Here is a 115,343-nt window from a genome sequence, read left to right on the forward strand (position 1 = left end):
CACGTGTGTCGCCCCGGATGTAAGGGCCGTGCTGATTTGACGTCATCCCCGCCTTCCTCGCAGCTTACGCTGGCAGTCCCACCAGAGTCCTCAGCTTTACCTGTTAGTAACTAGTGGCAAGGGTTGCGCTCGTTATGGCACTTAAGCCGACACCTCACGGCACGAGCTGACGACAACCATGCAGCACCTCGCAAACGGCTATTGCTAGAAAAGGTGTTTCCACCTCGGTCCGAATGCGTTCAAACCCGGGTAAGGTTCCTCGCGTATCATCGAATTAAACCACATGTTCCTCCGCTTGTGCGGGCCCCCGTCAATTCCTTTGAGTTTCACCGTTGCCGGCGTACTCCCCAGGTGGATCACTTAACGCTTTCGCTGTGCCGCTTACAGTGTATCGCAAACAGCTAGTGATCATCGTTTACTGCGTGGACTACCAGGGTATCTAATCCTGTTTGATCCCCACGCTTTCGTGCATCAGCGTCAGTAATGGCTTGGCAGGCTGCCTTCGCAATCGGGGTTCTGCGTGATATCTATGCATTTCACCGCTACACCACGCATTCCGCCTGCCTCAAACATACTCAAGCCCCCCAGTTTCAACGGCAATTCTATGGTTGAGCCACAGACTTTCACCGCTGACTTAAAAGGCCGCCTACGCACCCTTTAAACCCAATAAATCCGGATAACGCTCGGATCCTCCGTATTACCGCGGCTGCTGGCACGGAGTTAGCCGATCCTTATTCATAAGGTACATACAAAATGGGACACGTCCCGCACTTTATTCCCTTATAAAAGAGGTTTACGATCCATAGAACCTTCATCCCTCACGCGACTTGGCTGGTTCAGGCTTACGCCCATTGACCAATATTCCTCACTGCTGCCTCCCGTAGGAGTTTGGTCCGTGTCTCAGTACCAATGTGGGGGACCTTCCTCTCAGAACCCCTATCCATCGTCGGTTTGGTGGGCCGTTACCCCGCCAACTGCCTAATGGAACGCATGCCTATCTATCAGCGATGAATCTTTAGCAAATATCCCCATGCGGGGCCCCTGCTTCATGCGGTATTAGTCCGACTTTCGCCGGGTTATCCCCCTCTGATAGGCAAGTTGCATACGCGTTACTCACCCGTGCGCCGGTCGCCGGCGGGTATCGCTACCCCCGCTGCCCCTCGACTTGCATGTGTTAAGCCTGTCGCTAGCGTTCATCCTGAGCCAGGATCAAACTCTTCGTTGTTTAAATTGTTTCTTAATATCCTCGCTCCGGAATCCGTTTATCGTAGTCCAAAGTCATACTTCTATTGACGGTATTAATCCGGAGAATCTCTTCTCCAATACTTGTACTACTTGTTGAATTATGTAAATCTCTCAAAGAACTCTTGTCGCTATCGTTTCTCGATTGCGGCTGCAAAGGTAAGGACTTTTTTTTAATCTCCAAATTTTTCGGTGAAAAATTCTCGATTTATTTTCTCTCGTCGATCTCCGGGCGGTTGGAAATTATCGCTTGGCCCAGCCAACCTCATCCCCTACCCAAGGATACCTCCACGTTTCCATCATTTCTGAAGCGCCGTTCTCTCTCGAAAGCGGGTGCAAAAGTAATGCTATAAAACATACGATCCAAATTTATCGGGCATTATTTTTTAGGCTTTTTTTCAAGGCTTAACAAGTTATATAATGTACGTACGATAAAACACAATATATAGTATCCTTTTTTCCAAAATCCACTCATACCCCCTCCTCTTTAAATAAAATCTGTTTTCTGTTCACCCCATGTTTTTTTAATGAAAGATGTATGAATCCCTTCGTACGATAAAGGATCGCCTGATCAAAATTCAGGCGGCTTGCCACCAAGTCCTCCAATAGTCGGTTGCGGTCCACCGTGTAAATGTCTACCGCCTCCCCCTTCATATGTTGCGAGCTAGGGGCACCTCCCACCAATCGGTTTAACTCTTCGCTTCGATAGCCACTCATGATATACATAGGCTGTCGATGATATATACGCAAAGGTTCCAACAACCGCACCATTAGATTCCGTATCGCCGGTATTACCTCCGAAGGCAACGCATTATTAAGTCCAAGTTCCACCGCCATCGCACTATAAACAAACTCGTCCATACGAAAATGCTCTGTCAATCTCTTCTCATCCTTTTCCATCTTAACTCAAATTTTCAATCCTTAATTTTCAATTTATAAGAGTAGTCCACCCCAAACAGCGCGCCGGCAAACGTGCAGATCTCCCCAAATGCGACCAGTACGCTGTTATCTATCTCACCGGAAGGAGCCACCCAAAAACCACAGAACACTAAGGTAAGGCCGGCCACGCAAAGTAGCACGGCCATTACCAGTTGCACGTTAAATCTCACTCGGGCTATCACTATCAGAGCCACCAGCCTCCGCAGTGGTACCATCTTGGGAGATCCGTGAGTACTCCAGTGTCTTCTTCGTATCCTTCAACTCACCTCCCGGAGTGAAAATGATACGCGGCGGGCGCAGCATACTCGAATTGAAATCCTTTTTATCTGTTACACCATCACTGCTCACCGAGATCCGAAAACTCCCGAAATCGCCGAGCCTTACGATACGCCCCTCCTGAAGCTCCATATCCAACACGAAATTAAGGTTATCCAATACCGCCTTCACATCTGCCGACGACACCGTACTACGTGCCGAGATCAACTTACATAGCGTTTTCATACTAGAGGTACCATTCGTTTTCGACACCGCATAAAACTTTTTCTCTGAATCCTTCTCGCCCGGCTTCGACGGACGCAACACCAACTTAAAACCTTGTGCCATATCTTTTAATTTTTATGGTTATATACCCCTTATGGAGCACGACACAAAGGTAAGATGGCCCAGAAGAGACGAACGTTCGTAGTTTTATCCATCAAACAAGTAATATTCAACTAATTAAAAATAAAAAAAACCAAAAATACCTCTTTTCAAAGACAATAAAAACCTGCTATTCTTAACTAACATTCAAATCCATATCTCTTTTAAAACTCATCCGTCACCTCCCTCTTTCCAGCGAGCACCAAGACTGCTTCCGCAGAATGCCCCGCCTCTCGCAAATGAGAAGCCAAGCCACGCACCGAGCCCGGATAATCAAACCCCATCAACAGGCAAGAGGCTATTTCCAAGGAGGAAGGGGGAGTCTCACGATCCGTAAACTCCACAAGCTTCACTAGCTCCAACAAGAGTTCCGGACGAAATGGGGAATACAACAAATCACCACGCACCGTATACTTACGTATATAACACCGTTCGCACTCCCGGTCATGCTCCATATACTTCCGGATAAATTTACGGTACGCCCCGGGCATCTTCCTATAATAATCCCCATATCCCAAACTACACACATCCATTTTCCAAGACTCCCGCTCATCCGGCCCCAACGTTACCAAGAACGCGTCAAAATTCTTCACCGTGGGCTTATGCCCCAATCTCTCTCTCAAACGCTCATAGATCTTTTTCATCATGCGAACGCAGGGGGAATGTTTATCCCTGCGCCGCATATGGCCGGACACCGTACTTACATACGGATTTTCAAATACATATATAAAAACAGAACCGGCCTTCTAAATCCCTTTACGGGAAAAGAAGACCGGTACAAAACCTTGACCTTATATCGATTCTACAAAATCTCTATCATCCTATCTTTTCATCACAAAACCCACATGGTTCTTTCTCTTTTCTTGCAAATGCCTCTGGGGAGGCTCTTCTTTTTTGACGCTATATTTAAATCAACATTAATAGCATAGGCCCTCACGGATAAATCCATAATTTACTTTTTATTTCGCTCTATTCATCCAACACCTCATATTTAGAATGCTGGCTCTTGAACTCAGGAACGATCTCCTTCATCCGCTTCACGATCTGCATATCCCCCTCCACGGCACAAGCATGTACCAAGGCATCAATCCGCAAATTGGCGTCAGCATAGTCATACGCACGGACTTGGGCGATCTTGATCTTCGGATGAAAAGTAGGCTTGGAGGTTTCCTCCTCATTGAGTACCTCCTCATACAACTTCTCCCCGTCTCGCAATCCCGTGAACCGGATCTCGATTCCCTTCACCCCGCTCAGACGGATCATACGCTCAGCCAGATCCACGATCCGTACAGGTTTACCCATATCGAACACGAAGATCTCACCCCCATTACCCATCGTACCGGCCTCTAGGACCAGCTTACAAGCCTCCGGTATCAACATGAAGAAACGAATGATATCCTTGTGCGTCACCGTAACAGGACCGCCCCGCTTGATCTGCTCCTTGAATAACGGGATCACGGAGCCGTTCGATCCCAGCACATTGCCGAAACGAGTCGTCACAAATTGCGTGCGACCGCTCACCTTCCCATCCTTGATAGCCTGATCCAAACTCTGCACGTAGATCTCGCAAATACGTTTCGAGCAGCCCATCACGTTCGTGGGATTCACCGCCTTGTCAGTCGATACCATAACGAACTTCCTCGTGCCGTATTTCACCGCCAAGTCTGCGATCACCCGGGTACCGTCCACGTTGTTGCGGACACTCTCCTCCGGATTATCCTCCATCATAGGTACATGCTTGTAAGCCGCGGCATGAAACACATAATCCGGACGATGCTCCTCGAACAACTCCTCCATGCGTTCACGCACACAAATATCGCTCACAACCGTATAGGATTCTATATTCGACCACTGACGAGCCATCATCAAGCGGACATCGTGCAAGGGAGTCTCCGCCTGATCTATCAGGACCATACGTTCCGGGGCGAACTGGGCCACCTGCCGCACGATCTCGCTACCGATACTCCCGGCGGCTCCTGTTATCAGAATCCGCTTACCGGTAAGCTGCTCCCTCACCGCCTCCAAGTCTATCTCGATCTTATCACGGGGCAGTAAATCCTCTATATTCACCTCCCTCAACTGGGTATGGTTCAAGTCGCTCCTCCCGTCCCACTCTTGGGCGGCAGGAGTCATATAGATCTTTATATTCGCCTTGATCAGCCTGTCCACCATCTCCTGATTATTCCGGATCGCCTCAACCTTTAAGGGAGATACCAACAAAACATCGGCTTGCAGCCTTCTCATCACACCAATCAAATCCTCGTTATTCGGATAAACCTTGACTCCCATTAAATACCGATTCCCTATCTCTGTCAGATCCGAGATAAACCCTGCCAGTACAAACCGGGCCGGATCTTGATTCTGGATACTTTTCGCCAAACTGACCCCACCTTGCTTCACGCCATAGATAAAGGCTCGTTCCGCCTTAGCCACACGAAAAGTACTTACATAAAAATATTTCACGAACACACGCATCATCCACATCAAGCTCATAGCCAACAACGCGGAGAGGATCAGATCCCGTTTACGGATATACACCAAATAAGGAGAAAAGTCCGTCAACACCTGAAACACGACTACGCAAATCAAGCCAAACAAGACGGCGAATCCCACCTTTTGCAAGTCCACGAAAGAGGAATAACGTATAATCCCCGAATAGGTATGGAACAGGCGAAAGCCTACCAGATAAGGAATCAGGCATACCAACAGCGTGACCAATAGATGTCCTAAGATATCCAAGGTCGACAACACACCATTATTCAAGGTATACACCAATAAGCCGGAAAATAAGATCAAGCAGCAATCCAGCAAGATAATACCCCAATAGGGTAAGGATTTCTTGGAAAAGTACCAGGTAGATAGTCGAGAAAAAAGACTCATAATAATCTCAATATATTTTTCTTTAAACAATTAACGATATAGGCCATATCCTTAGCACATAAGGATCAGGGGGGTATCACTCATGTAAGCAAGTAAAATCCACATAAAAACCATAACTTAATTCTCTTTTATAATCGAAGCTAAATATTCTTCATGCAAACAATAGTATTTTTTCATAAATACCACATACAACAACGCCACCACCACTACTACCGCCAACAAATACAACCAATGTGCCGTTACGGTATCAGGTATCACATAGATAAATGCCAAAGAAACCGCCAACTGTAAACACATATATACCAACGACACTTTAACGTGACCAATCTTAAGCTCATTCGCCATCAACTGATAAGTGTGTTTACGATGCGCTTGACCTAGATTCTCATGCAGTAGAATGCGATGTATTATCGTCAAACAACCATCCACACCATAAACCAATAAAAAGACCAAGTAAGTCACGTCCGTTGTCTTAATAATCAGACTGCCTATCATAAACAGCAAAATATAGGCTATACTTATAGAACCTACATCTCCGGCGAAGCACTTTGCCTTTCCCTTGGGACGAAAGTTAAAAAGACAAAACACCAAAACACTAAGTGCCGAAACGTAGATCAAAGACGGATCAACAAAACCGGACTTCTCGTTTACCAGCATCAATGGAAGCAATACTGATAGAGAATAACCAGCCGTAATGCCATTTATACCATCCATGAAATTAATGACATTCGAAGCTCCCACACAAACGATAAGCGCCAACAACAACACCCTCCACATATTCAGGCGCAATATATCCAATTGATAAAACATCATCACCATGGCAATGAATTGGGCCACCAAACGCACAGAATCAGGCAAGCTACGTACATCATCTATAAAACTTACGCCCCCAATTAAGGTAACGGCCATAAGAAACCACGGCGCAGAAAATCCAAAAAAGAAAGCCCATGTCCATAAACCCAGTAAAAAGATAACGCCACCACCTCTCAAGACAATAGAGGCATGAGAACTGCGCTCGTTGGGTTTATCAATGATATTAAACTTATCCGCTATATGGAAATAAAAAAGCTCCGCAAAAAATAGCAAAGCGAAAATCAGCACATAAAGTAAGCCGTTCATATCTTATCACTTCTTAAAGCTAAGAATAGTACAAGCCAATCCCTCTTTTGCGGATACCGGCATCTTTTGTAACCCCAAAGCCTTTTTTATTTTAGCATTACTTACCACATAATTCTCTGTCAGCTTCTGCATACGAAACGGATTGAGTGGAAGATGTAGCCATCCACCCATCTCTGCCATCACGTTCATTACCCCTTTAGGGATATACAAAATTCTCGTCTTCTTACCCAACGCCTCACAAATCACCTCGATTAATTCATTAGTAGACAACGGATCGTCATCAGCCATATGATAGATGCCGCTCTCTACCTTTTGAGTCAAGAAACCTTCTATCACTGTACAGAGGTTCTGTACGCTAGTGAATGAACGACGATTCTCAAATGCCCCAAGCGGCCAAGGAATCCCTTTACTCACTACATTATATAACAGATTCAAATTCCCCTTATTTCCCGGGCCATGAATCATACAAGGACGCATGATATATACCTGTTTGCCGGGATAGATAGAACTATCTCCAAACGCATGATACAAATTGCCTAACGCTTCAGGCGCAAACCTCTCGATGATATAGTTCTCAGCCTTGATTTTACTTTCACCGTACGGTCCTATGGGAACAGGTACACATTCTTCGGTTAGTATATCTCCTTGTACAGAATCAGCCGCACTTTTTACCGTAGAAAAAAAGATAAATTTCTTGATAGAAGGCCGAGCCAAAAACCAATCAAAAATTCGTTGGGTCAATCCCGTATTAATCTTAAAATAAGTATCTGCGGCATTCCTATTTTTAGTATCATGCGCTTTCCCCGCCAAATGGATCACCGCGTCAAATTCCGGCATCTCCTTATCTAAGTCATCCCAAGAAAAAGTCTTTATCACACCGTCCTTTTCCGGGGTAACAATATCCAAACCATAGAGGCCATGACGCTCCTTCAAGGCAACAACCAGATTGGAACCCACAAAACCGTGGATCCCTGTTATTAATATATTCATCGTGAATTTATTTACGGCATGTCATTTCAAGTCTTCCAACTTGACCAACGGAGTCTTATCCCATTCTATGATAGAGTCAGCCTGTTTTACACTCATAAAGTCATAATGGCTCAACAAGCGTTGGAATTTACCAAAAGCACCCTTAATACCCACATAACTTTTAAATCGTCTCATAACAGGCAAGGATCGGATAATCGGTTGCCCCGTGTCAAAATCACGAGGATGGAAATAAGTCATCATATAGGTACAATCCTTAGCCCAATAATCAATCAGCCAATAAGGAAATAAACGGAAAAATCCTCCTCCCGAGAAAACGATATATTTTCCACATATTGCTTGTATATTAATAGGGAACTCCTTGATAAACCCACCGAAACCCAAGTCTATCCGTTTCGGAACACCCATTCCATAACTAGGCATTCCACCATAATCATGGGGGGCAGGGAACATAGAACAATCATACTCGAACCCCAACTCTCCCAAACAACGAAGTGCCCACGTATTATTTTTAGTAATCGAGAACCCCGGAGCACGAAAGGCGTTCACTTCTTCCCCTATTAGATCTTCTATCAACGATTTAGCCATAGCAGTATCCCTTTTGAAGTCTTTTTCATTGAAGCGAAAAGATAACTCATGCTGATACGAATGACAACCAATATGATGCCCTTGCTTTTGGATAGAACGAATCACACCAGGATGCCTTTCGGCTATCCAACCTAAACAGAAAAACGTCCCTTTCAAGTTTCGTTTATCCAACTCCTCCAAAATGCGATCCACCCCTTGATATATGCGAACCTCGTGTCTATCCCAGTCAAAATCCTCTGATATAAAATCACAATTATACCAGTCTTCGATGTCGAAAGTCAAGATATTCATCCTTTATCAAACTAAATCATAACTTGACAAATTCACGTCCCAATTCTTTATATCATATAGAGTATCATCAAAATATGATTTGTCAATCAAATTACAAGTAAAATGAAAATGTTTAGGTTCAAATCTATGAGGTATCTTAATCAATGAAACCGGAACAAAATCTAAATCCCCCACATACATGATCAAATCAATATCCTTTGATCGCTCTTGGTATATGGATCGTACCGCAAACTCAAAATTTGAGCGGTTCATAGGATATACATCTAAAAGAAAAGCGGTCTTAACTGGATTAAAATTTTGATGGCGATCTTTATGATCCTCTATTCGATAAACATACTTACAGCCTTTTATATCCCGTATTTCATATTGCCCCTTATTCCATCTATAACGGACTTTATCGAAAGACTCACGATCCTTCTCAAAAACAAAGGAACGAATCTTTTTCCCTTTGGATAAATGGGACATCTTGATCAAAGACCAAGAAAAAAGTCTAAAGAAAGGATCAAGCCATCTCATCCTCGGAATGATCGGACCAATCTTGATCGGAAGGATATAAGTGGTCAAACGGCCTATATCCTTTACCTTAAACCCTTTTATCATCACCGGATAAGACTCGTCATTCGGGAAACCAAACAACAATTTGCACCCTATGCCTCGGAGACAAGGCCAACAAGCCCTTTCCGTCTCATAAAAAGTAAAGAAATCCCGGTATTCCTTCTTTACCATTGAATCAAAACCTAGAGCCGCAATGAATTTCTCAACCTTCTTCTTATAATAAAAAGGCATATATACATAATAAGCGACTAAGAGGCCCTTGTCATACATCAAACTATGTACGGAATATCCCAATGGAGCATTAAAACACTCCTCACGAACCGTAAGGATATCTCTTTGCAAGCCAAATACCTCGAAAAAGAGTGTATTTATGGACTCTATCTCCGCATCGGATAACTCTCCGGTTTTTTTCACGACCGAATCCATATCACAGTTTTTGCGTTAATACCCTTTCTATATCCTCGAAACACTTCATCCCGGAGATCTCCTCCGGATCGAACTCGACACCAAACTCGGATTCCAACTCCACGATCAAATTCAAATGGCGCAAGGAATCCCATTTATCACAGTTCTGTTGGGATAACGCTTTTGTCGCACTCTCCAATCCTAGCACGTTCTTTAATACGAACAATATCTTTTCTTCCATACTATCAATATGTTATTTTATAATAGGATGGGATTTTTATCTCCGCACCCATGTTCAAATGGTAGAACTTGCTTCCGTCCTTATCCTGGCTATCCAAGACAAAATCGGTTCGCTCATAGAAGCCTGAAACTTGCATATTCTTAGCTGTCGGAATATAAGACGCTTTTACGAGCTTAACACTTCTATTCCTCAGTATATTAAGAATACCGGACAAGAAAGCCTCCTCTATCCCTTTCCCCAGAATCCGGCAACTGAGCAAGAAACTATCGATCTCATACCCCCCATCGATAGGTCTCAACAATACCGCTCCGGTTATCCCATTATCCCCGAAACGATCCTTGACGGAAAGGCAATAGATCAACCAGCCCTCCGAGGAAAATCCCATGAGATCCGACTCCGAGCACCTTCGGGTCGTCAGGTTGAACTGGTTCGTCTTCTGAGTCATCTGGGCAATACGGGAAACATTGAATGAGTTCATCGGTTCGATTCTCATCTCGATCTCCAGACTCTGTAGATACTGATCGAAATCCACAAATTTCTTTCGCTCCTGTGTACGACTCGCATTCGCCTTGTACTGCTCGGTCTTCCGCCGATCCTCCTCCGTCACCGAATAGACACGGAAATAACGATCCGACAAGGAGATCAAGAAATCGGGTAGCATATAGGACTGTTTTGGGAACTCGGGAACCTCCACCATCGGAAGCATTTGGCGGACCAACTCACGCTCCGTCGGGTTATCATCCACGAAGACGAGACTGTCCAGACCTATGTTCAGCTCCTCCGAAAGCTCCCTTATGTTATCCGCCTTGTTCCGCCAATTAATACGCCAAGCCGAGAAATGTTCCTTCCGTAACAACACGAAAGGATTCTTCTCCCACAAATCCAACACGTCCCGCTCGTTGTTCTTGCTACAGATCGTCAGTATGACACCTCTCTTGGCCAGTTCCAACAAGCCTTCCTGAAAATACAGGAACGCCTTGCCCGGATAATCACCTCCTATCTTTATTCCATCTATACCGTCCTCCCCGAGGACTCCCCCCCAAAGCGTATTGTCCAGATCCAATACCAGACACTTCTTCCGGCAGAGGCTTATCTCCCTCAAACGATCCTCAAACCAGCAAGAAAAGTCGGAAGCCAGCTTAGGGTTAATGCCCATTTGGGAAATAAAATAGAAACGCCAGTCAAATAATTGACTGGAAGAATAACGGCGAGTGAAATCCGGCAGATCCACATACCGGACATTACTCCTCTCCGAGGCGAGCGAGCGTAGATACTTGTTATAGGTCTCTATGCTCTCCTGTACCTCCCATTCTGAACCGGCCCATTGAAACGGACAAAGATCAACCAAGGAGAAGACCAGCACGCTCTTATGTGCCGGTATCTTTTCTATTACCCACCTCAACTTATCGATATAGGACAACACCTCCTCCGCCACACGGCACCTATCAAACCCGAAAGGGACCTGGTAGAACCAGATATAGCGATCCGCTCCCTCTTCCAGCGAGGAGATATCCCCATAGCCGGAGTAACGAGCATCCAGATTCCCGAACAAAGGCTCAAGCGTGTTGTTCCGAAATATATAATATCTCATCTTAATATTCTATCAGCTTTGAGATTCTTAGATTTTCCAAGGAAAGATAAGCCGTTCCCCAGGCCAAGCCCGCCCCAAAACCGGCCATAAGCACATGCCGCCGTCTCGGGAAACTGCCGTCATACATGGTATGGACCATGTTCAAGGGAATGGAGGCGGCACTAGTATTGCCAAAATACTCCAAGCTATACGGTACCCTATCCAACGGGAACCTCAATTTCTTGGCGAAGAAATCCGTCATGAAACGGTTGGCTTGATGGAAGTGGATCATATCCATATCTTCGACCCTCATATCCAAGATTTTCAATATCTCCTTTATGCCCGAGGGAACAACCCTAAGACCAAAATTGAAGACATCCATTCCACGCATGTGCAACTGCTCACCGCCAAGGATATTCCCCACCTCATCCACTTTTCGCTCAAATCCCTCTGCGCTACTAGGATTTCGGTATCCCCCGTACGGCACGCGGAGCATATCCGAGCCCCCCCCATCAGAATGAAGCACGAAACAGGAGGGGCCATACCCCTCGCCTTTCTCTATCAACGTGGCGGTACCGGCGTCACCGAACAACGGTGTCGTCACCTTGTCATGATCCGATACGGTCTTGGACATGGTCTCTCCCACCAGCAAAAGGACACGTCCTATCCCATCCTGCGAGGCCAAGGAATAAGCGATGGATAATCCATACACATATCCGGAACAAGCCATGTTGATATCAAACGCCATCACCGTTTTCGGCAAGCCCAAACGATCCTGCAAGGAAGGCGCGGTGGACGGTTGACGGTAATCCGGAGTCTGGGAGATAAAGATCAGAGCCCCGATAGAGTCCCGATCGATGCCATGCTCCAAGAGCAACCGCTCCGCAGCTTTACAGCACAGATCGGAGGAACAAACATCCCACTCCGCTATTCTCCTCTCACGAATACCGATGGAATGGATGGTCTTATCCAAATCCTCTTGGGGGATCAGATAACCCAACTCCGAATTTCGTACAATCTTTTTGGGAACACAAGCTGAGACCGAATGAATTCCCACATCCGTATATTTCAGTATCGCCATAACCTATAAAATCGTAAAACCTCCATCGACAACAAGGCTGGCACCTATAGTAAATGTACTTGCATCTGACAATAAATAGATTATTGCCCACGCTATCTCCCGGGGATCCGCATAACGTTTCAAAGGATAAAGCTCCATATCTTTATTCAGTTGTTCTTGAGTAATATCATCATTATGTATCAAAGGAGTTTCAGTCATTCCCGGTAAGACAGCATTAACCCGAATTCCTTTAGAAGCCAACTCTATAGACATGTTTTGCATCATCGCAGAAAGAGCCCCTTTTGTTGCTGAATACATAGAGTTTCCAATATGCGCAGTAACCGGGCCATCTATCGAGGACAAAAAAACAATAGATCCCCCTTTCTGTAATAATTTTTTCTTTAATAATAATTGCGATAATACTACTGGTGCAAAAAAGTTTATGTTGAATATATTCTCCAATCGCTCTTTCTTTAAGAATTGAAATAAAACCGTATCACTGATACCAGCCGCATGTACAATGCCGTTTAAAACAGGAACTCGCTCTACCAAGAATCGTATCCCATCATCTTCTCCCAAATCAGCCGTAATCACAACGTGCCCCTCTCCTTCTAGTGAACTTAAAGTCTGTTGTAACCGAGCCTCATCACGTCCCGTAATTACAACTCTAGCTCCTAATTTCGAACATTCAATGGCCGTAGCTTTTCCTATACCAGAAGACGCTCCCGTTACCAATATTGTCTTTCCTTCTAATGAATATGGATTATAACTCATAATTATTTATATTTCGACCAAATCACTTATCACTACATTCTCATCCAACTCGAAATAACCGGTTCCCCAAGACAGACCAACCCCGAAACCACAAACTGCGATCTTACTCCTCCGTGTTCTCAACGAACAGGCTGTCACCAACGTCAAAGGTATGGAGGCACTACTCGTATTGCCAAAAAGAGGCATGGAGTAAGGCACTTTCTCCTCCGGTAATTTTAATTTCTTCCGGATCTTATTATTCATGAAATAATTAGCTTGGTGCATCACAAAATAATCCAAGGACTCTCGATCCAACGAGAAGCGCTCCATCAACAGGTTAAAACTTTGAGGAGCCTTCGTTATCCCGAACGAGAAAACGCTCATGCCATCCATCTCCGTGTTTAAACGTGTCCTTCGTAATCCTTCTGGAGTCGTATAAACATCCAATGATTGGTTATCAAAAGGATGTCTATAACCCCCATCACGGATAATGATAGCCTCATACCCACTTCCATCTGTAGAAAAATAAAAACGGACAGGCTCATATCCTACTTGATACTCTAAAGCCGTGGCGGTTCCGGCATCCCCAAACAAGGGATAGGCACTCTTATCCAATGGTGAGGATTGCAAATGACAGATCTCCCCGGAAAGAAGCAAGCCTTTCTTTATTTGTCCTGTAGACAATAGGGAAGTGATCACGCTCAAACCATAAACCCAACCAGAGCAGCCCAAGGATATATCCATGGCGTAGCAACTCTCGGGCAATCCCAAACGTTCCTGCAAAATACAGGCCGTAGCCGGTAATATATAATCCGCTGTTTGAGAGACAAACAACAAACACTCAATCTCCGATTTATCCCAACCTAGGTCTTCTATAAGACGTTCCGCAGCCGAATAGCAAAGATCAGAGGAACAAACCCCGGGATCAGCGATACGCCTCTCCCTAATGGAGGTGGAGGCGATGTATTTCTCCGCCTCACCTGCCTCAAAATAGGGATAATCCTTATTGTACTCGATATGTTTCGGAACTCCAGCTGAGATACCGGAGATCCGTACATTCTTGAATTCCAGAAAAGCCATCAGAGACGGGATTTAACGATTTCGTAAAGATCATTGACCGTTTGCGAATTACGCACATCGTCACCCTTGATCTTCACGTCATACTCCTCATCTATCATGGCGATCACGGACAAGGCCGTCAACGAGGACCACTCTTCCAACTCCTTGAACTTCGTTTCCGAAGTAAACACGCTTGCATCAGTATCATCGAACTGATCGGCGAAATTTTGAATGAACTCTTTTATTTCCATAATGAAATTACCTTTTTGATTAATAAATGAATCAATGAATCTGATAATATATTTTTCTTTAACTTCAATATAGGCCCGGACAGGAATCCATAGGTATAAATAATCGAGGCGTCAAACCATGTGAATATATACTTATCGTTTTTCCTGTTCTTCAGCTTCTTGAGCACATAGTCGCAGATAGTCCATGGATACATCTTCAGAACGACCTTCCTGTCACCTACATAAATATCATTGAAGGTAAGCTCCCTCAAGACCCGCAGCTCCGCCATCGACGGGCGGGAAGCCAAACGGAGCAAGGTGGGCACCCCTACGTCTCCGAAGAGAGAGGAGGGATCGTATCGCAATAAACCGGACTCCATTATGAGATCCAGGAAACCCTCCGTCAAACGCAAGATATATTGATTTTTCTCCTTAGAAGCGTCAGAGATGATACCGGGCGAGAATTCGGGATATATCGTCCCATCCTCCTCTCGATACCTCGACAGCGTGGTATCGTCCGAGGCCGAGAAATAATTCTCCAATACATATACCAAGGCAAACAAGTTATAGGCATACTCCGGCTCATCAAGATAATCCTCGAAATAATATCCCGCCTCATAATCCCCTATGCTCGCGATCGGATGGCGGGTCTCTTTCACCCCCAGGAAAAACGACAAGTAAGCGTTCGTGTCTTCCTCCCGACGCAATATATAGTTAAGCACACGGTTCGTATTGCCCTTCCAGCCGATATCCACGATCCCCGGCTTTTCGCTGCCCAAGAACCCCTCCTGCCGCAAATAGGATAATAGCAGGCGCCTAGCCTCCCCGGACTTCTCCAATAAAATCTTGGCTAGGGAAGAAGACCTTATCCTGTCATAAAACCGCACTCGCTTTCCCGAATCCAAAGGCTCATCCAACTCATCCGCACAAAAGGCCTGCAGCATCTCGTCCTCCTCCAAGGCCAACGAGGAAAGCAACTGCCGAGGAGTATAGCCTATCGTATCAGAAAAGACCAACTCAAGCTCATAGTCCGACAAGTCATACAAGCAAGAAACAAAAACGGCCTTTCTCGATATATAGAGATAATGAAAATTCATCCCCAAAAACAAATGGCGCAGCCTCAACGCCATCCGATACCAAACGAAGCTATCCCTAGCCAAAAAAAACAGATTGTCCACGCCTCTATCCTTGGCATCACGCAAAACCTTATACACAAACAAGAAATAAGGAACCAACAACACGTCCACGAAAAAAGCCAAACGATCCGAAGCGGGAAGGGACAATCGATAAGCCCGAGCCAATCCCGACAAATAAGAAGGCAAGAATTTCTTATAGGGAGACCACATATCATTCTGCCACAGATTCTCGAAAGAGGTATAAGGATGATAAATCCTCCTTGACCGTATAAACATAGACTTAGGTACATAATAATCGCTATATGTATTATCCCCTACATGTATCCATGAACATCTCAATATCCTCTCTTCTCTTTGAATATACCGGAATAAATTCCCAGAATGCTTTGTTAAGCCGATCTCTCCGGATACATATATACGATCCTCCTCTTCCCAGAAACCAAATCTCCGCAATTGAGATTTCAGGAAATCGGAAGGCAAATACATATCCGATATGAACAATATCCGCTTACCCTTTTTCCGATAGTTCCGAATCAGATCCAAAGCTTGCCGCACTGGAGATAAATTCTCACGCTCCACCTCCAGTTCCAACCGCTTAAGAGCTGGTTTCGACAAATTCGGGAAAGATTCCAAGCTAAGATTACGGTATATATCATCCAAGGAGACATCCTCCTTGCCGGAATTTCTCCGCGCAGTTTTCTCTGCGTTTAAACGGGAATTAATCAAATCTTTCAGATAAGATCTATCAACCTTCCCCAACGCACGATCAGCCCATATACAAAAGATATTATCCGAAGATCCACATTTCCGGACGAGGCAGGTATCAAAAATGTCAAAAGAATAAGTAAGAAGCATTAGATTCTACTTTTTAAAATTCTCATACTCTCATATTCAAATAAGATTCGATATATAAAATTAGAAATTTGCCTTACAGGAAAAAATAATAAAAAAATGATTTTACAAACATATATATTATGTATCTTATTCAACAAGATAGATCTTACAAATTGCAATCTAAAATAGAAAAATTTATTAGATCTTATCAATTCATTATCAACTATATTATCAAAACATTCACTAGAATTATATATAGCACTTAGTTTTATAAAATACAAAGCGTAATTTAATATATAGAAATCATATTTATCCGTATTGCAAAGAGTAGGAACAGATGACATCTTTTTAAAAAAACAACAATGAGAATATAAATGATCTAAACTCTTATTTATTTGTTTATGAATAGATTTTTGATTACCCCCCATTCTCCAATAATAATCAACAGGAGCATCAATAAATTTCATTTTCGATCCTTTTAAAATAGATTGAATATTATAATCCGAATCTTGAAAAGATAAGATCTCCTCATCCCAAAACAAACTCAGATTTATTATACTTTTTCTTCTATAAATATTATTCCAAACAACAAACGGAATTCTCCTCGACAGGAATAAAGACAGAGTATCTACATGCCTATCTACACCATTTATAAACGAATTCAAGTCGTATTTTCTTCTCACAAAACCGATTGCAGGAAACGTCAAAAAATCGCAGTCTTTATATAGATTCAGATAAGAAACTCTTTGCTCCAAACAAAAACTTTCAACTAAATCATCAGAATCAAAAAAAATGATAAAATCTCCTACTGAATAATCAAAGCCAATATTTCTACAAGTCTGAGCTCCCTTAGGCAATCTGTTTCTTATATATAACTTTATCCTATCATCATTTTTCTGAAATTCTTTAATTATTTCCAATGAATCATCACTAGAATGATCATCCACTAATATCAATTCCCAATTTTGATATGTTTGTGACACAATACAACATAACATATCCTTCAAATAAGGACTAGAATTATAAACTGGTACTATTATTGAAACCAAATCATTCATAAATAGGCTATCTAAATTCACCATCGACTGAAAGATAAATAGATGCTTCTTTCAAACTATAACTATTCATCAGCAACAATGGTAATGGTTTATATAAAAGTTCTTCTTGGCGACTAAACGGCATAGAAAAACGATTCACTCTCCAAGAAGCAGAAAAAGAAATAATCAATGTTGTCAAAATAATCAAAAGCATCATTTTTCTCATTCGACAATACTCATATATATGATAAAGTATATATATATTTATCAATAAAATAAGGGACCAACTATATCTTGACAAAAGAATTCTATATGGAGAGATTATAATATAAAACAAAACATTCAAAAAGATAAGTTTACTAAAACCACTATCATTAATCATTTTTCTAAAAAAGAATACTTGTACAATTAAAGGAAAACAAGACATCGCCATGATAGAAATAAATTTTTTTGCATTCCATCCATAATTAAGTCCCCATTCTCCTTGAACATAATCAGAATAATCGCCATTCCCTATTAACGATAAATATTCAAAATCTAGACTTCCACTAATTTTAAGCAATAAACATTGCAAAAACAATGATATAATCAAGAAAAACACAATTTTAACTTTCGTCAATCTGCCAACACAGAAAGAAAATAATATCAATCCAAAATAGATAAAATACATATAATGAATCAAACAAGAAACAAGAACAAGTAACAATCCTATTCTCTTTTTTAAACTATATAAACAATATACTCCAACAGATAAAATGCAAGCACCAAATCCTGTTCTAAACCCGGAACATATAATAAAATATGGAACAGAAAAGAAAATAACTAAAAAAGACAAAAAACAAATATCACTATTACAATTCATTTTTTTCAACGTCTTTTTAACTGTAACAAAAACCAGCATATATGATAAAACAACGATTATAAATCTAAATATCTCATAGCTAATACCTGTCTTAGAAAATACAAACATAAATATATCAAATAAATTCAGAAAATACAATACAATATTATCATAAATAAAAACATCACTAAAGTTTTTATCTTGAAGGAACAAATACCCCTCCATATATCTATATTGATCTTGATAGGGGAAATAATACATAGAAAACAAGCCCATCAAAACAAACAATAAATAATATGAATATTTCCTCTTATTATACACTTCAGCAATTACAAAATAAAAAGACATAAAAGGCATTAAAACAAATAACAAAATCACAACTACACACATCTGCATAGACCAATTATTAGAGTATATTTATGTATTTCTACGGTTTTCAAGCAACAGCATAAAACAATGCTACAACAACAAGATTATTCTATAAAATTATCTTTCTTATCACACATTTCAACAAACCGTATATTTAATCATATTTCATTCCACTCCATCTTTCCCACATCAAGTATCTCTCAAATCAACCTTATCTTTTCACCCCCAACAACCCTAACTGCCAGTTCCTATAAACCAACGACACAAAGCAAAACACTTCCACCCCTACAACCATCACTGTAACCGTATACATGGTTATACTTTCTGTCAGCCACAACAAGCCTATAGCCGTTAGGAAAAACAGACAATTACCAACCATCACTCTCATATACACAAACGAATAACCTAGCGGGACCAAACGATTTCCTCCAAAGAAACCATTGATAGATGTCAAGATTGCGGAGATTCCCAGCAATCGCATAATGACAGAAGCCTCTTCTATGTGTTCTCCGGCGAGAAGATACACCAACCAGTCACTACCGAAGAACATACTAATGTAGAAAAGTAAAGCGATCCCTACCGATAAGAACATCACATGATTGATAAAACGAATATTCTGTTCACGGGAGATCTTCGGGAAAACGGCTTGCGCTATCATGGAGGCTGGGAGTTTCATCAAAAGAAGCACCTTATCCGCCATATCATAAATGGAAACCTCCAACATCCCCAGAAAAGAACCGATCACCAATTTATTAACGTTCACATAAATCTGTGTGGACAGGATCGAAACAAATAAGGGCAAGCTCTCTTTATAGGTCGATCGCAATTCCCTTACCGGTATCAAAGAAAACCTTACTCTCTCTTTTCCCAACAAGATATATAAAGAGAGACAACCAGCCAGTATAGCTCCGATCCCATTTAACAAGGGAACCAGCAAATAATCCTCTTGCCGATGGACAAACAAGAATATGGCAACCACAAACAACAGGCGGGCAGACAGGTTTACGAATGTGATATATTTCATTTTCTCAATCCCTTGAAAGAACCAGATGGGCAACATAAGCTCGTTGAATGTCAACAGAAAAGAAAGAATATACACCCAATAATGATCCTCAAAGAACGGAACCATACTGATGACCGATAAATACAGGACTAGGCAAACAAGCCATAAAATGAACTTACACCAATAAATGGATGTGACGATCCGGGATAATCTTGCCCTATCCTGCTTGTAAGTCGCCACGTTCCTCGCTCCGGACATATTGAACCCGAAGTTGATCACCAGCGATACATAGTTTATTATAGATTGAGCGAATATGATCACGCCATACAATTCCAAGCCTATAACCCGAAGCAAGTAAGGATAGGTAAGCAATGGAAATAGAATAGCGAATACCTGCAGCAAACTCAGATAGGAAAAATTAGCCAGTATGGTCTTATTCCTTCCCAGCCTCTCTTGTAAAGCCATCATCTAAAGATTCAATCCCTACCGAAGATATCCCTCGTATAGACCTTTCCCAACACATCGTCCAGACAATCATCATAACGATTGGCTATGATGGCGTGGCTCATCTCCTTGAAACGGGCGAGATCATTCACCACGGCACTGCCGAAGAAAGAACTCCCGTCTTTCAATGCAGGCTCATAGACGATCACCTTGACCCCTTTCGCCTTGATACGTTTCATCACGCCTTGAATAGAGGACTGGCGAAAATTATCACTGTTCGATTTCATCGTCAAACGGTATACCCCCACGACGCATTCTCGCTCTTCGGAGCACCGGAAAATGTTCCTCTCGCTATAATCGTAGTAGCCGGCCTTGCGCAACACCTGGTCCGCAATGAAATCCTTACGGGTATGATTGCTCTCCACGATCGCGGTCATCATATTCTGGGGAACATCCTGATAATTGGCGAGCAACTGCTTGGTGTCCTTCGGCAGACAGTAGCCCCCGTAACCAAAGCTAGGGTTGTTATAATGCGTGCCAATACGAGGATCCAGCCCCACGCCCTGGATGATGGCACTCGAATCCAAACCTTTCACCTCCGCATAGGTATCCAACTCGTTAAAATAACTTACACGCAAAGCCAGATAGGTATTAGCAAACAACTTCACGGCCTCGGCCTCCTTCATTCCCATGAATAGCGCCGGAATATCCTGTTTAATGGCACCTTCTTGAAGCAGGGCGGCGAACGTGTGGGCAGCCTTCTCCAAACCCGGAATATCCGCAATCCTCTCGATCGCCTCATTCTCCGCATTGAATTGCTCATCGCTTAGCAATTTGGGATAACCAACGATTATACGGCTGGGATAAAGATTGTCATAAAGCGCCTTGCTCTCACGCAAAAACTCCGGAGAAAACAGCAGATTGAGTCGCTCAATACCCTTTTGGGCGTATCTCAGATAAAGACTCCGGCAATATCCGACCGGAATGGTCGACTTGATCACCATCACCGCCCTTGGATTAACACTCAATACCAGATCGATCACATCCTCAATATGGTGCGTATCAAAATAGTTCTTCACCGGATCATAATTGGTAGGAGCCGCAATAACGATGAAATCGGCATCACGATAAGCGGACGCTCCATCAAGCGTAGCCGTCAAGTTCAACTCCTTCTCCTTTAGGTATTTTTCGATATACTCATCCTGAATAGGAGATTGCTTCCGGTTTAGCGTCTCCACCTTCTCCGGTATAACGTCAACCGCAGTGACCGGATGATGCTGTGCCAACAGCGTAGCAATACTCAACCCGACATAACCGGTTCCAGCTACAGCAATTTTGATTTCCTCTGACATAATGATTATTGTATATAAGTAGTCACTTCAGATCCGTAACAGACCCAAAGCATTTGTTTTGACTAAAAAAATATCCTAGGTTCATCCACCATGTATCTTAGGTGCGTTGGTAAAATATCTTAGGTTAGTGGCGCAAGTCACCTAAGATTGCTCATGGGGGTCTATCGCCCCATTGCCCATCTCATCGGACGGCATTTCCTTATGAGTGCCTTTCAGATGGAAATCAAGATCACCTTACGTAAGGTCTCTTTTATCGAATTTAGCACGTCCGCTTTCATTAATTTATGACAATTATTTTTCCTCTAGAGTAAATATACGAAATTTCATGCTAATTGCCAACCATCAATCAAAATCATTATACCATAATTGAGTTTATTACTTTTCCAGCGCTTCATATTTGGAGTTCATGTCAGCTGGGGCAAGCCTTCCACCTCGCCAGCGTGCCATACATGGTAATCCGCCATGGGAAGCCCGGGGACGGTCAATAGCTTGTAATCCGTCTCGTCCCTCCTCAAGATATGTTTACGGGCGTACAAACGGAGTGAGCGATCCGTAACGGACACCATCACGATCGGGAACGGATAAGCGAACAGGCGCAGCGGCGTAGTCTCGCTATCCGGAAACACACGACGCAACTGATAGGCAGAACGCTCGAACGACACCCAGTAAGATCCCGTACAATACAGGTGTATTGAGTTCAGGTTCGCACGCTCACGATCCATGATCTCTGTCAAATGGTCACGCAACAGGTTCATCAAACGGATGCCCGAAGGAAGGGAAGACATGTCTTGAATTATGATGTATGATGTATGAATTTTGAATTATTCCTTATTCATTATGTTTCAGCCAACCGTCGTAATCACGTAGACGACGTATCAACACAGACTTACTTTTCTTGGGAGAAGGCTCGTCCAGCCACGGGTCAACCACCTCGTGCGCCATGCGCTGGTAGAGGCTGCTGTCCGTACAGCCGTACAGCGTGACCAGCAACAAGGCACGGGATTGCCCCGCTTTTATCACCGGGAGCATGCTGCGCATCGTGGCGTGCAAACGATCGAACTCATCCGACTCGCCCAAAAGCAGATAGGCTGGAAGGAGCAAAGAGTAAAGCTTGCAACGGATCACGTCGGTCTCACCACGGAGAGAGGCGTAGCCACGCAGGACCTCACGGGCCAGACGGACATCCTCATCCACTACCACGCCGGAGGCATGGTAACGGCCCAAGGCATCGTGCAAGCCCTCCGACAGACGGTCGTTGTCCAAATGGGTATACACGTGCTTGCCCCCCGTGTTCAGCTCGATCAACTCATACTCCCCCGCTCTCACCTCGAACAAGGGGACCCACAGACAGTCGAGGATACGCACCATCACGTCCTTATGCCCACCGCCCGGCTGCACCACCACCTCCGCCTCCATGTCGGTAAAAGGGCCGGAGGTGATACGCACACGGTCGCCTTTCAACAAGCGGCCGCTATCTGGCACGTACACCGGAAGCTCGTTGGAGTAAGAAGCCGCGACCCAACGCAAGGTATCCATCTCACGATCCGAGAGGTACGGGAAATAAGACCGCCCGCCGGAGGAAACCCGGGGGAGGAAATTATACAGGGGAAGCGTACGCTTCAGGCGGAAGATCTCGTCCTCCGAGGCGTGGACGAACACGTAGTTGTACAGCAGGGGCCGTTTCGTGTTGACCATCTTGCCGCCCACCTTCCTCGCCTCGACATACGAGGGGGAGAAATACTCGAACAAGGCCTCCCCACGACGCTCACGGCGGGAAAGCTCAGCGTCCAGCCCCTTCGAGGGGCTGATCCTGTCACGCCCGCCACCGGCGGTAGGGAGCGTGAGCACGTACCAGCGGACGGCCTCCTGGTCACGTCGCTTCAGAACATGCGCCATGAACCTATCCGAGCACTTGCCTGTCAATATATCCATCTCTATGATTATCTTTTCTAGTGGTTATCCCGTGGCCCGAAAACAGACCCCACGGCAATTCAGAGCCCTACCAAGAATCATTTACATCATCTTGATAAACAGCGTTTTATATTTTTAAATATGGCATTACTGAAAATTACCATCTCTCGAAATCTTAGGCTACTTGGGGAGTAGCGTAAAAGGTGCGAGAACGGTTATCACCCGGTTGTAGAGACGGGGCGTGTCCCGTCTCCCACTGTCTGATAGTAGCTTTAAGTTACCATTTGGAGGGGATGAGACGGGGCACGCCCCGTCTCTACAGGAATGTATGTTCGATTTTTAGAAGGGACGTGATGATGTAGGAAATACGAGATCATTTCGTCTCTATTGCCATGTCTATACACTAGGAATAAGAACGAAGATTTAAGGAGAATCAAGGCCGGAGCACAAACTAAAACTAATGATTGCTTGTTATTTGCTATTTTTTGCTACATTTGCACCGTGAAATGAACGCTACTCCCCAAGTAGCCTCATCCCACCTCTGGCATATAATTATATACATTCTCAAAGCAAGACTTGTTTACCACCGTCATTTTCTCCAACGAGAAACTTCTCAGATAAATCTGGGTTGTCTTGATGGATTTATGGCCTAATAACTCGCTGATCATCTCTATGGGGACATTTTGTTCCTTCAATGCCATGGCAAAAGAATGACGGATCGTGTAGGAAGTCACATCCGAGACTATTCCGGCAACCTCTTTCAACGTCTTCAAGTTCCGGTTAAACCGGGACAAGGCCGCATTGTACTCGAGATATTCCTCATGGCCGTTCTTCGTCCCACTTAAAAAGGGAAATAAATAGCCGGAGCCTCCCGCCCTCTCACCTGCCAGTTCCTTATACATAGCTTCCGCCGTATCCAAGACCTCCAACCGCATAGAGGTCCCGGTCTTCTGGCGATTGTAATCCAATATGCCGTTCTTGATATTACCTCTATTCAAATGGGCGAAATCAACGAACGACATTCCCCCATATTGAAACATCAAACAAAGGGCCAACTGTGTCTTCCTTAACTTCTCTCCTTTTACAGGGACAGTCATCAGGCGATTCAAATCACCCAGAGGCAAGGATTTCTTGCGCTGGCTTTCCACACCCGTAAAAACCCCCTTGAATAATGAAGGGATAAACGCCGCCTCGCCATTCTCCACCGCCTTGTTATAGATACAACGCAAACGGCGGATATACGTGGAGACCGTATTACGCATGCAGCCTTTCTCCAACAAATAAGCCTCGTACCGGCGAAGAGTATCCTTATTTATATATGTATATGGGATACGATCCGTCCCGCTATACCGTATAAAAGAGTTCATCGCATCCTGATAACTTTTCGCCGAGGAATACCGTCCTTCCTTTTGTAACAGACTTATATACTCTCGCATCCCTTCCACCAAATCTTTCTCATCCATATCTCTCTATTTTAAATTCCAACTGAAAACAAACACGCAAAGTTAGACATCTTGACGATTACTAACTCTCAAACAAGCATTTACAATTAAAACATCTTCATATATTTTTTTCACTGTAAAGAGTCATTTATTTCATAGTTATGACTTTTTATTTCATAGTTATGACTTTTCCAAATCATAACTATGAAATTTTCAATACAAAAAAACATATAAAAACGTGGATCTAAATCTATCGTCCGGAAATGCCACAACTACGAATTTCTCACTTCAGACAGGATAGAAATTTCAAATTAAAAGTTAAAGCACAGATTGTCGAAAAAATAAAAATCCTAAAATATGAACGTTTTCAAACTTTTTAGAGGCTCTCTATGTTTATTATGAGATAAAAATAAAAACCTATGCGATTTAAACTAATAGGCCTCATCTGTCTTATAATGCAGTGTAATTTATCTTGCACTCAACACATTATAAACAAAGAAACCGTCCAGACTTTGGATTTACACCGCTATATGGGGAAATGGTTTGAAATAGCACGCTTTGATCATCGCTTTGAGCATAATCTCGTAGGGGCTACCGTGGAATACTCATTTCTCCCGAATGGAGATATAGAAGTTGTTAACAGCGGATATTGGGGTAATTTTTCCGGTTCCTTCAAACGAGCGAAAGGTATAGCCAAAATAACAGATCCTACGTGTCCTAGTAAATTAAAAGTGTGTTTCTTTATGCGGTTCTACGCCGAGTACAACATTATGGAAATTGACGAGGATAATTACTCATACGCTCTCGTAGGCAGTAATACCTCAGACTATTTATGGCTACTTAGTCGTACGCCTACACTCCCAGAAGAGGCTATTCTCTTTTTATTGACTAAGGCCAAAGAAAGAGGATATAACACATCAATGCTCAAATGGGTCAAACAAAAACATGAAAATCAAAAATAATTTCTTCAAATTTCGCTATAAGCATTGAAAATATTCAACTTATGGCTAATTTTGTTGTTATAATATAAAAAGCGTTGTTTTATGAAAAAAATATTACAAGAGTTTAAGCAGTTCGCCATGCGAGGTAACGTAGTGGACATGGCGGTAGGTATCATTATCGGTGGTGCCTTTGGAAAGATCGTATCTTCTATCGTAGCGGATCTGATCATGCCGGCGGTAGGTTTACTTGTAGGTGGCGTCAATTTCACGGATTTAAAAATCACCTTGAAGCATGCTGTAATGGAGGGAGACAAGGTGATCTCTCCGGCGGTCTCCATTAACTACGGAAATTTCATACAAGTGACACTGGATTTCATAATCATAGCTTTCGCCGTCTTTTTACTTGTCAAAGGTGTTAATGCTTTAAGCAAGAAGAAGGAAGAGGCCCCGAAAGCTCCGGCCGCTCCCCCTGCGGATATCCAATTACTTACCGAGATTAGGGATTTACTGAAAAATAACAAATAAACACCAACCTTATTGGTTGACTTGCTGTTTCATAACTACAAAAAATAATGTTTTAACTCATAAAAAGTAGTAGTTATGAAAAATGTATTATTCGGTTTAGCCGTAGGTGTAGTTGTTGGTTACGTACTTCGCAGGATGGAAGATCAAGGACAGTTCGAATGTCTGGAGAACGAACTCCACGGTCTTACAGATAAGGCGAAGAAAAAAGTAAAGGACGTGGTAGACACGGGTAAAATCAAGTCGAATACGTCAAAGACAGAGTAGAACATATGGTTGAAAAACCTAAAAGTAATTAATCGACCTCCCTGTTATTAGGGCAAGAAAAAGAAGCTATCACAAAAAAAGTCAATGATAGCTTTTTTTTTTTCATTTTAGATGTAACGTTTTTTCAACTCCATTCGTCTTATAAGAAAAGAGTATAAATTAATTACACTTCATATGAGAACAAGAATGATGGCCTTATTTGCGTTGATCGCTTTTTGCGTGATGCCTATCGAGGCGAAGAAAGTAAAAGGGAATGGGGATATTATCACGAAAGAAATCTCCGTCAGAGACTATTCAGCGATAAAAGTCGGCTCAACCGCCATGGGATATAGCGACAGTTGGTTCAGCCTATTCAGCCGTGGGGGAAATCCGTCGTACGTTTTCGGATATACGCAAGGAGAATCAGCGTCCTTACGAATCACGATCGACGAGAACTTATATCCTTATATAAACGTTCAAGTAAAAAACGAAGAACTTTCAATCTCCACAGAGAATGGTACACAATTAAGCCCTACCCGATTTAAAATAGAGGGCACTTCCAAGAAGCTGGAAAAAATCCAGATGTCCGGTTGTATGGATTTTGTCCTGAGAAGCGCTTTATCCGGAGATGATCTGGAAATTATAGCGACAAGGGGTAGCGACGTGAAAATGGAGAAACCGGTCAACGTATCTAATTGCATAATTGAGGCGACCAGCGGTAGCGATATCATCATCAACGATCTTACTACCCGAATAATACGAGGCCGTGCCAGCGGAGGTAGCGATCTCAAGCTTACGGGAAAAGCGGAGAACGGCGAATATTCCGCCTCAGGTGGCTCGGATATCAAGGCTTATGATCTTATCTTAAACCAGTTGGAATGTTCCGCCAGTGGTGGCTCCGATATTTATACGCACGTAACCGATTATATCAAGGCTTCGGCAAGCGGAGGTAGTGATGTACATTACAAAGGTTCGGCAAGATCGGATACATCCACTTCCAGAGGAAGCGATATTATAAAAGAGGGTAATTAACACCCTCTTTTTTTACCCTCTTATACATTGAATTTTATAACAAAAGTACTTCCTTTTCCAACTGCGCTATCAACAGAAAGTGTTCCTCCATGAGCTTCCACGAAGTCTTTACTGATAGCCAACCCTAGGCCACTCCCTTGTACCTTCGTTCCCGGCACACGGAAATAGCGATCGAATATACTTTGATGATATCGGGGATCAATACCCTTACCGAAATCTTGCACATAGATCTCCACGCTATGATCTTGCTGGCGGGCACCGATTATGATACGGCCATTCTCCGGGGTATAATGAATTGCGTTCGACAATAGATTCGTCAAGACCCATGCGATTTTCTCGCTATCCACGAAAAGCTTGGAAATCTTCTCCGGGTATTCCACCTCTATATGGCAATTGAAGCGATCAGCTTGCACTTGGTTCGCCTTTATCGCATACTCGATCAATTCGATCGGTTTGGTTATTTTCGGATTCAATTGTAGCTTGCCAGCCTCCACCTGCGTCATTTTCAATAGCTCACTGGTTATTTCCAGTAATCGATTACTACTTTCCTTGATACTTTCCGCCAGTGCTTTTTGCTCGTCGTTCATGGCTCCCACACGGGCATCCTCCAACAATTTCAGGCTCATCATGATCGCCGATATCGGAGTTTTCAATTCATGGGAGATCGTCGAGATAAAAGTGGTCTTAGCGGAATCCAACTCCTTAAACTCCGTGATGTTCTTCAATAAGATCACGTCGCCCACATACACCTCCGCCTCGCCATTCTCCAACACACGGATCGGTATATATTGCACTTGAAAATAACTTTCCTTATTATCTGCGTAAATTTTAAGCGGCTCTTTTTTCTCGCTCGGCTGGATCAGTTCCCGAACTAACCTGCGAAGCAAATCGTTCCGTAAGGATAATTCCGAGGCAGACTTTCCGATCACGTTTTCCCGCTTGAGATTCAAGATCGTCAAAGCCTCGTTATTGGCGAAAAGAATCTTACGATCCCGATCCAAGCCTATGATTGGCTCCGTGATACTATTCACGATAGCCTCTATATATTTCTTTCCTTGGATAATATCCGCCAACGTACTTTTCCGGTATTCCGTAAGCCGTTCCGCCATCCGGTTAAAGGATTTCGCGACCCCCTCGAATTCATCATATTTAGCGAGATCCAAGCGTTTCTCGTAATTATGGTTAGCGATCTCCATGATACCGTCCATCAACATACGGATAGGGGTATTTATCGAACGGGGGAAACGTATTAAAAAAGCGAAAGCGACCACCATACAAGAGAGGCCAATCCCCCAAATCCAAAATAAAGCCTTTTGAGACGTAGACTCCGCCACTTGGCTTTTCCTGTAGATAGAAGCCATATTCAAACTCATGACTTGATTTAAGGCGAGACGTACACGACGGATATTCTCCTCATTACGCTCTTTCGCCAATTGCTCGTATTGAGCGACTAGATGTGAGGTGGCCACATTCTCATCGACCTCCGTGATATTCTTTTTCTGTAGCCCTAGGTTTTTCTCGAAATCTGCTTGAGCCGAAGGATCGCTATCAATTCGTTCCAGCGCATCCAGCATCCGGCGTGAATAGAGCAAAGAATTATAATTATCGGCCAATATGTTCCTTGTGTCGGCAGACATATCGGAGATGTTCTTTACCGATAGACCTCCCAGCAAAACGATCATGGCAAACAGCAGCCCGATTCCGTATCTTAGTTTTGTTTTAATCTTCAGACTCATAGGTGATGTATTTTAAGCGATTATTATTAAGTTTACGTTCAGCAAAGATAAAATATTTAGCAATGTCCGTTTCTCCTTGCATATCTTCAAAATGCTTTCGGGTATACATAAATGCAGAATATGAGATTAAAGCCCATACTCCTCAATCTTCCGATAAAGAGTAGTGAGGCCTATACCTAGAAGGCGGGAAGTTTCGGTTTTATTGCCTTTTGTGTATTTGAGCACTTTTTGGATATGCATTTTCTCTACGCCACTCAGGTCAAAACCGCTATAAGATTCCGTACTCGCCGCAGAGGAGGTTTGCATATTCAAAGGGAGGGCATCCAAGGTTAAGGTATCTCCATCGGCAATAATTAGGCTACGCTCAATTGCATTACGCAACTCACGTACGTTACCTTTCCAAGCTCGTTTTTTCAGGGCATCTATATATTCGGGCGAAATTGTTCGGATATTCTTTCCCATCTTGGAGGAAAAAGCGGAAACAAAGGCTTTTATATGGAGAGGGATATCCTCGACCCGTTCACGAAGCGCAGGAAGATGGATCTGGAAAACGGAAAGCCGATAAAATAGATCTTCCCGGAAATGTCCTAGCTCGATCTCTTTCTCTAAGTCACGATTGGTAGCGGCAATAATGCGTACATCCACTTTCGTAGGTTTCGTATCGCCGATCTTGATAAACTCCCCGGTCTCAAGGATACGGAGCAATTTCGCTTGCAAGTCGAAAGCCATTTCCCCGATCTCATCCAAGAAGATCGTACCTCCGGAAGCTTCCTCAAACAAGCCTTTTGTCTCTTTCAAAGCACCGGTAAAAGCCCCCGCTTTATGACCGAACATCTCGCTTTCCAATAAATCCCGACTAAAAGAGGAACAATTGATAGCGACAAAAGACTTCCCTTTCCGGGAACTATGTTGATGGATGGATTGAGCAAAGACCTCTTTTCCCGTACCGGTCTCACCAGTCAACAGAACCGGAACCTCCGTAGCCGAGACTTTCTGAGCCAACGCTATCGCCGCTTGGATAGCGGGTGATTTACCGACAATCGTATCAAACGAATATTGCCTCCCGACGGACGTAGCTTCCTTCTTTTGCTGTTGATAAGCGGCAGAAGCTCTCTCCATCGCTTTGGCTACCAGAGGAATGATCTTATTATTATCATCCCCTTTCGTGATATAATCGAAGGCTCCATTCTTGATTGCCTGTACGCCATCCGGAATATTACCATGCGCGGTAAGTAGGATGATCTCGGATAGAGGGCGAAGTTTCTTTAAGTCCGACACCAAATCCACACCATTACCATCCGGCAAGAACACATCGCACAATACCACCTCTGGCGAATGTTGCTCCATCTGCCTCAGCCCCGCCTTACAAGTAGCAGCCTGTAAGACCTCGTATCCCTCCAAACCGATAATGCGTGAAAGTAAACCTAAAATCTGCTTCTCGTCGTCGATAATTAAAACTTTGCCCATACACCGGAGTTATTTATTTGGGCACAAATGTACGCTTTTTACCTTTTTCCCAAAAGCATTAAAGCATACATGTTAACGCCGTCTTATTTAAAATCGTCACCTTTCTCCTTGTAATGCTGATAAATCCCTCATCCACCAATCTCCCGATTTCCTTCGATAAAGCCGGGCGGGTAACACCAAAATACTCCGCTAACTGCTCTTGGGTATGTTCTAGTTCCACGACATTCGAATCCTTTTGCTGATGTTCGAATAAGTAATAAATAAAGCGGTTCCGGATGCCACGAAACGAAAGCACCTTCAAACGAGTCATCGTACATTTATTACAGCTTGTACTGACACAAAGGAAATTATGCAGGAATAACGGCATAGAATGCATTAAGGTAAATACAGACTCCTTGGAACCCTTAAGCAATACCACATCCTCATCGACGGTAAAAGTAGCGGGGAACTGGTTTTTCTCGGAAAAGATATGAGGCGTAGCGAACGTGCGTGGAGCCTGTATCGTCTCCACGCGCACGATGTTACCCGATACGTCCAAAACATCCACGTTCAATTTTCCCTTCAATAAGACATGAAGGGCGTTACAAGTCGTTCCTTGATGAATTATGGTTTTTCCTTTTGGATGCTCCTCTACTGTATATTCAAGTTTATCCAAAAACTCTTCCCGCATCTTAAGCGTAAAATTCTTAAAAAGCGGAATTTTAAACATATCGGTTATATCCATCGTATCTTGTTTTGAAAAAAGGTTTACTCCTGCAAATATACCCTTTTCCTTGAGAACTGTTACCATTTCGTCGTGAATATAGTCGGATTAATATTTATTGATAACCAACCCCAATCTTGCCAATGAGACGGATTTCCACCCTTCACGACCTTCATGGTATTCGTTCCCAACATCGTAGAATATCCCGCCGATAATTTCACGTCTTTCATGATTACCCAATCCACTTGGAAATCCAATTCCGAACCTAAACCTTTACTCAATTTATCATTACCTTCGTATACGTCGCCCGTGATGGAGAAATAATGATAGGCTAAAGACAGGTTTACCTTGGAAGAAGGTTTATAGGCGACATTTACCTGATTATCCCATAAGCCCGGATTCAATCCGTTGACAAAAGAGGAGGCGTAGAAATAATCCATGGCACCATAAAACTTATGATGGGTTCCGTACAGAGGATCAAACGCCTTATATTTCCCGTCGGCCCCATCCGAGCCACTCAGATAATCACTACCTACACCGATCTTCCATTGCGGATCGATTTGATAAGCGGCGTTTACCGCCCATAAAAAAGCGGAAACATCCCGTCCGCTTTTCGTCTTGCCGAATTGATAATAGAACGTACCGCCTACCATCCAGTGGCTAGGCGTATAGATCAGGTTCGTTCCCAACGTTTGCAGGTATTTTGTATCCGAGTTTTGTTTCTCGGCATCACCGCCTTCCATCCCTAAGTTCATAAACAAGAAGGATGCGTTAAAACTCTTGTCGAAGAGATGCTTATACCAAAGGGTTTGCATTGTTTTATAGGGTTGCGCGCCCGGAGCGTAATACGTTCCTCCGATCGTTTTCTCATCATTCTGGTTGAACGCAAGAATTAAATGCAGTTGGTTATTCGTGTTCTCATAGCCCAGTTTCAAAGCGTCGTGATAACGACCGGCCACGTTCCAATCCAATGCACCCATGATACGCTCGTCATCGTATACCAACGACTGGCGACCTAACTTAGCGAAGAAACCCGATCCGAAATCCAGTTTCGCCCACGCCTCATTCAAGATAAAACGACCATTCTTATCGATTTGAGGATCCTGCCCCCATACGCCAACATGTTGCGCGGACAAACCGATAGACAAACGATCCCGCTCATACCCCAAAGAAAAGCGGGCACGGTTATTGATAAACCCGGTGGACTCGGCATCTTTAGGCCGGGGGAATAAGACCCCGTTCCGGTACTCGGCTCTCGGACGTATCTGCACTTTCATCGAAAACGTATTCTCTTTCGTATTTTGTGTTTCTTCCGCTTGCGCGAAAAGGGGCACAGAGAGCAAGCCCGCTACTAAAACAACTAGTTTTTTCATATACCTCTGATTTTAATTATTCCATATTATAAGTATGTACACTATATCCTCGTGCGGAGGGTAGATAATTCACGCCAATCCAACACACCTGTAGCAAAAGAAAAGAGAAAACCAAAAGCCCCAACGCCGCCGAATAACGCAAGTGATGACGAAGGCGATAATGGATATAAATCAAGTACCCCAACCAAGTGGCAGCCGCCCATGTCTCCTTCGGGTCCCAATTCCAATAATGCCCCCACGCCTCCTTGGCCCATAAAGCGCCGAACAGCATCCCAATCGTGAGGAAGGCCATACCGACATATACCAAGTTATCGCATAAACTCATCATCCCCTCGTCAATCCCCTTCTTCCTCGCACGGATCAGCAGGTAAATGGCGATAAGGGCAGCGGCGCCCAGCATGGCGTAAGAGAACATATAGACTATCACGTGCGGAGCGAACCACGGGCTTTGCAAAGCGGGCATCAAGGTCTTGTTATGTATCTCCGGCTTAAACAGATTGACACAGATAAAGACAAAGGCCAACAATGTACTAAAGGAAAGTATCCATTTATACCGCCAACGGACATAAGTGATCACGCCCGCCACCGGCAAGAAGAAAGAATACCATAAACGAGTCTCGCCCATCGTGCGCAAGGGCGGCCTCTCCAACGAGATCCACATCCCTACGATAAAAGCGGAAAATATAACCAAGCCAAACACGGTCCAAGCGACAGCCCCCTTGGAAAAAGAAGGACGATAAGCCAACCATGCCCCACCTATCCAGCAAAGTAACGCCGGAGCGGCGAAATAAATAAAGTAACTCCAATCCATACTATTCTTTTTTTACGGGAGCGGACAGGAATAATCCGATCGCCCCGGCTATCATCATTAAGATCCCTGTATAAACGATCGGCAACCATGGATCTCTTACCAACTCAAATACACTCATCCGGCTCCATTTACCTTTCGTCTCGTCGTAACTCAACTGGTAGATTTTCCATCCGGCGATAGAGAGCGGCTTATTCACCTCGATACACGCCTCCTTGGTCTGTTTATCTTTCGTATAGACCATAACGTCCGAGGCAAAGCGTCTCGGTTCCCGTTCCGGCATCACCATGCTAACCGCATCATCCAGCTGGAGCGATATATATGGGAAGATATAGCTGCCACAACTCACCCAGCCTTCCTTCTGCCGTCCGGTAAGTTCGTTACGTGCTTTTACGTATAAAGCGGTGGTCGCCCCCTCGGAGTGAAATTCCACGAAGTTTACCGTATCCTGCCCCATCACGCAAGCTGCCATCGGTAGTGAACGGGTAACCTCAACCTTCCAGCCTTGCAGGTTCCCGGCCAAGGGAGTTTCCTCTACCAATAGATTCTCGGGTTGCTTTTCGGGAAGCGCTTTTCCGGTCGTATTGTCGATCAGCATTAACTTAGGAGGATATTCATCGATCGTAAACGAACGAAGCTCGATGGCGAGCGGTAGCTCTATCATCTCATTCTTCTCGTCCGAAGCCCTCCACTCGGGATTCTCCAACGGAACCGTCATCCGTAAACGGCGTAAATCCCCGTTTCCCAAGATCGCCGCCAGCAGCGTGATAAATAAGCCGGCATGGTTCAGCATAAACGGAACATCCCGCCAGCGAAACGATACGATACGCTTCAATGTGACAAAGCCCAAGACAAACAAGAAATAGAGAAACAGCAGGACAAAAGGCCACGACATCGTAATCCGCTCGATACCCGGACCCACAAATCCCATAACCAACACAACTGACAAAAGAGCCGACAAAGAGGTAATGCTCGCCGTTAACCCGGAAAACCACTGGACAACCGTGATTTTCCGGCTAACAACAAACCCTATACATAGAACCAGCAGAAAAATCAATCCTCCGGCCACATTCACCGGATATTGGAACAACCCTGCCTGAACCGGGCCAGTGATCAGTTGCAAGCCAAATCCCGTAATCAGTAAACCGGCACAGATGGCCCAGCCTTCAGCAGATCCCCAAGGTTGTTTCCACATAATCAAATGTTCTTCGCTAAACGATTATTTTCTTGCGCCTCTTTCACCCATTGAGGAACGATCGTATTCAGGAATTTTTCCTTGGCGGTACGTTCAGCGGCCATATCCAAACCGATATATTGCTGAGCCTTTTCTTTCGTAGAGAAGTCCGGCATCGGAACATCATCCGTATAACCTAATTTCGCTAACACTTTCGCAGTAGCCAGACGAGCCTGCATCGCCTTATCCAATCCATTGCCTAATATCCTTTGAATCTCTTGCGGAGCGTGGAACGCACCACCATGAGAAGCCACGCCGAAATCCCAACGCCATTGTGCCTGACGGATCAGTTTCAATACATCTTTCATCTGATCCTCGGTAGCCCCCTTATCCCACGCGAACTTCGCCTCGATATGCGCTTCCGCCAACTCGGTCTCCAAACGGTTACGCATCTCGTTCGCCTTATTCTGACGCTCGTACACATTATTGCGTAAGGTCTCCTCGCTCTCACGGTGGCAAACCTGACACGTACGGTCGATCATAGCCAACGGGCTTTGGATATGGTGGTCACTATATTTCACGCCCCCCTCGCTCTTATACGGCATATGGCAATCGGCGCAAGATACACCCCGCTGCGCATGGATACCCATTTGGGAGATCTCATAATCCGGATGCTGTGCCTTTAAAATAGGAGCACGGCTTAGCTTATGCGTATAATCGGAGAAACCGGCCTCATCATAATAAGCCTCCATATCCTCAACCGTAGAACCTTTATCCCAAGGGAAAGTCAAGTATTTGCCATCGCCCTTGAAATAATATTCCACGTGGCATTGCGCGCAAACCAAGGAACGCATCTCTTGCTGGGTCGCTTTCGTGATGTCCTTGCCTTGACGCTGGAAAGCCTCGATCAAAGCCGGGCGACTGATATGCAGGTTCATATTCTCCGGCTCATGGCAATCGGCGCAACCGATCGGATTCACGATCTCTTTACCCAGAGAAGCCCATTTGCCCTTATAGAAATTATCCACGCCCATCGCTTGCATCATACGGGGAACATCCGGGCTTTTACAAGTCCAGCAAGTAGCCGGTTGCGGCCCCTCGTTCTCTGTCATCGGAGCGCCTACACGCAACGTGTTACGCATATCCTCGATCGCATGCATATGCCCTCTCGGGGTAGAATAATCCTTAGAGAAAGCGTAACCAGCCCAAAGGATAACCATTTCCGGACGAGCCTCCAGCACATCGACCGCCTGATTCCCGTTGTATAAACTCTTGAAACTCGTATCCGCCGTAGCCTCCCAAGTCTGGTACTCACGTGGATAATTCGATTCGAACTTATCATTGCGAGCCTCGATTCCTGTGATCTCCGTCTTCTTATTATTCATTACGCTAGTGACCTCCGCATGTCTCTCGTTCACGGAAGCTGCGATCATACCCAAAACAAAAACAACGACCATGGTTCCTCCAAACAGCAACCAACCTTGCCATGATTTTAATTTCTTTTCCATAACTATACTGATTTATTATTATTTACTTAGGATATCTTTTAACCAGTCCGGCGATACGGACTTCGGATAAGGCACCAACGCATTCGGTGTAGAAGACAGGCTGTTCATACCTCCGTGCGGCACCTCGCGATGGCAATCCCAGCAAGCTTTCCCTTCTCCCGCCATTGCCATCTCATGATCGATCCTTCCGGTATTCACGAATTCCGTATTCAACTGCGTATGGCAACGGATACAGTTATTCATGATTACCTCCGCGCTCTCGTCGATCGCCTGTATCACTTGCGGTTCCCCTCGCATCATGAATACCGAGGCGTGGCGCATTCCGTCCATACCCTTGAAGAACCACTTCTTCACGGCGTTCTCGTGCGGCACATGGCAGTCGTTGCAAGTGGCGTTACGGCTGTGCGAGCTATGATTCCATGTAGCGTAATAAGGGCCCATGATGTGGCAATTCACGCAAGTAGCCGGGTCATCGGACAAATAGGTCCACGCCCGGGAAGCATATAAGGTATAAGACCCCAGCCCGCAAAGGACACCTCCGGCTATAATAGCGGCTAGTTTCCAAGTTCTTGTCGGGAACAGCGTTTGTATTATTTCTCTTATTTTCATACCGCTGATTCTTTAATATTGGTTTATGAGACACAAATATCCTAAACTTGCGTGCGGGAAATTGTAATAAATATTACATTGCACGAAATTTTATGCGTAAAATGAAAAGATTGTTATTTATCTCGGTCTCCGCACTCCTTTTATGTTCTTCGTGCGTGAGTAAAAAGAAATACCTCCTTGCCGAGAACGGCCGGTTGGAGGCGATCGGACGTGGCGACGCCTTGAAGGAGGAATTGATTAAATGCAAGGACGATAACGACGCGCTCAACAACCGGATCGCCGCCTTGATAAGGGATACGACCACAATGGGGCGTGATATCCGTAATTACCAGACCATGTTGAATACCAATATGGGTGAGCAGGACAAACTGAATGCCTTGTTACAGCAAAAGATGAGTGAGCTGGACGAGCGTGAGCGTACCATCAACGAGCTACAGGATATGATGAACGCACAGAATGCGAAGGTACAGAATCTGTTGAGTAGCGTGAAAGACGCTTTGCTGGGTTTCAACAGCGACGAGCTGACCGTAACCGAGAAGAATGGTAAAGTATATGTAGCCATGTCGGATAAGCTTCTGTTCCAATCGGGTAGCGCAAAGGTCGATAAACGAGGCAAGGAAGCGTTGGCTAAGTTGGCCGAGGTGTTGAATAAGCAAAACGATATAGACGTTTATATAGAGGGCCATACGGACAGCAAGCCGATCAATACCGCCCAATTCAAGGATAATTGGGATCTAAGCGTGATCCGTGCGACCTCCGTAGTACGTATCCTTACCAAGGATTACGGGGTGAATCCGTTACAGATACAGCCTTGTGGTCGTGGGGAGTTTATGCCGGTCGCTGATAACGAGACCGCCGATGGACGTAGCAAGAACCGCCGTACGGAGATCATCATGGCTCCGAAGTTGGATAAGTTGATGCAGATGTTGCAGTGATAATGATATTGTCAAGCTCCAGGTATTATCTACTGCCGGAGCTTGGCTAAAAACATTCCGTTCACTCTTCTAAATGATATACAACACATCGATACCTCAATTCCGATGGTTTACAAGGAATCCATACATCCATATCCTCTCCATTCGCGGAACGAATGATATGGAGGAGAGCCGTATCATACCTATCCGTCCTTTCCCCGACAGAGACCGATCCCCCTTGAGCGCACGACCGGATATGGAACTGAACATCCGCAAGATCATATACCTCAGATCTAAGATAAGGATAAAAACCTATTATTGAACTCAATGTATCCTCCCAAACCCAAATACTATTTCCATCATCCTGATACGTATATTCCGTCCTTACCACATAGGACTTATAGGTGTAAGAACCCGTATAACCAAACTCATCCCCTACGTTATAAGGCAAACGTCCTTCACTAGTAGCCAGCTCATGCGCAAGAGTGAACCCTACAATATCCAAGGTATCACCACTTACGATCTCTATCGTCGGTTCAGAATGCAAATCATCCTTACCAAGATCTTCCACCCGTGAGCAAGCCACATTAAGGCCCATCATAAAAGCCAAACATACAACGATTAAATGTCTCATATCATTCTATATTTTTTAATTGATCAAAGTTTACACGAAGATAACGCCATCGCAACTCCTCCGGCCGTACAGGAAGCCAGCGATCGATCTTCTCTCCATCTGAGTTCTTCTCTACATATATTAAATAGGTACATGCTATCACTTGCCTCTTATCATCTCGCATATGCTGTGAACTGATAACGAAGCCTTGCGAACTAAAATCCTTCAAAAAACCCGCTTTCTCTTCCGCATACGAGTTCTGCCCTATATCATAAATACTATCCTCTAAAGAAACCACCCTTGCCTCATACGAGAAATAGAGATAAGAGGCATTCATATCAAACTCTTGCGCAACATCCCCGGGCAATGTTCCCCATTTCGCGTCATACGCCTCACAAGCCGTGAAGCCCTTCACCAATATGGAATCCATCCCTAAGTCACCCCCCAGATGAATCGTATCCGGCCTTGAGTATAAAGTCATCTGATTAGCGATTTTAACCTCATCATCCCCACAACCAGCCAGAAATAGAGCTATAAATAGCCCACACAAAAACAAACCTTTATTCATATCCACTCTCTTTTATTTTATTTAAAATGAAAACGATATAGATAAGCAGATATTGCTAGAGCGTAACATTTACCCCATGAAACCCAAGCCTTCATACACAAGCCATGCTGGTTTATTATCCGGATTCCATAAGTAAAAAACAGCATTCCAAATTTACCGCTTGCATTTGATAGCGAAATACAAGATATACAAGAAAGCGATCAACGGGACGATGAAGCCCAGCGCCATATTCTCCTCGCCGATATATCCCATCAGCATCGGACTGAAAGCGCCGCCGGCGACTCCCATCACGATATAAGAAGAGGCTTTCTTGGTATAAACGCCCATACCTTCCAGCCCCAACGCGAAAATCGTAGGGAACATGATGGACATGAAGAAAAAGGATAAATAAAGAGCGTATAGCGAAAGCGTACCTACGGAAGCCACCACCAAAGCCATACAAACGGCACTCAACAAAGAATACCAAGTCAGCAAGCGGCCCGGAGCCAACCACTTCATCGTAAAACTACCGCTCAAACGCCCGATCATAAACAAGGCCATTCCACCGAATGCCAAAATACGAGACGCTCGCAAATTACTGATACCCGGGTCCATCTCCGTCACGTAATTAATAAAGAACCCGAAGATTCCCGTCTGCGCGGCGCAATAACAGAATTGGGCGACCACGGAACGCACAAACTGCCTACGTTTCCATAGGGAGGCAGCGGGTTTCTCCTCGACAATAGCGGTCACCTCCTCCTCTTCTTCCAGCTTAATCTCCGGCAACTTCGTGAAAAAGAAAAGCAACGCTACGAACAAGACGATACCACCTACCAAGATATAAGGTTTAGTCAACGCCATCGAATCTCCCTCCGGTGCCCCGAATATCAACAAACCACCTACCAATGGCCCCAATATCCAACCTAATCCATTAAAAGACTGGGATAAGTTCAGCCGTTGGGCGGCGGAAGCGGGCGGCCCCAATATCGTAGAATAAGGATTCGCCGCCGTCTCCAAGATACAAAGCCCGCAAGCGATCACAAACAAGGCGATCAAGAAAGGTGTAGCCGAATGCAAAAAAGCCGCCGGGATAAACCCGAAAGCTCCGATAGCGAACAATAGCAAACCCATGATAATCCCTTTCCTATATCCGTAACGTTTCATGAACGCTCCCGCCGGCAACGCCATCAAGAAATAAGCGATATACGTAGAGAATTGCACCAAGCCGCTCTCTGCCTTGGTCATCGTGAAGACTCCTTGGAAATGCTTGTTCAGCACATCCAAGAGTCCGTGGGCGAATCCCCAAAGCAAGAACAAACTCGTGATCAAGACAAACGGGACCAAATAAGATTTCCCTCCCGGGGCGGCCACCAGCGACTGTTTCTTTTGTTTTTCCATCCTTCCGTCTATTTACTCGCGCCCGGCAATTTAAACATACATTCCATTAACTGCCATTTCTCCGACGAGGAGCTTCCCGGAACGGCTTTCTGATACTTCGCCACGAAGTCCTCCCATTCCGCTTGCTTATCCATCGTCGCCAAACGGGCGAACGCCGCATCCCAATCAAAATCATCGGGCGTCTCCACGATCATGAACAACCGGGTTCCCAAACGGTAAATCTCCATATTCAAGATCCCTACCGCACGGATTCCTTCCGGTATCTCCGGCCAGATATGTTCCGGCGAATGCCAATAGCAATACTCTTTTATCAACTGCTCGTCCTCTTTCAGATCCAAGGTCTGACAATATCTTTTCATAACATTGTTTTTAAAATGAAGTCACGAAGGTACAAAAGTATCCTTAATCCAAATAAACATCTTCGCCCGGATGCTTATAATAGCCGTACATCCGTTGGATCTGCTCCGGCAGCACACGCTCCAAGGACAACGGGGGCAACTCCTCCAATCGAAAGAAGCCTTTCCCCAAGATATCGAAGGTCTCGGTAAACGATCCGCCCTTCAACTCGCAAAGGATAAAAAACTTATATACATAATAAGGTATAGCGGGATGCGGATGCTTGCTCATATCCATCACGGCCAGCAAGCGGACCGGAAGCACATCCAAGCCCGTCTCCTCTTTCACCTCTTTCGCCGCTACCTCTTTCGGGGAATACCCCACATCGCTCCATCCGCCGGGCAACGACCAACATCCGTCCATTTTCTCACGGACCAGCAAAATCTCGTCTTTCTCGTTAAAGACAACCGCACGGATATCGACTTTCGGGGTTACATACTCTTGGGCCGGGCGGTAACCACTCGCCACATCATCGGGCTTCAATCCGGTAGCCAGAGCCGTTATCTCATCACTTAGGCGGCTCAACTCTTCATAACGTTCCGTATCGTACTCGCTTAATGAATAAACCAACCCCGTCTGGGACAAGGCCCGGATACGTTGGGCCAATAAAATCAATTCCTTACTTCTAGGCATAATAGCTTTACTGTTTTAGATAACATGATCCCATATGATTCATGAATAGAACGTCTAAAGATAAAAGTTATTATCCAACCCGTCATTCTATCGTGCCAAAATAACGTATATTATGCCAATATTACAGATTCCCGTTTCATTGTATCTTATTCCAGTTTCTAAAAGATATTATTCCCTGCACCCGCATCCCCCGAAACATAAGTTCCCCATGCGTGGATTAAACCTTATTCAATCTCTTTCATCCGAGTTAACACACACATTATCAGATTGGCATACCATTTGAAGTATCTATAGCGAATTCGAGATTAAAAAGGACGAGTTCAGAAATAAGAATAGTAAATAGAATGTTTAACTAATAATTGGAGGACTGTATTATGACACCGATGAGAAGAAGTCAAAATTGGTTACCGTATGTATTCAATGATTTATTTGACAACGACTGGATGATAAAAGCAAACTCTACAGCTCCAGCCATCAACGTGATAGAATCCGATAAGGATTATCGAGTTGAGGTAGCCGCTCCCGGTATGACGAAGAACGATTTCAACATCAAGATCGATGAGAACAACAACTTGGTCGTATCTATGGAGAAAAAAGAAGAAAAGAATGAGGATAAGAAAGACGGACGCTATCTGAGACGCGAATTCTCTTATAGCAAGTTCCAACAAACCATGGTTTTGCCTGACAATGTAGAGAAAGACAAGATTGAGGCGAAGGTTGAGAACGGCGTCTTGAGTATCAGCATACCGAAAAGAACTGAGGAAGAGGCTAAAATGGCCGAGAAAGTAATCGAGATCAAATAACCTCGATACACTTTCCTTCGTAAAAACTCAACAAAACCGATAATGGCTTGTTCTATTTATAAACAACATAAAATAGAATAAGCCATTATGATTTTAAGCAGAAAATTATCAGATGCTCTAAACGAGCAAATCAACATGGAGATGTGGTCATCCAACCTATATTTATCCATGTCGGTACATTTCACTCAGATAGGGCTGGATGGTTTCGCGCATTGGACGCTAAAACAATCGCAAGAGGAACTTGAACATGCCTATAAAATGATCGATTACTCAATCAAGCGTGGCGGACAAGTGACGATCGGAGTAGTTAATTCCGTTCCTACGGCATGGGGAGAGCCGTTGGAGATTTTCCAGCATATCTACGAGCATGAGGTGCATGTATCCGGATCAATCGACAAGATTGTCGATATCGCTTCCGAAGAGAAAGACAAGGCGACACAAGATTTCCTATGGGGCTTCGTCCGAGAGCAGGTAGAGGAAGAGGCTACAGCGAAAAATATTGTCGAGAAACTTAAATTATACGGAGAACATCATGCCGTATTAATGGATCATCGATTAGGAAAAAGATAAACGAATACTTGCTTGTCATACCTATAAATGGACCTAAAAAGCCATGTCGTCTTCTTGGGATGGCATGGCTTTTTTATAGAGGTCAAAGCCCTAAAGCCTGACGAATCGCCTCACTCCACAATTCGCCTAACCGGACCGCTCCTTTCTCATTCGGATGAAGATAGAACACTCCGGCGTTGCCCTTCTCCACTTGGAAATCCGTTAAATGGTTTTCCTTAAAATAATCAAATCCTTTCGTATCTCCCAGAAAGACTTGTCCGGGAAAATGAGACGCATAATAATCGACTAATCGTTGTATTTGCGGATAATAATCTTGGAGCCTTCGCAAGCCTTCTTCCAAATATTTAGCTCCATTATACGTATTCGGGCTATACCATAAAGGACGATGTACCACAATACGGCAATTCGGGTATAAAGCTAATAAGCGATTGATAATTGTCTTCATGTTCTCATAATACCGCTCGGGCGCTACCGGGCAGCCGTTCGTGCCTTCTATCGCACTATCGTTCGTCCCCAGCATAATAGAGAACACCAAATCCGCCCAAGTCTCATCCTTAAATTTATCGGCAGCACGTACGACCCACGGGAAGAGCGTATTCGTATCCGGCAAATAATCAACGGTAGTGCAGCCGCTCTGTCCTCTATTGGAATACTTGACCGAAGCCACTTCCGGGCACTTGCTTAAAAACAATGCAGCCTTTACAGGAGGCGCATCATGGACAGGCTTCGGTAACCCGGCGCCAAACGTGATACTATTCCCGATAAATACGATATTCACATAACGTTTATTGTTTGCGGCTGAAGCAGACCAACACATAACGATACTTATTAAAATACATATGACTCCCTTAATTTGTCTCATGGCTCCCATTCAATTGATTCTCCTGCGAAGGTAAGAATAATTTGATTATCTCGGGATGTTTTTCAAGCCAAGCACGGGCTGATCGCGATTCCGTACGTGTCCCGTCTTCCATATAATACATCAATTCGCTCAGTTGTTCATCGGTTAACTTAAAGTTCTTGAAAAAAGAGGCTGCATATGGATCTTTCTCAGAGAATCCTTTCGTAGCGATAGCCTCGATATGCTCCGAGTCTCCAAATTCCTCTTTCGGGTCTTCCAAGAATTTTAACGGATAACGTGAGAACATCCAATGAGGGGTCCATCCGGTAACCACGATCCATTCGTTCGCATCAATCGATTTCTTCAAGAAAGCAACCATCGTAGCCCCACTGGAAGATTTCAAATCAAAATCCAAAGAATAATCTTGAACCGCCTTATCCGCCGAGTTCATCAAACCGGCGCCGGCATCGATCCCTATAATCTCACCTTTAAATTGATCTTTATGGGCATTCAAATCCTCGATGGAACGAATGGTAACGTACTCCGGAACTACCAAGCCCAATTTCGCATGCTCATAAACCGTTCCGAGTGTCTCAAGCCGGTCCCCGTATTGTTCCATATAATCCGCATGGGTCACCGGTAACCATGCATCCATGAACACATCCGCTTTTCCCGAAGCGACAGAAGTAAAGATCGGGGCGATATCCGCATTTTTTAATGTTACCCGATATCCTTGCTCCTCTAATATCACTTTGGCTAAGTTGGTCATAGCAATGCCCTCCGCCCAATTAGCGTACGCTATCGATATTTTCTTTCGATCCTTGCTATCCACACAACTGAAAATAAATTGTAAGGTCACCAAAAGCATACAGCATCCAATAATAATCGTAAATCGTCTCATATATCTATTTCTTTCTTTTCTATGTTTCTTATTTCTTTTGTTTATTCACTTTACCTTTCGCCCAGCCCTGCGTAATACGGTCCAAGATAATAGCCAAGATAACGACCGCTATACCTCCTTCGAAACCTAAACCTATTTTCATTTGGGTAATTCCTCGCAAGACAATCTCACCCAATCCTCCTGCCGAGATCATGGCCGCTATAACTACCATAGAAAGTGAAAGCATGATCGTTTGATTCACTCCCGTCATGATCGTAGGCAAAGCCAATGGCAATTGCACCTTATAAAGCAACTGAGAGGAAGTAGCGCCAAATGAGCGGGTAGCCTCCACAATATCGGCCGGGACTTGACGGATTCCCAGATCGGTCAGCCGTACAACCGGAGGCATGGCGAAAATCACCGTTGCGAAAGCGCCGGGTACCGGTCCCAAACCAAAAAACAAAACGGCTGGTATCAAGTAGACGAAAGCCGGCATCGTTTGCATCAAATCCAAGACCGGATGGATGATCTTATCCGCCCGATCACTGCGTGCGGTCCAAATTCCTAACGGAACTCCGATCATCAAGGCGATGATGGTAGAAGACAGTACCAAGGCCAAAGTCTGCATCGTTTCCACCCAGAAACCCATTCCGTAAATTAACAATAGACCCAATGCCGTGAACACGCCGACTCCTTTTCCTGCCTTGAACCAAGCCAACAATGCCAAGCCCAAAATCATCACATAAAACGGAATCCAAGTCAGCCCATCTTGAAAAGCATCGATAAATCCTCCGACCCCATCATTTATCACATCAAAAAAACGAGCGAAATGCTCAGTCAGCCAATTAATGGCAATCTCTATATATTTTCCTATATTTATCATAATTCTATCGCATTTTGAACAATTTGATCTATTTCCTCTTTATCCTTCCCCGTCATCTCGATTATAATCGATGAAGTAGAAACCAAGCCAGCCAATTGGTTGGCCTCATTAACGACCGGTAAGGCCTGCCGGATCTCCGGTAACAAAGGAAGCATATCCTCAACCGTCGTGTTTTCCAGAACCGAAGGAACCTCTTTCATCACAATCGACGAGAGATCATGATTCCCCGCTTTCCGAAGAGCCAAGACATCTTTCAAACGAACCTCGCCCAGAAATTGCCTATTTCCATCCACAACCGGCAATACATATAAGTTTTTCTCTTTCATTTTCCTCAACACGGTCTCCGGGCCATCTTTACGGATACGAGCGACAACCGGCTGGGTTATCATTATCGATGAGGCTGTAACGATACGTCCACGATCTACATTTTCCGTAAATCTAGAGACATAATGATTGGCCGGATCTGTCAAGATCTCCTCAGGGGTACCTACTTGCACGACCTCCCCGTCTTTCATAATGGCGATACGATCCCCCAACTTAATCGCCTCGTCAAGATCATGCGTAATAAAGATGATCGTTTTTTGCATCTTCTCTTGTAGTTTCAATAGCTCATCCTGCATCTGTACACGGATCAATGGGTCTAAGGCAGAAAAAGCCTCATCCATTAAGAGCACCTCGGGATCATTCGCGATCGCACGGGCCAATCCGACACGTTGCTGCATACCTCCAGACAACTCGCTAACCTTCTGGTTCTCGTATCCTTTTAACCCTACTAGGGCTACACTTTCCACAGCTTTCTGGTCTCTTTCTTTTTTAGGAACCCCTTGTAACTCCAAGCCAAAAGCGATATTACTCAATACCGTGCGATGGGGCAGCAATCCAAAATGCTGGAAAACCATAGCCATTTCCTTACGCCGTATATCCAATAATTCTTTATCCGAGGAAGTCGTTATGTTTTTTCCGTTGATAAAGACTTCTCCCAAAGAGGGCTCGTTCAATCGGTTAATACAACGTAACAGCGTAGATTTTCCACTTCCGGAAAGTCCCATTATCACAAATAACTCCCCTTCCTCAATTTTTAGGTTCGCATTACGTACAGCTACCGTGCAACCCGTTTCTTTCAAAATGTCTTGTTTACTTTTTCCCGCTACTAGCATTCTTTTCGCACGCATTTTCTCCGGGCCGAAAAGAATAGATAAATTCTTTATTTCTATTTTCGTCATATAAAATCTTTGATTACAGGTATGATACAAAAAGATTAGGCCATAAGTCCAGAATTTCTTATGGCAAAACATAAACCAAAAGCATATATAAGTTAATGCTTATTATGGAAATTGACTACAACCTAAATCATCTCTTATATAGACAACCGAATTTCAAAGAGTATTGTTCACTAGTTTTTCCAACTATTGGGTCTTTTCATAGGTAAAGTGAAAATAAATGTAGAACCAAATCCTTCTTCGGACATCACTGAAATATTACCGCCCATTTTTAATACCAGACCTTTACAAATTGCTAATCCCAATCCGATTCCTTGCTCAAAATCGCTTAATTGCACGAACCGAGCAAAGATATTATCCAATTCATCTTTGGGAATGCCACAGCCTGTATCCGAAACATAAAACTTAATCATTTTCTCCTCAGCCTCAAGCGTATACCCAAACCAGATACTACCTTTCTTGGTATGCTTAACCGCATTCGTCAATAAATTCATGCAGATTTGCCATAATCGATTTCGATCTATATTAAATATGATATCGGGACATGCATCCAAGGTTATTTCCACCCCTTCCGGCTTACGTAATTGTATGGAGTTATATAGATCTTTCATAAAGGAAGGTAAATAAACATCCATATAAGTAAATGTCATCATATCAGACTCGATTCTGGAAATATCCAAAACATCATTGACTATACTTAAAAGTAAATCATTGTTCATCTTGATCAAGCTAATATAATTTTGACGCAATTCCAAATCCTCCTCCACTCCTAACAAATCAGAGAAACCGACAATAGCGTTCAATGGTGTACGGATCTCATGGGTCATATTCGCTAAGAAAGTCGACTTAAGCATATCCGCCTCCTCCGCTTTTTCCTTGGCTGAGATCAAGTCTTCCTCAAACTCCAATCGTTCTTGATCATCGATCATACAGCCAACAATCAAATTCGGGAAACCATTTTCATCCTTCTCATGCGTCTTACCGATCACCTCATAGATCCGATAGGTATTATCATCGTTCTTTAGACGAAAATCTATTTTATATTCATCCAATTTATTCGCACGGATCGTATTGAACAGATAGAAAAAGTCGCCAGAATCGTCCGGGTGACGAAGTTGCGGCAAAGCCTGACAGATGAACTGATTACGTTTCAATAAACTATTGGTCGTGCCATAAAACTGGAAACAACGGTTACAATGTACTTTATCGCAAGACTTAAATCGGCTGAAATTAAAAGAATAAGTCGTAATCTTGCTATTCTGCAAAGCAAGCTCCATCATCATCCGACTTTCGGACAACTTACTGCTTAACGCCTCATTCGCTTTCTCCTGCTCAACGAGCTCCGACACATTCCGTATATAAATAATCACATACCGGTCATGTACAGGTACCAACCGTAGTTTAAAATAAACGACCGGAGCGTTATGTCCCGGAATCGATAAATCTAAATTCATGATCTCCGACTTATTCAAGCAACTTTGCACGATCGTGGCCACACGACGCTTAGTCTCATCCGGATAAATGAAACCCGGAAGATCATCGATACGCCGATTGATCGACTCCGGCGTTATACAAGTCTCCACAGCATAAGCGATAATCCGCTCTACGATCAATTGCTTGTTTACCAAAAGGATCGTATCAGGAACCGCTTCCGCCATCTTTTGCGACATGTCCGTCAATTCCTTCAATTCCCGGTCATAACCGGCTGCCTCCTGCCCGACCGCCGGATTACCCGTTAATAATAAGGTATATCCAAGAATCTCTCTATTCTCTTTCATTGAGGGGATGATAGAATACGGTACAGGCAAAGAACCGGAAACCACGCTTCCCCCACGCAGATATTGTTTTTGAAGATCGGTCAACAAATCTGTACGAAAAAGATTATTTAATAAGAAGTCCGCTTCATTTGTAAAAGGAAATTTCTCGTTTAAGGACTTATTTATATCAATTAGCGCACCGTTTTTATCATACAGAGCACCTCCCATGGGATAATATGTAAAAAAATCTGTCAGCAAACGCTGTTTTACCTCGGAAACCTCCATATACTTTCTTTATTAACATCAATAAGTTACAAAGAAATAAAATCTTTGAAAATCAGAGAAATTTTAAAGCATAAACTTTAGGTCTATTTCACAAGAAAATCAGTCTCTTTACTAAAAAAGCAACAACAAACCTTCACTTACGCTTGTTACTTAACAAACAAATTAATTATAATATGAAAGCATTAATAGGTAAAAAGGCACCGGAATTCCACGCTCCGGCAGTAGTGAATGGCAATGAGATCATCGAGGATTTCTCTTTGGAACAATATGTAGGCAAGAAGTATGTAGTCATGTTTTTCTATCCGATGGACTTTACATTCGTTTGCCCGACAGAATTACATGCCTTCCAACAAAAGTTACAGGAATTCGAAAGACGTAACGTAGCGGTGGTTGGTTGCTCCGTCGATTCTCAATTTTCTCATTTCGCATGGTTAAACCAAGATAAGAATAAAGGAGGTATCCATGGGGTGACTTATCCACTCGTATCCGATTTTTCCAAAACCATCTCTGAAAACTTTGGCGTATTAGCCGCTGATTATATTACAAACGAAAGTGGAGAACTTATCTCCAGAGGAAATCCGGTCGCTTACCGGGGTCTGTTCCTGATTGACAAAGAGGGCTTGATCCGTCATTATGTAATCAACGATTTACCATTAGGCCGTAACGTAGACGAGGCTCTCCGTATGGTCGATGCCTTACAGCACTTCGAAGAATATGGCGAGGTTTGCCCGGCAAATTGGTCCAAAGGAAAAGACGCCATGAAAGCGACAAACGCAGGAGTCTCTAATTATTTAAGCCATCATTGATATATTGCAAGAAAGGGGGCTAGGCCCCCTTTCTTATACTATTGAGACAATCGTTTACACTTTCCCGAGATATGCGAGATATCTAGACGTAAGATATTAGTCCGGTAAAAAGATTTCTCAATATACTTTTCGCCGATCTCCTTAAACGCCGATGAATATTTATTCACGAGTAGCCGCAAGGCATACCGACGCTCTTCTTCCGGCAAATCCAAATGTATCTCTCCAAAAGCGATAGTGCTCTCGTAACCTGTCGTGAATTTTCCCGGAACGATTTGTGTAGCGCCAACTACCGTGAAACTCACTTTCGGGTTTTCTCGTAGACATTCCAGCTTATACCCTTCCGGAGCGCAATGGAAATAAATAGAATCCCCTTCCTTTACATAATTGATCGGGATTCCATACCCATACCCATTTATCCCCGACATGGCCAAAAAACCATATTCCGCCTCCTCCAATAAACGAATTGCCAACTCATTATCCAAAATCCGGTCTTTTCGTCTGATCTCTCTAAACATAGGTCTAATTTATTTATAAACGAGTATAATACACTAATCGTGGCAAATCTATAAAAAAATAATATACATTTGCGTCATAAAGTTGACACATGATAAATATTATAGATCTATGAGAGCAAGAATAACCTTATTATTATTATTCGCCATTCTTTTCAGTTTCACTTGTCTGGCACAAACTAATTTTGAAAAACACTTCACGAAGAAAAGTCTCCGGATTGATTTCGCATTGAGCGGGAATTGGGATTTCCAAGCCGCCGCTATACAACAACTCCGGGAAGAACCCGTCTGGGCAGGGCCGGTCAAAAACTTGACCGATCCGTTTGGTTATGGAGGGTATTATATTAATGTATATGATAAAGCCGGTAAAGAGTTGATCTACTCACGAGGATTCAATACGTTATTCGAAGAATGGAGAAGTACGGAGCAAGCGAAGACCGAGACACAATCTTGGACAAATAGCATCTCTATCCCCTATCCGAAAGCTCCTGTCATCATTGAGATTACGGCAAGAGACAAGGCCGACATGCAGTTCCATCTTTTATTGAAACAAGAGATTGATCCGGCCAGTATTTTTATTGACCGGGGAAAACTCAAGGAAAACCGGATCACAAAAATCCAATATAACGGGGATTCCTCCGGGAAAGTAGACCTCGTATTTTTGGCGGAAGGTTATACGGCGGATGAGCAAGAGAAATTCGTAGCTGATGCCAAACGTTTTACGGAGGCATTGTTTAAAACCCCGCCTTATGACACTCGCCGGGAAGATTTCAATATTTGGGCGGTAGATGCCGTTTCGGAAGAATCGGGAACAGATGTATCCGGTAAAGGTATATTCAAGAATACCGCATTGAATTCCGGTTATTATACATTCGGTGTAGATCGCTATTTAACCACCCCGGATATGAAGTCTATACGTGACGCCGTATGGAACGCTCCTTGCGACGCAATCTTCATCTTGGTAAACACGGACGCTTACGGTGGTGGCGGTATGTATAATTTTTATGCCATGGGAACCGCCGATAACCCACGTACCCCGGTCGTATTCGTTCACGAGTTCGGACATAGTTTCGCTGGTCTAGCAGATGAATATTTCAGTTCCGAGGTCGCTTATCAAGATTTTTATAATTTGAAGTACGAGCCTTGGGAACCGAACATCACGACCTTGGTTAACTTCGATGCTAAATGGAAAGATCTTCTACCGACTAATACACCGATACCTACCCCATTAGATGACGCCCATAAGGATAAGGCAGGCGTATTCGAGGGAGGCGGTTACATCGCTAAAGGCATTTATCGCCCGATGGATCACTGTATGATGCGTGATTACGCTCCATTCTGTCCAGCTTGTAGCCGGGCGATCTTAAAGATGATCGATTACTTCACGGATAAACCGATAAAACATTAACAAGGAAAGAGCGGGTACCCTAATAGCTTTGTTACATCAACTATTAAGATACCCGCCAGCACTAACCTATCAACATTTATTTCATCATCGGAATTTCTATCAAAAGAACTTTTGCGTGCTTCAAGACTTCTATCGTAATGCTATCGGTTTCCCAGAATCCGGCCCCGTCACGCTTAGACAGGATCGTATTACTTACCTCCACCTCTCCGTCGATCACGAATAAATAAACTCCATTATTTTTACTATGTAGCTTGTACTCTTTTACTTGACCGGCATCTAGGTTTCCTAAAGAGAACCAAGCGTCTTGATTGATCGACGCAGGAGCGCTACCGTCCGGAGCGATGATCAAGGACAACTTATTCTTTTCCGAAGTAACCGGACGCACGTCATAACTGGCATAATGAGGCTTGGTATTCTCCTCACGGGGAAATACCCATATTTGCAAGAACTCCAATTGTTCATTACCGCTGTCGTTGAACTCGCTATGCACGATACCGGTACCGGCGCTCATCACCTGAATATCTCCCGGCGTAATCACCTCGCTATTCTTTATGCTATCCCCATGGCGTAAATATCCCTTTAACGGGATGGAGATAACCTCCATATTCTTATGTGGATGCATATCGAATCCCTCACCCGGCGCCACGGAATCATCATTCAATACACGTAGCATCCCGAAATGAACCCTTTCCGGATTGTAATAATTAGCAAAGCTAAACGTGTGATGTGTTTTCAACCAACCGTGATTCGCATACCCTCTGGATTGAGCCTTATCAACTACAACTCTCATATTTTCCTCCTTTTTAAATCTACATTAATAACAAATCCATAACTATAAATGTTGCGGGACGCATATTTCGAACATTTCATGTAAACATGTGATTCATATATGAACAGAAATCGCTACTTTTGCACAATTAAAAAAACTCATCCTGTAAATATAAAATCTTATGGCAATCTACTTAAACGATGTATCGAGAACATTTGGTGAGTATTTACTTATTCCCGGTTTAACCACCAAAGAATGTATTCCCGCAAACGTTTCATTGAAAACGCCGCTTGTGAAATTCAAGTCTGGCGAGAAATCCGCTATTGAATTAAATATTCCTTTCGTTTCAGCGATCATGCAATCGGTTTCCGGCCCTAAACTGGCAATCGAGTTGGCTCGCAACGGAGGACTTTCCTTCATCTTCGGCTCGCAACCGATCGAGAGCCAAGCGGATATGGTTCGCAAAGTAAAGAAATTCAAGGCCGGATTTGTTATCAGCGACTCTAACCTTACGCCCGAGAATACCTTGGCCGACGTGCTTGAGCTAGTCCGCCGGACAGAACATTCTACGATTGGTGTGACAGATGATGGTACGCCTAACGGCAAATTGCTAGGTATGGTAACCAGTCGCGATTACCGTGAAGGCAAAGACCCGATCGACATGAAGGTGAAAGATTTCATGACCCCGTTCGCTAAACTAATCGTTGGCGAGCTAGGCATGACCTTGAAAGAGGCGAACCAGATTATCTGGGATCATAAGTTGAATACATTGCCAATCATCGACAAGGATCAGAAGCTTCAATACTTCGTATTCCGCAAGGACTACGATAGCCACCGTGAGAACCCGAAAGAGTTATCCGGCGGTGATAAGAAATTATTAGTAGGTGCCGGTATCAACACCCGCGACTATAAGGAACGTGTTCCGGCATTGGTAGAGGCTGGCGTTGACGTATTGTGTATCGACTCTTCCGACGGCTATTCCGAATGGCAGTACGAGACCTTGCACTGGATCAAGGATACCTACGGAGACAAGGTACTGGTTGGTGCCGGAAACGTGGTTGACCAAGATGGTTTCAACTACTTGGCTGACGCCGGAGCGGATTTCATCAAGGTAGGTATCGGTGGTGGTTCCATCTGTATCACCCGTGAGCAGAAAGGTATCGGTCGCGGACAGGCTACCGCCTTGATCGACGTAGCGAAAGCTCGTGACGAGTATTTCAAAAGACACGGCGTTTATATCCCTATCTGTAGCGATGGTGGTCTGGTACACGATTACCATATGGTATTGGCGTTGGCTATGGGTGCCGATTTCTTGATGATGGGCCGTTATTTCGCCCGCTTCGACGAGTCGCCTACGAAGAAGATGAAAATCGGAAACAACTTCGTGAAGGAGTATTGGGGTGAGGGCTCTAACCGTGCGAAGAACTGGCAGCGCTATGACATGGGTGGGAACGAATCCTTGAAATTCGAGGAAGGCGTGGACAGCTATGTACCGTATGCCGGAAAATTGAAAGATAATTTAAACGTAACATTGGGTAAGATGATCGCTACGATGTGTAGCTGTGGTTCCATCTCTATCCAAGAGTTGCAGCAGCATGCCAAGATCACGCTTGTCTCCTCTACGAGTATCGTTGAGGGTGGCGCTCACGACGTGATCCTGAAAGAGCAGAATTAATTACAATATGTATTCTAGTAGAGGCGTGGCACGCTACGTCTCTACTATTTACACATTCAAATAATTTACCATGAAAAATCTATTACTTACAGTTATCCTTTTGTGCTTTTGTTTGCCATTCGTAAAAGCCGCCGATCAAAAGATGATCTTAATCTCAACCAATGAGACGGACTTGATTTTACAAGTAGCCCCCAATGGACGGCTCTACCAAACTTATCTAGGGAATAAATTAGTAAACGAATCCGAATTTGAGAACCTCTCATGGAATATCCAAGCCGGAACGGATGGCAGCGTATCAACCCGTGGATGGGAAGTATATCCTTGCTCAGGAGCGGAAGATTATTTCGAACCAGCTTTCGCCATCCAGCATAACGACGGAAACATGACTAGCATATTCAAGTATGTTTCCAGCGAATCTAAGAAACTAGACAATAACGTTACGGAGACAATTATCTCCCTGAAAGACGATGTATACCCAGTGGAGGCTAAATTACATTATGTAACCTTCGCTAAAGAAAACGTGATCAAGGCTTGGACTGAGATTCGTCATATGGAGAAAAAACCGGTCACGATTACCCAATACGCTTCCAATATGCTTTATTTCGAGAGTCCTCGCTATGTATTGACCGAGTTTAGCGGTGACTGGGCCAAAGAAGTACAGATGAGCAGCCAAGACTTGAAATTCGGGAAAAAGATTATCGATACGAAACTAGGCTCCCGTGCCGCCATGCACGCTTACCCGTTTTTTGAGATTGGGTTAGGTGCCCCGGCCAGCGAGAATACAGGAGATGTTTTAATGGGAACGATAGGTTGGACTGGAAACTACCGCTTTACGTTCGAGGTGGACAACGCCGGTAACCTTCGTGTCATCTCCGGCATCAATCCCTATGCGTCCGCCTATGAATTGAAACCGAACGAATGGTTCGTCACCCCTGAGTTTATCTTTACGTTGAGTAACCAAGGAACCGGAAAAGCCAGTCGTGATATCCATGATTGGGCACGTAATTACCAGATCAAGGATGGTAAAGGCGATCGACTTACCCTACTGAACAACTGGGAATCGACCGGTTTCAATTTCAACGAGAAGAAATTGGAGGAACTAATGAAAGAAGCCAAGCATCTAGGTGTAGATATGTTTTTGCTGGATGATGGTTGGTTCGCTAATAAATACCCTCGTCAAAACGATAAGGCCGGATTGGGCGATTGGGAGGTTACACACGATAAGTTGCCAAACGGCATTCCTCATCTGGTGCAGGTCGCTAAAGATGCCGGCGTGAAATTCGGTATCTGGATCGAGCCGGAGATGGTAAACCCCAAGAGCGAACTTTTCGAGAAACACCCGGACTGGGCGATCCATCTACCGAATCGTGAGACCTATTACTATCGCAATCAACTTGTCTTAGACTTAAGCAACCCGAAAGTACAGGATTATGTATTCAGCGTGGTGGATAATATCATGATCGAGAATCCGGATCTGGCTTTCTTCAAATGGGATTGCAACAGCCCGATTACCAATGTCTATTCCCCCTATCTTAAAGAGAAGCAGAATCAATTGTATATCGACCATGTACGAGGTGTCTATAACGTATTCAAACGGGTAGCCGAGAAATACCCTCACCTACCGATCATGCTTTGCTCCGGTGGGGGTGCCCGCTGTGATTACGAGGCATTGAAATATTTCACGGAATTCTGGTGCAGCGACAACACCGATCCGATCGAGCGTTTGTATATCCAATGGGGATTCTCCCAGTTCTTCCCGGCAAAGGCAATGTGCGCCCACGTGACTAGCTGGAACAAGAATACCTCTATCAAGTTCCGTACCGACGTGGCCATGATGTGTAAGATGGGCTTCGATATCAGCTTGAAGGAAATGAACGATGACGAGATGAAATACTGCCAAGAAGCAGTTGCCAACTACAAACGTCTAAAGGGCACGATCCTCGACGGCGATCTGTACCGTCTAGTCTCCCCTTACGATACCAACCATTCATCCGTGATGTACGTGGATAAGGCAAAAAGCAAATCCGTCCTATTCGCTTATGATATCCACCCTCGCTTCGGAGAAAAGACTTTCCCCGTAAAGCTACAAGGATTGGACCCGAATAAGAAATATAAGGTACAAGAGATAAACCTCATGCCGGGCCAGAAATCGACCTTGGTTACCGACGGAGGTACCTTCAGCGGAGATTTCTTGATGAAAATAGGAATGAACGTGTTCTCTACGGCTCATGCCCATAGCAAGGTCATAGAGCTGACCGAGGCTCACTAACTAAATTGTCAACAGAGAATGGACATTATCCGCGAGATAACCCCACTATCGGAAAAGGACTGCTTTTACATCGTAGACCGGCGTAAGACAGAATTTACCTATCCGATCCATTGCCACTCGGAGTACGAGCTCAATTTCATTGAGCACGCTCCGGGGGTAAGGCGTGTGGTCGGTGACTCTGCGGAAGTGATCGGAGAATACGAGTTAGTATTGATAACCGGGAAAGAACTGGAGCATGTCTGGGAGCAGAACGCATGTAAATCGCCTTTGATCCATGAGATCACGATCCAGTTCTCTCCCGATCTCTTCGGGAAGAATCTATTGGAGAAAAACCAATTCAACAGTATCCGGAAAATGTTGGAGAAAGCCCAATGCGGCATCAGTTTCCCGATGTCTTCCATCCTGAAGGTTTACCATTTACTGGAAAAGCTGGTTTCCGAGGAGCAAAGCTTTTATGCGGTCATCAACTTCTTAACCATCTTATATGAGCTTTCTGTCGAGGAGAACTACAAAGTATTGGCCAGCTCCTCATTCGCTAAAATAACAGATATCCATTCCGAGAGCCGTCGTATCCAGAAAGTACAAAATTACATTAACGAACGATACCAACAGGATATCCGCCTAAACCAACTGGCGGAACTCGTAGGTATGGCCCCTTCCGCTTTCAGCCGTTTCTTCAAGTTGAGGACCGGGAAGACCCTCTCCGACTATATCACCGATATCCGTATCGGTTACGCCGCCCGCATGCTGGTGGACACGCAACGATCCATCGCGGAGATTTGTTATGACTGCGGCTTCAATAACCTCTCGAACTTCAACCGTATCTTTAAGAAAAAGAAAAACTGCTCTCCCAAAGAGTTCCGGGATAACTACAAAAAGACAAAAATCATTGTATAAGAGACCTTTTTAACAGGGATAAATACATATCCCCCCCTATTTCTATACAAAATCCCCCCTTCTCTTTTCCTTCACACATCTATCTTTGCGACCAGTCACAAAGGCTTTCATGCCTACGGCTACCCCATCGATGTGTTAAAAATACACTCCGGCAAAAAAGTATTATTCTTGGATAAAATAGTATTTGAACGCACTTGGGATCCGACGTAATTTTGCGACAGAAATTAACAATACATATTAACAACAAAAAACAATTGCCTATGAGGAAGGACCGAAAATCTAATGTTTTTAGCAGTTAACCGCTAATGACCCTATTGAGTAAATGAATTTTAGTTTAGCCTTATATGATTTAATGTAAAAAATAATGAATTCAACAATTAAGAAAACGACGCTGTTTTTAGGCGCATGTATGGCCTTCCAGCTAGGTGGCATACCACAAATGTTAGCCGCCCCTAGTACTTCGATGGAAGTCATGCAACAAACAAAAAGAATCACTGGTACCGTGAAAGACGCAACAGGAATGGAAGTCATCGGTGCCAATGTTATCGTAAAGGGAACGACAAACGGAGTGATAACCGATTTGGATGGTAAGTTCAGCTTAGAGGCCGCCCCCGGCTCTATCATAGAGATCTCCTACATCGGTTATATGACCCAAGAGATTCCCGTAACCGCCCAAACATCCGACTTACAGATCACCTTGAAAGAGGACTCACAGAGTTTGGACGAGGTAGTGGTAGTAGGTTATGGTGTACAAAAGAAAAAGTTGGTGACAGGTGCTACCCTTCAAGTAAAGGGAGAGAATATCCAAAAATTAAACACGACAAACCCGCTAGGTGCCTTGCAGAGCCAAAGCCCGGGCGTCAATATCGTAGCGAACTCCGGCCAGCCGGGTAAGAGTTTCGATATCAACATTCGTGGTGCCGGAACGAACGGCAGCACGACTCCGCTATACATTATTGATGGCGTCGAAGGCGACATCAATTCCTTAAGTCCCGCCGATATCGAGAGCTTGGACGTATTGAAAGATGCCGCTTCCGCTGCGATCTACGGTTCACGTGCGGCCAACGGTGTTGTATTGATCACGACAAAGCAGGGCAAACAGGGTAAATTACAGGTTAGTTACGACGGCTATGTAGGTTTCCAGAACGTATATAAGATGCCGGACTTGCTGAATGCAAAGGAATACATGGCAGTCATGGACCAACTGAACTTCAACACGGGTAACCAACCTTACACGTGGACGAATTACATGTCACAAGAACAGTACAACCGTTACATGAGCGGCGAGGATGAGGGTACCAACTGGCTTGACGCAATCCGCAACAAGAACGCCATCACTACCAGCCACTCCCTGAACTTGGCCGGTGGTACGGAACGCTCCAAATTCTCCACGGGTGTATCCTACACGAAACAGGAAGGTACGCTAGGCAAGCCGGTCGCTTCCGACTACCAACGTTTCACGGTTCGCATGAACTCTGAACATATTTTGTGGAAAGAGGGTGACTTGGATATCATCACATTCGGCGAGAACCTGTACTATAATCATAATGAATCTTCCGGTATCTCCGAGGGTAATCAATACGGTAACGACATCTCTTGGATGTTACGTGCCAACCCGCTGGTTCCTATCTATAACGAGAACGGGGATTACTATATGTATGACGACTTGAACAAGGCCGGTTGGTTCAACTACAACTCTTATACGAGTAACCCGATCGCCGCAATGGTCAACTCCTCCCGTGGAAACAACAAGAGCAAAAACTACGGATTAACTATGGTTGGCTACTTGAAGGTACAACCAATCAAGGGACTCGTCTATAAAGGACAGGTCAGCTACAAACAGAACTCCAGCTCTTACCGTGGCTACAGTCCGGCTTATAAACTAACCTCTACCGATCAAAAACTAACCAATGAGGTTACCCAGAACATGACGACTGGTTGGGACTGGCAGATCGAGAATACGCTTAGCTACACCTTCAACATCGAGAAACACAACTTCGATGTATTAGTCGGTCAATCCTTCAAGAAGAGCGGTTTCGGTATGGGTGAGTATCTGGAGGCAACGGCGAACGACCTTCTGTTCTCCGACTGGGACCGGGCTTATATCAGCAATAGCATGGCTTCTCAGCCTACCTCAGCCAAAGGATATCCGACAGGGGATAACGCCTTAGCGTCATTCTTCGGACGTATCAACTATAACTTCAACGAGAAATACATGGCTAGCGTGATCTTACGTACGGATGGTTCCTCGAACTTCGCCCGTGGTAAACGCTGGGGTACATTCCCTTCCGTATCGGCTGGTTGGGTCGTGAGCAATGAAGATTTCATGGAAAGCACGCACGACTGGATGGACTTCTTGAAGATCCGTGCCAGCTGGGGTCAGAACGGTAACTGTAATATCGATAACTTCCAATATTTCTCGACCGTAGCGTTCGACCACCTCGGACAATATTCCTTCGGCAACAACAAGGGTACGGCCACGCAAGGCGGTTATGCCAGCATCATGCCGAACGAGGACGTGACATGGGAGACTTCCGAGCAGCTAGACCTTGGTCTGGACGCCCGTTTCCTAAGCGGCCGATTGAGCTTGAACTTCGATTGGTACAACAAGAAAACCAAGGACCTGTTGATCGTTGCCCCGATCCTAGACTCTTACGGAACGAACGCTCCCTATATCAACGGCGGTACCGTGGAAAATAAAGGTGTCGAGATCGGCTTAGGCTGGAACGACCAGAAGGGCGACTGGACGTATGGCGTGAACCTAAACCTTGCCCATAACAAGAACGAGGTTACGCAGATCAACAACAAAGACGGTTACATCCTAGGTCCGGACAAGGTACTGGCCGAGAACACACGTCCTGTATCCCGTATGGAAGTAGGACACCCGATCGGTTATTTCTGGGCCTATAAAACGGAAGGTGTCATGCAAAACGCCGACGACGTGCAGGCTTATCTGGATAAGAACTGTAAAGGCAACGCAGCCAACTCCCTGCAAGGTAGCTCCATCCAACCGGGCGACTTGAAATTCGTAGACGTGAATGGCGACGGCGTGATCAACGAGGACGACAAGACCGAAGTCGGCAACCCGCACCCGGATATCACGATGGGTCTAAGCTTCAACGTTGGTTACAAAGGATTCGATTTAGCGGTAACCACCTATGGGGCCTTCGGACAACAAAATATGCGCTCTTATCGTAAGTTTACCGACGGCAACGTGGAGAATTACACCTCCGAGGTATTTGAGTACTGGCATGGTGAGGGAACCTCCAATCGTTATCCTCGTCTGGTTCCGGGTAACACAGGTGTCAACTTCCAACAGATATCCGATATCTTCGTGGAAGACGCCAGCTATTTCCGCATCCAGAACGTTACTTTGGGCTACGACTTCAAGAACCTATGGAAGAACTGCCCACTACCGCAATTACGTCTGTACGTAAGCGCCCAGAACCTCTTCACCTTCACGGGATACAAGGGTATGGACCCCGAAATCGGTACGAACGATAGTTACCGCGAGGACAATCCTTGGGCAAGAGGTATCGACTTAGGTTCTTATCCTTCACCCAGAACTTATATGGTAGGTGTTAACATTAAATTTTAAGAGAAAAGCAACATGAAAAAGTTAATATATGCAATATGTATGGGCGCTGCCGTAGCCTTCTCCAGTTGTGAGGACATGCTCGACACGACCAATTACACAGAGAAGACAACCGCTACATTCCCGGAGTCGTACGACGATGCCCAGCAAATGATAGCAGGCGTTTACGCCAGCATGGCATCCGTTTGCGCCAACCCCGAGAGATCGTTCCTTTATTACGCCCAACTAGCCAGCGATGACGCGCTAGGCGGGGGCGGCTCGAACGACAAGCTGATGCAGGCCATGGACCTGCTCTGCAACTATCAGTCCGACATGACCCGCCAGTTCTGGAAAGACCGTTATGCCGGCGTATTCCGTGCCAACAGCGCCATAGAGACCTTGGATAACTGTCCGGACTTTCCTTCCACGGAAGCACGTAACCAATTGATGGGCGAGGCTCTCTTCATGCGTGCCTATTTCTACTACGAGCTAGCCTCGATGTACAATCGTGTACCCCTAATCACTACATCCCAGACAAGCGACGTGCCACAGGCAAGCCCCGCCGAGATCTGGGGACAGATCTTGCTAGACCTTAAGACAGCCGCCGACATCATGCCCGCATGGCGTGGAGGTACGTCATCCCTTGAGGCAGGACACGTCGACAAGTACACCGCCGAGGCCATGTTAGGCCGTGCTTGGTTGTTCTACACCGGCATGTACGGGAATGGCGAAGATATAGCCGCCTTGACCAGCGCCACTTACAACCCGCTGACCTCCGTCACCTTGGCCGACGGCTCTACCCTTACGAAGGATCAAGTGATCTCTTATATCGATGATTGCGTGAACAATTCCGGATATTCCTTAGCATCCGACTTCCGTAGCCTTTGGGCTTACACGAACCGTTGCACGGTGAACGATTTCGAATACACCGCCGGAAAAGGATTGAAATGGGTAGAGGATGATAACGCCGTCAACCCGGAATCTATGTTCGCCATCAAGTTCAATAAGCTGGCCAGTTGGAATACTACCATCGCTTTCGCCAATGGTTACGCGCTTCATTTCGGTCTTCGCGGAGATCAAGACGTAGCAAATACCTTCCCCTTCGGACAAGGTTGGGGAGCCGGGCCTGTAGCACCGAATTTCGTGAACGATTGGGCAAGCGCAGAACCAAATGACATGCGTCGCGACGCTTCCGTATATCGTACGGACAAATTACCCGCTTATAACAAAGGCGGTTGGGCGGACTTCGTACAGGAAACGGACTACTATGCCATGAAATGGTCTCCTGTCGCATGCAAGACATCCAATGACGAGAGTGGCTACTTCAAGACCTTCGAGAACGAGATGTACGGAATCGATGGCTGGACGCAAGGCGCGAATAACCAAGCCTTGGACAACATCCACGACTTGGTATTGATCCGCTTCGCTGACGTTCTCTTGATGCAATCCGAGCTCAAGGGAGATGCCACCGGTATGAATAAGGTGCGGGAGCGTGCCGGCCTTCCGGCTATCGGCTACTCGCTCCAAGCTCTGCAAAACGAGCGCCGTTGGGAATTAGCTTTGGAGGGTACCCGTTGGAACGACATCCGCCGCTGGCACATTGCCGCCGCGGCCTTGCAGAAACAGATAGGTACGCCTATCTACATCGCAGGTAATCCTGCCACGAACAAGGCGCAAAATGGTGGTTACGCCTCCCGCTACAACACCTCCGCCGGTTTCATGAAGATACCTGAGAGCCAAATCTCACTCTCCAGTGAACTCCAGCAGAACGAAGGTTGGGGAGCGGACGCCGAGTACAATGGCTGGGCTAATTAATAACCTTTTAATTCAGAATATACAATCATGATAAAGAATATATATTATATAGCAATGGCATTGATCGCAGGAATGATGGTTTCCTGCGACCCAATCACAGAAAGTGATCCGGGCATATCCGCCAACTTAACCGAGGCGGATCTGCAAGCCCGTGTAGCGCTTACGCAAACGACGGCCGGACAAAACAAGTTCACCTTCTCCACCAATCCCACACTGACGGTACAGGTATTGGATCAAGACGGGGCCATCCTAGCCACCGGAACCGAGGGTTCCATCATTGGCACTCCTCCCCTCACGAGCTTGACCGTCCGGGCTATGAACCAAGACGGCTCCATCACCTCTTTCTCTAACGATGTGACGATCTCCGAGTATGTGGATGTGCCTTCTATTTATGAAGGATTATTCGGACCGGAGTATAATTCTGTAACTTGGGTTTGGGATACAGATGCCAGCAACGGCCTTTGGGGAAATGGTGCTTATATGGAAAGCACAGGTCCGGAATGGTGGCAAGTTCAAGCCACAGACATCGACCAACAATGTACTGAGAAAGGATATGCCAAAGATGGATTAGAAGGTTGGATGACTTTTACCTTGGCTGGCAAGAAAGTAGAAACCAGCCGCGGTCAATCCGGAACAATCGCATGGGACTTATCCGCTGTAGCCAAAGAAGGTTGGGATCAAGGTACATTAACGTTCACCGGAACCATTCCTTTATTAGGACTGGTGAAAATGGGAGACACTGATGATACCTTCGCTCCTCAATATGAATATCACATCTTGGAAGCGGATGGTGAGCATCTTAAACTAGCGGCTCCGAAACCCGGCGCAGGTGATTGGGGAGAGGCTTGGTTCTGGAATTTTAAAACAAGAAAATAAAGAAAATATATCATGAAGAAAGTATTATTCATTCTATATTGCACTATTAACAACAACTGTTATTAATATCAATGCTGACGTAAATGGTCCATCACCTTCCTATGCCGCAGAAAGAGAAGGGTATTCAAAAATGTACGTTACAGCTCAAAATCAGGACGCCCATATATCAATGGTTATTGAAGATCAAAATTTCATGGAATATACTATCACCAGTGGTTTTTATAGTGGAGGTCCATGGGTTTACTTTGTTGAACATGGAAAGTATAAAGTTGTTTCCATAGATAAGGGATATAGAGTCTCTTGTAATGGATCTACAGTTCAAGTAGGATCTGTCATAACTTTTAGCGGCGCAACTGGGCATATTGGATTTTACGTAAATAATTGATCTAAAAATGAATATCACGATACTCAATGTTCTCCGTGACATTGAGTATCTCTGATCGGATAAATGAAGAAGATGTATCTCACTAGCAATATTTTATGATGAGATTATCCCAATAATTCATTCATTCTTGTTATATAAGAGGGGCGGAGCGTTTATCGTTCCGTCTCCTCTCTTTTTATCTTACACGGTACTCGCCCTGCAAATATCCTTCCGTCAACCAAACCGCTCTCCGGCCATCTTTTTGATTTCCATAGAGCATTTACCTTGACACACCTATTTTCCAAACCTAGCGAAATAGCGAGAAAGCAGTAGCAATAAGCACCCCTTTTTGTTAAAATACAGCGTTTTCCACACACAATAGGTGCCGGAAGCCTGCGTAACTAGTCGTATTAGGCAACGCCGATACTGCCGTTGGGCATCGTAAGTAGTCAAGAATAGGGTTATGAGTAGTCGCGAATGGGCATTCTTACCCTGTTATAACCCTATTGTAGCACCGTTTTTCTTCCCTTCCTGCCCCCAAAACATGAAATACGATGAATAAATTCCGCTAGAATAAAAGGCCGTTATTCAACATTAGCCTATCAACCAATCGATTGTCGTTTTTTTCTTTCGTTTTCGAGAGCATACCTTACCTTTACCCGAAAGAATCGATTCTCCATGACTTAAATTTACAAACTGTCACTTTGCTAAAAGACGCAAGACAAGGAGATGTCAAGTATCCGTGAAAGATGATACATCTTACAACGGTAATATCATACATCCTACAACAGTAAGATCATACATCTTACGGCGATAAGATGCTACAACTGTACCTTACTGAAAATAAGTTCGTGCATTAAACTCCATAATCGGACGTTTTAAACTGAATAACGTCGCAAATATCGCAGCGTTTCTCCTGTTCTAATGTCGCATCAAGTACTTAAAATATGTATATACACGAAAGAGATAATTGGACATCATTCAGATAGGACGTTTCCGAGCTTACCGCACTCCTTGAAGAGGTGGGGCGTAAACGAGGAATGCTGTATGGCAGACTTGCCTCACACCATCCCCAACGTCTCAAACATCCCCCGGTAAACGGCGGCCTTCTCCTCCAACGGCCTCGGATAAGCTCTAGAGGATGAAGGCATACGGAACAGCCTCATCGTCCTTCCCATACAAGAAAATTCCGACGAGAAGCCCACTTTCGGCTCCTCCGTGCCGGGCAATACGGAGAGGAGGGTATCCATCGCTTTCTGCCCGGTTACCACGATCGCCACGCATTCCGGTATCTGGGACAAGACCTTTTCCGGATCGATCGGCCGTACCACCTCAAGGAACTTATCGGAGGCATTTGCTTTCAAGCGGATCACCTCCATGGCGGTATCACCGATCCCGATCCCCTTTTCCCGGCAGAAAGCCTTCGCCTTCTCCTCGCTGAACGCCTTCTTGTCTCGCAGGAACGCATCCTTGTTCCCATAGAAAATCAAGCCAAGGATGCGCCACATATCATTCTGGATATTCGGGTAATAAAAATCCATGCTCCAACGAGCTCTTGGAGGCGGAAAACTTCCCAGCATCAGCAATCTCGTATTCTCCGGGAGGAAGAAACCTAGCGGATGCAGCTCGGTGGTCATGCTTCCTTGCTCTTTTTGAGTTCCTTCTTCTGATCCTCTTTCGCCAGAAGCACGACGTTATACACGAAGTCCGTGATCCATTGCTCGGAGTAGCCTAGTTTCTCGGCATACTTACGCACGCTCCATGCGGCCTTCTGCACGCTGATATCCTTCCACTCGGACTTGGTCAAGATATCGTGAACCGTCTTCGTCGTCATATTATACAGCAACTTCTTCACCAGCATGGAGAAGCGGAACTTCCACTGCATCAGATTGCCAAGCAAGTTGAACAAGTCATTGCAGAAACCTTGGAACATGAAGAAATACGTCTTGATATCGTTCTGGTTCTTGCAGTTCTTCTTCACCGAGCTGTCGATCTCCTTGAAGAAAGCCTCGCTTAGGCCGTAATCCTCCATCAACACCTTGCGCACACGGGATTTCTCGGCGACACCCAATTTGTTATTCTGGGTCGGTATCTTCAACATGCGTTTGAACAAAGCCATATCGGCGAGCATGTTCAAGTTGGTGATACCCAAGTTCACGGCCATAACGGCTTGATAATATACACGGATTAAAGATACGAACTCCTCCACGGAACCTTTGCCGGCCTCTTCCGCCTCAGATACGTTCTTCTTGAATAGCTTAGAAATAAAATTCATCGTACGATTATTAAATAGTTTCGAGCCGCGAATATACGAAAACTTACCGCCAATACAGAATAACTATTCAATTCTCTCCACCGTAACCTCCGGAAATTGCTCCATCAATAACAACAGTGGACTTTCCTCCGTGTTTTTACGGGCTTTCAACACGATGCTGACGACGTACTCGTCCTTCTCCTGATGCCCCAGTCTTTTCATGTCATAGCTTACCAACAGGAAACCTTTCTCGTAGATAACACGGGCGATCCGGTTGATCGCCTCCTTGTCGGAGGTAGAGAATACCACCAAGGAACTTCGCATCCCGATGCTTTTAAAAATAACGCTCAACAGCTCCAGCCCGGCGAGCGTCAACAAAGTGGCGGCGATACCGAGCCCGTACATGCCTGAGCCGACGGCCAGACCGATACCGGCGGTCGCCCAGATACCGGCGGCGGTAGTCAATCCCCGCACGAATTGTTTCTGGATGATGATCGTACCCGCCCCGATGAAACCGATGCCACTCACCACTTGGGCGGCCACACGGCTCGGATCGAGACTTACGCTATTCTCTAGGATGACATCTTGGAAGCCATATTGGGAGACAACCATGATCAACGCGCTACCCAACGAAACAAGGAAGTGAGTCCGGTAACCCGCCTCCTTCGCACGGTACTCACGGTCTAGTCCGACAACGGCGCCCAGAATACCTGCCACGAAAAGTCTTAGTATGAAATCCCACATCATAATCAACGATCTTTTAGGTTTTACCCCGAAAGATAGGAATTATTTATTGATTCAGCCGCCATTCACGGTGATAAGAATCGATCGCCTCCCGGACGGAGCCATGTAGGAGCAGGAGGTTCTTGCTCTGCTCGTAATCCAGACGAAGCTCTTCCATGATCATACGGGTGCCACGGTCCACCAATTTTTGGTTGGTCAGTTGCATGTTCACCATCCGGTTCCCCTTCACCCGGCCAAGCTTGATCATCGTGGAGGTCGTGATCATATTCAGCACCATCTTCTGGGCCGTACCGCTCTTCATCCGCGTACTTCCGGTGACGAACTCCGGACCTACTATCGGCTCGATGGCGATCTCCGCCTCCGCCGCCATCGGAGAGTCCGGGTTGCAGGAGATAGAGGCCGTCAGGATTCCCCCGGAGCGCGCCTTACGCAGGGCGCCGATCACGTAGGGAGTCGTACCCGAGGCGGCTATCCCCACCAAGGTGTCATTCGTATTGATATGATATTGTTGAAGTTCCTCCCAAGCCTTATCCAGATCGTCTTCCGCCGACTCCACGGGATTCCGGAGCGCCCGGTCACCGCCGGCGATCAAACCGATCACCAAGGTATTCGGCATACCGTACGTGGGAGGAATCTCGGAGGCGTCCAAGACACCCAAGCGACCACTCGTACCCGCCCCGATATAGAAGAGCCTGCCGCCTCTCCGCATCCGCTCTACGATACGGGTTACCAGCTTCTCGATCTTCGGGATCTCCCGGCCAACGGCGATCGCCACTTTCCGGTCCTCGTTATTGATGCCTTCCAGCAACTCCCGGACAGACATCTGATCCAGATTATCGTACAACGATTCCGACTCGGTTATCTTTTGAAATGCCATAACTCATTCATTTTTTTCTTCGTTCGTAAAATGATACCGGATCAATCCGTTCATGGGAGCCTGTACGACCGTACCGACCTTCAAGTCTAAGGATAAGGCCGCAGCTTTCAATACCTCCTGATAATAATAGGCGATAGAGCCTACGAAATGAATCGGGTACGTATCAGCTCCCGGATATAACGCCACGTTACGGAGGAAAAAGCTACGGAAACTCGTATAGACCAAATTATAAATCGGTTGCTCGGTGATATTCTCCAACAAGAAACGGGATAAGGTAGCCAAGAAACGATTCGGGAAAGGTTGTTTATATACCCGCTCCAACAATAAGGCGGGCGTCAACTCATATTGATCCATAAACTTCCGAACCAAAGGCGCCGGCAACTGACGCTTCAAGCAATCCCCTACCAATAACTTCCCGAGCACGGCGCCACTACCCTCATCCCCCAGAATGAATCCCAAGGGAGAGATATGCTCCGTTATCTCCGTCCCGTCATACAGACAAGAATTCGATCCCGTCCCCAATATACAGGCGATTCCCGGACGGCTCCCGCATAAGGCACGAGCAGCCGCCATCAAGTCACTATACACCTCTATGGGAGCCGGGATATAAGGCGTAATCGCCTCTTCCACGATCCGGTTCTTCTCCGGGAAGGCGCAACCGGCGCCATAGAAGTAAATGGCATCGATCCGCTCACCCTTCAAGGCGGGCAATAAGGCATCCCGGATTTCTCCGGCGATCTCCTCCCGTGTCTGGAAGAAGGGATTGATACCCGCCGTCACGACCGTACGCACCGGTCTGCCTTGATCCGCCAGGCACCACTCCGTCTTTGTAGATCCGCTATCCGCAATTAATATCATACACTTATTATAATATCAAATTCTGGAGAATATATACCACCGCACCAGACAAATATCCCGCCAAGGCCAGCAGCGAGATATTCTTCAAGTACCAAATGAAATTGATCCGCTCCAGGCCCATCACGACGACTCCGGCGGCGGAACCGATGATCAACATACTTCCACCTACTCCTGCGCAATAAGCCAAGAACTGCCAGAACACGCCGTCTTGCATGAAGTTCGCCAGATAAGCCGGATCAGTCGCCGCAGCCACCATAGCGTCCGTAGCCACCGGGTACATACCGATAGCACCCGCTACCAACGGAACATTATCCACGATAGACGATAAGGCGCCGATAATCAGGTTCACCGCATACACATTGCCTACCGTATCGTCCAGCCAGAAAGCGAAATCCGACAATACGCCGCTGCAACGCAAGGCATCCACCGCCAAAAGGATTCCGAGGAAGAATAACAAGGTCGCCCCGTCTATACGGTGAACCACCTTGGACAAGCGCAATTTCAAGTCCTCGTCGATCGGTTTACGGGCGTATAGCATCTCCGTATAGAACCAAAGAATACCCACTCCCATCAAGATACCCATAAACGGGGGAAGATGAGTAACCGTCTTGAATACAGGCACGAACAATAAACACAACACACCGATGATCAAGATCGATAACTTCTCCTTATCCTTCAATTTCTTCAGCAACTCATTGTCCGCCTCCATTTGCGAGAATGCGTTAGGGGGCGTCACGTTGCCATGCAAGAAACGCATGGCGATCAAGACCGGGATCAACGCCGATACGATACTCGGCAGGATCAAATGGGGGATCGTGGATGAGGTGGAGATATTTCCCCTTACCCAAAGCATGATCGTAGTCACGTCGCCGATCGGTGACCAAGCGCCACCGCTATTCGCCGCTATAATAATGATACTGCCGAACACCCACCGCTCTTTATAATTCCCGAGCAACTTACGGATCAACATGATCATGACGATCGAGGTGGTAAGGTTGTCCAACACGGCCGACATAAAGAACGTGATCACGGCGATCAACGCCAGCAGTTTCTTCTTTTTCTTCGTGGTAATATGATTCGTGATAAACATGAAACCGCCATGGGCATCGATCAGCTCCACGGTTATCATCGCCCCGATCAGGAATATAAGCGTCTCGGCGATCTCTCCGATACTATCCAGAACCTGATGCTCCACGACGAACCGGGTACATTGTTCCTTAAACGTTAAAGAACCCAAAGAGGGGAACGATTCCAAGAACAAGCTGAATTCCTCTGCCGAGGCCCTCGGGATGAAAAACGGGGCCGCGTACGTGTACATAACCCATAAGACCGTACCGATAAGCAAAGCCGTTCCCGCCTTGTTTATCTTTAGAGGATGTTCCAATGCGATCATCAAATAACCGACAAGGAACACAATGACCATTGCTGTCAACATAACTTCATGATTTAGGTTTAAACGCTACAAATGTAGAAATAATAACTCTGTAACACGATAGAAAGACGGAATGTTTTTTAAGATAATTTTACCAAACATGCGAAAGGAACCGGACTGCTCCGATTCCTTTCCTATTCTCTCGAGGGAAAACTATAACCCCGAGACAACTCACTCTACAACCAACATCTTATCACCCACGGAGACCTTGTCCGTCTCATTGACATACACCTCTTTCACCACCCCATCGATCGGCGTACGAATCTCGTTCTCCATCTTCATGGCAACCAATACGCAAAGCGGGTCTCCCGCCTTGACCTCATCGCCTACCTTGACATATACCTTCTGGATCACGCCCGGCATCTGGGCCTGTATGACCTGACGGCCGACCGTCTTGGAACTGGTTCTCGACAGGCGTAATTTCTTCAACTCGTCAATCACCTGTACTTGGAAATAATCACCTTTATTCTTTACCTCATAGGTGGAATCTCCAACACTGGATATTTGTACGCCATGAGATTTATGGTTCATGATGATCGAGTGGATCGTATCTCCGCCCAGATTGTAATCTACATCATAAACGGTACCGTTTACGGATACTTTCTTGATAGGCCCGTCTTCCAGAATCTCTACCTTGAACTCTGTGTCGGGAATATCGTTAACCGTGGCAAAATAAGTCGCTAAAGCCTTTGACATAATCATTCCTCCTCTCATTAAAAGTTATTGGCCAACATTTGTAACTTCCCGTAGTGCTTCCACAGGGACTCCCCTACCAGCGGAACGGTCGTCGCACGGGCGGCCGCCTCTTTCTCCTCCTCGTAATGCTTCAAGGCGGCGGCGATCACGGCGACGGTCGGGTCGCTGTTCTGGCGACGCTTCAAGTCTTCCTTATCGAACTTGGTGTCGATAAAGGTCGTATCGTAATTCCCCTTCAAGAAGGTCGCGTTATGCAACACACGCAGGTGGAACGGAATCGTTGTCTTGATTCCCAAGATCTTGTATTCCCGCAAGGCACGTATCATATTCGAGATGGCGGACTCACGGGTCCGGCCCCATGTGCAAAGCTTGGCGATCATCGGATCGTAATGCAAGGACACCTCGAAACCGGCGTAAGCGGCGCTATCCAGACGTACGTTACGTCCCTCGGGAGCCTCACGCACCTTGATCACGCCCGGAGAGGGCATAAAGTTCTTTTCCGGGTCCTCCGCGTAGATACGGCATTCCAAGGCATGCCCCCGGCAAGCCACATCTTCCTGCTTATAAGGCAGACGATTTCCTGCGGCCACCAAGATCATATCGCGCACCAAGTCCACGCCCGTTGTCTCCTCCGTCACCAGATGCTCCACTTGAAGGCGGGTATTCATCTCGAGGAAATAGAAGTTCTGGTCCTTATCCATCATGAACTCCAACGTCCCGGCACTGTAGTAACCGATTTTCTTGCAAGCCTCCACCGCTACGGCCAACATCTTCTGGCGAGCGGCCTCCTTCACGAATGGAGAGGGCGCTTCCTCGATCACTTTCTGGTTACGGCGCTGGATAGAGCACTCACGCTCATACAGATGGATCACGTTCCCATATTTATCCCCGAGTACCTGCACCTCGATATGATGGGGGTTCTCGATATACTTCTCGATATAGATGGCGTCGTTTCCGAATGAGTTGGCAGCCTCGGAACGAGACATACGGAAAGCCGCTTCCATCTCATCCTCGCTATGTACCAAACGCATACCCTTTCCACCGCCTCCGGCAAGCGCCTTTAGCATAATCGGATAACCCACCTCGGCGGCTACTTTCTTGGCATCCTCTATGTCCGTCACCGGCTTTTCCGTTCCGGGTACAACCGGCACACCGGCTTCTTTCATGATCTTACGGGCCTCGGTCTTGATACCCATCTTCGCAATCACGTCGGCGCTCGGGCCGATAAAGATCACGCCCTCCTCCTCGCAACGACGAGCGAAGTCGGCGTTCTCCGACAAAAAGCCGTAACCCGGATGAATGGCGGCTCCTGTCTTCTTGGCGATCTCAAGGATCAAGTCCGGCTTCAAGTAAGAGGTATCCGCTTCATCTTCCGAGATGCAGTAGGCTTCCTCCGCATAACGTACATGTAATGCTCCGCGATCCACATGCGTATAGATCGCTACGGTCGGGATGTTCATCACCCGGCAGGTGCGGAATATCCGCATCGCTATCTCGCCACGATTGGCTACTAATACTTTCTTTATCATAAGGATTCGTTTTTAAAGAGGAATATTGGAATGCTTCTTCGGAGGATTGGATTGCCGTTTGTTGGCCAGCAACTCAAAACTACGGATCAAGCGGCTGCGTGTGATAGACGGCTCGATGATCTCGTCTACATAGCCTAACTCAGCGGCCCGGTACGGGTTAGCGAACTTCTCCCGGTAATCGGCTTGCAATTCCTTCCGTTTGCCTTCGGGATCTTCCGCGGTCTTCAAATCCTTACGGAACAAGATATTCACGGCACCATCCGGTCCCATGACAGCGATCTCGGCGGTTGGATAAGCGAAGTTGATATCGCCCCGGATATGCTTGGAGCTCATCACGTCGTAAGCGCCACCGTAAGCCTTTCGGGTAATGACGGTCACTTTCGGCACGGTAGCCTCGCAATACGCATACAATAACTTAGCGCCATGACGGATAATTCCCTCGTACTCTTGGTTCACGCCCGGCAAGAAACCCGGTACATCCACCAGCGTCAACAACGGTATATTAAACGCATCGCAGAAACGGACGAAACGGGCGGCCTTTACGGACGCATTGATATCCAGCGTACCGGCCAACGCGGCAGGTTGATTCGCCACGACACCGATCGTCTTTCCATTCAAACGGATATAACCGATAATGATGTTCTTGGCATATTCCTCTTGTATCTCGAAGAAGTTTTGATCATCAGCCACGGAAAGGATCAACTCTTTCATGTCGTACGGCTGGTTGGGATTAGTAGGAACCAGCAGATCCAATTGCGGATCGATGCGGTTCGGGCTATCGGTAGTAGGAACGAATGGCGGCTCTTCCATATTATTATTCGGCAAGAACGACATCAACTCACGTATCTTCAAGATACAATCCATATCGTTATCCGCCGTGCAATGAGCCACTCCGGAACGGGTGCTATGCACTTCCGAGCCTCCCAGATTCTCCATCGTAACCTCTTCTTGCGTCACGCTTTTCACGACCTCCGGGCCGGTGATAAACATATAGCTCGTTTGTTTTACCATAAAGATAAAGTCCGTCAACGCCGGCGAGTAAACCGCTCCACCCGCACACGGGCCCATAATGGCGCTAATCTGCGGGATCACGCCCGAAGCCAACGAGTTCCGGAGGAATATCTCGGCGTATCCCGCCAAGGAACGAACTCCTTCTTGAATACGTGCGCCTCCCGAATCGTTCAACCCGATCACCGGAGCGCCTAGTTCCGTTGCCATGTCCATGATCTTACAGATCTTACGGGCATACGTCTCGGACAAGGCTCCACCGAATACCGTGAAGTCCTGAGCGAAAACAAATACCGTGCGTTGCCCGATCATTCCGTAACCGGTGACCACGCCATCCCCTAATGGACGCTGTTTTTCTAAACCGAACTCATGGCACGTATGTGTCACGAACTTGTCGATTTCCACGAAACTACCTTTTTCCAATAGTAGTTCGATTCTTTCTCTAGCGGTTAGTTTACCTGCCGCATGTTGCTTCGCAATGCGGTCTTCTCCGCCCCCTAACTCAGCTTTGTGGTTGAGAGCTTTTAATTTTTCAATTTTTTCCTTCATGGCGTATCTCTTTAATTATCCGGGAAACGTTCAATATATTAGAAAACAAAGTCTGTAAATGTATTGTTTCCTAAAGAAACGAAATGTATCATATATTACATCTATCGCCCGATCAATGAGATCTATCAAGAAGGATATTTTTTAGTAAATACTGAAATCTTGCGGCTTGATCACGAAACCGATCCGCAGCATGCTTTTGTATTGATTGTATTCCAAAAGGTTCTCACCGTAACCATTATAATATTGCAGGAAGAAATATTGGTTCTCGTTATTATTAAACTTATAGCTCAACTCGATCTGAGTGTTAAAGCTGAACCAAGTCTTTCGTTTGGTCAAGATAACCCCGCAGTTAAAGCGCCTGTTGTCTGTCCGGTAATTGGCGGCTACTTGGAATATACCATTATATTTAAGGATGTCTTTATTTTCCTTACCGTCCACGATCGGTATCCAGCCCTTGAATTGAACTTCCCAGTTCTTATTCAACAGGACAGCCGCCGCTAGGGTGATCTTGTTCCAACTTCGGGAGAAGATGCTATCTTTACCGTTCGACTCGTGCTCGACCATCAAATAGCCTTTCCCGATATATTTATTCTTATGCACGATAAGGTGCCCCAAACCGATACCCGGATTAAAATTCAAGTCGCGCATCGGCAAGGACTCTTGAAAGACATTCCAAAAAGCCTTTTGCGTGTATTGCAAGAAAAGATAGGTATCGAAGGGGAGTTTACTTTTCGTAAGACGCTGGGCGATGCTCAACTGGAATTTAACGTCGGAGTTTCTCGCCGTAGGCTTGTTGCCGATAGGGATACCGCCAATAAAATAATTGTCCTTGAATAAGGTAAAATAAGGTGACTTATCCAAAATCGCACGAATACTATCCGCATTATAACTCTCTTCCGGCCCTTTCGCTAAAACTTGCGAATGTGCCATACCGCAAACAAGAAGGAAGAGAAAGGATATAATCGTTTTTTTCATAAATGATCTTAAATTATAAATATGTCCGCGAATATAGGGGAAACGGCAGTTGGCTTTATCGCCCAAATTACATGAATAATGGTCATTTCACCTATGAATATAATATATAAACCAAAATTCAAGAGGTTAGTTCATTTTTCCTATATTCGCGGCTATGGAAGAAATCTATAGTTATTACAAAGAAAATATCGACGCTTATACACGGCGCTTGGGTAATTTGAAAAAGAAGATCCATTTGATGGGGAGTATCCGGTTGGCTTTAGTGGTGGGAGCGATCCTCTCCTTATGGATATTCAGGGATGAGAGTTGGCAATGGCTGACGGGGATCACCTTCGCTTATATCATCCCGTTTGCGCTCCTGATGTGGTACCATAATAAAATGTACGCACGAAAAGTATACGCCGAGACCTTGATTAAACTAAACGAGGATGAGCTAAAAGGACTGGACTATGATTTCAGCGCATTCGATGGGGCGGCCGATAAGATCTCGGGCGAGCACTCTTTCTGCTTGGATCTGGATGTGTTTGGAGACCGCTCCTTATTTCAATCGCTCAATCGTACCGTAACCGGGTTCGGGCGGGAACGACTGGCCAGTTGGCTCTCGAATCCCTTGACGGATAAGAAGGAGATCGTCAAACGGCAAGAGGCTGTCAAGGAATTAGCGGCTTTATCCGCCTTACGGCAGCATTTCTATGTGACGGGAATCATCCGGCAGGACACGCAAGATACGAGAGACAACGATATCAACTTTATGGACCGACTCACTCAGCGTAAGCATAAATTCGTTGATAGCCTACCGTGGAAACTATTGATCTGGGCGGTCCCAGTGTTGTGGATCGTATTGGGTATCGCTTACTCGCTGGATTGGATCAGCGGGAGTTTATTGAATATTTATTTCTTAATCACGTTAGTGATCGCTTACGGACGAGCCAAGGAAATCAATGCGCTTTACGCGACCGTCAATAAGATGGAGTCTATTTTCAATCGGTACTCAAAGCTGATGCAATGTGTGGAAGAAGATAATTTCCAGTCGGAAGAGCTGAAAGAGATCAGCGGGCAATTAGCGAATGAGAAGGAATTGGCCTCGCATGCTATCAAACGCTTGTCGTCGTATATCGGAGGATTAGACCAACGATTCAGTTTGGCGGGTATCATTTTCAATCTCTTCTACTTGCGGGATACACGCCATGCCATCCTTTTGGAACGCTGGATTCAGACTTACTCCGATAAACTTCCGCTTTGGTTCGACGCGCTGGCTCGTTTCGACGCGCTGAACTCGTTGGGTGGTTTCGCTTTCAACCATCCGGAATACATCTATCCGGAGATCGCCGACACTTATTTCCAGATGGAAGGCAAGGCTTTGGGACATCCTCTTTTGAACCGGGATGTCTGCGTAAAGAACGATATCGATATCCGCAAAAGTCCTTGGTTCCTGATTATCACCGGAGCGAATATGGCCGGAAAAAGTACATACCTCCGGACGATCGGTGTCAATTACTTATTGGCTTGCGTAGGCGCTCCGGTCTGTGCCGCCTCCTTGACGGTTTATCCCGCCCACATGGTTACCAGCTTGCGTACCTCGGATTCCTTGGCTAGCAACGAGTCTTATTTCTTCGCGGAGTTGAAACGGCTGAAAATGATTATCGACAGGCTGCAAAACGGGGAGAAGCTATTTATCATCTTGGACGAGATCTTGAAGGGAACAAATTCTATCGACAAGCAGAAAGGCTCTCTTGCCCTTATGAAACAGCTGGTCGCTTATAAGGCTTGCGGCATCATCGCCACCCACGATTTAGTGTTGGGTACTTTGGAGGAAGAGTTCCCGGAACAAATAAAGAATTACCGCTTCGAAGCGGATATAAAAGACGAGGAGCTATCCTTCTCTTATCAACTAAGAGAAGGGATAGCCCAGAATATGAATGCTTGTTTCTTAATGAACAAGATGGGAATCTTGTTTAATTGAAAATTGAGAATTGAAAATTGAGACAAGTGGTAAAATAGCTGTCACTTGTCAACTGTCAACTACTTTTTGTATTTGGTTTTGATTGCGGGTAGGACTTTTTGGATTTCCGCTATACGAGTGGCATCACTGGGGTGCGTACTCATAAATTCCGGCGTAGAGCCACTCTTTCCGGCGGACATCTTTTGCCAGAAGTTGACTGCCACGTCCGGATTGTATCCCGCCATAGTCATGAATACCAATCCCATATAATCCGCTTCCGACTCGTGCTTACGGGAGAAAGGAAGCATTACGCCATACTGCGCTCCCACACCATATACTGTATTGGCCGCTTGCTGTACCGCCGCGCTCTTATTGCTTACAGCCGCACCTAAAATAGCCGCCCCGTATTGGGCCATTAGTTGCTGGCTCATACGCTCATTGCTGTGTTTAGCTACGGCATGGGCGACCTCATGCCCGATGACCACCGCCAATTCATCGTCCGAGGAAACTAAAGGCAGCAATCCCTCGTACACCACGATCTTGCCTCCCGGCATACAGAAGGCGTTCACCTGCGGATCATTCACCAAATTAAACTCCCAAGAGAAGTTTTTTACCTCATCCGCCATCCCGTTCGCCCGCAAATAGTCCTCCGTAGCGGCGGCTATCCTCTTTCCGACCCGGGTTACCATAGCGCTCTTGTTCGCGTTCGTCGACTTCTTCGCCGTCTTTATATAATCGTTGTACTGGGTAAGGCTGGACGATAACACCTCTTGGTCCGAAACCAACAGCACTTGCTTACGTCCTGTCAACGGTACGCTGGAACAGCCTGCCAATAAAAGCAAGGCCACGAATAAACTTGCTATTTTTCTCATATCCTTTTACTTGAAATTAAACCTGATACTCTCTTTTTAATAACGCAAAGATACTACCATTTTGTTCAAAACGAGCACCCCCTTTCGTTCTTTCTATAGGGAGTATTAGCCTTTTCTTTGAATGACATTCATCATCTACCATCCATTGCATGATCATCCACCAATTGGTACATGATCTTCTAACAGCTGTTGCATGATCCTCCAACGGCTGATAAAAGATGAATATAAATAGATGAAATGCCTAACACTTACAGTGATTAAACCTAAGCTAAGCAGGAAAATCCCTTACCCCCTACTTATATCAGAAAAAAAAGCCCTTGATTGTATATTTATTCAACAATACTCTTTATATTTGCAGCCTGTTTTGCATAAATATACAACATGAGTACAAAGAAGGAACGATTGGATGCCATTTGCGGTATTATACAGACGAAAGTGATAAGTAATCAAGAAGAACTGCTTAAAGAACTGGAAGATAGCGGATTCTCGGTTACGCAAGCTACGCTTTCCCGCGACATCAAGCAACTGAAAGTAGCCAAGGTACACGACGGAACCGGAGATTATGTATATCGCCTTCCCGAAGAGAGTATAAGCAAACAAGCACAGCCTGAAGGCAAGAAAAAGCCGAATATCGAGTTTTCCGGAAACTTGGCGGTGGTGAAGACACGACCGGGTTACGCCATGGGAATTGCCTCGGACATAGACTCCCATGCCCCCAGCGAGATACTGGCCACCATAGCCGGAGACGATACGATCTTGGTAATCCCCCGCAACGGTGTGAGCCAAGAGAAGGTGATTGCCGCTTTATCACATTTTATATAAAAGGAAAAAACTAAGAACAAACAATAAAATGGAACAAGAAATAGAAATTGATGTTATGATCGCTGATGCCTCTCACGAGGTATATGTGGATACGATCCTAGATACGATCGAGTCTGCCGCTAAAGTCCGGGGCACGGGTATCGCCAAACGTACGCACGAGTATGTGGCCCAGAAGATGAAAGAGGGCAAAGCGGTGATCGCCTTGGCGGGAAACGAGTTCGCCGGGTTTAGTTATATCGAGTCATGGGGAAACAAGCAGTACGTGACTACCTCCGGCTTGATCGTACATCCGAATTTCCGGGGCTTGGGTATCGCGAAACGCATCAAAGACATGACTTTCCAACTTGCCCGCATGCGCTGGCCGAAAGCGAAGATATTCAGCCTTACCTCCGGCGCTGCCGTGATGAAGATGAATACCGAGCTGGGATATGTACCGGTTACGTTCTCCGACTTGACGGACGATGAGGCTTTCTGGCGAGGTTGCAACGGTTGCGTGAACCACGATATCTTGGAACGCACCGAACGTAAGTATTGCATCTGCACGGCCATGCTGTTCGACCCGGCCGATCCGCATCGTGCGCAACGAGAGCGGGAGGCCCGTAATCAGACTAAAAAGGACTAAATTAATACGATAGAAAAACAACATAAAATAAAGAAACGATGAAGAAGAAAGTAGTAGTAGCGTTCAGCGGAGGTTTGGATACCTCATTCACGGTCATGTATCTGGCTAAAGAAAAAGGATACGAGGTATACGCCGCTTGCGCTAACACAGGTGGTTTCAGCGAGGAACAATTGAAACAAAACGAGGAGAACGCCTATAAGCTAGGCGCCACGAAATACGTGACGATCGACGTTACGAAAGAGTATTACGAGAAGAGCTTGAAGTACATGATTTTCGGAAACGTGCTGCGTAATGGTACGTATCCGATCTCCGTAAGCTCCGAGCGTATCTTCCAAGCCTTGGCGATCGCCCGCTACGCGAACGAGATTGGCGCCGACGCTATCGCCCATGGTTCTACCGGAGCCGGTAACGACCAGATCCGTTTCGATATGACTTTCTTGGTATTGGCTCCGAACGTGGAGATTATCACGTTGACCCGCGATATGGCCTTGAGCCGTGATTTTGAGATCAACTACTTGAAGGAGCACGGTTTCGAGGCCGATTTCACGAAGTTGAAATATTCCTATAACGTAGGTCTTTGGGGAACCTCTATCTGCGGTGGCGAGATTCTTGATTCCGCGCAAGGACTGCCCGAGAGCGCTTATCTGAAACAAGTGGAGAAGACCGGCAGCGAGCAATTGCGCATCGAGTTCAAGAACGGTGAGGTTCATGCCGTGAATGGTGAGGTGTTCGAGGATAAGATCGCCGCTATCCAGAAGATCGAGGAGATCGGGGCCGCTTACGGTATCGGCCGTGATATGCACGTGGGCGATACGATCATCGGTATCAAGGGACGGGTCGGTTTCGAGGCTGCCGCTCCTATGTTGATTATCGGGGCGCACCGCTTCCTAGAGAAATATACGTTGAGCAAATGGCAACAATACTGGAAGGATCAGGTAGCGAACTGGTACGGCATGTTCTTGCACGAGAGCCAATATCTGGAACCGGTGATGCGCGATATCGAGGCGATGTTGCAAGAGTCTCAGCGTAACGTGAACGGTACGGCTATTCTGGAGCTTCGTCCGTTGTCCTTCTCTACCGTTGGCGTAGAATCTGAGGATGACTTGGTGAAGACGAAATTCGGTGAGTACGGAGAGATGCAGAAAGGCTGGACCGCCGAGGACGCTAAAGGCTTCATCAAGGTTCTTTCCACTCCGTTGCGTGTTTATTATACGAACCATAAAGACGAAGAGATATGATTAAATGCGGAATTATAGGCGGAGCGGGTTACACGGCGGGTGAATTGATCCGCCTGCTCCTAAACCACCCTGATGCCGAGCTTACATTTATAAACAGTAGCAGTAACGCCGGTAACAAGATCACGGACGTGCATGGCGGTCTTTATGGCGAGACGGATTTGGTGTTCACCAGCGAGTTGCCGTTAGATAGCATCGACCTTCTGTTCTTCTGTACCGCTCATGGCGATACGAAAAAGTTCATGGAGAGCCACACGGTCCCCGAGAACGTGAAGATTATCGACCTGAGCATGGACTACCGGATCGAAGGCCCGGAGCACGATTTCGTGTACGGCCTGCCGGAATTGAACCGCCGCCGGATTTGCAACGCCCGGCATATAGCGAACCCCGGTTGTTTCGCTACTTGCATCCAATTGGGCGTATTGCCGTTGGCGAAGCACTTGATGTTGAATTCCGACTTGCATGTCAATGCCATCACGGGATCGACGGGAGCGGGCGTGAAGCCTTCTTCCACCTCTCACTTTAGCTGGCGCAACGACAACATATCGATCTATAAGCCTTTTACGCATCAGCACTTGGCCGAGATCAACCAGAGCTTGAGCCAGTTGCAGAAGAGCTATTCAAGCCGGATCAACTTCATCCCCGTACGCGGTAATTTCTCCCGTGGCATATTCGCCACGACGTACATCGATTGCAAGATCGACTTGGTGGAGATCCGACGTATTTATGAGGAATATTATGATGATCACAGCTTCACGTTTATCACTGATAAGAACCCGGATTTGAAACAAGTGGTAAATACGAATAAATGCTTGATCCACTTACAGAAAATAGATGATAAGCTTCTTATCATCTCTATGATCGATAACTTATTGAAGGGCGCTAGCGGCCAAGCGGTCCACAACATGAATCTATTGTTCGGGTTGGAGGAGACGGTTGGCTTACACTTAAAACCCTCCGCGTTTTAAAAAATACTATAAAGATGAATTTATTCGACGTATATCCATTATTTAATATAGAGATCGTACAAGGCAAGGGATGTCATGTATGGGATAGCGAGGGAAACGAGTACCTCGACTTATATGGCGGCCATGCCGTGATCTCGGTGGGGCACAGCCACCCTACTTACGTAAAGGCGATTACCGAGCAGGTAAATAAATTAGGCTTTTACTCGAACTCGGTTATCAATAGCTTGCAACAAAAATTAGCGGATAAGCTAGGGAAGGCTTCCGGCTACGATGATTATTCGTTGTTCTTGATCAACTCCGGAGCGGAGGCGAACGAGAACGCGTTAAAACTGGCCTCTTTTCATAATGGCAAGAAGCGGGTGATCGCATTCAAGCACGCCTTTCATGGGCGTACCTCCGCCGCCGTCCGTGTCACGGATAACCCAAAGATCATCGCTCCGGTAAATGAGGATCTAGCGGTTACTTATCTTCCATTGAACGACGCTTCCGCCGTAGAGGAAGAGTTGAAGAAGGGGGATGTATCTTCCGTGATCATCGAAGGTATCCAAGGTGTAGGTGGCATCCAGTTACCAACGGATGATTTTATGCGTAAGTTACGCAACTTGTGTACGGCTTATGATGCCTGTCTGATCTTGGATGAGATCCAGTCCGGATATGGAAGAAGCGGTAAATTCTTCGCGCATCAATATGCCGGTATCAAGCCGGATTTGATCTCAGTAGCGAAAGGTATCGCCAATGGCTTCCCGATGGGTGGGTTATTGATCAGCCCGAAATTCAAGCCGGTTTATGGTATGCTCGGCACTACTTTCGGCGGTAACCATTTGGCTTGCGCGGCCGCTATCGCCGTTCTCGATATTATGGAAGACGAGCGTTTGATTGATAACGCGGCGAAAGTGGGTGCCTATTTATTGGATGAGCTTCATAAACTTCCGGGTATCAAGGAAATTCGGGGCCGTGGTTTGATGATCGGTATCGAGTTCGAGGAATCTATCAAGGAAGTACGTAGCAAACTTCTCTTTGAGGAGAAAGTGTTCACGGGTGTAGCCGGAACCCATACGATCCGTCTGCTTCCTCCGCTTTGCTTGACGATGGATGAGGCCAAGGAATTTATCCGTCGCTTCAAGAAAGTCCTAAACGCTTAATTGTTCTTTATTTCATAAAAAGGGAGGATGTCTGAATTAGTGTCCTCCTTTTTTCCATTCCTCCTCAACAGCGACGTAAATTAAGTATCACCCTTTGTCAAAAAAACATCATTCCCTTTTCCGAAAAAATACTAACTTTACGCAGTCTAAACTTTGAGTCTCTAATTACTAATGAACACGATCGATGAAATATCTATTTATAGGAGTATTCACTTTATTGTGCCTATTTGCCTGTCAATCTAACGATTCCAAATACATCATAGAAGGCACCCTACCCACCGCACAGCAGGATGGGGAATGGATTTATCTGGCACCCATGGAAAACGCCTCAATCGAAAATATCGATTCTACGAGAATAGAGAACGCACGGTTTACTTTCCAAGGAACGGGAGAAGAGATGAAAGTCCTCCGTATGCGCATCCTTTTGCGTCTCAAGTTCCAAGAGCTACTGGTCGTAACGGAACCGGGTGTGACCTCAGTACGGATAGACTCCATCAGCTCGGCCTCCGGTACACCGCAAAACGACGCCTTGCAGCATTGGAAAGACCGGAAGCAAAAGACCGATAGCGAATCCTATGCCCTATGGACAGCGCTTAAGACTTGCTCGCCGGAAGATTCCATCCGCATCAAGCAGACATGGGATTCCTTGAGAGTAGAGACGCAAGCTTTTAATTATGCGTTCATGAAAGAACATATCAACCAAACGGTCGGGAAATTCCTCTATAAGATGATAAAAACCTCCTTGACCGAAGAGCTACGAAAGGAACTGGATGAAGCGAATCATTAAACAGGATCTGTCGATCACGCTAGCGGTACTGGCGATAGCGATCTTCGCTTTCTTCTTCTGGATGTACCCCTATCATTTGTTCCACAAAGAGCAAATGATGCTGTTCTTGTACAGCGGCGAGTTTCTCCGTGGATATTTTCAGGAGGAAGCGTGGCTGGCTTGTCTCACCGGCGATTTCCTTACGCAATTCTTTTATTATATCGGGGGAGGCCCGTTCATCCTAAGCGTTGTCTTAACTTTATTTGCCCTGCTTACCTATCGGACATTCCGGCAATTCGTCAGCAAGAGATACGCCCTTCCTCTTATGATACTACTTGTATTATGGGAGGCCGGAAGGTCTTGCGGACTCGCCTATCCGTTATCCGCGACTCTCTCCTTGATCGGAGCAGAAGGTGTTTTCCTGTTATATAGCCGGAGCCAAACTGAGGGGCAACGTCTTCTTACCTGCATTCCCGCCATGCTTCTTTGCTATTGGTGCTTCGGGTACGGGGCATGGCTCTGTCTGGCCCTTATGCTGGCCGCCGGAATCATAGCGCACCATCAAAAGCTAAGTGCCCTGCTTGCGGCAGGTATATTACTTCTTCCAGCGACCCAATATCCCGCTACCACTTGGTGGAGTAAGCCGGATCTCGACCGGGAGTATGTACTCAGCCTCGATGTGGAACATTATTTCGGAAATATACAAAAGATGAGGAAACATCTCGAGACAGACCGCCAAATCCTTTGGGTGACCTATTACCGGAACCTGTACAATGCCACGCATCCGTCCGAGATCAACTCACCCGTATCTCTCTCCCGGAACCTCCTAGCGTGGAATCAACCGGGTACGAATGGGTTGATCCTCCCCGTGAACCCATCCGCTTCTTTTCTCTCTATCCTATTCGCCAACGAGTTATGGTTTACGTTAGGAGATATGACCATGGCCGAGCATTGCGCCATGCTAAGTATGATCTTCTCTCCCCGCAATTCGGGTAGCCGTATGATCAAACGGCTGGCTGAGATCAATCTGGTCAATGGGGATGATGAGGCAGCTCTTAAATATCTACGTATATTAGACAAGACACTCCTTCATAAAAGCTGGGCCGAAAAGAGAATACCCGGTCAGCAAACCCCGCGAGTAAAGGAGTGGCTGGAGAAGAAACGCAGAGACATCCCGACCCAAGACCATCTACGTTCCGGTAACGATGCCGTGACTTCCTTACGGAACTTAGTCGCCTCGAACGCCGGCAATCTCCGTGCTTACGAATACTTACTCTGCTATCATTTACTCTCTAAAGATCTCCGTTCTTTTGTAGAAGATTATGTACCGGGTAAGGTCTCTAGTTCCATTTTCGCCGAGGCCCTGCTGATCCATCTCGCCCGCCAAGGTAATATCCGTGCGGAAGAGCTTATAAAATACCAAATCCCGGTAAAGATAGCGAAAGAATTCGCCGATTATACCCGGCTTTATGAGGCAAAGGACACGAGTTTGAAAGAGAAATACGGCAAGACCTATTGGTTCTATTATCATTTTGCGACCACAGAGCCCGGAAAGGAGAGTAAGCCATGAAAGAAGCAAGAATCATGAAAGAGAACATAACCTATTACCTCGTCTGGATAATCTGCTTGCTGGCAGGATGTACCCCTACCCCGAAGCAAATAGAGGATACCACAGACCCAATCCCCATGTATCCCGATTATACGGATATCATGATTCCCACGAATATTGCCCCTCTCAACTTCTTATTGAGAAACGATGCGGACGCTATGCAAGTAACCTTAAAAGGGAAATCAAAAGAGATACAATTATCTTTCGGAAAGAAAGCTATTTTCCCTTTAAACCTATGGGAAAGCCTTTTAGAGCAGGAAGTGGGCAACCGCCTGCAAATAACCGTAGTCGCCCGTATCAAGGGTAAATGGTTTCGTTACCCCTCTTTCTACTGGCAAGTAGTTCCGGAGAAACTGGATAGTTACATAAGCTACCGGCTTATAGAACCCGGCTACGAGGTATGGAACAAGATCCAATTATGCGAGCGGGAGATCAATACCTTCGAGGAACGGGTTATTGCCGACAACAAAGATACCGACGGTTCTTGCATGAACTGCCATATTTACGGAAATAAGAAAGGAAGTTTATCCATGTTCCATTTACGGGGAAAGCAAGGAGGCACCCTGCTGAACCGTAACGGACATTTGAGGAAGTTGAAATTGAGCAACGACAGTCTGCCGAATGGGGCTGTCTATGGCGATTTCCATCCATCGGGGCAGTTCGCCGTTTTTTCCACGAATATTATCATCCCTGCTTTTCATTCGTTAGGAAGTAAGCGGTTGGAAGTCTATGACACAACCTCCGACCTAGTGGTCGCCGATTTCAGAAAGAAACAACTCATCACCTCCCCATTGACTAGCCGGAAGGATGAGTTAGAGACCTTCCCTACCTTTTCGCCCGATGGGAACTGGATCTATTATTGCTCCGCTCCCATCCAGCCGTTGCCCGATAGCATCCATAACCTAAAATATTCCCTATGCCGCATATCTTTCCATAAAGATACCAAGGAATGGGGCCGACAGATCGAAACCGTATGGGATGCCCAGAAGCATAATGGCTCCGCCTGCCATCCCAAGATATCGCCCGACGGTAAATACCTACTTTTCACGGTAGCCGATTATGGAACCTTCCCGATCTGGCACCAAGAAACAGACCTGCATATGATGAACCTCCAGACCGGGAAGATAGATACCTTACCTGCCGTCAACTCCGATAAATCGGATACCTACCATAGTTGGTCCTCTAACAGCCATTGGTTTGTCTTTGCCAGTAAGCGGGATGACGGACTATACGGAAAGCCTTATTTCTCTTACGTGGATAGTACGGGAAAAGCCTATAAACCTTTCGTTCTCCCGCAAGAGGATCCGGAACATTACGATATCACGTTGAAATCTTATAATATACCTGAATTATCCACTAGCGAGCTTCCTTTCGACGCTGAAGATGTACAAGATATCTACTACGACGAGGAAGCTGAGACTTTTAAATAATAGAATCATGGAAAATACACGTAAATATAGATACATAAGAGGAATCGCCTCCTTATTATTCGGCTGTGCGATTTGCCTGTTTTGGGGACTTTATTATCCTCATCATTTACATTACCACGAGCAATTCCAGTTATTCCTGTTCACGCCGGAATATGGAATCGACAAATGTCTCCATCCCGGAGGCATCGCTGAATATATAGCGGAGTTCCTGACGCAGTTCTATTATTTCGCTTGGGCAGGGGCTACGATCTTGGCGATCGTTCTCGTGCTTATCCAACGGCAAATAAACTGGCTGGCCCAACAAATGGGGGCTTCCGACTTTTGGTATCCGTTCAGCTTTCTCCCCTCTATCCTGCTCTGGGTATTTTTATGTGATGAGAATGCCCTGCTGGCATTCCCTGTCTCCATAACTCTCGCCCTCTTCGCCTTAATCATCCAGCGAAAAATCACTCATCCATGGGGACGAATAATCTATACGCTCCTAATAATGCCGGTACTCTACTGGATCGTAGGTGGTGGGGCCTATTTCATCTTCGTTATCGGAGTAGCAATCGGGCATTGCATCAAACCCGTACCAATCGTATCCAACAAATCCTATATATGGATTCCTATCTACATCTTGCTTGGAATCCTATGCCCCCTATTGGCACAAAGCCTTACGCAATATCCATTGCTTAGCCTCATGACCGGCATCGATTATTATCGTTTCCCCATGATCGTACCCAACACCCTGTTACTTGTTATTGCTACCGTTGCCATAACCCCCGGGGCACTTGCTTTACTTCCCCCACCCGTAAAGAGCACTAAGGCATGGATGGGTATTATCTCCACCCTGCTCCTTATCGGTGGTGGCACATGGATCTATGCCGCCAGCAATTCGGATAAGGAGGAGGCTATGAAATACGACTACCTCACCCGCATGAAACAATGGAACCAGATCATCAAGGCGGCGGAAAACAAAGAGCCTAATTCTCCTTTCTCCGTGACCTGCTTAAATCTGGCTCTCGCCAAGACCGGGCAATTAGGGGATCGCATGTTCCATTTCTACCAAAATGGAACGGAAGGATTGATCCCCACCTTCCAAAGAGATTTCACCTCACCGCTCCCTACCAGCGAGATATTCTATCATCTGGGAATGATCAACTCCTCACAACGCTATATGTTCGAAGCGATGGAGGCTATCCCCGACTATAAGAAAAGCGGACGTGCCTATATGCGTCTGGCCGAGACCAACTTGATCAATGGACAATACGCTGTCGCCGCCAAATACCTGCGGGCTTTGCAGCATACCTTGTTCTATAAGAAATGGGCGACCAACGCCATGAGCTATCTAAATAACGATGAAAAGATAGAGAAGCATCCCGAATGGGGATGGTTGAGAAAAGCCCGATATACAGAAGATTTCTTGTTCAGCGACACGGAAATGGATGTCATGCTAGGCTTATTGCTGCAACATAACAAAAGTAACCGGATGGCTTTCGAGTATATGTTAGCCTATGTCTTGCAAAAGAAGGATCTGGAACGTTTCATGAAATATTATCCGCTGGGAAAAGATCTGGGCTATAACCACATACCCATCTCTTATCAAGAGGCATTGATTTTCATTTGGACACAGCAGCATCCTAATTTCCAAGGCCTTCCTTGGAGCATCTCCCGCAACGTATTGGAAGGGGTAAGCGAGTTCGCCCGTGTTTATATGACGCAGAAAGACTCCGAGCCTATCCTTCGCCCAAAATACGAGAAGACATTTTGGTATTACTTATTATTCAGAAAATAAACGGCCATGAGAAAGCTTATCTTATTATATAGTATATGTATAGCGTTATTTACCGCTTGTGGGAATTCGGTAGTATCCCCCGAACAAATAGAGAAATACCCGTCCATCTATCCGGATTATATCGGGGTGACAATACCCGCCACGATAGCACCTATGAATTTCTCTTATACGGATACCTCCTATGAGCGGATAGATGTTATCGTAAAAGGGTGCCAAGGCAAAGAGGTGCATATAAACGCGAAGCATGTCAATTTCTCGGAAAAAGAGTGGAAACAACTGCTCATCTCCAATCAAGGCGATAGTTTACTCTTTACTGTCAGTATCAAGCAAGAGGGTAAATGGAGTACTTACAAACCTTTCCCCATGTACATCAGCCCCCACCCGATCGATTACGGCTTAGTATACCGAAAGATCGCTCCCGGTTATGAAGTCTACAGCCGTATGGGTATTTATGAGCGTGATCTATCGTCTCATAAAGAAAGGCCTTTGGTGGAAAACACGCTGGTCAAAGGTATGTGCGTAAACTGCCATGCCTTTAACCGTACGGACCCGAGCCATTTCAGTCTTCACATCCGAGGAACGCATGGAGCCACTTTTATGAGAACCGACAATAAGGATGAATACCTCAACACGAAAACAGATCAGACAATCGCCGCTTGCGTCTATCCCTACTGGCATCCCGGAGGCGAATATATAGCGTATTCCACGAACAACACCCGACAATCGTTCCATACGGTTAAGGACGAGCGGGTAGAAGTATTGGATTTGGAATCTGATATAGTCGTTTACCATCCGGCAGATCATCGTCTACTCCTTTGCGATTCTTTGCAAAAGAAAGACAGGTTCGAGACCTTCCCTGCGTTCTCCCCGGATGGTCGTACGCTTTACTTTTGTTCCGCCGAAGCTAAAAAGATTCCCGAAGAATATAAAGAGATAAGATATAATTTATGTAGTATCGATTTTGATCCCTCTGCCGGTACATTCGGGAGCCGTATCGATACGTTGGTGAACGCTGAGGCTTTAGGGAAAAGCGTATCTTTTCCCCGCCCTTCCTATGACGGCAAATATATTATGTTCACCTTATCCGATTACGGAAACTTTTCGATCTGGCATAAAGAGGCGAATCTATGGTTACTGGACTTGACAAGCGGAGACCTCCGCGAGCTATCCGAAGTAAATAGCGATGATACCGAAAGCTTTCACAACTGGAGTAGCAACTCCCGCTGGTTTGTCTTCAGTAGCCGCCGGGGTGACGGCCTTTATACCCGCCTTTATCTGGCAAGCATGGATGAGAATGGCAAGATAAGCAAGCCCTTTCTCCTTCCCCAGGAAGATCCGGAAACCTATTACGATCGCTCTGTCTATTCCTATAATGTCCCGGATTTCGTCAATGCCCCTATTCTGCTGGACACGAAAGTATTTGAGAAGAGGATAACTTCAAAAGAGCGTATACAGGTTCAAGTTGGGGACTAGAAACCAAGGGTTACCAAAAACAATACACGGATCTTATAGAAAAAATAAATAATTCCATAAGATCCGTGTATTGGGTATAGTTCTATATCTAGATGTTCGCTATAGGTTCTTCAGCCATTTCTTACCGGATTTGGTATAAGTCCATGCAAGAAATATCCCCATTACCACGATAATAATTAAAAACAAAAATGTCATGTTATTCATATCTGTTATTATTTAAATATTCTATTTGCACAAACCGCAATCATTCCTGTACCTCCTAAACCTGTTATGAGCATTACCCACTGTGAAAAATCATTCGGATTCTTATACAACGGGATAACCCCACATATAACTACACCCGCAAAAGTCAGTTTCGCCAAATCATAAAAGAACTTTCCCAAATTCTCCTTTCGGGCTTTCTCTCATTCTCTCCCTTCCTTCACTTGTTCTTGTAAATCATTCCATTTTCCCATAGTCATTCTATTTGATTAATTAACATGCACAAAGATAACAATGAATTCCAAATCAAACAACCGTTCCGGTTAAAATGAAAATAATATCGCTATCAGATAAAATAATACTAGATTGTCTGCCCGATACCTCTTACATTCGCGTTCATAAAGAAAGACAGTTATCATGAAGAACACGAAATTAATTACCATGTTATGCCTAGGGGCACTAATCGCCTGTTCACCGTCGAAGAAAGGACTAGAACCGACAAGCGAACAGGTTTCGCCGAGAGAACGTTTAATAGAGAACCTACGTGCGACTCCACAAAAAGGAATCATGTTCGGACATCACGATGATACGGTTTATGGGATCGGATGGGAATTTGACGAAGGAGGCTCAGACGTGCAAAAAGTATGCGGCGATTATCCGGCCGTTATCAGCTTTGATCTTGGAGAGATCGAACTCGGGGGAGATAAAAGCCTTGATAAAGTACCTTTCGAGAAAATACGCAAGGAAATCATCAACCAATATAACCGGGGAGGCTTGGTATCTTTAAGTTGGCATCCCCGTAACCCTAAAACCGGAGGGGACGCTTGGGACGTATCAGACCATGCTGTCGTGAAATCGATCCTTCCGGAAGGGGAGAACTATGAGAAATTCCAAAGTTGGCTAGGCAAAGTGAATGATTTCATCCTTTCCTTGAAAACAAGCGATGGCACCAAGATTCCCGTCCTATTCCGTCCTTGGCACGAACACACCGGAAGTTGGTTCTGGTGGGGACAGAATTTATGTACCACGGATGAATACAAGGCGCTATGGCGAATGACCGCCGATTATCTAAACGCTCACGGAGCGGCAGACCAGATCGTTTACGCTTATTCCACAGGTACGGAGCCGCGGGATCAAGCGTCTTATCTGGAACGTTACCCCGGACATGACTTGATCGACGTCCTAGGCTTCGACGCTTACCAACGGGAAGATAAGGATTTCTTCTTGAAAAGCATGGATACCAGTCTTTCCGTAATAGACAGCATAGGCAAAGCCAACCATAAGATCATAGCGATCACGGAGACCGGCTACGAAGGGGTACCAGACTCCACATGGTGGACGGGAACCCTGCTGCCTGCCATGGAGAAATATCCGGTCGCTTATGTATTGGTATGGAGAAACGCCCGTGAAAAAGTCACTCACTTTTTTGGCCCTTATCCCGGACAAGCCTCTGCCGAGGATTTCAAGAAGTTCTTTGAAAATCCGAAAACATTGTTCGCCTCCGATATCAACCTATATAAATAACATCATACATAAACCAGATAAATCACGTCATATCCAGTTGTAGAGACGGGGCGTGCCCCGTCTCCCACCATCTGATAATATCATTTAAAGCAAAAACATCATGGAACAATTTCAAGAAAAAGTAAACGAACTCTTCGCTAAACACGAAACCTTGTTAAGCCGGAAAAATATCCCTTTAGAAGACGGAAACGGAATCTTCACCCGTTATCAACACCCTGTACTGACAGCCGCGCATACCCCGATCTTCTGGAGATATGACTTAAATGAAAAGACAAACCCCTACTTGATGGAACGCATCGGCATGAACGCAACCATGAACTCCGGTGCGATCAAATGGAATGACAAATATATATTAATGGTACGTGTAGAAGGAAGCGACCGTAAATCCTTCTTCGCCGTAGCCGAAAGCCCGAACGGAGTAGACAATTTCCGCTTTTGGGATTACCCGGTAACCATGCCGGACGATCTTGTCCCGGCCACGAATATTTACGACATGCGCCTAACCGCTCATGAAGACGGCTGGGTTTACGGAATCTTTTGCGCCGAGCGCCATGACCCGAACGCAGCTCCCGGAGATCTATCCTCGGCAACCGCCACGGCAGCTATCGCCCGGACAAAAGACTTGAAAAACTGGGAACGTCTCCCGGATTTAAAGACCAAGAGCCAACAACGTAACGTCGTATTACATCCGGAATTCGTAAATGGCAAATACGCCCTTTACACCCGCCCCCAAGACGGATTTATCGACGCAGGAAGTGGCGGTGGTATCGGATGGGCCTTGATTGATGATATCACGCACGCCGAAGTCAAGGAAGAAACCATCATCGACCAACGTTACTACCATACGATCAAGGAAGTGAAAAATGGCGAAGGCCCCCACCCGATCAAGACACCGAGAGGCTGGTTACATCTCGCCCATGGCGTACGGGGATGCGCCGCCGGATTACGTTACGTGCTTTATATGTATATGACCGCATTGGAAGATCCCACGAGACCTATCGCCACACCCGCCGGCTATTTCATGGCTCCGGAAAATGAGGAACGGATCGGCGATGTATCCAACGTTTTATTCTCTAACGGATGGATCGCGGATGAGGATGGAACCGTGTATATTTACTATGCGTCTTCCGATACCCGTATGCACGTGGCTGTATCCACAATCGATAAATTGGTAGATTACTGCATGAACACTCCGGCCGACGGGCTGACTACGACCGCATCTGTCGAGACGCTGAAAAAGCTAATCGATCGAAATCTTCCACTCCTGAAATAACCTACAAAAACCACTCATATGATTAAACTAACAGAGAAGATAGGCTACGGTTTCGGGGACATGGCATCGTCCATGTTCTGGAAACTGTTTGGCGCTTACTTGATGATTTTCTATACGGACGTATTCGGATTACCGGCAGCAGCCGTAGGTACGATGTTTTTGATAACTCGTATATGGGACTCGGTCTTTGACCCGATTGTCGGCGTTGCGGCGGATCGTACGCAAACACGCTGGGGAAAATTTCGCCCTTATTTGCTTTGGCTGGCGATCCCGTTCGCCGCTATCGGAGTGCTCACTTTCATGACTCCTTCTTTCGGACAAACAGGTAATTTGATCTATGCCTATATCACCTATTCCTTGATGATGATGGTGTACTCCGCTATAAACGTGCCTTATGCGTCCTTGCTTGGAGTAATGAGCCCGTTGCCACAAGACCGTAATACCCTTTCTACGTACCGTATGGTATTCGCCTATATTGGCAGTTTTATAGCCCTGTTGCTATTCATGCCGATGGTGCGTTTCTTTAGTGGAAATAGCGATGAATTGGCGGATCAACAACATGGATGGACCATGGCTGTCGTAGTTATCGCTATCCTGTGCGCCATTCTCTTTTATGGATGTTTCGCATGGACAAAAGAACGGGTAAAACCGATTAAAGAGCAACAAGGCTCGTTAAAAGATGACTTGAGAGATCTATTGCACAACAAGCCTTGGTGGATACTATTGGGAGCAGGTGTCTCCGCTCTGGTTTTCAATTCCATCCGCGACGGGGCTACCGTATATTATTTCAAATACTTTATCATTGAGGAAGCCTATGCCAATGTATCTCTTTTCGGAGTCTCCTTCGTCTTAAGCGGATTATATCTGGCGGTAGGACAGGCGGCCAATATTGTCGGCGTGATCTTGGCCGCCCCATTAAGCAACCAGATCGGAAAGAAAAGAACCTATATGGGCTCCATGCTGATCGCCTCGGTTTTAAGCATCCTCTTTTTCTGGCTCGACAAGACGGATCTAGCCCTGATATTCACGTTCCAAGTGTTCATCAGTATTTGTGCCGGTAGTATTTTCCCCCTACTTTGGTCCATGTATGCCGATTGCACGGACTACTCAGAACTAAAAACAGGGAACCGTGCCACAGGATTGATCTTCAGTTCCTCGTCCATGAGCCAGAAATTCGGATGGGCGATCGGCACGGCAATCACAGGCTGGCTACTCGCTTTCTTCGGGTTTCAGGCCAATACCGTACAAAGCGAGGAAACGATTAGCGGAATCAAGATGTTCCTCAGTTTCTTACCGGCCGTAGGTACGATCCTGTCCGTTGTATTTATCGCCTTCTACCCGCTTAGCGAGACAAAGATGAAGGAAATCACCGCTACGTTAGAAACCAAAAGAAAAGAAACAAATGAATAAAATCACCGAAGATTTACAAAACGAGGTTCAATGGGAGCTAGAGAACAATATCCTCCCTTTCTGGATGAACCGAATGATAGATAGTGAGTATGGTGGTTTCCATGGGCAAATCACGGGAAACAATCAACGAGTCGTACATGCCCCTAAAGGCGCCATCTTGAACGCCCGTATCCTATGGACATTCTCCGCCGCATACCGTTTATTACGAAAGCCGGAATATCTGGAAACGGCGACCCGTGCCAAACGTTACCTTATCGATAAATTCTACGACCAAGAATTCGAGGGTATTTACTGGGAATTAGACTATACCGGTCAACCCGTGCAAACCAAAAAGCAAATCTACGCCTTAGGATTCGCTATCTACGGATTAAGCGAGTACAACCGGGCTACCGGAGATAAAGAAGCGTTGGATTATGCGATCCGTCTCTTCAAGGCAATCGAACAATATAGTTTCGACCCGGAAAAGAACGGTTATATGGAAGCCTTTACGAAAGACTGGAAACTGATAGAGGATATGCGACTAAGCGACAAGGATGAGAATGAGAAAAAAACTATGAACACCCATCTGCATATCCTCGAACCTTATACTAACTTGTATCGGGTATGGAAAGACGAGCACCTCAAAAAACAACTCCGAAACTTGATCCTGATTTTCACCGACAAGATTCTGGATCACCGTACCTATCATTTAAACCTCTTTTTCAACGAGGATTGGGAAAGCAAATACCGTATCATCTCCTATGGTCATGATATAGAGGCATCTTGGTTACTGCATGAGGCCGCTATCGAATTGGGAGACAACGAGATTCTTCAGAAAGTAGAGCCCTTGGTTCAAAAGGTAGCGATAGCGGCCGAAGACGGGTTATTAGCGAACGGTAGCCTCATTTACGAGTATCACCCGAATGAGAAGAAAGCCGACACGGACCTGCATTGGTGGGTGCAAGCCGAGAATGTAGTGGGTCATTTCAACTTGTATCAACATTTCGGAGATGAGCCTGCCTTAGGCACAGCCTATACATGCTGGAAATTCATTCAGCGTTATTTGATCGACAAGGAACAAGGGGAATGGCATTGGAGCGTATCGCTCGATCACGAGATCAATCGCGAGGATGACAAGGCCGGTTTCTGGAAATGTCCCTATCACAACGGACGGATGTGTATGGAGATTATCGAACGACTTGCCGGCGAATAACCGTCCGGCAGACCGCCTGCCGGCTCTTTTTTATCAGATTAACAACCGTCGGAAGCTTCCGACATCAAAAAAACAAGCGATATGAACAAATTCTATTGGATGGTGATAGGCCTCCTTCTCGGTTTGGTGAACCTCCGGGCCGAGATCAAGCTGCCAGCTTTGGTAAGCGACAACATGGTACTCCAACAAGCCACTAAAGTACGGCTCTGGGGAAATGCAACCCCAAATTCAAGCCTGAAAGTCCGTAGTTCTTGGGACAATACGGAATACACGGCCCAAGTAAACGATCAAGGCAGATGGGAAATCTGGGTTCAGACGCCCTCGGCCAGTTTCGAAAAGCAACAGTTAACATTAAAGAATGGACAAGACAAGATTGTCTTGCATGATCTTCTGATCGGCGAGGTATGGTTCGGTTCCGGCCAATCCAATATGGAAATGCCATTAAGAGGTTTCTGGCACTGCCCTATCGAGGGAGGAAACCACGCTATCGCTACATCCGGGAAATATAAGAACTCGATCCGTTACGCTACGATCCAACGGGTCGGAGCCTTGGAACCGAAAGATTATCCGGTAGGTGGCGAATGGAAAGTATGTGATCCGCGAAACGCCCCGGAGTTCGGAGCTACCGCCTATTTCTTCGCGACCCTATTGACCGAGGTATTGAATGTCCCGGTAGGTATCATCAATTGTAGCTGGGGCGGTTCCACGGTTGAAGGTTGGTTGCCCAAAGACATCCTGCGGAATTATAGCGATATAGATCTATCCTTAGCGGGTAACGATGAGAAAATCCATCCGATGCTACAACCCATGATCATGTATAACGGAATGCTGAAACCGGCCAGCAAATATACGGTCAGAGGTTTCCTATGGTATCAAGGAGAATCAAATGTCGGACACCCGGACTACGCTAAACGCCTAGCGACAATGGTAGAACATTGGAGAGGATTATGGGGACAAGAAGAATTACCTTTCTATCTGGTAGAAATCGCCCCTTACGAATATGGAGAAGGAGACCAAGCCGCGTACCTTCGTGAAGAGCAATACAAAGCTACCCGATTGATCCCCAATAGCGGTATTGTTTCCACGAACGATCTGGTACAGGATTACGAGAAACGGCAAATACACCCCAAAGAAAAACAAAAGATCGGTGAGCGTCTTTGTTATATGGCTCTAAACAAAACCTATGGTTATACAACCATCGCTTGTGAGGGCCCCCAATACGATCATATGGAAGTAGATAAAGATAAAATCATTCTTTTTTTCAAGAATGCGGAAGATGGCTTCAATCGAGATAACGGGATCATAGGCTTCGAGATAGCCGGAAAAGACATGCGTTTCCACAAGGCTAACGCAACTATAGACGCTAACAAAAAAACCGTTATTATCTCAGCTCCAGACGTAAAAGCCCCAATAGCCGTTCGTTATGGCTTCCGGAATTTCCAAATTGGCAACTTGCAAAACGTACAAGGATTACCGGTGCTTCCATTCCGCACGGATAAATAAAACGACTAAGAAAATAAAATACAATACGTTATAATATTCAAGCTTGTTCACACGTAATGTCTTATTTTCATCTGTAAGACGTATTTAGTTTTTATTTCATTCTATTGTGATAATAGAAATTACCCTCCTAAAGTATTAGTGAACTTAATTCTTCCCATAAAAAAATGGGAGATCTTATTTTACAAGGAATCAGAGACCTCCTCTGATTCCTATTTATTTTTCATTCATATCATAATGTATACAAAAAATGATAGTTTGTATACAGACCATACTAATACATTGCGCTTTTTTTGCATCTAGATTTACTGAAGGGGGAAATATTTGTATAACAAACTAAATAACAATAATTTTATGAACAAGCTTATTAACAGAATTTCTCCGGAAACATCTGAAAACCGAATCTTACACGCTGGCTTTAGTATCATATTGATGTCAGAGGAAATAACACAAACCCTATCTGGTTTATCCAGCGATATGATTATTTTTATCTTAAGCGGATCCATAACTATATATTCCACTAAAGAAGAAAAGAAAACAATCGGTGAACAGTATATGATCTTTCTAAGATCATTTGAAAATTACACATATGATATCACACTAGGTTCAAAAATCATCATTTTCTTTTTTGACAGTTTAACGATGAATGAGTTACCGTATTACCAACATCCGTACGGAATATTACCTCAACCTATCTCTAAGTGGATAGAACTGAAAATAGTGGAACCTTTATACGGTTTTCTAGAACTTGTCGGACAATATCTTGAAAATAATTTCCTGAACTACCCTTTGTATGAATTAAAGAGAACGGAATTATTCTACTTACTGAAAAAGCTTTATAGAAAAGAGGAATTAGACTACTTTTTCTATTTATCAAGTACGCATTCAGCAGAGTTTGAGAGACTCATCGCCGAGAATTATATAAAAGCTAAAACAGTAACAGATCTAGCTCAAATGATAGGTTACGGAGTAAATTCCTTTCGGATGAAGTTTAAAAAAGTTTTCGGTATTCCAGCCTACGAATGGCTGATGCAAGAGAAATCCAAACGACTATTGGTCGCCATAGCTAACAGCGAGGATGATTTTAAGAATATAATAGATGAATTCGATTTCTCCTCGCATTCGCATTTCTACAAATTTTGCAAGGCACGCTTTGGATATAGTCCCACGGAGCTAAGGAAAAAACTTAAATCGTTGTAAAAAACACCCCCTATCAGAATATACATTTAAATTGTCAAGTTGTATAACTCCTAATAAGTTATACTCATTTATCTTTGCCTCATTGATTTTAGACACCTATCCGTATGGATGATCTAATAAAAGATAGTGTATAATGACCACCATATTTTTTTATGTTTTACTATTCCAAATTAAAGACTGGGATAAAATTTGTGAAGAAGAGGGTAAAATGACATCGCCGATAATTTGCTATATTTTGCTAGGGGTTATCTTATTCATAATCTTGATGCGTATACTTTCCATATTGCAGTTTTTGCGATTGAAGCGGAAGGTAAAGAAACGTATTTCCCCGAAACACGATAAACCTTCCTGTAAATAAAGCCTCTACCCGCTTACATTCATTAATAATTAACGGAAGAACCAATTCGCTTCTTTCTATGTTTATATAAAAAAAGCGTTTAGATCATGGGCTTCAACATTCCTTACACAGACAAAAAGCGGGTCGTAATTATCGGGGGCGGATTTGGAGGGTTAAAACTAGCTGAGAAATTAAAAAAGAGCAAGTTTCAAGTAGTCTTAATCGACAAGAACAACTATCACCAGTTTCCTCCCCTGCTTTATCAAGTAGCGTCCTCCGGCTTAGAATATAATGAAATATCCTTTCCATATCGAAAGATATTCCAGAAGAGAAAGAACTTTTACTTCCGGTTGGCAGAGGTCTATGGCGTCAATCCGAAAGGGCATACCATTCAAACCTCCATCGGCGAATTGGAATATGATTATCTTGTAATCGCCGCTGGAACTATCACCAACTTCTTTGGAAACAAAACGATCGAGGAACAGTCTCTACCCATGAAAACGGTAGAAGAGGCGTTAGCTTTACGAGACACCTTATTAATTAATTTAGAGAAAGCGACTACTTGTACGGACCCGGACGAGAAGCAAGCTTTGCTAAATATAGTTGTTGTAGGTGGAGGGGCTACAGGTGTAGAAGTATCCGGCGCCTTATCCGAGATGAAACGGTTTGTTTTGCCGAAAGACTATCCGGATCTAGGAAACTTTCATATGAATATCTATCTGATAGAAGGGTCCTCTAAATTACTAGGGGCCATGTCTCCGGAAGCCTCCTCCAACGCTAAACGCTTCCTTGAGGATATGGGCGTTAACATCATTCTTCAGAAGCGTGTCGTGGACTATAAGGATGGGAACGTTTTCTTAGATGACGGACAAACCATACCCACTAGGACCTTACTTTGGGTAAGTGGTGTGAAAGCGGTGCATTTCGATCATATCGAAGGAGAACTCTTGACCCGGGGGGAACGGATTATCGTCAATGAATGTAATCAAGTAAAAGGCTTATCCAATATATTCGCCATAGGAGATGTCTGCTGGATGGCAGAACCGGATTACCCGAACGGACATCCGCAAGTCGCTCAGGTAGCGATTCAGCAAGGTGAGTTATTAGCCGAAAATCTACAACGGATCGAGGCTCTAAAAAAACCGAGACCTTTCCATTATAAGAATTTAGGAACTTTAGCTACTGTCGGCAGGAATAAAGCGGTTGCCGATTTAAATAAGGTGAAATTACATGGATTTACGGCATGGTTGGTTTGGATGCTCGTACATTTACGTTCCATCTTAGGAATCAAGAATAAGCTAATTGTACTGATCGACTGGATCTGGAATTATTTCACGTACGACCGTTCCATGCGTTTCATCTTGTTCATCCAAAAGCACAAACAAGATGGAACACAGGGCACGGAACCTACTTTATAAACTATAAGTCAACGTAAGCCAAGCTACCCGGGCATCACGATTGCGCTTTTGCGTCATTTCTAAGTTCGGGGCATCAATAATCGTTGTTTCTTCTAAACTATCGAATATATTGTTGATACTTAAGTTCGCGCATAATTTACGATTGAGGAAATATTGAGAGAGACCGGCATTTACGCTATAACGGCCTTTGATCTTACCTTGAGGCGTAAGCTGGTCGGAAACGTAGAAGCCGTCTACCTGAAAATCCGTAGTCGGCGTAATACTTACATTTACATTCCCCTTCACATCCCAGCAAACCAAGGATTTCTTCTCGTCATAGCCTATCGTACGCCCATCGATCTCGTCCCGATAGATATCCCCGGAGAAACCGACCGTCAAGATACGTACCGGATTCCAGCTACCGGACAAGTCGGCTCCGACTGCTTGGCTATGTCCGATATTCTCTTTCTTCCAAACCGTCTCGTCATTTACTTGGCTAGCGGTTTCCATGATACGATTCGTACGATTCCGGTAATAAATAGCCGGAGTCAAACGGAGACGGGGAGCCGAGAACTGATATCCTAGCTCTACGTTATGGATAAACTCATCCTTCAAGTCCGGATTCCCCTGTATGATATGGGTAGGATCACTGTTATTCAAGAAAGAGCACAAATAGCTGCCATTCGGACGAATCGCCCGTTGCTGATAACTCAAGCTTAAGCGATTGCTCTTATTCACCTCATAAGTAAAACGGGAACGAGGATACAAATGAAAACGGGAACTCTTGTTCTCTTTGCCTTTTATCCCCTGCCAATAAGGATCGTTGATCCAAGAAGGGCTAAACTCATCCATCTTAAAATGACTAAATTCCGCCTGTATCCCTATCTCCGCATTAAAAGCGCCCCAATTCTTAACCACGTCCGCATAGATCAAATTCAGATAACGGTTGAAATCGTAATTATACGATTTCGCCGGACTTAACTCAAAACTACCGTCAACCTTATCAAAAGCAGCCGTCAGATAATCCTCGTTTCGCACACGACCTATATAACCAAGCTTGAAATCCCAACCATCGATCTCCTGCCCATATCCAAATCCCCAGAAATAATTATGTTTCGTATGGTCGATAGATTGGTTATCCTCCGAGACGATATTCCCGTTTTGAGGATTCTCATTCTTGAAATCATTATCCTCATCATACGAGAAATTATTATAGTTGAATACGGTATAAAAACCTTGATTCTCCGAAATCTCATGGTTCCAATACGCTTCGGCGGCATAAGCTTCCTGGCGCTGGTCGTTATACCGATTACGGATCACGTACTTCATTTGCTTCCCTTTCGGGTTGAATACCCGGTTGTTAATGCGTCCATACCGGCTATAATCCATCAAATGATACAGGCCATGCACGGTGATCCGGTCTTTCGCGGAAAGATCATAGTCTACTTTCATATCCGCCACATGTACGTCCGGACGAGCCGTGGCATTATTATTCATCTCCGTCCGGTTTTTAGCGGTCGCGGTCGATTTGCTGAAAGATCGTTCCCGGTATTCCCTCCTATAATTGTATTTCGCGTTGATATGGAATTTTCCGGGATGCAAATTCAATACCGCTCCCGCGTTATATCGCTCATTCCATCCCGCCCCAAGCGTAACATATAGAGGGGAATCTCCCGTTCCATACATACGAGGCACCAGATTGAGTATGCCCGCATCACCATCCGGCACCGCATTAATCGGAGGAAACGCACCTAATGAGATCTGGTTAAAGAACAGGGCGGGAAGTTGGATCAGCACGTCACCGCTATATTCTTCCAGCAAACCGTAAGGAACTCCATCGACAAGCATCCCGACATTACCGGAGCCCCTGTATGTAACGGCTCCTTCCATATCGGTTATGACAGAAGGCAATTGGCGAAAAGCATCCGCCGCCGTATTGGTAACGCTACTCAAGTTATTATCTACCCGCAAGATTTTCATCCCGCCCCTCTCGCTCAACCCGGCGAAACGGGTACCCTGAATCTCTATATTCCGGATCGTAAGCGTCGTATCGGCAGGAGTCTGCGAGAATACCGGCATAGCCAATAGAGCGGCCAATGGAAGAAGTAAAATTTGTCTCATATCATTATCTATGGTTTATAAACAAAAAAAGTCTGTATGTTCAACGCATACAGACTGTCCTCAAAACTCGTTTACTGATTATTATTCAGCAGGAGCAGCTTCTACGGCAACAGAGTCAGTAACCTCGACAGCTACAGAATCAGTAGCAGCAGCATCCTCTTCTACTACAGGAGCTTCCTCAACTACAGTAGCCTCTTCTGTTTCAGCAACAGATTCGGTAGATTCAGCAGATTTGTTGCCACAAGATGCGAATGATACAGCTGCGATAACAGCAGCAAATGCAACTAACTTTTTCATTTTGTTCTTAATTTAAACGGTCTATAATATCTTGTTGTTGTAAAACGATGCAAATGTATGTATTAATCATATATGTTGTACAACATAAGACGTTTTTTTTTGAATTATTTTCTACCGCTTTTACAATATGCTGAATATTAGCTGCGTTTGCTTTCTATTTATTTATCAATAATTACTGTATAGGTAACGCTTAATGCTTTTCTTCGGTGTTTTCTCGAATTCTGTCGGATACAATTGTATCTCCGAGATCGTTTCGTAAGGAGCCAGGAGCTTGTTCAACTCTATCCTATTTTGTTCCATGATAACTGGAAGATCCGTATGCGAGATACCCGTACTATCCACCGTATCGTAATCCGGATACACCATCCCGATCAATTTCCCGTTTTTCTCCACGACCAAACTCTCCATCACGAATGGCAAATTGTTCAATTTGGATTCAATCTCTTCCGGATAAATATTTTGTCCGCTAGCGCCCAAGATCATCGTCTTGCTACGTCCACGTATAAAAATACGGTTGTCATGATCGATCGTACCCAAATCACCCGTCCTTAGCCAGCCATCTTCCGTGAAGACATTTTGGGTTGCCTCATCATTCTTATAATAGCCTTTCATTACGTTCTCGCCCGATACTTGAATCTCGCCTACCTTATTATAAGGGTCTTCCGAATCGATACGGACTTTCATGATCCCTTTCAAGATCTGTCCGCAAGAACCGGGCACATACTCATTATTATGGTCATAACTGATCAACGGGCCACATTCCGTCATACCATAACCGATCGTGAACGGGAATTTGATCTTATACAAGAAATCCGTTACTTCTTGATTCATGGCGGCGCCCCCCACGATCACTTCACGGAAACGTCCTCCCAAGGCATCCACCAAATGTTTGCGGATCTGCGCATAGATACGTGAATCCAACAGTGGGATATTCAAGGCCAACTTCAAGGTTCGCTTATTCAACTGAGGAAGGATCATCTTCTTATAGATCTTCTCCAAAATCAGGGGAACCATCAAGATCAAGTTCGGCTTCACCTCTTCGAATGCCTTTAATAAGATTTTAGGAGACGGCACCTTACCTAATAAATAGACATGCACACCGAATGCCATGGGTACCAATAAATTGAAAGCGCAACTATAGGCATGGGCCAGAGGCAGGAAACATAACTCACGTTCACCCCGGAACAATAGATCCAGTGTCCGGGCATACGTCACGTTTCCGGCTAAATTATTCCCCGTCAACATAACCCCTTTGCTAAATCCGGTCGTACCCGATGTATAGTTGATCTCTACCACCTTGTCATTATCCAGCTCAGCGTATTTGATATCCTCTTGGGTGAAGCCATCCGGATATTTCTCGGTCATCTTCTCATCCAGCGATTTCATCAACTTCTGGATATTCTCTCCATCCCGTTGATGCAAGCAACGATAATCGGAAAGAGAGAATACACCGCGAACCTCTTCTATCTTATCTTCCTCCAAAGAATCCCAAATCCGGTCGCTAACAAACAAAAAGACAGATTCCGAGTGGTTAATAATATGATGTACATCATTCGGATTAAAGTCCTGAAGAATAGGCACGATAATCGCCCCATAAGTAACAACCGCCATATAAGCGATGCACCAACGGGAGCTGTCTTTACCGATCAACGCGATCTTGTCTCCACGACGGACTTGGCACTCATGGAATAAAAGATGAATACGTGCGATCTCCGTCGCCACATCACCGAAAGTAAAGGTCTTACCTTTCCCGTAATCCGTTAATGCCGGCAAGGCCCAGTTTTCCTTGAAACTCTCCTCGTAAATCTTAATGAAATTCTCTTTGATCATAGCACACTTTTGTGAAATTCGCGTAAAAGTAAAAACAAATCCTTACTTTTGCCATGATATAACCTATAAATTTAAAATAAGAATGAAAAGAATCACTCTCGCATGGGCATTGACCCTCTGTAGTTTTATTACATTTATCGCCTGTTCATCCCCAGATGTTGGAGAAAGAAGCGTAAGCATTATCCCCGCTCCGGCCCAAATGACAGTAGGCGAAGGTACATTCACGATCCATCCCGGCATCGAGATCGGTTATGCGGACGAATCCTTAAAGGGTATGGGCGAGTTGCTATCCAACGAGATAGAAAAGCTATCCGGCATCAAGCTGGCTTCCGCCTCAGACAAAGAATCGAATTGCATCATCTTCCTCGAGTTGACAGATCCGAAAGAGTTCGCCGACCTGCCAAAAGCTTATGGATTGAGTCCGAAAGATAGTGTCCCCGTAGATGAGTCTTACTCCCTCTCCATCCAAAAGAGAAACATCTACATCAAGGCCACTACCCTAGAAGGTATCTATCGAGGTATCACTACCTTGAAACAAATCGTGGGTGGTAATCTACAACCCGGAGGCGAGAAGATTTATCTACCGCTACTGGAAGTGAAGGACTCACCTCGTTTCGCTTGGCGTGGGCTTTCTTTCGATGTATCTCGTTGCTTCTTCGATCCCGAGGAAGTGAAACAAGTGATCGATATGATCGCCTTATATAAGATGAACGTACTGCATATGCATCTTTCCGATAACCAAGGCTGGCGTATCGAGATCAAGAAATATCCCGAGCTAGCGGAAATAGGAGGTCAACTTCCCAACAACGGGAGAAAAGGAGGCTATTATACGCAAGAGGAATTCAAGGATCTCGTTAATTACGCAAAAGAACGCTTCATCACGATCATCCCGGAAGTAGATATCCCGGGGCATACAGCTGCCATATTCGCCGCTTATCCGGACTTTAAGAACGCTGTCAAATTCAAGACCAATGTTAACATCCCGGGACAGGCCTTCAATGCCCTCGACGTAGATGATCCGAAAGCGATGCAATTTACGGAGGATGTTATCGCGGAGCTAGCCGCTTTAGCACCCGGAAACTACATTCATATCGGAGGTGACGAGGCGATCGGCTTACCCCATGATAAGTTCGTCCGTTTTATAAATAAGACACGGGAAATCGTATTGAAGAATGGAAAGAAAATGGTCGGCTGGCAAGAAACCGCCCGTGCGGATATCTCGGAAGGCGATGTCATCCAGCACTGGATTTATCTGAAGCAAAAAAACGAGGACTCTTCTAAGAAAAAAGATAATATACCTGCCGAATATAAAGAGATCATGGCCTTATTCGCCGAATTCATGAAAGAGGCACCAAAAGATCCGGGTCTTGGTATATCCAAAAAAGCGAAAGTGATTCTCTCGCCGAGCGGTTACGTTTATCTGGACCATAAATATCTGGAACCAAGTGCGGACTCCACCCAAAACGCGGAGCAAGAACGTTTAGGTATGGCCGCCTACGAGAAACAAACGATCCAAGAAATGTACGACTGGGACCCGATGACCTTCAACCCGACTGTAGAGAATCCTCAAAAAGATGTAGCGGGTATAGAAGCCGCTATCTGGTGCGAGACGATCACCAATTTCAGAGATCTGCAATTCCTGTTAATGCCTCGTTTGGCAGGTGTCGCCGAAAAAGGTTGGTCCAAAGTAGAGAACACACATTGGGACGAATATAAAGTAAGACTTGGTGCGCAAGCCCCCTTATGGGAAAAGGCCGATTGGAACTATTTTAAATCATCCTTAGTGGATTGGAAATAACAGTACAAAATCTTCATAATATTACGAATATTTCGAAACAAATTAAATATCTTTGTCCTATCAACTTTAGGACAAAGATATTTTTATGAATAAATGGCTTATTATATTTGCGATATTACTAACCGCTTGTACCGGCACAAGCGAGAAATCAGAGGAATGTATAACAATTGACCTAGCAACTGTTTTTGACCATCAGCCTCAAGAAGTAGCCTTAAAGAAATGGGCGAAATCCATCCAATTCATCCCTCTGCAAACGAATGACTCAATCTTGATCAAATACATCTCCCGCATTATTAAACATGGCGATAAGCTATTGGTACAGCATGATAACAGAGCTTCCGTTTTCGACTTGGCAGGAAAATATTTATACGATATCGGCAAACAAGGAGGAGGTCCGGATGAGTTTAGTCGTATATCCGGACTAGAACCTCATGATCATCTTATTTATATAAAAGATAGCCCCACTCGGATAAAGATATACGATTGGCAAGGGAAATTCCACCAAACCATTCAAATTCCGGATAAGAACATCCGGGGATTTTATCCCCTCCCTAAGACGAACGTTATCCTAGGTCACGTACCCAACCTCTCTGGCAACGCACCCATTCGGTTCTATTTTTGCCAAGATATAGTCATATCGGATAGCATACCTTACTATAAATCTTATACAGAACCTCCTTTCGTCATGACATTTACCTATGAGTTCCGTCCTTTCGACGGAAATAAGATTGCCGCATTTAAGGAGTTGTTCTGCGATACGATATTTAAAGTTTCCAACGACATGAAGCTAACTCCTTATGCCGTCCTCGATCTAGGTAAATACCGAACACCCGAGGAACTCCGTTATAATATCACGATAGACGATATAAAAAACGACCTGTTCAGGACAAAGACAATCCCTGTCATACCCGGGCAAATCGGAGACCGGCTCTATATGCATAACTTCTCTGATAAAGATACCTATACATTATATTATGATATAGCGGAGAAGCAATTAGCCTATGTACAATTCATATACCCGGAAAACTCATTTGAACTTCCCGAAGAAGCCTATTTCACTCCCAAATACATCTCAAACGACAACCGTTACCTAATCGACTGGGAGCAACCCGAGAATGATAACAATCCGGTATTAATCTTAGTGGAACCCTAGTTGCCGTATTTCCTCTATCGGCACAATAAACAAAACAAGGCCGCAGCAAGGACTATTCGATAACAAGTCTTCATAAATAATGTTGCTTGACTGTATCTATTCCTTAGTTCACGGCATGGTTTTTACAGACCACGTCATGGTTTATACAGGCCATGACGTGAATCGCACAAACCACGCCGTGGTTTGTAGAATATATCCAATAGCAAAAAAGAATAGATAAGCTTCCGGAAAACTATTTATGCAATAGTAATGAGTTTTTAAGTCCATCTCAATCCGAACTCTTTACTAATCCGGGCTTAATTAGTACCTTTGCACTCTAACTAAATCGAAAATGATAGATCAGACCGTATTTAACAATAAAAAGGCCGCTTATTATACGCTGGGTTGCAAACTAAATTTTGCGGAGACCTCTACCATTGGAAAGCTATTAGCCGAACAAGGGGTACGCAAGGTGCGCCCCGGTGAAAAAGCGGATATATGCGTGGTGAATACTTGCTCCGTAACGGAACTAGCCGACAAGAAATGCCGGCAAGCGATTCGCCGGATCGGTAAACAACACCCCGGTGCCTTTATCGTGGTGACCGGTTGCTACGCACAGTTGAAGCCGGAGGAAGTCTCCCATATAGAAGGCGTTGACTTGGTTCTTGGCGCCGAACAGAAATTAGAGATCCTTCAATATCTGGAGAACCTAGAGAAGAAAGAAAATGGTGGAGCGGTTATCGCCTCACAAAGCAAGGATATACGTTCCTTCTCCCCTTCCTGCTCGGCGGACGACCGTACCCGTCATTTCTTGAAAGTACAAGACGGATGCGATTATTATTGCTCTTATTGCACCATACCCTTCGCCCGCGGAAGAAGCCGGAACGGGACGATCGCCAGCATGGTGGAACAGGCGCAGGAAGTCGCACGTAAAGGAGGCAAGGAGATCGTATTGACAGGCGTGAATATCGGGGACTTCGGCAAAAGTACCGACGAGACCTTTATCGACTTAATCCGGGCTTTGGATGAGGTAGATGGAATCGTACGCTATCGTATCTCTTCCATCGAGCCGAATCTGATTACCGACGAGGCAATAGACTTCGTGGCTCACAGCAAACGTTTCGCTCCTCATTTCCATATCCCTTTACAAAGCGGCAGCGATGCTGTCTTGCAATTAATGCGCCGCCGTTACGACACCGCTCTTTTCCGTCATAAGATCGAAAAGATCAAGGAAGTAATGCCGCATGCTTTTATCGGTGTAGACGTAATTGTTGGAACCCGTGGCGAGACAGACGAGTACTTCGAGGAGGCACGCCAATTCATAGGCAGTTTGGATATAAGCCAACTTCACGTGTTCAGCTATTCGGAACGCCCCGGAACCCAAGCGTTGAAGATCAATCACGTGATAGATCCGAAGACCAAGCATGCACGCAGCCAACAACTCTTGGATATCTCGGATCGGAAACTACATGCCTTTTATGAGGCCCATATCGGACAGGAAGCGAATGTCTTATTCGAGCATACCAAGAAAGACGGCAAGATGCACGGTTTCACCGAGAACTATATAAAAGTAGAAATCCCTTATGATGCCGCTTTGGTCAATGAGACCCGCAAAGTCGTACTAGGCGGCTGGAATGAGGATCGCACCGCATTAATAGTCAACAATCAATCATCAACCGTCAACTAAGATGTGGGATAAAATACAATATGCCTTTCTTTATAGCTGGGTAAAAGTACACGCCTTACTTCCCATGCGGGCTTTATACGTGTTATCAGACATCCTATATGTCCTTATCTATAAGATAGCCGGATACCGGGTAAAAGTAGTGCGCCGTAATATAACCGCCTCTTTCCCGGATAAATCCAAGGCTGAGTTGCGTCAGTTGGAACGCCGGTTCTACCATCATTTCGCCGATTATATCGTGGAAACGATCAAATTGGCCCATATCTCTCTGGATGAGATACAACAGCGAGCCTATCTGAGGAACCCGGAATTGGTTGACCAACTTATGGAGAAAGGCCATACTTGCTTCATCCTCACGATGGGGCATTATGGCAACTGGGAATGGTTTTCCGGCTCGACCACTCGCTTTGAGGACTCACGCATCTATCAGATATACCGTCCGTTAAACAACAAGGCCTTTGATAAGCTATTCGCCGATCTCAGGACACAGTTCGGTTCTTTCGGCATCAAGAAAAACGATACGATACGGGATATCATCAAGTTAAAACAAGACAAAACCAAATCAGTTGTCATCTTCTTGGCGGACCAGACACCCAGCAAGGCGAACCTGCATTATTGGACCGAGTTCCTTCATCAAGACACAGCCATATTAACCGGTCCGGAGCGTATCGCACGGAAACTGAACCTGCCTGTGATCTTCCTCGATACCCAAAAGGTAAAAAGAGGATATTACACCGTAGACATGAAGCTGATTACGGAGAATCCAAAAGAGACTCCGGAGAATTACATCACCGAGCGATACGCACGACTTTTAGAGAAAATGATCTTGCGTGATCCGGCTTACTGGCTATGGACCCATAAACGTTGGAAACATAAACACGAGCAACAAGGATGAAAAAAGTAGCGATTGTCATCTTAAACTGGAACGGAAGAAAGCTAATGGAGGAATTCCTTCCTTCCGTCGTATCCAACTCTCCGGAATGGGCGGAGGTCATCGTAGCAGATAACGGTTCAACCGATGACTCGATCAAGATGTTGAAAGCAAAATTCCCCACGGTCAGCATTATCTGCCTCGACCGGAACTACGGATTTGCCGAAGGATATAATCAAGCGCTCAAAAGGCTCGACCATGAATATTGCGTTTTATTAAACAGCGACGTAGAAGTTACTCCCAATTGGTTAGATGCCCCGATTGCCTCTCTCGACTCTGATCCGTTAATCGCTTGTGTCCAACCCAAAATACGGGCTCAACGAAATAAAGAATACTTCGAGTACGCAGGTGCGGCCGGAGGATACATTGATAAATACGGCTATCCATTTTGTCGGGGGAGAATCTTGCATATCGTGGAAAAGGACGAGGGACAATACGACACTCCCGCCGATATCTTATGGGCGACAGGAGCCTGCTTATTCGTTCGCACGGCTACGTATAAGGAAGTCGGGGGATTAGATGCCGGATTCTTCGCACATCAAGAAGAAGTCGATATGTGTTGGCGTTTACGTTCCCGAGGATATCGGTTGGTATGCGTCCCACAATCCATCGTTTACCACGTCGGTGGAGCCACCTTGAACGCGGAAAGTCCCCGCAAGACCTTCCTCAATTTCCGGAATAGTTTGCTGATGCTTTATAAGAACTCCCGGGAAGCTGATTTAAAGCATGTGATGCGCATTCGCTTTTGGCTGGACTATATCGCCGCCGCTAAGTTTCTGATGGAAGGTCATATCCAAAATGCGAAAGCGGTTTATGAGGCACGGAAAGCCTATCACCAGCTGAAGCCGGAATATGCGCCCAAGCGTAAAGAGAATCTGGAGAAAAGTACACTGAGCACCATCCCGGAACTTATGCGGGACAGTTTAATTCTGGCATTTTATCTAAAAGGGAAGAGGACATTCAAAGCGATAAAGGATAGACGATAAAGAAACCGGCCTTCTTACTCCCCCTAAGGAGAAAAGAAGACCGGAGACCTTGGAGATAAGATAGAGGATACATATAAAAACCGAATAATCATATATTAGTTATTAATAATCATATTATTTACGCCAAAATATAAAACTAACAACAATTTCATCCATGGTAGAGCCTACCAATGGATTCCTAATTCATGCTGGCCAAAATGAATACGTTTAGTCATAGCCACATAATAATTCATAAAATAACGCTCATATCCCCCCCCTTACCTTCAATTGATCGATCTGGACGGGTCATTACCCCCCACCGCTATAGCCGGATAATATTTTCCTTCTTTCAAAGGACTCACCTTCAAAGAAAAAAAGTAGTCTTTCTGATAAAAGCCGACACGGCTGGATTCTTCTGCATCCTTCCCGCCTTTCCCGAGTAGTTCTATTTGAATAGAAATTCTTCTGTTGAAAGAGGGTCATATCTTCCATTTTTAGATTCAAAGATCACAGAACCAGGCTCAAGGCATTCACAAGTATGTCACATCCCTTTAGGAACACAAATTCCGGGAATAGGGCTTCCATATTCAAGGAGATATGATGCTATTTCATTCCCTTGATTATCAAAATAAACTTCACGAACTTTTCCTCTAAGGATAATCACCACTTCAGACGTATCTCTGTGTCGATGTATAGGAATTTTTGTATCAATTTCCAATACATTTAGCATCCTTTGAGAATCATCGTTTTCGGAATCCCGCAAATCAAAATGTATTCTGTGACGTACTGAATCTTTAGCTTTATCCCAAATGGTATTGAATAATTCATTGGCTAGTAACATATTATTTTTCAAATTTTCATTGTTTGATCTAGTTTGTCGATACATACCTTTTTTTGAAAATGTACCTTATAATAGGTTTGCCCATTCATCCCCAATTGCAATCTTTCTTCTTCCGTCTTACGATACATTGCAATTACATTTTCTGCCAATGTCTTAAAATCGCCAGATTCAGCAGTCAACCCACAATCAACCTCTTTAAGAATCTTATTTTCAATATTTTTCAGTGTCAGCTTCATAATTCAGCTTATATCCTATATAGCAATGCATTTACAATACGTCCGCAAGCCAATCCGTCACCGTACGGATTTACAGCTTTGCTCATTTTTTCATAAGCAGCTTTATCATCAATCAAAGATGACACTTCGTTTACAATCTTATTATAGTCCGTACCTACCAATTTCACTGTTCCGGCATTTAACGCTTCCGGTCGCTCCGTAGTATCGCGCATCACCAATACCGGTTTTCCCAATCCTGGAGCTTCCTCTTGAATGCCGCCGCTATCCGTCAACACAATACTACTCTTCTCCATCAGATACACAAAACTTAAATACTCCAATGGCTCAATGAAGAACATATTCTTCAAACCGGAGAGATCCTCCCCGAACACCTCATGAATCGGCTTGCGCACATTAGGGTTCAAGTGCATGGGATAAACAAAATCCACATTCGGATGTTTAATTGTCAAGTCTTTAATAGCTGTACACATATTGATAAACCCGTCACCAAAATTCTCACGGCGATGCCCCGTGATCAGCACCAATTTTTTGCCATTATCCAAGCGGTTCACATCATAACCTGCTTTGCTCAATACACTTTCTAATTCATTATCTAGTTCCTTATTGTTTTTGATTTTATCCACTACCCAATAGAGCGCATCAATCACCGTGTTGCCGGTTACAATGATATTTCGGTCATTAATGCTCTCTTTAATCAGATTATTGCGACTTAACGGAGTGGGAGAAAAATGATAGGTCGCCAAACGTCCTGTTAACAACCGATTCATCTCCTCCGGCCACGGGCTATAAATATTGTGTGTACGCAAACCTGCCTCCACATGCCCTACTGGTATCTGTTGATAAAAGGCCGCCAACGCAGCGGCAGTAGAGGTTGTCGTATCGCCATGTACCAATACTATATCCGGCTTTATCTCTTTCAATACCTCACGCATACCGGTCAGCACACGAGCTGTTACATCATACAGATCCTGTCCCCGTTTCATGATATTTAAATCATAATCTGGTTTGATGTCGAATATTTCCAACACTTGATCCAGCATTTCCCGATGCTGTCCAGTTACGCACACCACAGTTTCTATACGTTCTTTCTGCTTCTGAAGCTCCATCACTAACGGAGCCATCTTAATGGCCTCTGGACGGGTACCAAAAACCAACAATACTTTCCTCATATATTCTCTGTTTATAATTTTTTTATCAATAACCACCATGCGTATCTTATCAAATGAATCTGTCGTTTGAGGCGCTTCGGTTCTTTTATTAGACGATAGGCAAACTCTAGATTATGCTCCACCCACCATTTCGGGGCGCACTGGACATGTCCGGTATAGACATCAAAACTGCCGCCTAACCCTTGGAATATTGCCCGATGTTGCCGCTGAATTTCCTCCATCAGCAATTCCTGCTTAGGTGAGCCCATTGCCACAAACACCACATCTGGCTTCTTCTCCACTATATCATCTATCAATTGTCGTTTCTCCTCATCCGTCTTGATATAGCCGTTACGGTAACCTACAATTTGGATATCCTCATATTCAAAACGTAGTTTCTCTACGGTCTCATTTATGATTTGCTGCTTTCCACCAACTAGATAGAATGTTTTTTCCCTGTAAAAGCGAGTAATAATTTTTAGCCATAGTTCGCATCCGGGAATCTTACAGGCACCTTTATAACCTTTCTGCTTTAAAGCCATTTGCGCACCGGCTCCATCACAATACCCAATATTTCGATTGATGATGACACGTGTTTGTTCCGTGGCATGCAATATCTTTTCAGCATTGATCGCTATCAACATGCCTTTATGCGTATCCACATAATGCAATAGTTGCTGTTCGGAATCGAAAGGGAATATTTCGACCCCGTTCAATGAAACTTTATCCATAAAATCAAAAAATGTTATTCGGAAAGCAAATAATGGATCATAGCATTAAACATAAATGCGTTACTCCATCGCATATATGATATTTTAGAACTGATTCCAGATTTCAATTGATAATAGAAATACCCTTTTTTGTCCTGCATATTCAGTATAGTCCATTGCATCACCCTTTCTGCCAAATCACGGTGATTGCCAAATTCGTGCAATCTCGAAAGTGTTACGAACAACTGTCCAGGACAATGAATGTCAATGGGAAACATGCGATTATCGTAATACTTAGGCGTTCCATCCTGTTCAAAAAAGTGCTGGATATAATAGTTAAATCCTTTCTCTATATATCGTTTGAAACTCTCGTCACCTGTCATTTCCTGATAAGCGATAAGTGCATCCAGATTATACCCTGTATGAAAACTATCCACCCAATTCTGTACGGGCAACATTCCATATACCCAAGCACCGTCGTTTCGTTGCCCTGAACAGCAAGCCCGTATAGTTTGTACGGCTAATTTTCGATATTCCTCTTTTGAGGTATAATGATAGCAAAAACTCAGCAACCGAGCCCCCAGCAGTGAAGCGTTGAATACTGTATCATTTCCTTGCAGCGGACTATACGAAAACAAGAATCCTTCCTTATAAGATGTCCGATGCAAATCTTTGATTATAAAGTCCGCTGCAGAAAGTGCCACCTCCAAATATTTCGTATGTTTTGTTATTTCGTATGCCTCCATCAGAGCTGTGGCACAAAAATTTGTTGCCACAATCGTAGGAGTGTATTTCGGAAAAAGGAAAAGCCTTCTTGCCTGCCAATCGAAGTTATATCCCCAGCAAGATCCGCTATATCCTTTTGACTGCAAGGCAATCAGCAAATTAGCCAATTCTGTAATTTTTTGACGACACTCTTGCTTTGACCCAAGCTCCTTTTCTCTCTCTGGATGTTTTTCTATAACTTTATATAGGTTACAATATCCTGAAAGAAAGAGCCCAATGCCTTTGGCATTGTATTCTTTCGGCACAAGTGCCAATTTACGCAAATTTATCGGGCACCGCTTAAAGCCTTGTATCACCACTAATCTGCATACTGCTGACTTTTTCAGCAATGGCAATGCTTGAAATACTTTGGAGTTTAGTCCGTCATATGGATCCCACCCTTTGAAATCCTCTCGTTCACAATATTTTTTTAGCTTATAAAAAGCATCGGCTATATCATTCATTGATGTTATTCATTTTGTCAAAAATGGCATATGACCTTCTTTATACTTTGGATTTGTTTCAATCGCATAATCAAGATTTTTTCTCCAGCCAATAATCTTTGCCGGACATCCTGCAACGATAGCACCTTGGGGAACACTTCTGTTAACAAATGAATTCCCTGCGATTATTACATCATCTTCTATTACAACAGGACCGGCAATAATAACATTAGGACCCACCCAAACATTATTCTTTAGATGAGGAACTTCTTTGTATGGGAACTGCCGTACAGTAGAAAATCGTAATCCTAATACACAATTTTCTCCAATTTCTGTTCCCGGTATTAGGACCGTGCTAATCCCTTTACACACACAATATGTCCCTTTCCCTATTTTTGAATCAGCAGTTATTTTTGAATTGAAAATGAGAAAAATCAATAGTTGTACGATTTTAGGCAAAACAGGAATATGTTGTTCAAATAGCCAACGTTCGACCCTGTAGAGTAATATAATGTTCATATGAAAATGTGTTATTGTTTTTACTTCCAACATCAAACGAGCACCTTCTTTGATAAAAATATATTGTGGATAATTGTGTCAAATATGATAATATCACCAATAATGAAGTGCGCTCCCTAAAAAAGTTAGACACAAAACTTTCGGGCAGATTATCTACGCTCCACCCCCTGTTACAAATTAATGCTCTCTATGCTCTTGATTCTTAAAATATTCATAGTTTAATGTATTTTCAAATTTTCGGGCAACAACAGATGCAATAAAATGGGTTCTTGCATATTCGGAATTATAGAGTGATACACTCTTCATTTTAGCAGAACTCTCAATGTATGGTTTCATCGCTTCTGCAAAAACTACTGGGTCTAAAGAACTTGATATATATCCCATCTTTCCATTTTCAAAGAAATCTATTAGACCACCCACTTTTCTGGTAAAGATAGGAAGTCCGAAAATCATTGCTTCCAAAACTACAGTTGGCATACCTTCCGTATAACTTAGAAACAAATACATATCAGCATTAATGTATTCCTTTTTAAAATCTTCACCACATAACCTTCCTGT

103 protein-coding genes and 1 rRNA gene (2 of these 104 cut by a window edge) are annotated in these 115,343 nt (G+C 45.0%); 38 read left to right on the forward strand and 66 right to left on the reverse strand.

Annotated elements, in window-relative coordinates; all coding sequences use genetic code 11:
• The 24 genes from CI959_RS02275 to CI959_RS02400 all read right to left on the reverse strand — a co-directional run.
• Positions 1-1,225 (reverse strand): 16S ribosomal RNA (locus tag CI959_RS02275); it reaches 300 nt to the left of the window's first position.
• A gap of 488 nt (positions 1,226-1,713) precedes the next feature.
• Positions 1,714-2,142 (reverse strand): D-Ala-D-Ala carboxypeptidase family metallohydrolase, encoded by a 429-nt coding sequence (locus CI959_RS02285; RefSeq protein WP_011965907.1) that lies wholly within the window; start codon positions 2,140-2,142, stop codon positions 1,714-1,716.
• 14 nt (positions 2,143-2,156) lie between these two features.
• Positions 2,157-2,351, reverse strand: coding sequence for a hypothetical protein (locus CI959_RS21275; protein WP_127908265.1), 195 nt, complete (start codon positions 2,349-2,351; stop codon positions 2,157-2,159).
• The gene (locus CI959_RS02290; RefSeq protein ID WP_009276830.1) at positions 2,341-2,784 is read right to left on the reverse strand and encodes an HU family DNA-binding protein; all 444 of its coding nucleotides are present in this window, start codon (positions 2,782-2,784) and stop codon (positions 2,341-2,343) included. Before CI959_RS02290 ends, CI959_RS21275 begins: the two co-directional genes overlap by 11 nt.
• A gap of 200 nt (positions 2,785-2,984) precedes the next feature.
• Positions 2,985-3,467 (reverse strand): hypothetical protein, encoded by a 483-nt coding sequence (locus CI959_RS02295; protein WP_008777799.1) that lies wholly within the window; start codon positions 3,465-3,467, stop codon positions 2,985-2,987.
• A 322-nt stretch (positions 3,468-3,789) separates the two neighbouring features.
• The gene (locus tag CI959_RS02305) at positions 3,790-5,700 is read right to left on the reverse strand and encodes a nucleoside-diphosphate sugar epimerase/dehydratase (RefSeq protein ID WP_036633058.1); all 1,911 of its coding nucleotides are present in this window, start codon (positions 5,698-5,700) and stop codon (positions 3,790-3,792) included.
• A 117-nt stretch (positions 5,701-5,817) separates the two neighbouring features.
• Positions 5,818-6,819 (reverse strand): glycosyltransferase family 4 protein, encoded by a 1,002-nt coding sequence (locus CI959_RS02310; protein ID WP_057316633.1) that lies wholly within the window; start codon positions 6,817-6,819, stop codon positions 5,818-5,820.
• 6 nt (positions 6,820-6,825) lie between these two features.
• Positions 6,826-7,809 (reverse strand): NAD-dependent epimerase/dehydratase family protein, encoded by a 984-nt coding sequence (locus CI959_RS02315; protein ID WP_036630383.1) that lies wholly within the window; start codon positions 7,807-7,809, stop codon positions 6,826-6,828.
• A gap of 21 nt (positions 7,810-7,830) precedes the next feature.
• Positions 7,831-8,685, reverse strand: coding sequence for a polysaccharide deacetylase family protein (locus CI959_RS02320; RefSeq protein ID WP_036630381.1), 855 nt, complete (start codon positions 8,683-8,685; stop codon positions 7,831-7,833).
• Between the two features lie 6 nt (positions 8,686-8,691).
• Entirely contained in the window at positions 8,692-9,666 is a 975-nt protein-coding gene (locus CI959_RS02325; RefSeq protein WP_057316635.1) for a hypothetical protein, read from the reverse strand.
• Position 9,667: 1 nt separating this feature from the next.
• Positions 9,668-9,886: an acyl carrier protein gene (locus CI959_RS02330; RefSeq protein ID WP_009018662.1), complete on the reverse strand. Its 219-nt coding sequence runs from the start codon at positions 9,884-9,886 to the stop codon at positions 9,668-9,670.
• 4 nt (positions 9,887-9,890) lie between these two features.
• Positions 9,891-11,477, reverse strand: coding sequence for an HAD family hydrolase (locus CI959_RS02335; protein ID WP_057316637.1), 1,587 nt, complete (start codon positions 11,475-11,477; stop codon positions 9,891-9,893).
• A 1-nt stretch (position 11,478) separates the two neighbouring features.
• On the reverse strand, positions 11,479-12,537 hold the full coding sequence (locus CI959_RS02340) for a 3-oxoacyl-ACP synthase III family protein (protein ID WP_036630818.1): 1,059 nt from the start codon (positions 12,535-12,537) through the stop codon (positions 11,479-11,481).
• Between the two features lie 3 nt (positions 12,538-12,540).
• Complete coding sequence (locus CI959_RS02345) at positions 12,541-13,290, reverse strand: SDR family NAD(P)-dependent oxidoreductase (RefSeq protein ID WP_036630816.1); 750 nt, start codon at positions 13,288-13,290, stop codon at positions 12,541-12,543.
• 6 nt (positions 13,291-13,296) lie between these two features.
• Positions 13,297-14,349 carry a 3-oxoacyl-ACP synthase III family protein gene (locus tag CI959_RS02350; protein WP_036630813.1) on the reverse strand — a complete coding sequence of 351 codons (1,053 nt, stop codon included), beginning with the start codon at positions 14,347-14,349 and terminating at the stop codon, positions 13,297-13,299.
• A complete protein-coding gene (locus CI959_RS02355; protein ID WP_036630811.1) occupies positions 14,349-14,579 on the reverse strand; it encodes an acyl carrier protein in 231 nt (76 codons plus the stop codon). Before CI959_RS02355 ends, CI959_RS02350 begins: the two co-directional genes overlap by 1 nt.
• The gene (locus CI959_RS02360) at positions 14,570-16,549 is read right to left on the reverse strand and encodes a hypothetical protein (protein ID WP_057316638.1); all 1,980 of its coding nucleotides are present in this window, start codon (positions 16,547-16,549) and stop codon (positions 14,570-14,572) included. The genes CI959_RS02355 and CI959_RS02360 overlap by 10 nt, the downstream gene beginning before the upstream one ends.
• On the reverse strand, positions 16,549-17,610 hold the full coding sequence (locus CI959_RS02365) for a glycosyltransferase family A protein (RefSeq protein WP_057316640.1): 1,062 nt from the start codon (positions 17,608-17,610) through the stop codon (positions 16,549-16,551). Before CI959_RS02365 ends, CI959_RS02360 begins: the two co-directional genes overlap by 1 nt.
• Complete coding sequence (locus CI959_RS02370) at positions 17,594-18,802, reverse strand: EpsG family protein (RefSeq protein WP_057316642.1); 1,209 nt, start codon at positions 18,800-18,802, stop codon at positions 17,594-17,596. The genes CI959_RS02365 and CI959_RS02370 overlap by 17 nt, the downstream gene beginning before the upstream one ends.
• A 184-nt stretch (positions 18,803-18,986) precedes the next feature.
• On the reverse strand, positions 18,987-20,246 hold the full coding sequence (locus tag CI959_RS02375) for an oligosaccharide flippase family protein (RefSeq protein WP_057316644.1): 1,260 nt from the start codon (positions 20,244-20,246) through the stop codon (positions 18,987-18,989).
• Between the two features lie 8 nt (positions 20,247-20,254).
• A complete protein-coding gene (locus CI959_RS02380) occupies positions 20,255-21,574 on the reverse strand; it encodes a nucleotide sugar dehydrogenase (protein WP_009276826.1) in 1,320 nt (439 codons plus the stop codon).
• Between the two features lie 404 nt (positions 21,575-21,978).
• The gene (locus tag CI959_RS02385; protein ID WP_005855337.1) at positions 21,979-22,359 is read right to left on the reverse strand and encodes a hypothetical protein; all 381 of its coding nucleotides are present in this window, start codon (positions 22,357-22,359) and stop codon (positions 21,979-21,981) included.
• Between the two features lie 43 nt (positions 22,360-22,402).
• Positions 22,403-23,506, reverse strand: a complete 1,104-nt coding sequence (locus CI959_RS02390) for a transcription termination/antitermination protein NusG (protein ID WP_009276825.1) — start codon at positions 23,504-23,506, stop codon at positions 22,403-22,405.
• A gap of 509 nt (positions 23,507-24,015) precedes the next feature.
• On the reverse strand, positions 24,016-24,948 hold the full coding sequence (locus CI959_RS02400; RefSeq protein WP_009276824.1) for a site-specific integrase: 933 nt from the start codon (positions 24,946-24,948) through the stop codon (positions 24,016-24,018).
• A 398-nt stretch (positions 24,949-25,346) separates the two neighbouring features.
• On the opposite strand from CI959_RS02400, the gene CI959_RS02405 reads away from it, so the two are divergent.
• The 4 genes from CI959_RS02405 to CI959_RS02420 all read left to right on the forward strand — a co-directional run bounded on the left by CI959_RS02405 (position 25,347) and on the right by CI959_RS02420 (position 27,668).
• Positions 25,347-25,889 (forward strand): lipocalin family protein, encoded by a 543-nt coding sequence (locus CI959_RS02405; RefSeq protein ID WP_005855331.1) that lies wholly within the window; start codon positions 25,347-25,349, stop codon positions 25,887-25,889.
• A gap of 81 nt (positions 25,890-25,970) precedes the next feature.
• Positions 25,971-26,393 (forward strand): large-conductance mechanosensitive channel protein MscL, encoded by a 423-nt coding sequence (gene mscL / locus CI959_RS02410; protein ID WP_005865683.1) that lies wholly within the window; start codon positions 25,971-25,973, stop codon positions 26,391-26,393.
• A 75-nt stretch (positions 26,394-26,468) separates the two neighbouring features.
• Complete coding sequence (locus CI959_RS02415) at positions 26,469-26,657, forward strand: hypothetical protein (RefSeq protein WP_230327293.1); 189 nt, start codon at positions 26,469-26,471, stop codon at positions 26,655-26,657.
• 174 nt (positions 26,658-26,831) lie between these two features.
• Complete coding sequence (locus CI959_RS02420) at positions 26,832-27,668, forward strand: head GIN domain-containing protein (protein WP_057316649.1); 837 nt, start codon at positions 26,832-26,834, stop codon at positions 27,666-27,668.
• 20 nt (positions 27,669-27,688) lie between these two features.
• Here the strand turns inward: CI959_RS02420 and CI959_RS02425 are convergent, their stop codons facing one another.
• From CI959_RS02425 to nrfH, 8 genes are all read right to left on the reverse strand, one after another.
• The gene (locus CI959_RS02425; protein WP_005855323.1) at positions 27,689-29,404 is read right to left on the reverse strand and encodes an ATP-binding protein; all 1,716 of its coding nucleotides are present in this window, start codon (positions 29,402-29,404) and stop codon (positions 27,689-27,691) included.
• Between the two features lie 126 nt (positions 29,405-29,530).
• Positions 29,531-30,871 carry a sigma-54 dependent transcriptional regulator gene (locus CI959_RS02430; protein ID WP_005855322.1) on the reverse strand — a complete coding sequence of 447 codons (1,341 nt, stop codon included), beginning with the start codon at positions 30,869-30,871 and terminating at the stop codon, positions 29,531-29,533.
• A 58-nt stretch (positions 30,872-30,929) separates the two neighbouring features.
• Positions 30,930-31,595 (reverse strand): Crp/Fnr family transcriptional regulator, encoded by a 666-nt coding sequence (locus CI959_RS02435; RefSeq protein ID WP_005855320.1) that lies wholly within the window; start codon positions 31,593-31,595, stop codon positions 30,930-30,932.
• A 59-nt stretch (positions 31,596-31,654) separates the two neighbouring features.
• Positions 31,655-32,947: an alginate export family protein gene (locus tag CI959_RS02440; RefSeq protein WP_036632131.1), complete on the reverse strand. Its 1,293-nt coding sequence runs from the start codon at positions 32,945-32,947 to the stop codon at positions 31,655-31,657.
• Positions 32,948-32,963: 16 nt separating this feature from the next.
• Positions 32,964-33,758 carry a cytochrome c biogenesis protein CcsA gene (ccsA, locus tag CI959_RS02445; RefSeq protein WP_005855316.1) on the reverse strand — a complete coding sequence of 265 codons (795 nt, stop codon included), beginning with the start codon at positions 33,756-33,758 and terminating at the stop codon, positions 32,964-32,966.
• Position 33,759: 1 nt separating this feature from the next.
• Positions 33,760-34,950: a cytochrome c biogenesis protein ResB gene (locus tag CI959_RS02450; RefSeq protein ID WP_005855314.1), complete on the reverse strand. Its 1,191-nt coding sequence runs from the start codon at positions 34,948-34,950 to the stop codon at positions 33,760-33,762.
• Between the two features lie 2 nt (positions 34,951-34,952).
• A complete protein-coding gene (gene nrfA / locus CI959_RS02455) occupies positions 34,953-36,437 on the reverse strand; it encodes an ammonia-forming cytochrome c nitrite reductase (RefSeq protein ID WP_036632130.1) in 1,485 nt (494 codons plus the stop codon).
• An 18-nt stretch (positions 36,438-36,455) separates the two neighbouring features.
• On the reverse strand, positions 36,456-37,046 hold the full coding sequence (gene nrfH / locus CI959_RS02460; protein ID WP_036632128.1) for a cytochrome c nitrite reductase small subunit: 591 nt from the start codon (positions 37,044-37,046) through the stop codon (positions 36,456-36,458).
• Positions 37,047-37,147: 101 nt separating this feature from the next.
• Between nrfH and CI959_RS02465 the strand changes: the two genes are divergently transcribed.
• Positions 37,148-37,981: an OmpA family protein gene (locus CI959_RS02465; protein ID WP_011965889.1), complete on the forward strand. Its 834-nt coding sequence runs from the start codon at positions 37,148-37,150 to the stop codon at positions 37,979-37,981.
• Between the two features lie 61 nt (positions 37,982-38,042).
• Here CI959_RS02465 and CI959_RS02470 read toward each other — a convergent pair whose 3' ends face one another.
• The 5 genes from CI959_RS02470 to CI959_RS02490 form a co-directional block, all read right to left on the reverse strand.
• Positions 38,043-38,594: a hypothetical protein gene (locus tag CI959_RS02470; RefSeq protein WP_005855303.1), complete on the reverse strand. Its 552-nt coding sequence runs from the start codon at positions 38,592-38,594 to the stop codon at positions 38,043-38,045.
• Position 38,595: 1 nt separating this feature from the next.
• Entirely contained in the window at positions 38,596-39,141 is a 546-nt protein-coding gene (locus CI959_RS02475) for a hypothetical protein (RefSeq protein ID WP_009018640.1), read from the reverse strand.
• A gap of 153 nt (positions 39,142-39,294) precedes the next feature.
• Positions 39,295-40,518 carry a sugar MFS transporter gene (locus CI959_RS02480; RefSeq protein WP_036632123.1) on the reverse strand — a complete coding sequence of 408 codons (1,224 nt, stop codon included), beginning with the start codon at positions 40,516-40,518 and terminating at the stop codon, positions 39,295-39,297.
• 8 nt (positions 40,519-40,526) lie between these two features.
• A complete protein-coding gene (locus CI959_RS02485) occupies positions 40,527-40,877 on the reverse strand; it encodes an L-rhamnose mutarotase (RefSeq protein ID WP_009276819.1) in 351 nt (116 codons plus the stop codon).
• 43 nt (positions 40,878-40,920) lie between these two features.
• Positions 40,921-41,547, reverse strand: coding sequence for an NUDIX hydrolase N-terminal domain-containing protein (locus tag CI959_RS02490; protein ID WP_036632121.1), 627 nt, complete (start codon positions 41,545-41,547; stop codon positions 40,921-40,923).
• Between the two features lie 374 nt (positions 41,548-41,921).
• Here CI959_RS02490 and CI959_RS02495 point away from each other — a divergent pair, with 374 nt between their 5' ends.
• The gene (locus tag CI959_RS02495) at positions 41,922-42,350 is read left to right on the forward strand and encodes an Hsp20/alpha crystallin family protein (RefSeq protein WP_005855288.1); all 429 of its coding nucleotides are present in this window, start codon (positions 41,922-41,924) and stop codon (positions 42,348-42,350) included.
• An 87-nt stretch (positions 42,351-42,437) separates the two neighbouring features.
• Positions 42,438-42,920: a ferritin gene (locus tag CI959_RS02500; RefSeq protein WP_005865648.1), complete on the forward strand. Its 483-nt coding sequence runs from the start codon at positions 42,438-42,440 to the stop codon at positions 42,918-42,920.
• Positions 42,921-43,002: 82 nt separating this feature from the next.
• Here CI959_RS02500 and CI959_RS02505 read toward each other — a convergent pair whose 3' ends face one another.
• From CI959_RS02505 to CI959_RS02525, 5 genes are all read right to left on the reverse strand, one after another.
• Entirely contained in the window at positions 43,003-43,782 is a 780-nt protein-coding gene (locus CI959_RS02505; RefSeq protein ID WP_057316651.1) for a GDSL-type esterase/lipase family protein, read from the reverse strand.
• A complete protein-coding gene (locus CI959_RS02510; protein WP_057316653.1) occupies positions 43,769-44,662 on the reverse strand; it encodes a glycine betaine ABC transporter substrate-binding protein in 894 nt (297 codons plus the stop codon). Before CI959_RS02510 ends, CI959_RS02505 begins: the two co-directional genes overlap by 14 nt.
• Before the next feature lie 28 nt (positions 44,663-44,690).
• Positions 44,691-45,524: a proline/glycine betaine ABC transporter permease gene (locus tag CI959_RS02515; RefSeq protein WP_005865644.1), complete on the reverse strand. Its 834-nt coding sequence runs from the start codon at positions 45,522-45,524 to the stop codon at positions 44,691-44,693.
• On the reverse strand, positions 45,521-46,747 hold the full coding sequence (locus CI959_RS02520) for a glycine betaine/L-proline ABC transporter ATP-binding protein (RefSeq protein ID WP_005855275.1): 1,227 nt from the start codon (positions 46,745-46,747) through the stop codon (positions 45,521-45,523). The genes CI959_RS02515 and CI959_RS02520 overlap by 4 nt, the downstream gene beginning before the upstream one ends.
• A 170-nt stretch (positions 46,748-46,917) precedes the next feature.
• A complete protein-coding gene (locus CI959_RS02525) occupies positions 46,918-48,786 on the reverse strand; it encodes a HAMP domain-containing sensor histidine kinase (protein ID WP_005855273.1) in 1,869 nt (622 codons plus the stop codon).
• 173 nt (positions 48,787-48,959) lie between these two features.
• On the opposite strand from CI959_RS02525, the gene CI959_RS02530 reads away from it, so the two are divergent.
• Complete coding sequence (locus CI959_RS02530) at positions 48,960-49,592, forward strand: peroxiredoxin (RefSeq protein ID WP_008774437.1); 633 nt, start codon at positions 48,960-48,962, stop codon at positions 49,590-49,592.
• Between the two features lie 38 nt (positions 49,593-49,630).
• Here the strand turns inward: CI959_RS02530 and CI959_RS02535 are convergent, their stop codons facing one another.
• Positions 49,631-50,107: a pyridoxamine 5'-phosphate oxidase family protein gene (locus tag CI959_RS02535; protein ID WP_005855269.1), complete on the reverse strand. Its 477-nt coding sequence runs from the start codon at positions 50,105-50,107 to the stop codon at positions 49,631-49,633.
• 109 nt (positions 50,108-50,216) lie between these two features.
• Between CI959_RS02535 and CI959_RS02540 the strand changes: the two genes are divergently transcribed.
• Entirely contained in the window at positions 50,217-51,512 is a 1,296-nt protein-coding gene (locus CI959_RS02540; protein ID WP_095231397.1) for a M64 family metallopeptidase, read from the forward strand.
• A gap of 76 nt (positions 51,513-51,588) precedes the next feature.
• Here the strand turns inward: CI959_RS02540 and CI959_RS02545 are convergent, their stop codons facing one another.
• Positions 51,589-52,302, reverse strand: coding sequence for a pirin family protein (locus CI959_RS02545; RefSeq protein ID WP_005855265.1), 714 nt, complete (start codon positions 52,300-52,302; stop codon positions 51,589-51,591).
• A gap of 160 nt (positions 52,303-52,462) precedes the next feature.
• On the opposite strand from CI959_RS02545, the gene CI959_RS02550 reads away from it, so the two are divergent.
• The 6 genes from CI959_RS02550 (at position 52,463) to CI959_RS02575 (ending at position 63,387) form a co-directional block, all read left to right on the forward strand.
• Positions 52,463-53,956, forward strand: a complete 1,494-nt coding sequence (locus CI959_RS02550; protein ID WP_005855263.1) for an IMP dehydrogenase — start codon at positions 52,463-52,465, stop codon at positions 53,954-53,956.
• A gap of 70 nt (positions 53,957-54,026) precedes the next feature.
• The gene (locus tag CI959_RS02555) at positions 54,027-56,225 is read left to right on the forward strand and encodes an alpha-galactosidase (RefSeq protein ID WP_005855262.1); all 2,199 of its coding nucleotides are present in this window, start codon (positions 54,027-54,029) and stop codon (positions 56,223-56,225) included.
• Between the two features lie 18 nt (positions 56,226-56,243).
• Positions 56,244-57,122 (forward strand): AraC family transcriptional regulator, encoded by an 879-nt coding sequence (locus CI959_RS02560; protein WP_009276811.1) that lies wholly within the window; start codon positions 56,244-56,246, stop codon positions 57,120-57,122.
• A gap of 364 nt (positions 57,123-57,486) precedes the next feature.
• On the forward strand, positions 57,487-60,720 hold the full coding sequence (locus CI959_RS02565; RefSeq protein WP_009276810.1) for a TonB-dependent receptor: 3,234 nt from the start codon (positions 57,487-57,489) through the stop codon (positions 60,718-60,720).
• 12 nt (positions 60,721-60,732) lie between these two features.
• Complete coding sequence (locus CI959_RS02570) at positions 60,733-62,511, forward strand: RagB/SusD family nutrient uptake outer membrane protein (protein ID WP_005855257.1); 1,779 nt, start codon at positions 60,733-60,735, stop codon at positions 62,509-62,511.
• Positions 62,512-62,538: 27 nt separating this feature from the next.
• Complete coding sequence (locus CI959_RS02575) at positions 62,539-63,387, forward strand: hypothetical protein (protein ID WP_008774445.1); 849 nt, start codon at positions 62,539-62,541, stop codon at positions 63,385-63,387.
• A 1,425-nt stretch (positions 63,388-64,812) separates the two neighbouring features.
• Here CI959_RS02575 and CI959_RS02585 read toward each other — a convergent pair.
• The 10 genes from CI959_RS02585 to CI959_RS02630 all read right to left on the reverse strand — a co-directional run bounded on the left by CI959_RS02585 (position 64,813) and on the right by CI959_RS02630 (position 74,673).
• Entirely contained in the window at positions 64,813-65,388 is a 576-nt protein-coding gene (locus CI959_RS02585) for a uracil-DNA glycosylase family protein (protein WP_009276808.1), read from the reverse strand.
• A complete protein-coding gene (locus tag CI959_RS02590) occupies positions 65,385-66,026 on the reverse strand; it encodes a hypothetical protein (protein ID WP_008774447.1) in 642 nt (213 codons plus the stop codon). The genes CI959_RS02585 and CI959_RS02590 overlap by 4 nt, the downstream gene beginning before the upstream one ends.
• Before the next feature lie 63 nt (positions 66,027-66,089).
• A complete protein-coding gene (locus CI959_RS02595; protein ID WP_005855247.1) occupies positions 66,090-66,752 on the reverse strand; it encodes an MgtC/SapB family protein in 663 nt (220 codons plus the stop codon).
• 43 nt (positions 66,753-66,795) lie between these two features.
• Positions 66,796-67,626, reverse strand: coding sequence for an N-acetylmuramic acid 6-phosphate etherase (murQ, locus tag CI959_RS02600; protein WP_044544584.1), 831 nt, complete (start codon positions 67,624-67,626; stop codon positions 66,796-66,798).
• A 3-nt stretch (positions 67,627-67,629) separates the two neighbouring features.
• Positions 67,630-68,484: an ATPase gene (locus CI959_RS02605; protein ID WP_057316655.1), complete on the reverse strand. Its 855-nt coding sequence runs from the start codon at positions 68,482-68,484 to the stop codon at positions 67,630-67,632.
• 7 nt (positions 68,485-68,491) lie between these two features.
• Positions 68,492-69,919, reverse strand: coding sequence for a sodium:proton antiporter NhaD (gene nhaD / locus CI959_RS02610; RefSeq protein WP_005855241.1), 1,428 nt, complete (start codon positions 69,917-69,919; stop codon positions 68,492-68,494).
• Positions 69,920-70,087: 168 nt separating this feature from the next.
• Positions 70,088-70,612 carry a biotin/lipoyl-containing protein gene (locus tag CI959_RS02615; protein WP_029257277.1) on the reverse strand — a complete coding sequence of 175 codons (525 nt, stop codon included), beginning with the start codon at positions 70,610-70,612 and terminating at the stop codon, positions 70,088-70,090.
• Between the two features lie 17 nt (positions 70,613-70,629).
• Positions 70,630-72,141, reverse strand: a complete 1,512-nt coding sequence (accC, locus tag CI959_RS02620; protein WP_057316657.1) for an acetyl-CoA carboxylase biotin carboxylase subunit — start codon at positions 72,139-72,141, stop codon at positions 70,630-70,632.
• A 12-nt stretch (positions 72,142-72,153) separates the two neighbouring features.
• Positions 72,154-73,698 carry an acyl-CoA carboxylase subunit beta gene (locus CI959_RS02625; protein ID WP_005865611.1) on the reverse strand — a complete coding sequence of 515 codons (1,545 nt, stop codon included), beginning with the start codon at positions 73,696-73,698 and terminating at the stop codon, positions 72,154-72,156.
• A gap of 141 nt (positions 73,699-73,839) precedes the next feature.
• A complete protein-coding gene (locus tag CI959_RS02630) occupies positions 73,840-74,673 on the reverse strand; it encodes a phospholipase A (protein ID WP_005855233.1) in 834 nt (277 codons plus the stop codon).
• A 154-nt stretch (positions 74,674-74,827) separates the two neighbouring features.
• On the opposite strand from CI959_RS02630, the gene CI959_RS02635 reads away from it, so the two are divergent.
• Positions 74,828-76,636 carry a MutS family DNA mismatch repair protein gene (locus CI959_RS02635; RefSeq protein ID WP_057316659.1) on the forward strand — a complete coding sequence of 603 codons (1,809 nt, stop codon included), beginning with the start codon at positions 74,828-74,830 and terminating at the stop codon, positions 76,634-76,636.
• A 59-nt stretch (positions 76,637-76,695) separates the two neighbouring features.
• On the opposite strand, the gene CI959_RS02640 is transcribed toward CI959_RS02635, so the two are convergent.
• Positions 76,696-77,487, reverse strand: a complete 792-nt coding sequence (locus tag CI959_RS02640; protein WP_005865607.1) for a M48 family metallopeptidase — start codon at positions 77,485-77,487, stop codon at positions 76,696-76,698.
• A 381-nt stretch (positions 77,488-77,868) separates the two neighbouring features.
• Here CI959_RS02640 and CI959_RS02645 point away from each other — a divergent pair, with 381 nt between their 5' ends.
• The 10 genes from CI959_RS02645 (at position 77,869) to CI959_RS02690 (ending at position 89,331) form a co-directional block, all read left to right on the forward strand.
• Complete coding sequence (locus CI959_RS02645; RefSeq protein ID WP_005865605.1) at positions 77,869-78,309, forward strand: arginine repressor; 441 nt, start codon at positions 77,869-77,871, stop codon at positions 78,307-78,309.
• Between the two features lie 28 nt (positions 78,310-78,337).
• Complete coding sequence (locus CI959_RS02650) at positions 78,338-78,931, forward strand: GNAT family N-acetyltransferase (RefSeq protein ID WP_005865603.1); 594 nt, start codon at positions 78,338-78,340, stop codon at positions 78,929-78,931.
• Positions 78,932-78,969: 38 nt separating this feature from the next.
• Positions 78,970-80,169, forward strand: coding sequence for an argininosuccinate synthase (locus CI959_RS02655; RefSeq protein WP_005865601.1), 1,200 nt, complete (start codon positions 78,970-78,972; stop codon positions 80,167-80,169).
• Positions 80,166-81,134, forward strand: a complete 969-nt coding sequence (argC, locus tag CI959_RS02660) for an N-acetyl-gamma-glutamyl-phosphate reductase (protein ID WP_005855221.1) — start codon at positions 80,166-80,168, stop codon at positions 81,132-81,134. The genes CI959_RS02655 and argC overlap by 4 nt, the downstream gene beginning before the upstream one ends.
• Positions 81,135-81,148: 14 nt before the next feature.
• Positions 81,149-82,276 (forward strand): aspartate aminotransferase family protein, encoded by a 1,128-nt coding sequence (locus CI959_RS02665; RefSeq protein ID WP_009276800.1) that lies wholly within the window; start codon positions 81,149-81,151, stop codon positions 82,274-82,276.
• A gap of 184 nt (positions 82,277-82,460) precedes the next feature.
• On the forward strand, positions 82,461-83,063 hold the full coding sequence (locus tag CI959_RS02670) for a DUF4369 domain-containing protein (RefSeq protein WP_005855217.1): 603 nt from the start codon (positions 82,461-82,463) through the stop codon (positions 83,061-83,063).
• Positions 83,047-84,612, forward strand: coding sequence for a DUF6057 family protein (locus CI959_RS02675; RefSeq protein ID WP_008780989.1), 1,566 nt, complete (start codon positions 83,047-83,049; stop codon positions 84,610-84,612). The genes CI959_RS02670 and CI959_RS02675 overlap by 17 nt, the downstream gene beginning before the upstream one ends.
• Positions 84,609-86,081 carry a PD40 domain-containing protein gene (locus tag CI959_RS02680; RefSeq protein ID WP_008780988.1) on the forward strand — a complete coding sequence of 491 codons (1,473 nt, stop codon included), beginning with the start codon at positions 84,609-84,611 and terminating at the stop codon, positions 86,079-86,081. Before CI959_RS02675 ends, CI959_RS02680 begins: the two co-directional genes overlap by 4 nt.
• A 7-nt stretch (positions 86,082-86,088) precedes the next feature.
• Positions 86,089-87,858 carry a DUF6057 family protein gene (locus CI959_RS02685; protein WP_008774457.1) on the forward strand — a complete coding sequence of 590 codons (1,770 nt, stop codon included), beginning with the start codon at positions 86,089-86,091 and terminating at the stop codon, positions 87,856-87,858.
• 6 nt (positions 87,859-87,864) lie between these two features.
• Complete coding sequence (locus tag CI959_RS02690; RefSeq protein ID WP_008774458.1) at positions 87,865-89,331, forward strand: PD40 domain-containing protein; 1,467 nt, start codon at positions 87,865-87,867, stop codon at positions 89,329-89,331.
• A 212-nt stretch (positions 89,332-89,543) separates the two neighbouring features.
• Here CI959_RS02690 and CI959_RS22055 read toward each other — a convergent pair whose 3' ends face one another.
• The gene (locus CI959_RS22055; RefSeq protein WP_008774459.1) at positions 89,544-89,714 is read right to left on the reverse strand and encodes a DUF6722 family protein; all 171 of its coding nucleotides are present in this window, start codon (positions 89,712-89,714) and stop codon (positions 89,544-89,546) included.
• Positions 89,715-89,949: 235 nt separating this feature from the next.
• Between CI959_RS22055 and CI959_RS02700 the strand changes: the two genes are divergently transcribed.
• The 7 genes from CI959_RS02700 to CI959_RS02735 all read left to right on the forward strand — a co-directional run bounded on the left by CI959_RS02700 (position 89,950) and on the right by CI959_RS02735 (position 99,386).
• Positions 89,950-91,056 carry a glycoside hydrolase family 26 protein gene (locus tag CI959_RS02700; RefSeq protein ID WP_005855204.1) on the forward strand — a complete coding sequence of 369 codons (1,107 nt, stop codon included), beginning with the start codon at positions 89,950-89,952 and terminating at the stop codon, positions 91,054-91,056.
• A gap of 100 nt (positions 91,057-91,156) precedes the next feature.
• Positions 91,157-92,329, forward strand: a complete 1,173-nt coding sequence (locus tag CI959_RS02705) for a glycosidase (protein ID WP_005855202.1) — start codon at positions 91,157-91,159, stop codon at positions 92,327-92,329.
• 18 nt (positions 92,330-92,347) lie between these two features.
• Complete coding sequence (locus tag CI959_RS02710) at positions 92,348-93,739, forward strand: MFS transporter (RefSeq protein ID WP_005855201.1); 1,392 nt, start codon at positions 92,348-92,350, stop codon at positions 93,737-93,739.
• Entirely contained in the window at positions 93,732-94,931 is a 1,200-nt protein-coding gene (locus tag CI959_RS02715; RefSeq protein WP_008780984.1) for an AGE family epimerase/isomerase, read from the forward strand. Before CI959_RS02710 ends, CI959_RS02715 begins: the two co-directional genes overlap by 8 nt.
• Before the next feature lie 81 nt (positions 94,932-95,012).
• Positions 95,013-96,434, forward strand: coding sequence for a sialate O-acetylesterase (locus tag CI959_RS02720; protein WP_005855197.1), 1,422 nt, complete (start codon positions 95,013-95,015; stop codon positions 96,432-96,434).
• Positions 96,435-96,785: 351 nt separating this feature from the next.
• A complete protein-coding gene (locus CI959_RS02725) occupies positions 96,786-97,631 on the forward strand; it encodes an AraC family transcriptional regulator (RefSeq protein ID WP_005865576.1) in 846 nt (281 codons plus the stop codon).
• A gap of 444 nt (positions 97,632-98,075) precedes the next feature.
• A complete protein-coding gene (locus tag CI959_RS02735; RefSeq protein ID WP_008780983.1) occupies positions 98,076-99,386 on the forward strand; it encodes an NAD(P)/FAD-dependent oxidoreductase in 1,311 nt (436 codons plus the stop codon).
• On the opposite strand, the gene CI959_RS02740 is transcribed toward CI959_RS02735, so the two are convergent.
• The 3 genes from CI959_RS02740 to CI959_RS02750 all read right to left on the reverse strand — a co-directional run bounded on the left by CI959_RS02740 (position 99,381) and on the right by CI959_RS02750 (position 103,613).
• Positions 99,381-101,486: an outer membrane beta-barrel family protein gene (locus CI959_RS02740; RefSeq protein WP_057316661.1), complete on the reverse strand. Its 2,106-nt coding sequence runs from the start codon at positions 101,484-101,486 to the stop codon at positions 99,381-99,383. The two genes, CI959_RS02735 and CI959_RS02740, sit on opposite strands and share 6 nt — an antisense overlap.
• An 81-nt stretch (positions 101,487-101,567) precedes the next feature.
• Positions 101,568-101,783, reverse strand: a complete 216-nt coding sequence (locus CI959_RS02745) for a hypothetical protein (RefSeq protein ID WP_005855187.1) — start codon at positions 101,781-101,783, stop codon at positions 101,568-101,570.
• Positions 101,784-101,948: 165 nt separating this feature from the next.
• Positions 101,949-103,613, reverse strand: coding sequence for an AMP-binding protein (locus tag CI959_RS02750; protein ID WP_009276793.1), 1,665 nt, complete (start codon positions 103,611-103,613; stop codon positions 101,949-101,951).
• 82 nt (positions 103,614-103,695) lie between these two features.
• Here CI959_RS02750 and CI959_RS02755 point away from each other — a divergent pair, with 82 nt between their 5' ends.
• The 5 genes from CI959_RS02755 (at position 103,696) to CI959_RS02775 (ending at position 110,144) form a co-directional block, all read left to right on the forward strand.
• Positions 103,696-105,411: a family 20 glycosylhydrolase gene (locus CI959_RS02755; RefSeq protein WP_008780981.1), complete on the forward strand. Its 1,716-nt coding sequence runs from the start codon at positions 103,696-103,698 to the stop codon at positions 105,409-105,411.
• An 85-nt stretch (positions 105,412-105,496) separates the two neighbouring features.
• Positions 105,497-106,564: a 6-bladed beta-propeller gene (locus CI959_RS02760; protein WP_005855182.1), complete on the forward strand. Its 1,068-nt coding sequence runs from the start codon at positions 105,497-105,499 to the stop codon at positions 106,562-106,564.
• A gap of 331 nt (positions 106,565-106,895) precedes the next feature.
• Positions 106,896-108,230 (forward strand): tRNA (N(6)-L-threonylcarbamoyladenosine(37)-C(2))-methylthiotransferase MtaB, encoded by a 1,335-nt coding sequence (gene mtaB, locus CI959_RS02765; RefSeq protein ID WP_057316663.1) that lies wholly within the window; start codon positions 106,896-106,898, stop codon positions 108,228-108,230.
• 1 nt (position 108,231) lies between these two features.
• Positions 108,232-109,122 (forward strand): lysophospholipid acyltransferase family protein, encoded by an 891-nt coding sequence (locus tag CI959_RS02770; protein WP_095231398.1) that lies wholly within the window; start codon positions 108,232-108,234, stop codon positions 109,120-109,122.
• Positions 109,119-110,144, forward strand: coding sequence for a glycosyltransferase family 2 protein (locus tag CI959_RS02775; protein ID WP_057316667.1), 1,026 nt, complete (start codon positions 109,119-109,121; stop codon positions 110,142-110,144). Before CI959_RS02770 ends, CI959_RS02775 begins: the two co-directional genes overlap by 4 nt.
• Positions 110,145-110,664: 520 nt before the next feature.
• Here CI959_RS02775 and CI959_RS02780 read toward each other — a convergent pair.
• The 7 genes from CI959_RS02780 to CI959_RS02810 form a co-directional block, all read right to left on the reverse strand.
• Positions 110,665-110,976: a WbuC family cupin fold metalloprotein gene (locus CI959_RS02780; RefSeq protein WP_011965868.1), complete on the reverse strand. Its 312-nt coding sequence runs from the start codon at positions 110,974-110,976 to the stop codon at positions 110,665-110,667.
• Positions 110,973-111,200, reverse strand: a complete 228-nt coding sequence (locus CI959_RS02785) for a hypothetical protein (protein ID WP_005855172.1) — start codon at positions 111,198-111,200, stop codon at positions 110,973-110,975. Before CI959_RS02785 ends, CI959_RS02780 begins: the two co-directional genes overlap by 4 nt.
• An 8-nt stretch (positions 111,201-111,208) precedes the next feature.
• Positions 111,209-112,369, reverse strand: a complete 1,161-nt coding sequence (gene wecB, locus CI959_RS02790) for a non-hydrolyzing UDP-N-acetylglucosamine 2-epimerase (protein ID WP_005855170.1) — start codon at positions 112,367-112,369, stop codon at positions 111,209-111,211.
• An 11-nt stretch (positions 112,370-112,380) separates the two neighbouring features.
• The gene (locus CI959_RS02795) at positions 112,381-113,079 is read right to left on the reverse strand and encodes a WecB/TagA/CpsF family glycosyltransferase (protein WP_057316668.1); all 699 of its coding nucleotides are present in this window, start codon (positions 113,077-113,079) and stop codon (positions 112,381-112,383) included.
• Positions 113,080-113,093: 14 nt separating this feature from the next.
• Positions 113,094-114,287, reverse strand: coding sequence for a hypothetical protein (locus CI959_RS02800; protein WP_011965867.1), 1,194 nt, complete (start codon positions 114,285-114,287; stop codon positions 113,094-113,096).
• 9 nt (positions 114,288-114,296) lie between these two features.
• Positions 114,297-114,785: a serine O-acetyltransferase gene (locus tag CI959_RS02805; protein WP_005855164.1), complete on the reverse strand. Its 489-nt coding sequence runs from the start codon at positions 114,783-114,785 to the stop codon at positions 114,297-114,299.
• 177 nt (positions 114,786-114,962) lie between these two features.
• A protein-coding gene (locus CI959_RS02810; RefSeq protein ID WP_011965866.1) for a glycosyltransferase family 4 protein crosses the window boundary here: on the reverse strand, positions 114,963-115,343 show its 3' end. It continues 717 nt past the right edge of the window; the window shows 381 of its 1,098 coding nt (coding positions 718-1,098); the start codon falls outside the window, past its right edge; it ends in the stop codon at positions 114,963-114,965.

The organism is Parabacteroides sp. AT13, assembly GCF_002272965.1.
GTDB lineage: Bacteria > Bacteroidota > Bacteroidia > Bacteroidales > Tannerellaceae > Parabacteroides > Parabacteroides distasonis.

Excerpts from the sequence above, each read along its gene's own strand:
- CI959_RS02285 (WP_011965907.1), bottom strand. The coding sequence starts at position 2,142 with ATGGAAAAGGATGAGAAGAGATTGACAGAGCATTTTCGTATGGACGAG.
- CI959_RS02290 (WP_009276830.1), bottom strand. The coding sequence starts at position 2,784 with ATGGCACAAGGTTTTAAGTTGGTGTTGCGTCCGTCGAAGCCGGGCGAG.
- CI959_RS02295 (WP_008777799.1), bottom strand. The coding sequence starts at position 3,467 with ATGATGAAAAAGATCTATGAGCGTTTGAGAGAGAGATTGGGGCATAAG.
- CI959_RS02305 (WP_036633058.1), bottom strand. The coding sequence starts at position 5,700 with ATGAGTCTTTTTTCTCGACTATCTACCTGGTACTTTTCCAAGAAATCC.
- CI959_RS02310 (WP_057316633.1), bottom strand. The coding sequence starts at position 6,819 with ATGAACGGCTTACTTTATGTGCTGATTTTCGCTTTGCTATTTTTTGCG.
- CI959_RS02315 (WP_036630383.1), bottom strand. The coding sequence starts at position 7,809 with ATGAATATATTAATAACAGGGATCCACGGTTTTGTGGGTTCCAATCTG.
- CI959_RS02320 (WP_036630381.1), bottom strand. The coding sequence starts at position 8,685 with ATGAATATCTTGACTTTCGACATCGAAGACTGGTATAATTGTGATTTT.
- CI959_RS02325 (WP_057316635.1), bottom strand. The coding sequence starts at position 9,666 with ATGGATTCGGTCGTGAAAAAAACCGGAGAGTTATCCGATGCGGAGATA.
- CI959_RS02330 (WP_009018662.1), bottom strand. The coding sequence starts at position 9,886 with ATGGAAGAAAAGATATTGTTCGTATTAAAGAACGTGCTAGGATTGGAG.
- CI959_RS02335 (WP_057316637.1), bottom strand. The coding sequence starts at position 11,477 with ATGAGATATTATATATTTCGGAACAACACGCTTGAGCCTTTGTTCGGG.
- CI959_RS02340 (WP_036630818.1), bottom strand. The coding sequence starts at position 12,537 with ATGGCGATACTGAAATATACGGATGTGGGAATTCATTCGGTCTCAGCT.
- CI959_RS02345 (WP_036630816.1), bottom strand. The coding sequence starts at position 13,290 with ATGAGTTATAATCCATATTCATTAGAAGGAAAGACAATATTGGTAACG.
- CI959_RS02350 (WP_036630813.1), bottom strand. The coding sequence starts at position 14,349 with ATGGCTTTTCTGGAATTCAAGAATGTACGGATCTCCGGTATCTCAGCT.
- CI959_RS02355 (WP_036630811.1), bottom strand. The coding sequence starts at position 14,579 with ATGGAAATAAAAGAGTTCATTCAAAATTTCGCCGATCAGTTCGATGAT.
- CI959_RS02360 (WP_057316638.1), bottom strand. The coding sequence starts at position 16,549 with ATGCTTCTTACTTATTCTTTTGACATTTTTGATACCTGCCTCGTCCGG.
- CI959_RS02365 (WP_057316640.1), bottom strand. The coding sequence starts at position 17,610 with ATGGTGAATTTAGATAGCCTATTTATGAATGATTTGGTTTCAATAATA.
- CI959_RS02370 (WP_057316642.1), bottom strand. The coding sequence starts at position 18,802 with ATGCAGATGTGTGTAGTTGTGATTTTGTTATTTGTTTTAATGCCTTTT.
- CI959_RS02375 (WP_057316644.1), bottom strand. The coding sequence starts at position 20,246 with ATGATGGCTTTACAAGAGAGGCTGGGAAGGAATAAGACCATACTGGCT.
- CI959_RS02380 (WP_009276826.1), bottom strand. The coding sequence starts at position 21,574 with ATGTCAGAGGAAATCAAAATTGCTGTAGCTGGAACCGGTTATGTCGGG.
- CI959_RS02385 (WP_005855337.1), bottom strand. The coding sequence starts at position 22,359 with ATGTCTTCCCTTCCTTCGGGCATCCGTTTGATGAACCTGTTGCGTGAC.
- CI959_RS02390 (WP_009276825.1), bottom strand. The coding sequence starts at position 23,506 with ATGGATATATTGACAGGCAAGTGCTCGGATAGGTTCATGGCGCATGTT.
- CI959_RS02400 (WP_009276824.1), bottom strand. The coding sequence starts at position 24,948 with ATGGATGAGAAAGATTTGGTGGAAGGGATGCGAGAGTATATAAGTCTG.
- CI959_RS02405 (WP_005855331.1), top strand. The coding sequence starts at position 25,347 with ATGCGATTTAAACTAATAGGCCTCATCTGTCTTATAATGCAGTGTAAT.
- mscL (WP_005865683.1), top strand. The coding sequence starts at position 25,971 with ATGAAAAAAATATTACAAGAGTTTAAGCAGTTCGCCATGCGAGGTAAC.
- CI959_RS02415 (WP_230327293.1), top strand. The coding sequence starts at position 26,469 with ATGAAAAATGTATTATTCGGTTTAGCCGTAGGTGTAGTTGTTGGTTAC.
- CI959_RS02420 (WP_057316649.1), top strand. The coding sequence starts at position 26,832 with ATGAGAACAAGAATGATGGCCTTATTTGCGTTGATCGCTTTTTGCGTG.
- CI959_RS02425 (WP_005855323.1), bottom strand. The coding sequence starts at position 29,404 with ATGAGTCTGAAGATTAAAACAAAACTAAGATACGGAATCGGGCTGCTG.
- CI959_RS02430 (WP_005855322.1), bottom strand. The coding sequence starts at position 30,871 with ATGGGCAAAGTTTTAATTATCGACGACGAGAAGCAGATTTTAGGTTTA.
- CI959_RS02435 (WP_005855320.1), bottom strand. The coding sequence starts at position 31,595 with ATGGATATAACCGATATGTTTAAAATTCCGCTTTTTAAGAATTTTACG.
- CI959_RS02440 (WP_036632131.1), bottom strand. The coding sequence starts at position 32,947 with ATGAAAAAACTAGTTGTTTTAGTAGCGGGCTTGCTCTCTGTGCCCCTT.
- ccsA (WP_005855316.1), bottom strand. The coding sequence starts at position 33,758 with ATGGATTGGAGTTACTTTATTTATTTCGCCGCTCCGGCGTTACTTTGC.
- CI959_RS02450 (WP_005855314.1), bottom strand. The coding sequence starts at position 34,950 with ATGTGGAAACAACCTTGGGGATCTGCTGAAGGCTGGGCCATCTGTGCC.
- nrfA (WP_036632130.1), bottom strand. The coding sequence starts at position 36,437 with ATGGAAAAGAAATTAAAATCATGGCAAGGTTGGTTGCTGTTTGGAGGA.
- nrfH (WP_036632128.1), bottom strand. The coding sequence starts at position 37,046 with ATGAAAATAAGAGAAATAATACAAACGCTGTTCCCGACAAGAACTTGG.
- CI959_RS02465 (WP_011965889.1), top strand. The coding sequence starts at position 37,148 with ATGAAAAGATTGTTATTTATCTCGGTCTCCGCACTCCTTTTATGTTCT.
- CI959_RS02470 (WP_005855303.1), bottom strand. The coding sequence starts at position 38,594 with ATGAGACATTTAATCGTTGTATGTTTGGCTTTTATGATGGGCCTTAAT.
- CI959_RS02475 (WP_009018640.1), bottom strand. The coding sequence starts at position 39,141 with ATGAATAAAGGTTTGTTTTTGTGTGGGCTATTTATAGCTCTATTTCTG.
- CI959_RS02480 (WP_036632123.1), bottom strand. The coding sequence starts at position 40,518 with ATGGAAAAACAAAAGAAACAGTCGCTGGTGGCCGCCCCGGGAGGGAAA.
- CI959_RS02485 (WP_009276819.1), bottom strand. The coding sequence starts at position 40,877 with ATGAAAAGATATTGTCAGACCTTGGATCTGAAAGAGGACGAGCAGTTG.
- CI959_RS02490 (WP_036632121.1), bottom strand. The coding sequence starts at position 41,547 with ATGCCTAGAAGTAAGGAATTGATTTTATTGGCCCAACGTATCCGGGCC.
- CI959_RS02495 (WP_005855288.1), top strand. The coding sequence starts at position 41,922 with ATGACACCGATGAGAAGAAGTCAAAATTGGTTACCGTATGTATTCAAT.
- CI959_RS02500 (WP_005865648.1), top strand. The coding sequence starts at position 42,438 with ATGATTTTAAGCAGAAAATTATCAGATGCTCTAAACGAGCAAATCAAC.
- CI959_RS02505 (WP_057316651.1), bottom strand. The coding sequence starts at position 43,782 with ATGAGACAAATTAAGGGAGTCATATGTATTTTAATAAGTATCGTTATG.
- CI959_RS02510 (WP_057316653.1), bottom strand. The coding sequence starts at position 44,662 with ATGAGACGATTTACGATTATTATTGGATGCTGTATGCTTTTGGTGACC.
- CI959_RS02515 (WP_005865644.1), bottom strand. The coding sequence starts at position 45,524 with ATGATAAATATAGGAAAATATATAGAGATTGCCATTAATTGGCTGACT.
- CI959_RS02520 (WP_005855275.1), bottom strand. The coding sequence starts at position 46,747 with ATGACGAAAATAGAAATAAAGAATTTATCTATTCTTTTCGGCCCGGAG.
- CI959_RS02525 (WP_005855273.1), bottom strand. The coding sequence starts at position 48,786 with ATGGAGGTTTCCGAGGTAAAACAGCGTTTGCTGACAGATTTTTTTACA.
- CI959_RS02530 (WP_008774437.1), top strand. The coding sequence starts at position 48,960 with ATGAAAGCATTAATAGGTAAAAAGGCACCGGAATTCCACGCTCCGGCA.
- CI959_RS02535 (WP_005855269.1), bottom strand. The coding sequence starts at position 50,107 with ATGTTTAGAGAGATCAGACGAAAAGACCGGATTTTGGATAATGAGTTG.
- CI959_RS02540 (WP_095231397.1), top strand. The coding sequence starts at position 50,217 with ATGAGAGCAAGAATAACCTTATTATTATTATTCGCCATTCTTTTCAGT.
- CI959_RS02545 (WP_005855265.1), bottom strand. The coding sequence starts at position 52,302 with ATGAGAGTTGTAGTTGATAAGGCTCAATCCAGAGGGTATGCGAATCAC.
- CI959_RS02550 (WP_005855263.1), top strand. The coding sequence starts at position 52,463 with ATGGCAATCTACTTAAACGATGTATCGAGAACATTTGGTGAGTATTTA.
- CI959_RS02555 (WP_005855262.1), top strand. The coding sequence starts at position 54,027 with ATGAAAAATCTATTACTTACAGTTATCCTTTTGTGCTTTTGTTTGCCA.
- CI959_RS02560 (WP_009276811.1), top strand. The coding sequence starts at position 56,244 with ATGGACATTATCCGCGAGATAACCCCACTATCGGAAAAGGACTGCTTT.
- CI959_RS02565 (WP_009276810.1), top strand. The coding sequence starts at position 57,487 with ATGAATTCAACAATTAAGAAAACGACGCTGTTTTTAGGCGCATGTATG.
- CI959_RS02570 (WP_005855257.1), top strand. The coding sequence starts at position 60,733 with ATGAAAAAGTTAATATATGCAATATGTATGGGCGCTGCCGTAGCCTTC.
- CI959_RS02575 (WP_008774445.1), top strand. The coding sequence starts at position 62,539 with ATGATAAAGAATATATATTATATAGCAATGGCATTGATCGCAGGAATG.
- CI959_RS02585 (WP_009276808.1), bottom strand. The coding sequence starts at position 65,388 with ATGACCACCGAGCTGCATCCGCTAGGTTTCTTCCTCCCGGAGAATACG.
- CI959_RS02590 (WP_008774447.1), bottom strand. The coding sequence starts at position 66,026 with ATGAATTTTATTTCTAAGCTATTCAAGAAGAACGTATCTGAGGCGGAA.
- CI959_RS02595 (WP_005855247.1), bottom strand. The coding sequence starts at position 66,752 with ATGATGTGGGATTTCATACTAAGACTTTTCGTGGCAGGTATTCTGGGC.
- murQ (WP_044544584.1), bottom strand. The coding sequence starts at position 67,626 with ATGGCATTTCAAAAGATAACCGAGTCGGAATCGTTGTACGATAATCTG.
- CI959_RS02605 (WP_057316655.1), bottom strand. The coding sequence starts at position 68,484 with ATGATATTAATTGCGGATAGCGGATCTACAAAGACGGAGTGGTGCCTG.
- nhaD (WP_005855241.1), bottom strand. The coding sequence starts at position 69,919 with ATGTTGACAGCAATGGTCATTGTGTTCCTTGTCGGTTATTTGATGATC.
- CI959_RS02615 (WP_029257277.1), bottom strand. The coding sequence starts at position 70,612 with ATGTCAAAGGCTTTAGCGACTTATTTTGCCACGGTTAACGATATTCCC.
- accC (WP_057316657.1), bottom strand. The coding sequence starts at position 72,141 with ATGATAAAGAAAGTATTAGTAGCCAATCGTGGCGAGATAGCGATGCGG.
- CI959_RS02625 (WP_005865611.1), bottom strand. The coding sequence starts at position 73,698 with ATGAAGGAAAAAATTGAAAAATTAAAAGCTCTCAACCACAAAGCTGAG.
- CI959_RS02630 (WP_005855233.1), bottom strand. The coding sequence starts at position 74,673 with ATGAAAAAAACGATTATATCCTTTCTCTTCCTTCTTGTTTGCGGTATG.
- CI959_RS02635 (WP_057316659.1), top strand. The coding sequence starts at position 74,828 with ATGGAAGAAATCTATAGTTATTACAAAGAAAATATCGACGCTTATACA.
- CI959_RS02640 (WP_005865607.1), bottom strand. The coding sequence starts at position 77,487 with ATGAGAAAAATAGCAAGTTTATTCGTGGCCTTGCTTTTATTGGCAGGC.
- CI959_RS02645 (WP_005865605.1), top strand. The coding sequence starts at position 77,869 with ATGAGTACAAAGAAGGAACGATTGGATGCCATTTGCGGTATTATACAG.
- CI959_RS02650 (WP_005865603.1), top strand. The coding sequence starts at position 78,338 with ATGGAACAAGAAATAGAAATTGATGTTATGATCGCTGATGCCTCTCAC.
- CI959_RS02655 (WP_005865601.1), top strand. The coding sequence starts at position 78,970 with ATGAAGAAGAAAGTAGTAGTAGCGTTCAGCGGAGGTTTGGATACCTCA.
- argC (WP_005855221.1), top strand. The coding sequence starts at position 80,166 with ATGATTAAATGCGGAATTATAGGCGGAGCGGGTTACACGGCGGGTGAA.
- CI959_RS02665 (WP_009276800.1), top strand. The coding sequence starts at position 81,149 with ATGAATTTATTCGACGTATATCCATTATTTAATATAGAGATCGTACAA.
- CI959_RS02670 (WP_005855217.1), top strand. The coding sequence starts at position 82,461 with ATGAAATATCTATTTATAGGAGTATTCACTTTATTGTGCCTATTTGCC.
- CI959_RS02675 (WP_008780989.1), top strand. The coding sequence starts at position 83,047 with ATGAAGCGAATCATTAAACAGGATCTGTCGATCACGCTAGCGGTACTG.
- CI959_RS02680 (WP_008780988.1), top strand. The coding sequence starts at position 84,609 with ATGAAAGAAGCAAGAATCATGAAAGAGAACATAACCTATTACCTCGTC.
- CI959_RS02685 (WP_008774457.1), top strand. The coding sequence starts at position 86,089 with ATGGAAAATACACGTAAATATAGATACATAAGAGGAATCGCCTCCTTA.
- CI959_RS02690 (WP_008774458.1), top strand. The coding sequence starts at position 87,865 with ATGAGAAAGCTTATCTTATTATATAGTATATGTATAGCGTTATTTACC.
- CI959_RS02700 (WP_005855204.1), top strand. The coding sequence starts at position 89,950 with ATGAAGAACACGAAATTAATTACCATGTTATGCCTAGGGGCACTAATC.
- CI959_RS02705 (WP_005855202.1), top strand. The coding sequence starts at position 91,157 with ATGGAACAATTTCAAGAAAAAGTAAACGAACTCTTCGCTAAACACGAA.
- CI959_RS02710 (WP_005855201.1), top strand. The coding sequence starts at position 92,348 with ATGATTAAACTAACAGAGAAGATAGGCTACGGTTTCGGGGACATGGCA.
- CI959_RS02715 (WP_008780984.1), top strand. The coding sequence starts at position 93,732 with ATGAATAAAATCACCGAAGATTTACAAAACGAGGTTCAATGGGAGCTA.
- CI959_RS02720 (WP_005855197.1), top strand. The coding sequence starts at position 95,013 with ATGAACAAATTCTATTGGATGGTGATAGGCCTCCTTCTCGGTTTGGTG.
- CI959_RS02725 (WP_005865576.1), top strand. The coding sequence starts at position 96,786 with ATGAACAAGCTTATTAACAGAATTTCTCCGGAAACATCTGAAAACCGA.
- CI959_RS02735 (WP_008780983.1), top strand. The coding sequence starts at position 98,076 with ATGGGCTTCAACATTCCTTACACAGACAAAAAGCGGGTCGTAATTATC.
- CI959_RS02740 (WP_057316661.1), bottom strand. The coding sequence starts at position 101,486 with ATGAGACAAATTTTACTTCTTCCATTGGCCGCTCTATTGGCTATGCCG.
- CI959_RS02745 (WP_005855187.1), bottom strand. The coding sequence starts at position 101,783 with ATGAAAAAGTTAGTTGCATTTGCTGCTGTTATCGCAGCTGTATCATTC.
- CI959_RS02750 (WP_009276793.1), bottom strand. The coding sequence starts at position 103,613 with ATGATCAAAGAGAATTTCATTAAGATTTACGAGGAGAGTTTCAAGGAA.
- CI959_RS02755 (WP_008780981.1), top strand. The coding sequence starts at position 103,696 with ATGAAAAGAATCACTCTCGCATGGGCATTGACCCTCTGTAGTTTTATT.
- CI959_RS02760 (WP_005855182.1), top strand. The coding sequence starts at position 105,497 with ATGAATAAATGGCTTATTATATTTGCGATATTACTAACCGCTTGTACC.
- mtaB (WP_057316663.1), top strand. The coding sequence starts at position 106,896 with ATGATAGATCAGACCGTATTTAACAATAAAAAGGCCGCTTATTATACG.
- CI959_RS02770 (WP_095231398.1), top strand. The coding sequence starts at position 108,232 with ATGTGGGATAAAATACAATATGCCTTTCTTTATAGCTGGGTAAAAGTA.
- CI959_RS02775 (WP_057316667.1), top strand. The coding sequence starts at position 109,119 with ATGAAAAAAGTAGCGATTGTCATCTTAAACTGGAACGGAAGAAAGCTA.
- CI959_RS02785 (WP_005855172.1), bottom strand. The coding sequence starts at position 111,200 with ATGAAGCTGACACTGAAAAATATTGAAAATAAGATTCTTAAAGAGGTT.
- wecB (WP_005855170.1), bottom strand. The coding sequence starts at position 112,369 with ATGAGGAAAGTATTGTTGGTTTTTGGTACCCGTCCAGAGGCCATTAAG.
- CI959_RS02795 (WP_057316668.1), bottom strand. The coding sequence starts at position 113,079 with ATGGATAAAGTTTCATTGAACGGGGTCGAAATATTCCCTTTCGATTCC.
- CI959_RS02800 (WP_011965867.1), bottom strand. The coding sequence starts at position 114,287 with ATGAATGATATAGCCGATGCTTTTTATAAGCTAAAAAAATATTGTGAA.
- CI959_RS02805 (WP_005855164.1), bottom strand. The coding sequence starts at position 114,785 with ATGAACATTATATTACTCTACAGGGTCGAACGTTGGCTATTTGAACAA.